The sequence below is a fragment of the Bdellovibrio bacteriovorus genome (assembly GCF_025558485.1).
GTDB lineage: Bacteria > Bdellovibrionota > Bdellovibrionia > Bdellovibrionales > Bdellovibrionaceae > Bdellovibrio > Bdellovibrio bacteriovorus_G.
This window is the reverse complement of record NZ_CP102930.1, coordinates 3,095,537-3,210,879: the sequence shown is the minus strand read 5'-3', so window position 1 is coordinate 3,210,879 and position 115,343 is coordinate 3,095,537. Positions and strand designations below refer to the sequence as shown.

Here is a 115,343-nt window from a genome sequence, read left to right as displayed (position 1 = left end):
TCTTTGTTATCTGTGGTCATTTGCGACAGATCACCGGTCAGGGTCTCGATATTTTTCACAATACGGCCCAGAATATGGGCGCGAGTGCCGTCTTCAGAAGTTGCCTCCTGAAGATTACGGGCCACTTCTTTCAAAGAGGATGTCACTTCGGAAACCTGACTCATCAGATTTTCCAAAGAGCCACCTTCACGAATGCTCAGGATCTGGGCGTTGTCCTCTAAAGGAGGATCGGTCGGAGACCCCGGATACACCTCAACGTGCTTGTCCCCCAAAATCCCCTGAGCCTTGATTTCAATGGCTGCGGAAGTCGTTAAGGGAATTTCGGATTTCAAAGTGATATCGACGCGGGCCATACCATCCTGCAAACGGATGTCTTTAATAACCCCGACAGGAATACCAGCAGAACGAACCGCCGAGTTTTTCACTAACCCGCCGGCATTTGGCAGAAGGAACCAGGCTTTTTTAGAGCGCCCAAGATAAGATGGATCGTCGCTGACCTGCATAGACATGACCGCGATGAGAGACCCCACCACGATCACCATTAATCCGACTTTAAACTCAGCTGCACGAAGCCAATTCATTGATGTTTCATCCCTTTATTCACGAACCTCTTCACCAGTTCAATATCGGTGTTGAAGAAGTCCTCTGGAGTACCAAATAACAGAACCCGGCCACTATCCAACATCGCGATATGGTCGGCAATCCTAAATGCAGCGGACAAATCATGGGACACCATGATGGAAGTTACACCCTGCTTTAATTTATGCGTACTCAGAATCAAATTATCCACCATTTCAGTCAGAATGGGATCTAAACCCGTGGTCGGTTCGTCATAGATCAGAATTTCTGGATCTAGGGCGAGAGCTCGGGCCAGACCTGTTCTTTTCTGCATTCCACCACTGATCTGACTTGGAAGTTTATTATAATGTTTGGACTCCAAACCGACCTGATGAAGCTTTTCCTCGGCTATACGAAGGACTTGGGCCGGCTTCAGATCACGGCGGTGTTCAAACAGCGGAAAGCAGACATTTTCCAGAACCGTCATATCGTCAAACAATGCCGCCGACTGAAACAGGACGCCGAAGTTACAGCGAAACTTGGTCAAAGCGTCCGGAGAAAGCGTGGAAAGATCGGTCCCCAAAACTTCGATGGTTCCGGAGGTCGGTTTAAACAAACCCAGCAAGTGTTTCAGCATCACGCTTTTTCCGGTTCCGGAAAAACCTATGATCGCGGTCAGACTGCCTTTGGGAATCTCCAGATTGATGCCCTTTAAAACAAACTCGTGTCCGCCATCGAAAGACTTCTTCACATCTCGTAAGGAAATAGCCGAATTTGACATTAGGAAATCCCCATCAGGTTGTAGAAGACACGGATGATGTTCGTGACGAAGTAATCCAGAATAATAATACCCACCATACTTTGCACGACCCCTTGATTAGTCGCCTCTCCCACCCCTTTGGCCCCACCGGAGGTGTTAAAGCCACGGTATGTGCACATCACCGCAAAATAGATCCCAAAGACCATACCCTTGAACAGACCTTCATTGATATGTTTGATTTCTATAAAGTCAGCGATCTTCTGCCAGAACACGGCTTCATCCAAAGAAACCAGTTTCACGCACAGGAACCAGCTTCCCAGCATCGCCACAAAGTCAAACACCGCCACCAGCAAAGGCATGCAGATAAGTGCCGCCACCAAACGTGGAGAAACCAGATATTGCTTGGTATTCACACCCATCACATCCAGCGCATCAATTTGTTCATTCACACGCATTGTACCCAGACGAGCGGCCATGGCCCCACCGGCACGAGCTGCCACGATCAGTCCCGTCAAAACCGGACCCAGTTCACGCGTGATCCCCAGAGCCACCGTTGGTCCCACCATGTTCACGGCATTGAATAATTTAAACCCCAGATACAACTGGAAGGAAAGTGCCAGCCCGGTAAAACCACCGGTCAAACAGATGATCCCAATGGATTGATTTCCGATAAACTCCATATGACGGATGATTTCGGAAAAGCGCGATGGTTTGGAGAAAATCAAACGCATGCTTTCGTTGAAGAACAAAATAATCTTCCCCGTGGAGGCAACAAAGTCAGACACCGTACCAATAAAGTACCGTCCCAACCCAAATACGGCTCTGTACAGTTTTTGCGACAGAGTCATCGTTTATCCTCCAATTTCTTCTGCAATAAATCCGGAAGCCACCCCGGTATAAACACGCGGCACACGTTCACCCACACTGGTCAGCATTTCCCAGGTGATCGTGTGCGCCTGCACAGCCAGTTCTTCCGGGGAAAGGAAAGTACCATCAGATCCGTAACCAAACAAGGTCACTTCCTGATCTTTAAACCCCTTCAAATCCTGCCCCTGAACAACATCGGTCACATCCAGCATCAAATAATCCATACATATATTGCCGACCAAAGGAACTTTTCGGCCTGCAAACAGCACCGAGGACTGATTGGACAAAATACGATGATAACCGTCAGCATAACCAATTGGCACTACAGCAATAACAGATTCCCGCTTGGCCGTCCAAGTGCCTCCGTAAGAAACTGTTTCACCGACACGCAGATGTCGATAGGTCGCCACATGGGATTTCAGACTCATGACAGGCTTTAGGTCCACGAAGTTTTTTTGCACCAGTGGGTTATAACCATAAATCAAAAGCCCCGGGCGCAGCCCCCAGTTCTGCAAAGCCAAAGGATGATCCGCCGGAAGCCCCTGATCCTTTAAAAGCATCGCACTTAAAATCCCCGCACTGTTCAAAGCATGACAGAAAATTTCAAACGGCCTGAACAGTTCGCTGACTTTATGAAGCGCACGCAGCTGGCCGGCACTGAGCCCTTGTGGGTCCACAGCATCTTCGCCATTAAACAAATGCGTAACCAAAGCTTTCAAACGAATTTTTTTATTCTGCCACAGACGATCAAAAAGCTTTTGTGCCTCTTCCGGACGGAACCCCAGACGGTTCATGCCCGTATCAAACTTCAAATGAATCCCCACCGGTCCTGTGGCCGCAGCCTCCAGATAATCGATCTGTTCCCACGAAGTCACAACCGGGGTCATATTATACTGAAGAATCTTTTCAGCACCTTCGCGGTCAAACCCCCGGAAAACCAGAATCTCGGCTTTCACACCGAAGTTTCTAAGCAGCAGCCCCTCTTCAATCAGACAGACACCCAAATGACGGATACCCAGAGTTTCCAGAAAGCGCGCCAACTGTACATCCCCATGGCCATAGGCATTGGCCTTGACCATCGGGCACAGGAAAGGCACCTGCGGAAAAGACCGCTGCAGCACCTGTATATTGTGCTGAAGATGGTCCAGATTGATTTCCGCAAACGTGCGTCGGTACATTTCCATTCTTAACTCTATTCTGCGCTCACTTCAAACTCAGGTCGGTGAGTTTCCGGTGCTTTATACAAACAAATCTTATTCCCGCCCTTGTCCGTGATATGCATCAGGGCCTTGGTTGCTGATTCATCCAGTGTTTTGGCTGAATCACACAGGGACGGATACTCGCTGACACCCAGACTGACAGACACTTTCATCCCGTTATCCAGGAACGATGTGCTTTCAATAATCCGGCGCACGCGCTCGGCTCTTAAGGCCGCCCCTTTTTTAGGGCAATGTGGAAGAATCATCGCCAGCTCATTCACTCCCGTGCGGCAGGTGACATCATTGGTACGACTGGTTTTAGCAATGATCGTTGCAACGCCTTTTAGCAACTCATCTCTTACGGCCTCCCCCAAAGATGACTCGATCTCATAAAAATCATCCATGGAGATTTTCACAACCGACAAAGGCTGCTTCAAACGGCGTGCGCGGGACACTTCATCACCCAGCACTTTTTGATAGTAATTGCGGTTATAAACCTCGGTAACAAAGTCCGTAACTTCAAGAGCATCGACTTTCTTTTCCAAAGAAAAATTCGAATAACACAAAGACAGCAGGGAAAATTCCTCGCCCATCTTCGTGACTTCTTCCGCCGGCAGATTTCCGGAATAAACAAAAACACCCTCCAAAGAACTGTGCGCATACAGCGGCAAAGCTTTGGGAGGATTGAAACGGAAGGCTTCCACCAGCATGTCAGAAAAACGCGGCGGCAAAAGCCCCACGGCCATCTGACTGCTAAGTTCCTTCATGTCGCCGGATTCAAGCTGCACACCCACACCCTGGATATCCGACGCCGGAATGCCACTGGCATGAGTCGCCACAAACGAACGCACAGACGGAAGGAATTTGAAGAACACACACAGGTTCCCCGGAATCTGATTCAGATATTTTTGAATCAGATCCTCTTTGCTTTGTGCGGAACGATAGTCCCCGATACGGGTCGAAAGCGCCGGGGCCGGATTTTTTTCCGCTTCGGCCTGTTTCATGCTTTTCACAGCCGCTTCATGAACTTCGTCCATGCGGGCCTTGGTGGTGTTTAAATCATCAAAAAGCTGTTCGTTCTGATAAGTCAGATACAGTTTTTCACAGGCGCGATCCACCGCCCAGACCAGACGGGATTCCAAAGCCGCCGGATCATCCGAAATCACATCCACGAACCCATGCCCGTTATACTGCGCCAGAATATCGAACTGCCCGATCGCACTGATGGCGATAAAACGGATCTCTTCGTTAATCTGCTGAACCAGCGTAACGAAATCACTCAGACTGCCACCCAGGGCTGCCGTGGAGAAAATCAGTATATGGGGCGCGTTCTCTTTAAGTCTTTGCTCCAGCATTTCGGGGTCTTGAAAGAAATAGGCATCATAGCCTGCCTGCGAAAGATACACTTTCGTCGAAGCCCCGACATCCACATCCGTGGTGAAGACAAAAACCGTAAACTGAGAACTATAGTCGCGAATGTTCAATTAAATCCTCTTTCCAGGGCGACGAATTTCAACATGGTAACTGTCCAGCTTGGAAGTCTTAACCGAAGCTGCCGCTTTCGGAGGAACCACAAAGTTCACCGGCGTCAGCTCATCATCCAAAGCATCCATTTCTGCAAGGCTGGCACCCGCCGCAGGCTCTGCTTTTACCGGAGCCGACTGGATTTCTTCTGGCGCCACAGGGATTTGTTCTTCAACCTCGACTTCCACTTCAACCTCTTCTTCCTGAACAGCCTGATCTCCCATAAAACCATCAATGAACGTCAATTCATCTTCCGCTGCCGGAACTTGTTTTTTAACTTTCATTTTCTTCACAACTTTTCTGGTTGTGACCTCTTCCGACGCCACTTCCGGCAATTCCTCCAGAAGGTTGTCGATATTCACATCCAAAGGCGATGTCGCAGCCGCCTCAACCGGAGGCTGCTGGGATTCTTCAAAGCTCGCCACCGCTTCGGCGCGATGCTCGGATTCCAGTTTCAGGCTTGGCAGATCCTGCATGACGATGACTTCCTCCTGAACTTCCGGCTGTGGTGCCACCGGAGCCTGCATCGCAGGAACCCCCATGGTTTTCTTAAACAGGATCATCACTTTCGTACCCTGACCACGCTGGGATTCAATGTGCACATCAGCGTTATGTTCTTTCAAAATTCCAAAAGCCACTGACAAGCCCAGTCCCATATGATTCTGGAAGGAGCGAGTGGTAAAGAACGGATCAAAAATCTTTGCGATGTTACCCGCTTCAATTCCCTCACCACAGTCCTCGATATTCAGATGCGTGCCGCCTTCGTCCTCGAAGATGTCCAGCTTGATTTCTTTTTTTGCCATACGCTCCATGGCTTCCACAGAGTTGGTCAGGATATTCACCAACGCCTTGGTGACCGCATCCACATCCATGTCCTTGGCGTAAGCGTCCTGGAAGTTTTTGGTCACTTTCACGCCTTTTTGCGAAAGCACCGCATCCATTTCTTTCAACGCACGTACAACAGGGCCCTCGACACGAACAGCATTTTTTTCTTTCACTTCCTCGCCGGCATAACCCAGAAGCTTATCCAGCACACTTCGTGCGGCACGTGTTTCACGCAGAATGGATTCCGTGCTTTGTACGACTTCGCTGTCAGGTTGTTTGGCCAGAATCATTTGCGAATAACCCAGAATGGAAGCCAGAGGTCCGCGCATTTCGTGCGCCAAAGCCGAAGCCACACGCGTGGCTGCATTCAGGCGTTCTTTATGAGCAATCTCGGGGTCCTGTGCGATGACTTTTTCAACCACTGGTGCCGGAGCTGGCTTGGCTTTTACTTCGGCCAGTTCGTGCTCCAGATTTTCAATTTCTTTTTCTGCCGGGGAAATCACCCACAAGGCAGCGGCGGTTCCAACCAGCACCAGTCCCGCGCCCAGAAGCAGGAACTGCCACCATAAACCACTGCGCCCCTTCATGGCCTCTTTCAGCGGAGCAGAACTCAACACCAAAAGATTGCTTTGCGGAATGGATTCATACATGCCGTAAAGTTCCTGACCGGATTTCAATTTGAAAACAGAACTGCCATGGGATGAGCCGCTTTTTTGCGCTTCCTGGAAAACAGGATCATCACGCATCACCGTGCCCAGATATTCCGGCACAGAGTGGCCCACCGTCAGGCCAGAAGAGGTCACAATCGAAAATGCACTCAAGCTGCCTTTTTGCGCGTCGATCATGGATTGGAAAATTTCGCCGGAACCAAACAAGGCATAGGCGCGGGAACCTTCAATGAACACCAACGCGACATAACGACCACGTTGCGCATCCTGGAAAGGTTTTACATAGAAACGTTCGTCGCTGTTTCGGCCCGCCAGATTTCCGATAGCCGCTTTGATAAATTCTTTGTTCCAGTTGGCCGCCTTGGAATTCTCACGCACGGAAAGAGCTTGCGGATCAAGTTCGTTACCCCGCACAGAGAAAGCTCCGATGGCGTAATAGGGAGCCAATGAATTCCAGTTCATTTTTCCTTTTTGGAAATTGTCGGCATTCAGATTTGCAACCACACGCTGCAGGGATTTTAGTTCCACCGCCAAAGAGTGATTGATCGCGCCCAACTGCGTGCGCGTCTGCGCCTCGACCCAACTCATGCGATCACCATAGACGAAGCTATCGGTCCGCCACAAAACAGCACTGATGAACAGCGCCGCCACAGCAATCAGAACGACGATGAGTTTAACTTTCATTGAGGCAGTTCCTTCCTTGTAACTTCTCCACCGATCTCGGCTAAAAATCCTCCCCCAGGGCTTTCGGGATTTTGGCGAGATACCTTTGATTTCATTGTAGTTTTAGAAACTGGTAAGAATCAAGCAAGAGTCCTTTGCAAATGCCACTAAAAGGAGTAGAAGATCCTCACTATGAGTACTCACCGCTGCGATGTTTTGATTATCGGCTCTGGCACTGCTGGATTGGCTTTGGCGCTGAAGCTGTCTGAAAAAGGAAAAGTGATCGTCCTTGCCAAAGAAAGCGCGGGCGGCACCAACTCCGCCATGGCCCAAGGAGGCATCTCGGCCGTGATGTCCGAAGAGGACAGCTTCGAGTCTCATGTTCAGGATACTTTGGAAGCCGGAGCAGGGCTCTGCAAAGAAACTGTTGTGCGCGATTATGTCGAACAAGCCCCTGAACGCATTAAGGATTTAACAAACTGGGGCGTTCATTTTGACGTCCGCCACAAAGGCACTAAAGAAACCTACGAAGTAGATTTGACGCGCGAAGGCGGACATAGCAAACGTCGCATTCTGCACTTTGAAGACCAAACCGGATTGGAAATTCACCGGACACTTTTAGCCCGCGCTTTGGAAAATCCCAATATCACCCTGATGGAAAAGTTCTACGCAATCGACCTTATTGTGAACAAAGAAGTCGATCCTGCGGACATGGCGCCGGTCACTTGCATCGGCAGCTATGCCCTGAATAAAGAAACCGGCGAAGTGCATACTTTTATAGCAAAAAATACCATCCTTGCAACGGGCGGCGCTGGCAAGGTTTACCTGTACACCTCCAACTGGAGCGGGGCGACCGGCGACGGCATTGCCATGGCATATCGTGTGGGCGCTCGCATCGCCAACCTGGAGTTCATGCAGTTCCACCCGACCTGTCTTTATCACCGCGAATCCCGCAACTTCCTAATCTCGGAAGCTTTGCGGGGCGAGGGCGGCGAACTGGTTGATGCCCAAGGAAATGCTTTCATGCGCAAGTATCACAAGCTGGGCTCGCTGGCTCCGCGTGATGTTGTGGCTCGCTCCATGGACAAGGAAATGAAAAAGACCGGGGCGGAGTGCGTGTATCTGGACATGACCAAGCTGGATCGTGAATTCCTGAAACAGCGATTCCCAACAATCTTCAACAAGTGTGAAGAGTTCGGCATCGACATGAGCAAGCACCCCATCCCCGTGGTTCCGGCTGCACACTATCTGTGTGGCGGGGTTCTGACGGACGTCACCGGGCGCACAGACATCACCAGCTTGTGGGCCATTGGCGAAACCGCCTGCACAGGCCTGCACGGAGCCAACCGCCTGGCCTCCAACTCTTTACTGGAATGCCTGACCACCGCACACAATTGTGCCGAGGAAATCAAGGCTCACTGGGATTCTTACACTTTGTCGGCAAAAGAGCCCAAACCGTGGACTCATCCTCAGGAATCCAACGACGACGAAATGATTGTGATCAACCACATGTGGGACGAGATCCGTCGCCTGATGTGGAACTATATGGGGATTGTCCGCTCTAACAAACGTCTGGAACGGGCACAGCATCGCCTTAAAAATATTCTTTCAGAGACCAAAGAATATTATTCCAACATGAAAATCCATTCAGACATTCTGGAGCTGCGTAATATCGCCATTGTCGCCGACCTGTCGGTGGAATGCGCCTTGCGCAGACATGAGTCCAGAGGCATCCATTACAATCTCGACTATCCTGAAAAGAGCAAGACCGCTCAGGATACAATCGTGGTTCGAGGTCTGAATTGACTTGCCCGCTTTAAACGGGCACGGCAAGCTAAGACTGTATGTACAAAAGATCTGAAGGCTTCTTTAAAGGCTACCAAGACATCAATTTGTTCTTCCAGATTTGGGATAATCCCGAAGCGCGCGGAACTGTCATCATCACTCACGGTCACGGAGAGCACTCCGAGTCCTATCACCGCCTGATCAAGTCGTTTGAAAATGACAAGTGGAGCTTCTATGGCTGGGACCTGCGCGGTCACGGCCGATCCGAGGGGCGTCGCGGATACGTTGCCGAATTTGATGACTACTGCAAGGACTACAAAATCTTTTTGAACATGGTCCTGCAGCAGGAAAAAGTTCGCAAAGGACCGGTGATTTTGTACTGCCATTCAATGGGTGGCCTGATTCAGCTGAAAACTCTTTTGCAAAATTCTGATATCGACTTCACGGCGATGGTGATCAGTGCTCCGCTACTGGGGCTGACGGTTCCGGTACCGGCCTTTAAATCCATGGGGGCAGGCTTGCTGAATAAAATTCTGCCACAAATCACCATGGGGAACGAGCTGACCAACGACATGCTGACACGCGATCCGGATGTGATTCGTGAATACGAACAAGACGCTCTTCGCCACACACGCGTGTCCCCGGGCGCATTCCTGGGCTTTTTGGAGTCTTTCGACTTCGTCAACCCGCGCGCCAATCAATTAACAAAACCTGCCCTGGTGATCGTGTCGGATTCCGATCCGGTGATCAGCACCGCAGCCACCAAAGCCCTGTACGAGCATCTGGGAAGTTCTCAAAAAGAACTCTTCGTTTATCCCAATGCAAAGCACGAACTGATTAACGACACCATCCGCCAGACTGTATTTGCGGATATTAAAAAGTTCCTCGACGGTTTCCTGGAGTCCAAGTAATGAGACAGCTTTTCAGTTTAATTTTGATCACACTTCTTTCCGCCTGCGCCTCCACTTATGAAGTCACCCCTTCAGGCCGCACCCTGCGCACCTCCGATCAGTATATGGAAGTGCTGGAGCAGCACTCTGACAAGATCCGCAGCTATTCCGGATTTTATAATGTTCTGGATGTGGAGGGCGTTGCTTTGAATTCCAAAGTGGCTGCTGCGCAACTGGATCAAAACATGCGCCTGTATCAATGGACTGAGGAAAGATATCAGGAGGAAAAGGTAAAATTTGAACAACGCCTGAGCAAACAGGCGGAATTCTTCGTCAGCTTTTTCACTCCGGAAAGAAAGAATGACGATCTGTTTAAAGACACCACCATGTGGAGAATTTTCCTCGATGTTGATGGCCGTCGCTTCGAAGGCAAGGCCACTCGCGTGAAGTTGCCGTTGGCGGAAATTCAGGGGATTTACCCGTTCCACAACCGCTTTGCCACACCTTATATTTTCACATTCCCGGTACCCATGCTGTCCGTGGAAGGCAAAGAAATGAAACTCACCATGACCGGACCGGTGGGGTCCGGCACGCTGACGATTCAACCGTAGTTCAGTTATTTTTCAACCATTCGATGTTGGGCCTCTTGAGGACTGACGTACTTTGAAAAGATGCGGAGGAAACTCCCATCTTTTTTCATTTCATCAAAAGCTTTTTCCAGCAAAACACGTTCTTCCTGACTGACACGACGTTTTGAAATAAAAGCGCCGATTTCCACTCGCTCGGAAGAATCCTCCACACGAGTCACCAGTTTTTCCATATTCAGTTTGGAAATATGGTGTGTGTTCACAATACCAGAAAACAAAACCGCCTGCACACGCCCGGTTTTTAGCAGCCCGAATGCCCCCTCGGGACCAGGGGTTCCAATCAACCGTCCCTCTTTCAGCAGCTCTTGTTCCTGTGCCTTATCCAGCATGTTCCAGCCACCAATCAGGTGCGCGAACTTGATATTTTTATCCTTGATATAATTCTCGATCTTCCAGTCAGGACGATGGCTGGTTTGAGCCACCAACATCTCACGATAGTTGGTATAAAGACGGACAAAATGTCCTCCTTTAGCGTAGCCGGAACGTTCTGCCCCCAACAAGGAGATATCCGAACGACCGCTGGACATGTTTTCTATTCCCACTGGCAATGAACGTTCGGTTTCAATAAATGTACAACCTAAACGGGTTTGAAGCTCGACGGTCAGATCGTGAGCCAGCCCCTCAAGACGGCCATTCCTGCGAATGGCCAACGGTTCAAAATCACTGATATCCACCAGATAGCGGCGCGTGCAGGCTGCCGGATTTTTCGCAGCTTCCTTATCCTGTGCCGGAACCTCCCGCACAAGAAACGCAAATAACAACAAAGAAAAAAACAGCCTTGGTAATATCATCTCTCAGGTCCTGACATCTTCTCGGCAACCTTGAGAAAGGTTTTAAGAGTCTTACAGGAACTTAAGATTTACCACGACGATGGAAGTATCAGGAGCGCTTAAAGCGACGTAGAACTTCCATCTCAAAAAGAGGCTTTGCCATTTTTGCGATTTTTAGCCCCACCCCGGTCAGACCGGATGGCTCCACGACCTCCAGATCGTGCAGGATCGCCTCACGAACCACCTGAGCGTACTTCATTGGTGACATCGTATCCGTGGGAATTTCAAAGTTTTTGGAATAAAGATTTTCAACTTCGTCAAACATGCGGGTTCGGACTGCCGGAGTGATCAACAACAAAGTGGTTACACCTGTGTCTTTCAGCTCCAGGCGAATGCAGTTGGTGAATGCCACCACGGCTGCCTTGGAGGCCGCATAAGTCGAAGCACATGGAAAGTGCATATACGCCGACACACTGGAGTTGTTAATAATTTTGCCGCGTTTTCTTTTCAGCATTCCCGGCAAAATCCCGTGAGTCAGATGCACCAGCGCATTCACATTCACCTGCATCATCTTGTAAATATCGTCAATGGGCTGTTTTTCAATAAGTCCGCCGGTTAACAAACCTGCATTGTTGAAAAGAATATCCAATGGCACATCTTTTAGCTTTTCAAGCAAAGCATCAACACCTTCACGCGAGGAAAGATCCGCTTCATGAACTGTCACGGATTTCGCACCAAGATCCGTCAGCTCTTTGACGATCTCTTCATCATCTTTGCGCAAAACCACATGCAAGTGGGCTTTATCCTCGGCACACATTTTTGCAAAAGCGCGACCGATTCCTCGACTGGCTCCGGTGATCAGAATTTGTCTGTTGCTGATTTCCATTGTGCTTACCCTTCTTTGATTTCCGTTCCCGGTCCCAAACCCCAGGATTTCAGGATTTCCACTTCTTCAGCGGCGGACATGGCTTTTTTAAACTTCGCACCCGACTGACCACTGACGCGTTTTTGACAGGAAGGCCAATTCCGATGGCGATACACCAGCCCGCCCAGATTGCTAAGATAGCTGAAGGCCTCTTTCTTTTTCTCGCCTGCGCCCTTCATCTCGGGCAAAGCTGTGTTTGTGGGCACATTCAAAAGATCAATCCCATAATGTTCCAGATCACCGCGATACAGCTGGACATACTCTTTTTTGGAAAAAGCCACCGCGATACGATCACAACGTTCATTCCCCGGCGTCCCCACATGCCCGCGGGAATAAAGCCACTCAATTTTCCCCTGAGCCCCACGCGCCGCCACGACTTGCGAGATGTCCTCCCACAAGTCACGATTGGAAACTTCGCCGCCCTCTGCGGTTTGCCAGTTTTTGCGACGCCAGCCAAAAATCCACTGGGTGATTCCGCGAATCAGATAAGTTGAATCAGTATAAAAATGAATCGGCATTTTCAGATGAGCCACCGCGCGAAGTGCTTCCAGCGCAGCCGTCATTTCCATGCGATTGTTTGTCGTGGAGGCTTCGCCTGCGCCCAGTTCAAGCACTTGATTATCAGGGAAAAGAAGAACGCTGCCCCAACCCCCGGGACCAGGATTCCCGGAGCAGGCACCATCAGAATAAATCAGAATATAATCTCTTGTTGTTTGCACCTGACCATCCTTACGACGTTGGCTGGGACTGTCAAGGCCACCCGTTTCTTAGCGGGTCTGCTGGCTCACCGTGCAGTTGACCGGCGCCGCGCCAGGATGCCCTTCGGCAACCACTTGAACGCGATTGGTTGCAGACACAGGAAGCTTGCCTTGGCAAACCGGCTGCCCGTTGTCACGGCTTAACTCGAAACGCAGTTCAAATTTATCAGAGGTTTCATACTGTCCCAGATTTTTAGAAAAAATCTGTCCATGCGGCACAATCTGATTATCGACCATATCCACAGGAATACCTGACTGCGCATCAGACAAAAGCAAGAAAGCTTTCAGATCAGCATCCGTGGAATTCACCAACTGCACAGTTACTGCCTGCGCAGAACCAGCCACCAACACTGTGAATAAAGATAAAAGCCATTTCATAGATACCTCACTAAGTTTCTGCCAAATATAAGTTTCCAGCTATCGTTCCCCGCCCCGACAATACAGTCAATGCCCTTCGCGGAAAAACGTCAGCCCCTTTTGGGACTGGTGGCTAAACATTGGACAGTCCGGTGTGCTTAAAACTGCTTAGGGTGAATTTATTACTGGCACTGTCTTCGCAACAATATCACGGACAGGACTTTAGGAGCTTTTTAAGCTCTGAGGAGAAGCTATGGTTATTGCAATTCGTCCCCTTATTGGTTTTGTGCTTACGGCGCTGATGGCGGCACCGGTTTTTGCCAATAACAATGCTTCTGTGACTTCTCCGACCTCTGTCATGCAAGCTCCGAAAAAAGACGGCCGCCGCTGGAGCGGTTTTATCAGCGCAAGCCGTTCGACAAATCTGATCAATCATGACGATGGTTCTCAAATGGACGCGATGGACTATCTGGCCCGCCTGAACCTGAAGCTGACCAATAATTTCTCTCTGCGTGTACAGGGTGGTTATTCTCAAGACATGAAGGACGCCCAGAATGATGATTTCAGCAACACATCCGTGTCCCTGCGTCGTTCGCCATTTGATGTGAACAGAACCTTCAAGGGCACCTATCGCCTGGGCATGATTGCTCCGACATCCAAAGATGCCTACAAAAGACAGAACCTGCTAACAGGTATCACGGCCGGTGGTGATTTGATGATCAATCCGGACCGTCTCATAACGGGACTTGATATTATGGGTGGCCTCAGCGTCACTCGCAATATCCATCAGTATGAAACGGCCTTGGACGGTGTGGTGAACACCCAGTACAGCTCCTCTCAGATGGTTTCTGTATCCTATTCCTTTGAATCAGGAATTTCCCTGTCTGCGACGTTCACTCATATGAACACCTGGTCTTATCAAAATGTGATGAGAGATTCTTTCGATTTCAGTCAGGAGATTGGCTATGATATCAACTCCTCCCTGAACATCGCCGCTGGTCACACCAACTCCGGTTCCACGTTAAGACCCAATGGCACTGATTCAAACGTCAAACTGCTGGACGAAGAAAGCTCTTTGATCTACGCCTCAGCAACCTTTATTTTCTAAGGCACCCATGAAACTCTGGCTGGCGGCAGTACTGCTCTTGATATGCTTCCAGCCTTTTGCCGTTCAGGCAAATGCCCCCGTGGATATTGTCTTCGATATTGACTGGACAACCTTCTATTCCATTGAAAACACCGCAGCCCCGGATTCCCAACAACGCACTGTCGAGGGAAAAATCTATCGCTATACGGATCATCTGCCTCAGGTGATTGAAACGCTGCTGTCACGTCATCCCGAAATTCGTATCAGCTTCTTTAGTGGTGGGGAAAAATCGCGCAATGAAACTTTACTAAGCCAGGTGCATCTGCCTGACGGACGCTCTTTGAAAGATACTGCCTATCGCATCTTTTCCAAAGAGCATCTGAAAGTGCTGTCTCAAGACGAGACGATTCGCTTTTCCAAGCGCAATAAAAAAGACCTGGCGCAGGTACTGCCTGAATCAGACCCTGCACGCACAATTCTGATCGACGATCAGGTGGAGTTCGCAATGAAGCCCTACAAGGCCGTTTCTTCCCTGGGGTTCTTTAACTTCGGCGCAGAGTTCACAGAGCCCAAAGCAGGTGAAGCTTACGCTCCAAAAACCCGCGCCGAATGGGCGCAGGAACGCAACAAAGCCTTGGTGTGGCTGCACCTGCTGGATGAAGCTCTTTTGGAAAGTAAATTAAAAGGGACTTCTTTCGCTGACGAGATTTCCCATCTGTGGAAACTGAAGTCCGCAAGTCCTCTTTCCCGCCTGTATGGTCAGCGTTTGCTTAATGCTCCCCGCGTGTATTCCTGCCAGAAGGTTTTTGCCCTTTAGCGGCCTCTTTTTTGGTTAAATCCCTCATCGTAATCATGTGCAGGCCCATTTCTTCATTGTATTCCAAGGTGTATTTCGCGGGATAAAATCCGGTTTCAGCCACGGCTTCTGCCATGGGAACCGGGCTTTCAAAGGCTGTGGTGGCCTGAATAAAATCCCTTGTGATCATGGGTTCCAGAAAATTCATTTTCCCCGCGTAAAATCCATAAATAAAAGTGCTGGTAAAAGGCTGGCCATTGTATTCCGGTGATCGCAGATCCACCCAGTGCCAGCCCATCTGCGGAACTCCTCCTGGACCTCCCACATAAAATGGGGGCTGCTGATTCTGTGCAGGCATCTGCATACAGACGACTTCGTCTTCCCCAAGACAGGAAATGGCCAGACGCTGCTCTGGAGATATCAGATAGAAGTGGAAATCAAAGTGGGGCTTCCCATAGATACTGTCCGGTTCATGCCCATGCGGCATCCAGTTCAGCACAATATGATTGTACGGTGGCAAAGACACCACTGTCGGCAAAGCCACTGCATACTCTGCCGGTTCATGTTCTGAAAGGCCTTGCAAAGCCTCTCTGGGAAAAGCCACCCCGATGGCCAACGGCTCCCCGGTGTCAGAGGCCTCTACGAAAGATCGGACAGAAGCCCCGCCTAGAGCTGTTGGCGGACCCCAGATTGTGACTGCCTGGGCAATGGAAGATAAAGTGAATACCAGAAGACCAACAGAAAGCCATTTCATAAGCGACCTCCTCGCGTCTGCCCTTAGCTAAAACCCCGTCTCATTCCGAGACAAGACTTATCCCCGTCGGACTGTCGGGAATCAGAACTGATTTGAGCTCAAAATTAAAAAGGCCCGAATTGTCCCCTGACCAAAATCTCGACAGCTTCCAAGCCTGTAATGCAAATAATTCCAAATGGGACCAAAGCACCGTGGCACCTTCGATGCATTTATACCCACTTAAGAGAGAGCTCCTGTACGAAGCCCCATATATTTGACGTGGGTTTTTGTCAGTGACAATAAACGGATGGAGAGAACATGACACACAAACCTCAGTACACAAAAGCATTCACAGCTTTGTTGACCTTCGCTCTGGTAGCGGCGGGTTGTACGGCAAAACGTGATGCGGCCCTGCCTGATGCAGAAGCATTGCAAACATTTGCAATTTCTGAGTTCGGGAATATTTCAGAGGGTGACGGTTATAAGGTCAGCCTAAAGCCAGGTTTGCGTGCGCAAAACATGGGTATCCAGTCCAACAAGGCCACTCAGGAAAAAGGTCTGGTGGCAATTGATGCCGAAGAATCCGGCGTACCAAAGCGTCTTCGTTTCATGTTTAAAGATTTGGAAGTTTCCGGCCAGGAACAACAATCCTTCAAGATTGTATTCGGTGTCGATTCCAAATATGTAACTGCTTATAAAATGACTTCAGACCTGAACTCTCTTACCGTTCTGGAGCAAAGCCTTGCAGTGTCCCCGGCAGAAGTAAAACTTTCCATCGAACTTCAAAAAGCAAAAAACACCAAAGACAAAAAGGCCGTTTTTGAGAAAATGGCTGTGGCTCAAAAATCCCGCACCTTGTCTTTAAGAAATCGTTCTGCAGTGAATGTCATGGTTCCTCTCTTTAAATATGACATCGCCAGAAAAGGTATTCTGGAAAGAGTAAAAAACTCCCTGCGCGAAGAAACTTCCACATTAAATCTGCGTGAAACAGAGTTCAGCCAGGCAACACACATTTCCATCGATACAACTTCCGACGGACGTAAAGATGTGGGTAGCGTTGATCAGAAAAAAGAGCTTGATCAACTGTTCACAACTGAATCTTTGGATGGGAAAGTATTCAAAGCATCCGAGCTTCAAGAACGCTTTAAATTCAATATGAAGTTCGTTGCTGACGATGCTCAGGTATTGGCAAAGCTGGATAGCGATGATATGAAAGTCTATGAAATGACGACTTTAGGTCAGTTGTCCGAAGACGAACAGCGTCTGGTTAAATCCGGCAATACCAATGGTGAGCTGATCTCTTGCGGCGCCAACTCTGGTGATAAAACTTGCATCATGCGTCTGGTGGCAACGGTTCCAGTAACATATAAAAATGCCCGTTTGAATCTAGCTGACTCCAAGGAAAATACTTCCAACTCGTTAGAGCTTGAGAAGGTAACTAAAGCTAAATCCCAAGGCTTGGTTGAAATCAGCCGTGACGTACGCGCTGAGCGTGCCCGCCCGACTGGTATCATCGATCCACTTAATACAATCCGTGTTTCCGATCTTAAGGGTGAATTCTACTTCAGAAGAACCTTTGAAGATGCATCCAATATGCTGCTGGTTGCAAAATCCGGCACCAGTGGTGACATGACAATCGTAAAATTTGAAATGGAAAAGGACCGTTTGGTTGTCCGCAATCAAAAAGCTCTGATCGACTATATCGGTCAAGGGGCCCGTGATCGCGAAGAACTGATGAGCGTTCCTGTTAAATACTTCAAACTTGAAAAAGTGGATGCTGATGGCGTGGCTTTACAGGTTCCTAAATTGATTGATGCAAAGAAAGAAGATGCAGAGTACATCGAAATCGACTGGACCCGTAACACGATCCCGGTTGCTAACTCTCCACTGGCTTACTTTACTGCAGGTCAGTGCTGGGCAGCTCAGGCCGCTCAATCCGTAACAGATATGGATATGCGTCTGGCAAATGACGGCGTTCTAAACTTCTCTTTGGCCGGTTCATACTCTGTAATTCCAGACTGTGCGAATACAAAACAAGTGAACGATGCTTACTTCAGCTACAACACTCAATTCAATTATAATGTGGTTGAACGTTTGTCCTTCAAGAAAAGAACAAATGCAGCTGTTGAAGACAAGCAGTTCGCTCCGAACATCTCTCCAACGGAACAGAATGCGATGAACTTCGCAATCTTCACTTTGGCTGACAATATTACTGACCCCAACGTACGTCAGGGACGAGTGGACAGCCAGGTTTATCGTCCGGTAATCCACGATTTCCGCAATGGCAAGGTCCTGAACTACTGGATCGGTGGTCTGGACAATGCTTCAGCTGAGCGCAAAGCATTGATTGAACAAGCGGCGACTGAAGTTGTTGCAGAATGGAATGAGGCTTTCCACAAGGCTTTGAAGGGAACATCTCTTCAACGTTCTGGTGCCTATATCGTTCTGAACAAAGAAACCGAAGGCCGTAAAAGCCACATTGGTGACCTTGATAGAAACTACCTGTGGTTCTTTGATCTTCCGACAGAGAATGGTTTACTGGGTGTAGCTCAGCCTGCACCAAACCCACACTCCGGCACTATCATTGCCAACAACGTTATCGTTTACTCCGGCAACTCTGAAAGAAATGTAAAGGGTATTCTGGATATTACGAAAGAACAACGTGAATATGAAGAAATGCTAGAGGAGGCAAAACAAGAGGCTTTGGCAGAATTCCAGCAAAAAATGGCCGAAGAAAAAGCAGCACCAGCGGCTTCCAAACCTCAGGCATCTGCGAACGCGTCTCCAGAACAAAAAGTGGAGGCAATGTTTAAAGCCCATGGCTCCTTCATGCAGCGTCTGGCTTTGTCTGCCCGTCCGGTAAAAGCGCAACGTGCAACGTCCAAATACACATCTGCTTTGGCGAACAAGAAGTCCTTGACTGGCCTTCGCAACAAAAACTTCAAGAAACGCAAAGTGGTTTCTGATGTGAAAGTAACTTCCAGCAAAGACTTCACTCGTCGTGTTATCGAGGAAGCATTGTCTGGTGAATTCAGAAATGACCCAATGATGCTTGAAGCTATCGTTGCCAAGGAGCTTGCTCGCACAGAGCAAGGCCTGTCTCCACAGATCAAAGCTCTATTGCAACAACAGGCTCAATTGAAGCATATGTCTGCGAAATTCGACGTCGCCTCCAAAAAGCGTGGTGGCTGCTTCATGTACGCTCGTAATGACTACAATGACGCATTCACCGGTACGGACTTCAACGAATTGTTCAAAAAAGAGATTAAAGCCACATTGTTGCATGAAATTGGTCACTCTTTGGGACTGGTCCACAACTTCAAGGCATCTTTCGACAGAAAAAACTTCAAATTTGAAGGTGAAGAGACAAAACGTAACTATACATCCATCATGGATTACATTGCCCCATCAGAGATGGAATATGCAGGTCCGGGCACTTATGATGTGCACGCACTTCGCGCTATCTACGGTGGTATTGTAGAATTGTCCGCAGCTGCAATGAAAGGTGTTCAAAACAACTCTTTGACTAATCCTGACGCTAAAACAACGATCCCGGTTGTGAATAACAAGTTCATCAGCCTGGGTGACGTGCAAAAGTTCTTTGGTTTGAAGTACTCCACTGACGTTGTTAAGTCCATGATCGAACAAACTGGTCTTCTACGTCACTATGGTCAGTGTCATGACGGTGAAGTTGGATCAACAGCAGCTTGTACTCCATACGATGAAGGATCTTCCGCCGTGGATATCGTAAAAGCACAAGTACAGAACTACAATCGTTTGTACTCAACTCATTACCATGCGGCAGATCGTATTAACTTCGGCTGGAGTCAGAAAGTAAGCGTGATCAGTCGCAATATCGGTACGTTCAGCACGATCCGCAGCTTCCTGGATCAGGCTTTCATGATGCAATTCTACGGCACAGCACTTAATGATGCTGAAGCACAGGACTTCATGGATGCAGCACACATTGCTTATGACTTCTTCCATGAAGTTCTACGCATCCCTGATACGAACCTGCCATTCGGTAAAGACAAAGAGGAAATCAAAAAACGTTTGATCCCGATTCAGTACACTATGCAGAAGCCAGTGACCAAAGAAAATGCCAATGACGGCCTTCCGGTTAAAACAGATGCCAATGGTCAGCAGTTCAAAGAAGTTAATGATGTTCGAGTTCTTGAAGCTCGCCGTGTATATGACTACGGTTATGGCATCACAGCGGATCGCTTCGACACATTGGGTATTGGTTTCGACAAGCAATTTGCACTTCAGTTCCTAATGACTGCAAATCCCGCTGCATTGACAGACGACTCCCAAATGGGCTGGATCAGCTTCAATGAATTCGAACAGTACATGCTGGGTGTAAACTCTGCTGCTGAATCCACAAACATGATTACTTTGTATGAGATCATGAATGGTTCCCTGAATGCCGGCTTTATTGATGAGGATCACAACCTGATTCAGGTCAATGCCCCTGCAACGATCAACAGAAACCTTCTGGACTCTGCAGTTCTAAGTGGTTTGGCTGATACAAACATCTACCGTTCGTTCGGCCTGGATACTTACGCTGAGTTCTTCAAAGTTGGTATCTTGAAAGGTGGCAAATCCATCTCCGATCGCGCAACAGTGGCTCGCTTCGGACAAAGCTCGAAGTCCGCGGCTGGTATCAAGTTCTATGGCGCTGACAATGCTCTGGGTGCAAACCTGATGGTTTCCACAGCAGCAAGAAAGGCCATCCTTCTTGAAAACCAGGATGATCTGTCCCAGAAAATGGTCAAGATGCTGAATCTGGACACGCAATTGGGTATGAAGATCAATGCAGCCAAAGCAAAGCCTGAACTGAAGGATAAATCTGCAGCTGATATTATTGCGGCCGATAAAGAGCTTCAGACTATCCAGGCGGCGGCAAATGCAGCGGCGGCAGAGTTGACTGCGGCAATGAACGAATTGAATAAAAATGGAGAAGTCGTAACCAAGGAAGAAATCTCTCAGAATCCAAACCTGGCTATTGAAGTTCAGGTTCAAATGCTGAGAAGCATGCTGAACAAATCAATGACCCTTTTGATCACTGCAAAGCCTTACTTGGAACAAGTTCCTCTGGAGCAGCTACAACCACTATTGGATCTGCTGGCGAAGGAAAAATCCACAAACAGCCAGCTGGCAACTCTGGACCTACTGGCTCTGGGACAAGAAGTTCTGACTCAGGCGACGGCTAATATTGCTATCAACCTGAACGGTCGCGGTCAGGTACCAGGCAGTGCTGTAATTGGCTTGATGATGGAGAGAACTCCACTGACTTCCGCTCAGCAGTCTCTGATGTACGTAATCGAGGATCTGGCCCGCTACACAAGCATCCTGAATCCTGAATACACGCACTAACCCAAAAAGACTCTCCGGCCCGGGCTCTACTCTCTCTCAGAGCCCGGGCTTTTTTTTTGCCAAAAAAAGGGAGGCTTTCCGCCTCCCTTGCTCTTGTTAAGTTCTTGCTTTTGGAAATAATCCTTCGCCGCGAGTGACAAGCTTTTTCAGCCACACTCCGAAGCTGTCCTCTGGCCCCGGCAGTCTTTCTGTCACGATCAGGCCTTCATTATGCAACTTTATAATAAGCTCTTTCACCTGACGCTCGCTTTCACCAGCGTGGTTAAAGCGAACTCCGTACTGCGGGATCTCGCCATGCTGAAGTTTGTAAACCACCAGCCCTTTGACTTCGACGTGTTGTCCTTGAAACTCCCAGGTCACAGTGACTTCATCGTTTTCCTTTAATGCCGGAGCCGATGACAACAGCAGCCCCCCCTGGGAAATGCTTTTCACAAAGGCCTTTTCCCCGTTCACCAACCCCATGTGGTTGAAGTGATAGCGTGGAGCCGCCTCCCACCAGCGGGTACGCGGATCAAAGTACACTTTCTGAACCGACGGGACTACAAAGTACGCCACCACCACAAGATCAACCACCACAACCAGAAGCAACAGCAATAGTGTGTTCAGGTTCATATTGGTCATGTAGCTATAAATATTTGAAACCAGCACAACCAGCAAACACCCCAGATAGGCCCAGTAGCTCCAGCGTTTGCAGACGTAGATAAAAATCCCGGCCAGAACCGGGATCAGCAAATAAATCAACAGCAGTGGTTTTGGCAGAATCTCAAACCAGTATGTCCACTGCTGTCCCAGAGTTCGTCCGGAGCGCAGGGCATTCAGAACAAGATTTCCAACAGGTGCAAGAATATGAAGAAGAGCAAGAATGATCAGGGACCATGGTTTTGTTTTCATAACAAAATGATATGGAACCCTGAATACCTAGACAAGGAAATAGTTGTCGATGCTTTTCTCTAGCTGTTTGTTCAGCTCCTGAGGGTCACCCACTGTTTCAATCTTCACGATCTCATCCATAGGGTAAACAACCGCCAGCTTAATCTGCGATACACCTTGCAGGTAGTTCATACGAGACAGCGCCCATGTGTAAGCTTCCAACTGGCGGAAGGCCATATCGGAATACCGCTGCGACCCCGTTTTGTAATCCACCATCCACAAAGTCCCGTCCACGACACCCCAAAGATCGATCTGCCCCTGCATCAGAGCATCCTTGTATTTCAAGGCAAAGCCCCACTCTACAAAGCCATTTTCAATAATCTTCAGCAACGGAAGTTCAGAGGTCCGGGCCAAAAACTCCAGCGGCTTACGCAGGTCTTCATCTGAAATCTTCAAAAGATCCTCGAACGGCGTAAACTTCAAGGCCTCGAACAAACGATGGGCATTGGTTCCCTGCTGTGCCCGAGCCAGACCTTTTCCAAGCTGCGGAGCTTTCGGCGTATAACCCTCTCCCTGCACTCCCTCAGGAGTCACTAATTCTGTTACAGAGATGTACTTGCGCTTCTCGGAAACCTCCGCCCCTGCCCACGGTGTACGTACGTCCTTTTCGACTAGATCCTGTTCCAGCATTTTTACGGGCTGCAAGTTTTCAACGCGGACAACATAGGAGAAATCTTTTTCCTCATGCAGACCTTCTTCCAAGTTCAGCGGACACTGTGCTGCCCAGGACTTTTTGCCGATCTTTTTATCCCACAACAAAGTCACACCGGCCTTGGCGCGGGTCAGTGCCACGTAAAGCACGCGGTTAAACTCTTCGGATTCGCGCTTGCGAAGTTCTTCCACAATCTGATCAGCCAGTACACTGCCTGCCATTGCCTGAGTTTCTTCATTGCGAATCTTCAAGGACCACAGCCCCGTTTTTTCATGAATACTTAAAACCGGAGCATGACTGGATCTTGGATCATTTCCCATTCCCGGCAAAATCACCTGATCAAACTGCAACCCCTTCGACGCATGCACAGTCATAAGGTTCACACGTTTGGGTTCAATAACCGGGGTCGCATCCGCATCCTCGCCCCCTTCATCTGTGGACAAGGTTTCCAGACTCGCATCCAGGAAATCCAGATAGTTAAATCCGGGACGACGCTCTTCCTGGGATAACAACGCGACCACCTTCCACAGATTGGCCTCGCGCCGTCCGGCGGAATCAATACGTGCGGAATAATCAAACAGCCCCAGATCAATCAAAGCTTTTTTTAAAGTAAAGGACAGTCCCTTGCTTTCGGCCTGTCCCGACAGGGCTTTCAATATACGCAAAGGATGATGTTCTTCACATCCATCCAGCGTCTTAAGAGCTTCTTTCCAGAAAGAGTGACGGTGGGAATGACAGTACTTCACAATTTCAGAATCCGGCAAAGCCAGCCACGGAGATCTTAACAACGAAACAAAGTTGGCATTGTCGTGAGGATTCACCAGGAACTTTAATATTGCCAGTGCATCCAGCACCTCACGACGCTCATAAAACCCACTGCCACTATGAAGCTGCAAGGGAACTCCATACTCCTGTGCCACCTTCGCAATATCTTCCAAAGTCTTGTGTGTGCGCCCCAAAACACAAATCTGCTCCGGGCTGACACCTTGTTGTAACAGCTCCTGAATACGGGACACCGTCGCCAGAACTTCCGCCGAGGTCTCCTGCTCATCACCCGTTTCTGTCAAAAGAACCTGCACGACCGGATTGGCCGGGCCTTTTTTTTCTTTTCTTTCATCCGGAGTCATTGCCGCAAACTGCGAACCGAGCTTTGTAAAGTAGTGATTGAAAAACTCCAGCACTTCCGGTGAAGACCGATAGTTTACCAGTTTGACCTGCACATCCCCGTTCTGGGCGGCGATCTCATCCACTTTTTCCTTAAAGACTTCTGAACGCGCTCCCCGGAAAAGATAAATACTTTGCTGAGGGTCGCCGACAATAAAGACCGGTCTTTCGCCAACAAGATGGCGCAGCAGTTGCACCTGCACCGGGCTGGTATCCTGATACTCATCGACCATCCAGAAATCCCATTCCAGGGAAAACTTCACCGCAGCTTCGGGTTGCTCCATGATAATTTTATAGGCCAGAGTTTCAAGATCACTCATCGACAGCAAGCCGTTTTCAAGCTTGGTCTGCATAAAGTCACGACTGAAGTTTTTTGCCAGCTCCTCGAACAAACCACAGTTGCGTTGATGACGATTCCAGTATTCCGGACGATAACGTGATTCCTTTAACAACACATCAATACGGTCGCGCAGTTCTTCCAGCTCTTCATTCAGACTTAAACTAAACGGTGCCGAGGCCTTGCGGAACACGGGCTTCGTGGTGTGCTCCCAAAAACTGTCCAGACGCTCAAAGAACTGATCCCATTCCGAGTTATTTACCACCCACGAAAAACCGGTCATCGCGCCAGCGTATTCGATCCATTTTTCACTGGAGGTTTCCTGTGAAATCTCCAGACAAACCCGGCGCAACTGTCCGGCAATCTGCTGAACAGTTTTGGCTGTTTCCGCCTCCAGCTCATCACGGGAAATAAAAGTCATTCCAGGGAAAATCACATGTTCGCCGAAATATTTTAGCAAAGCCCCTTCCAAAGTTTGAAAGTCGTACTCTTCCAAGAGCTCCTGCAATTGCGGATTTTCCAGAAGATACTTGCGCATGATTTTTCGTGCGCCCTTACGAATTTCCGAATCGCTCATGATCTTATAATCGGGAGTCAGACCAATGGACGATCCATAGCGGGACAGGAACAGGCTTAAAACCCCGTGAATGGTGGAAATCTGCACCTGTGACTTGGAGCTGACAAACTGAAACAGATCATCGCGCTTTTCCTCCAGAGCTTTTCCCAAAAGACGCTCTTTAAGCTCCTGCGTTGCCTTGCGCGTGAACGTTGTTACCACAATGCGCGGGAACTTCCCGTGCTGCTTCTGAAAATCGCTGGCGAACTTCAGGAAGGTCTGGGTTAGCGTGGTTGTTTTCCCCGCACCGGCTCCGGCACGCAGGATGATATTTTTTAATTCAGATGTGGTGCCCGACATTGGCGCCTCCACTCACAAGTCGTACAGGTTTTAAAATCGGCCGGACGGGCGTCACATTCACCATTTTTGATACGGTCTAAGGTTGTCATCAGAATCTGACTAAATTCCGTCAGATAACGTTCTTTGGCTTCAAAGGTCGCATTCTTGTCTTTACGTTTGGATGCCGGATACAGAGCCCCGGCCAGATCCTCGACCTTAAATCCTTTGCGTTCAAAGTTTCTAAACACATAATAGAATAAACCGATCACTTCGCCCTGCACGTCCTCAATCAGGCCTTTTTCCAAAACCCACATATAAAACAGCAATTGCAGCTCATGATTTTTCAGCCACGATGCATGGGCGGAAATCCCTCCGGAAGAACTCTTATAATCCACGACAACCAGATGACCATCCCCGTCGGTGTCCACACGGTCAATCTGACCGGAAATACGGAAGCAATTGTCTTTGGCTTCGCGATGAATCTCTTCTGTCTTTGGATCAAGATAGAATTCAAAGCGTTTTTCCCGACCGACAGTGCGGGTCTTTTTAAACTCTTCCCGCCAGCGCTTTTCAAAATCCACAAAACGCAGACCCAGCTGAACATGACGTTTTTTAAGAGGTATCCACAGGCGTTCGTCGGCAAAGATCATTTTCTTTTCGACACGGACTTTTTCCAGAAGCTCTTCCAGCTCTGCCACTGTCCAGTCAAAACGCATGGGCTCGATCGTCAACTGTTCAAAGATTGCATGGGCCAGCTGCCCGCGCGTGCGATGATCCACATCCAGGTCAATATCCGGCAAGTCCTTTAATTTGAAATATCTTTGCGCCGCAAAGATAAACGGACACTCCAGGAAGCTTTCCACTGCCGAAGCGGAAATACGCGGAAGCTCCGCGCCCTGAATCACGGCATAAGGAACTTTCCCCAGATCCTGCTCAATACGCTCTTCCACCTGCTGCTTACGACCCACCAACAGAGATCGTTCGCCACGTTGCTGTGAGTGTTGCAGTTCATCCCAACGGGTTTCCAAAGGAACGGTCAGCATTTCGTGATCTCCCTGCAAACTCATCCAGAACGTCGCCGGGGAACACAACGAACCACTTAAATCGGTGGCGCCAAAGCAGTACAGATCCTCATCGCTGTCAGCCTCTGCCAGCAAACGCAGTTCAAATTCCAAATCACTTTGATCGGGATTATCCAGATAAAAGCCAATATCCTTGGCCAGTTCAAAATAATCCTGACCTGAAAGCTGGGTCTTATTTCGCCCCTTTAAGGCTTCATCAGTCAGACCGACAAAGATACGGCGGCGGGCCTTTTCACTGTGCGCCGACATCAGCTTGGTCACCATCACTCCGCGAGGCTCCCCTTTTTCCAAGGTGTATTCCTTCGCCGCCACAATGCTTTCAAGATAGCTAAGCCATTCTTTCCAAGTCAGAGAGGTCGCGCTGATCGCATTTTGCAGCAGTTCACGCAGAATGACCTGAACAATATCGGTTTCATCCGAATTCCAGCTCAGCAAAGCCTTGGCGACAAATTCGTCACGCTTCAGAAAGCCCGTCAGGTCCATCTGTTCAAAGAAGACTTTGTGGACGACATCATTACGAGCGAGATCTTCATTTACATACAAACTTTTGAAAAGAGCACGAAACTCTTCGTAACGAAGCTGTTGAGCTTCCTCTTTTTCAAAAAAGGAAATTTCCAGATCTGAAGTGGACAGACGTCCGCTTTTGGAACGTAACAATGCCAGCCAGCGGGTCACAGACGGAAGGCTTTGTGCCTTGTGGGTGATATCCTTCTGGGTCGGAAGACCCTCTTCGGCCATATAAGCCTGAAGAACCGGCCAGTAGGTTTCAATATCCGGTGCGATGATCGCAATACTATCCGCGGTCATCCCCTGCTCCAGCCAGCGACGAACCATGCCCACACTGTTCTTGATTTCCGCTAGCATCCCGGAAAAGCGCAGCACCTCGATTTTTTTCACAGACTGTGGCGGCTTCGGCAGCTTTTCCGTTTTTGCACTTTGCGCACGCAAATCGTCATAGGGCTTTAAGAGAAAATGAAAATCCTTCCGCCATTCCGGAGTGGGCTCCAGAACCACCACATCCACAGAGCGGGAAAGCACATGCAGAAGCTCGGCTTCAACTCTGGTGATTTCGCCACTTAAGTCCACAATCAGGGGAATGTTCCAGACTCTTTCAAGCTCATTGAAGTTTTGCAAATAAGACGTGATCCAGTCTGCTGTAATCACACGGTGCTCTTCCAAAAGTTTGATGGCACAGAAGCGCGCGCGTAAATACCATTCTTTCCAGCGGTTCATGGCCTCAGGATGACTTTCAAACCATTCTGTCAGACGCTGGGTGCCCTCCGGGTGAAAGATCACTGCCGCCATTTGGTCAATATAACTAAACACCGTGTCTTCAGCGGAAGAGTTCACGCCCAAAACATCAGCATGTTCATCCATAATGGTACGCAAAAGGGACCGCGCAAATGGATCACTAACCAAACGCAGTTCCGGGGCCAGACGTTTCAACAACATCTTCCACAGGTCACTGGCACGCAAAACAGATTCATCGACATATTGGCCATCACGGCCCAGAATTTTTTGCTGAAGTTCAAATTTAGTGCGCAAATCCGAAACCAGCCACGACTGTTCCTTCGGATTATAGTTGGCGAAGATCTCGGAAATCTGAGATCTGCTTTCAATGGAAATAACTTTCAGCATTTTTGGATTACCGGCGTTGTTTTAGTTTTCTCTTCTTGCCGTTATTATCCGTGAATTTGAAGTTAGCATCAAAGCTTAAATCAATGCTGAGGCCCACCATAATGCGATTGTCTGCACTCTGGCCGGGATAGACACCAAGCTCCTCAGTGTAACTTGCAGCATCAATGCGGAATATGAAAAAATCCAAGCCCACACCGTAAGACACATAGCCCTGATTCACACCGGCACGCAGATCCAGAAAGGGCAAAGAAATCTCAGTTCCCAAATGCAGCTTTTTGCCGATTTGAATATCCGGGTCCAAAAGATGCTGACCTTCCAGGGCAATGATCCAATCCAAACCCGGCAAATCAACTCCCAGCGAAACCCCGGCTCCTAAGTTCTGAGGAATGTGCGAGGGGGCATCGTTGCCTGCTGTTTTAGTAAAGGCTGTATCTCCGATATCCTTCCAAACCACTGTCAATGTCGGATTTAAGGGCGTGTCCGCCACTGTCATCAGTGCGAAGTCCGCGCCATAACCGGTGCCCTTGTTCTGAAATTCATCCATCACACTTTGCATATCGCCTGCGTTGGCAACTGTGGAAAGCCCCAGTTCCTGAACATCTCCACCCCAGCGATTGATACGTTTTAACGCCAACCCCAACGAGGTTTTCGGCCCCAGCGGATAAGCTCCACCGATCACATAGGCCTCGTCATTTCTAAAGTACGTTGTGAAAGACGGATAACCGGGATTGTGAAGTTCTAAAGAGACATTGTAGTCGGTATAATACCCCACACCCAAGAACGGCAACGCCACCGCAGCACTTCCCATGGCGTTGGCGTAAATGCGACGCCCGAACAGATCGTTGTACGTCGAAGGATCGTTTTCATCCAGATTTTCAATGGCTTCAAGATCCTCTGTTGAAAGCATGCGTCCCCCGACGTTCACACCCAGCAGATGTATATCCAAACCTTCAATACGATCCATCATCGCAGGGTTTACAAACAAGGCCTCAGCCCCGCGAATCGTCGTCAGCGCAGCTCCACCCATTCCCAAAGAACGGATGTTGCGATAGTGCTGATTGATTTCCTGAGCTGAAGCTCTGAAGGAAGACAGCATTAAAATAATAAGAAGTCCGATAAAACTTTTCATTATGGCACCGGTGGCTTCAGTCTAATGCAGCAATATGCCGGATCATTTAGATCATCACCCGGATCGTCAGGATACTGCCCCGGAGTGCAGGTTCCAAACCCCATCGCTGATGAGTCCATCAAAACTCTGATTGTATATAAAAGCTCCGGCGTCACAGCCGCTTCATTTGTTGCTGTACAATTGCCCGCTCCGGCCACAGATTCACATTCTGTCAAAGCGTCTTCCAAAGCGTCCAAAGTGGCATTGCCGCCGCTAAGAACAGAAGCCAAAGCCGACATGTTTTCAAAAATAATTCCAATGCCCGACGCCACCTTCTTGGCTTCCGTATCCGTCAGCGAACGGTCCGGCGCCGCCGCAGGAGCAGGAATACTTAATGGATTTTGAATACTCGGCCCCGGTTGCGGCCACCCGTCCGTGGACGTGTTCGTGCCCGGCGCTCCGGAGTAATTGTGACAAATGTTAAAGTCTGTTTTATAAACTCCGTCAGCAACCCCATCATGCGTCGGATCCAGCTTCGCCCCCAGTGTCGTGCCAATGCGGGCAATCCCCAGAATGGTCAGGAACAAGTTCTGATCATTGGTTCTTTGCAGAACCGAACCGAAAGACGTAATGATGCTGATCGAGCGATCACAGGCACTTGTATCCAGAACATTGCCTGCAAAAATATTCATAAAGAACGGAAACAGATTCGAGGACGGGCTGTTTCTCAGACCATTGATAATATCCACGAAGGTAAAACCGCATTTCCCGGCGTAGGCTCCGGCCAAGGCCTCTTGCACATCCACCTGAGCTGCGTAGCTGTCGCTCATCTGGTTTTCTATAATATCAATGGCCGCAGTCCACTCCAATTCATCAATTTTTCTTTTTGCCTCAAAGAACAAAGCCTCATCCGAGTCGGTTTGCGACACGTCCGTTAATAGATTGGGCTGCCCACAGGAAGTGGTCAGCGTCAAAGAAAGAAGTAATATCAAAGTCTTTTTAAAACCTGTCATGCTTCATCCTTAAAAGCGGTATGCAAACTTGAAAGTGTAACGTCTGTCTTCACGAGGAGAATCCGAGGTGCCGATTTCTTCGCCGTAAGTGGCGAACTGCCACTGAAACTTTTCTGAGGCAAGTTCCATACCCGCAGTCCAATATCTTTGATTATATCCGCCCCTTAAGAAAAGCACATCTCCGAAGTTCAATTCGAGACCGCCGTGAATCAACTTGGACTTATCCTCTTCATCTTCTGATGTTAATAAGCCACGGTATTCCACTGTCCATGCCGAGCGCACGTACTTGCTGTGTATCGGAAAGATTGCAGCTGCGACATCAATGTCCTGCTTAACCAAATTGGGACGATCCGTTGTGCTCATTCGGACACCATGTGCCTGATTGAAACTGGTGCCCCCAACATCACGAACCACTGCGGAAATAGTTGGAATGAATGTCCATGGCGCGGCGAGAATCAATCCCACATCCGTGGAAAGACCCACACCCTCTGTCCCAATGGATTCATAATCCAGCGGCCCTGTTGCCAACAGTGTTGGATTGTCCACTTCCACACGGCTGATAAGTTTGGTGTTGAAGCCAAGCTTCACACGCCCGTCAAACAGACGGAAATTGAACCCCAGCACAAACGCCAGATCGTTTCTATAATAAGTGTCGATGGTTGATCCATCCTGCGCCATTTCGGCATCAAGGATGTAATTCCCGTACAAACCGATTCCGAAATTTTTCCCAACAAACGAAGGAAACACCTGGGCTTTCGCGTGATAGTAAGCACCTCTTTTTGCATCCAGCGCTGCTTGAATATCCTCAAGCGCATACGGATTTGAGAACGCTTTTTCGCCGTAGAAGCCTTGTGTCTGATAGCCAAACTCCAGCTCAGGATCAAAAATAGTGCCATAGAAATCACGAAGTTTTCCCAATGCCGCCGGATTCACCAGCAATGCTGTCTCGTCATTTGTAACGGCAAGACAGGCACCGCCCATCCCCTGACAGCGGACTCCGCTATAAAAACTGCGACGCTCACGCGCATTCACATCCAGTGTGAACGCCATCAACAAGAGAGTTTGAATCAGCGTTATCCATAAAATCCTTTTCATAGATACCTCGCTTAAAATGGTTGAAATATATCAATAGATATATCGGCAGACCGGGGCCTCACATTGAGACGTTTCACAAAAATACAATCCTAGGTCCTGCTATTCCGTGATGATTACGAATTTAGGAGTTCTGAATTTACGAGTTAAGGACCTTCGGATAGTGCCGATAAGTTCACTATACTTAGGACCGTTATAAGGAGTTCCAGAATGTTTTCGAAGAAAATGGCAACTTTGATTCTAGGATTGAGCGCAGCACTTCTCACGGGATGTGAGGCTGAACAAACTGAGAAAGACATGATCGCCGAAGCCCAGTTCTGCATGGACGAAGCTCGCGATGCCGCATCAGCCAGTGCCTGCGTCAGTAAAATCTCAGGCCTGACCTCTCCGCAAGCCTACACACTTCGCTGCGCTGCTGGCTTTATCTCCGCACAAGTGACCAGCGCCGAAAACCTTTCCAAAGCTCTGGATGCTATGAGTGATCAGGGAGCCGGTGCGACTTCCATGCTGACAGTACTGAACTTTAACAGCCCAGCTCTGGCAAACCAGACGGCACTGGACTGCAATCGTTCAGGACAAAAAGGTCTGGCCTTGATTGGTGCTTTGGCAAAAAGCTCCACAGCATTGGCCGATGCAGCAGACAAGTTAGGCTTGGGTTCCTGCGGCGGTGGCGCAGATCTTAGTGCCTGCCAAAACTCAATTGAGCAAGCTATTGGCGAGATTCTACAAAATCCCACTGTAGGTGCTGCTCCAGAGGCAATCATTGCTATTGGTGAATCCATTCAGACGGTTTACACTGCGACTTGTGGAGGAGCCAGTGTTGCGAACAGCTCCATCTGTTCCGACATCAATGAAGCTGCAACAACAGCCGGCATCGACATCGCAACCGCCGACATCGAAGCCATCGGCAAAGCCCTCCTAGAACAATGGCAACCAACTCCCTAAAAGGTACCTGCTTACTTTTGCAGAAGCTCTGCAACAAAATAGAAAACGGCCCATTTTAGGGCCGTTTTGCTTTTTTAAGATCCGAACGTCGGACAAATAACTCACCGCTTCGGAAAAAGTAAGCAGGTACCTTTTAGAAGTCGAGGTTTAGGCGGGTGGCGTACACTCGGCTTTCTATGGGGGTGTTTTTGGTACCTACGTCGTTGGCGTAGCTGACCAGATCGAGGTTGAAGATGCCGAGTTCGGCAGAGAGGCCAGCGGTCCAGAAGGATTCTTTCAAGCCCACGCGATAGTGCCCCTTCCACCAGGTTGTCACTGTCCAGTCGAACTCAAAACCAATGTGAACACCTTTTCTCCAGTTGAAATCCGGATGCCCCAGGTCTCTGACATCAAGCACACCACGGCCACCGAAGATCCATGCCGACGGATACTCCCAGCGCGTTCCCAGATCGACAACACGATAAAGCTTTTCAGGCGTGCCGTTCATCTTTTCTTTGTTCAAAAGTTTCAAGGAAGATCCAAAGCCAGTTTCAGCAATATTTCTAACAACCATCCCGAAAGTGGGGCGAGCCAAGCGCAACACCGACCAGAAACCTGAATCCGGCAGTTCCGGGGTCCACAACAAACCCACATCCGCATCAATAGTATAGCCTTCCAGCATGTCCTCTTTTTTCAGAATCTCGCTGCCATCAGCAAAGTCTGTAGCACTGATCGGCTTACTATAAAAGCCACGATTCACAAACTTCCCGGTCACACCCCAGGACAGACGACCGTTTTCAATCCCCTTCATGTCATCGGCATACGCCAACCCCAACGTGGTATCGGCATACACCGTCGTATTCACCGCCGGGCCAACAAGCTGGTGCATGGCCATTTCAATGGATATATCCGCAGGAATCAGCGCAACACCCCAGTTCGGACGAACCCAGAACCCCTCCATCGGAGACAAACGCAAGGAATAGACCTCACCGTAGTTCTTTTCAATCAGCTCCAGATAAGCTTGAGTTTTTTGCTGCTCCTGAGTGGAGTCATATCTCTTGTCGATATCTGAAAACTCATTGTAGAAGTCCATCGCCTTCGGAGTTCCGGCAGCGCTAATAGACAGATTGATTTGCCCGTCTTCACGGCGTGCCAGACCCGCTGGATTATAGAAAATGGCCGAATAATCATTGGCAACAGCAACAAAGGCATCACCCATTCCCAACGCACGTGGGGCTTGATAATGATGGTGAATGGTCGTGCTGATGCTTTCAGCCTGTGCGCTCGTACCGGAAATCATCGCAGTCAGGCCCGCGAGGAACAGGAATCCTCTTTTAGACATATTTTTGCCTCCAAAATTCTTACCATTGATTGTAGACATAATTTATACTTTGTCTTATGCGAGTTTTTACCTTCTTACTTTTTTTGACCTTGGTCGTGAGTTCAATCCGGCTTCATGCCGCGCCCACAACAACGACCACTTTAGAAACCTCCCCTTTAAAGGGCGAGAACGACGAATATCTGGGCACGCTGAAAGCGTCTGATTTCCCAGTCAGAAAAGAATATATTCTGAATCTTGCGCTTGGCTATCAAAGTGGAAACTATCTGGAGCGTGAAGAATGGATGCAGGGGCCTTACCTTTTAGTGCGTCTGAGCTCCATCAAAAAAGATCCTCTGCCGGTCTGGGACTATGAAGTCTCGGTCAACAACGAGCAGTTTCTGGGAGCCGGAGTCGGGCATCGCTGGTACTTTGCACCCGATGATCGCTTCGTGCCCTATGCCCGACTGGGCGGCCATGCCTATCTGGACACCGCCGATGGCATCAGTGGCTTGATCGAGATTCGTCGCTGGCGTGTTCACGCCGGCATTGGCGCAGGCGACACTTTCACCGGGGAAATCGGAACCGGTTTTTCTGTCACAGGCCCGGATTTATACGCGCAATTTGGATATAACTTTCAGTTTTAATTCTTAAGGCCGTCGAGCCATTTCAGCAGGCGGTCCACTTCCCGAATCAAGTGCTGCTCGTCACGATTATTGTTTAAAACAAAATCCGCTTCCTGTTCCTTGGATTGCAGGGAAATCTGTGAGGCTATACGCATCTCGATTTCATCCTCGGACCATCCCTGACGACGCAGACGTTCTTTTTGTTGTTCCTTCGTACAGGATACGACAATGACCCCATCAAACTGATCCTTGGCTTTGGTTTCAAAAAGCAAAGGAATGTCATATATAGCCAGTGGCGCCCCCATGTCCTCGTGCAAACGACGGCGACGACGGGTTTCCTCACGAATCAAGGGATGCAAAATCGCCTCAAGCTTATGAAGCTGCTCGGGGTTGCCAAAAACCCGCTGGCCTAACTTGCGGCGGTCCAAAGCACCTTCCGGAGTTTGAAATTCAGGACCGAACTCCTGTATGACAGACTTAAGTCCAGAAGATCCGGGTTTCACAACTTCTTTGGCAATTTCATCTGCATCCACGACTGGAATATCGTGACTGCGGAGCATTCGGCTCACTGTACTTTTGCCACAAGCTATACCTCCGGTCAGTCCTATCCATTTCATCTTTGAAACTCCTTAAGGATTACTTTTATTTTACCGATAGTCCTCTCAAAGGGGAACATGAATTCATGTCTCAAGCTGTGGAACAGTTCGGTAAATACATTCTTCTAGAGAGACTCGCCGCCGGTGGGATGGCCGAGGTGTATCTGTCGAAATCCACAGGTGCTGTTGGCGTCAATAAGTTTGTCGCTATTAAGCGTATTCTGCCGCAGTATTCTGATCATCAGGACTTTATTGAGATGTTTAAAGAAGAGGCAAAGATCGCCGTGAATCTGAATCACGGGAACGTTGTCTCAATTTATGATTTCGGGGTGGAAAGAGCCCAGTTCTTCCTGGTCATGGAATACGTCGAAGGCCGCAACCTCCGCCAGATTCTGAACGAACTTAAAAAAACCAACACCCAGTTCACCATCGAGCAGATCGTTTACATGATCAAAGAGGTCGCAGCAGGTCTTGACCATGCTCACCGCTGTCTTGATGGCACGACAGGAAAGCCTTTGAACATCGTTCACCGTGACATGAGTCCTCAGAACATCATGGTCAGCTTCGAAGGCGAAGTAAAAATCATCGACTTCGGTATCGCCAAAGCCGAAACCCAATTGGAAGCCACCAAAGCCGGCACCCTGAAGGGCAAATACGGCTATATGAGTCCGGAGCAGGCTGACGGTCAGTCTATTGACCCGCGCACGGATATTTTCTCGATGGGTATCGTGCTTTGGGAGCTTTTGGCCAACGATCGCCTGTTCACTTCCAACAGTGAAGCGGCGATCTTGCGCAAGATCCGCGAATGTCAGGTTCCTTCCATTCGCAAGATCAATCCTTCCGTTCCACCGGAACTGGAAAGAATCGTTAACAAAGCACTGGCAAAAGATAAAAGTCTTCGTTATCAGACTGCGGCGGCCCTGCACCGCGATCTGAACCGCTTCCTGAATACGCAGTATCCGGAGTTTTCTCCACACGATTTCAGCGTGTTCATGAAAAATGCTTTCTCTGCAGCTTTCCTTGAACAGCGTCGCAAACTTGTCGAGTTTGCCAAAGTTCAGGCGCAACCCACATCTGAAGACAAAACCATTGTCACACAAACTGATATATCTGAAGACAAAACCATTGTCACACAAACTGATATGCGTTCGCCTTCCCGTCCGGCTCAGGTTCCCAACGATATGCCGGAGGGTGAAGAAAAGCTGGATCTGGATACATCCACGGATATTCGTGTGAATCTGGACAACCTGAAAACTCCACCGAAACCCTCCATGCCGAGAGTTCCAGGAGCCTCTGCGACCGATACAAATATCACTCACACACGCACTCAGGCCACCGGCACATTCACGTCCGGACCAAATGCGATGACACGCACCCCATCCAGTCTTTCACAGATGGGAACACGCACGTCCATTTCAAAACAACCCGCCGGTTCAAATATTGAGGACATCACGGGTCTTGCGATGAAAGCCGTGGGGGCTCTTCTGGTGGTCGTGGGGCTATGGTGGGGCTACACCAACTTCTTTGCAAAAAAATCCGCACCAAAAACTGCCGCAACCGCAGGTTTGGCTCCGAGCCCGGCGGGCAAAGGTCCGGCCTCAGCAAACGGCTTGCAGCAGGCAGAACTGGCAGCAACTTCTCCGGAATACACTGTGACCATCTATTCCAATCCGGGCGGTGCCCGCGTGGTGATTGATGGCGTGGATACAGGAGAATTCACCCCGGTTCGTAAAACTGTCAAAGCCAACACACCTTACAGTTTGCGTCTGGTGAAAGAGGGCTATACGGATCTCGTAACAACAATCACTCCGACTTATGAGGCTTATTCATTCACCGGAACTCTGCAAAGACTTCCGCGCGTGGCCTCATTGATCATCAACATCGTTAACGGTGGAGCCAATCCAGAACTGCGTATTGCCGGAGTTCCTGTGACCATCAAGCCCAGTGGCGATGCCTACCTGATCCAAGCGGAAGTCGGTGTTAAAATACAAGCTAGAAATAAGACGACAGGACTCTCTGCAGAAACCACAATTACTGTTCCTGCGGACCAGAGAAAAATTGTAGATTTGTATCTGAAATAATCACTTCGTCGTTCGTTTGCAGCAACTGAGGAGTTTTCATCATGACGAAGCCCACCACCTTGGGACAATCTATTTTAAGTATGCGCAGCCGCAACCCTCATAACGTGGCCGTGCAGTTTAAGTCTAACGACACATGGAAAACCAAGAACTGGGCCGAATACTATGCGGACATTGAAACTGTCGGCTGTGCCCTGCTATCCCTGGGGATCAAGCCCGGCGATCGCGTGGCAATCATGGCCAACACCCGTCTTGAATGGTCCACTTCAGATCTGGGAATTTTCGGCATCAAAGCCGTCACAGTTCCTATTTATCAAAACAACACACCCGAAGATGTCGAATACATTCTGAACAACAGTGAAGCTCGTATCCTGTTGACCGAATCCCGCGGTCCTCTGAAAACGTTTGAAGCCGTCAAAGACAAATGTCCTTTGATTGAAAAGATCGTGGTCTTTGACGAAACCTGTCCAAATCCTGAAGCCCTGACCTGGCCCCGTCTGCTGGAACTGGGTAAGGCCTATCTGGCAAAAAATCCATCTCAGTTCCACGAGCTGTGCGGTTCGTTGAAGCCCGAGGACCTGGCCACCATTCTCTACACTTCAGGAACCACCGGCCGTCCCAAAGGTGTGGTCATGACTCACCTTCAGGCCATCAGCGAAGTCAGTGAAGCCTTCCCATTGTGCGGAGCCACTGAAAAAGACATTTCCCTTTCCTTCCTGCCGTATGCCCATATTCTGGGTCGTATTGAACACTGGGGTCACACTTACATTGGCTTTACTCTGGCCTTTGCTGAAAGTCTGGAAAAAATCCGTGGCAATCTGCCCGAGATCCGCCCGACTTTCCTGATCTCTGTACCCCGTATCTTTGAAAAAATTTATGCAGCCGTCTTTGCTCAGATTCAAACCCAGCCCATGAAACTAAAAATTTTCAACTGGGCACTGGAAGTGGGCAAAAAGGTCGGCGAATACAAAATGAGCGGTCAGGTCCTGCCTTTGGATCTGCTGCTGAAATACGAGCTGGCACGCAAGCTGGTGCTGGGCAAAATCACTGAGGCTTTCGGTGGTCGTCTGCGCTTTGCCATCAGCGGCGGCGCCCCGATTTCCAAAGAAATTGCGCTGTTCTTCCACGCTGCCGGCATTTTGATTCTGGAAGGTTACGGGCTGACTGAAACCACAGCTGCCATTACAGTAAATACGCCATTCAACTATCGCTTTGGCAGCGTGGGTCGTCCCATTGGCGAAGTGAAACTAAAGATCGCTGATGATGGTGAAATCCTTGTAAAAAGCGACAAGGTCATGAAGGAATACTACAAAAATCCTGAAGCCACCAAAGAAGTCTTCACCGATGGCTGGTTCCACACCGGAGACATCGGGGAAATTCTGCCCGGTGGTGATTTGAAAATCACAGATCGCAAAAAAGATCTGATCAAAACGGCAGGCGGAAAATATGTGGCACCTCAGCGCCTGGAAGGGCTGCTGACTCTGTCACCTTATATTGCCAATGTTCTGGTTCACGGCGATCAGAAGAAATACATCGTGGCCTTGATCACACTGGATCGTCCAACGGTGGAAAATCTGGCGCGGGAAAAGGGCGCTGACCCATCTGACTGGAAGAGTTTTGTCCAGTCGCCTTTTGTACAGGATCTGATTCGCAAGGCGGTGGCTGAAACCAATTCTCAGCTGGCAAGCTTTGAGAGCATCAAAAAGTATGTGGTTCTTCCCAACGAATTCACCGTTGAGGGAGGCGAACTGACCCCGTCCTTGAAAGTAAAAAGAAAAGTTCTGGATCAACGCTTCAGGGATAAAATTGAAGAGCTGTATCTATGAAAACACTGCTGGTCACCTCTGCGGTGACCTTTGTTCCCCATAATTACGACAATCTGGTTTTGCCGCTGGCAAAAGATCCAAATATTGAAGCTCTGGTCGTTATCGACAACCGCAGCTTCGATATTATTTTAAAAGCCCTGTTACTAATTCTGACTCTGGCCGCACCCAAAATGGGCTGGCATTTGCTAAAGAACTTCTTTGATGACTCCCTGAAAAGAAAGCAGGCCGCTTATGCAGCCGCAGGCAAGAAAGTCCTGATTGTAAAAGATGTCAACTCGGCAGAAAGTCTGCATCTGCTTTCAGAACTCCAGCCCGATCTGATTTTAAATGCACGCACGCGCTCGTTCTTCAAAAAGAAGCTGCTCGCTCTTCCCAAAATGGGATGTATCAATATCCATCACGGTCTGTTGCCGGATCAGCGCGGGCTGATGTGTGACTTCTGGGCTCATTTATTTGACACTCCCGCGGGATTTTCCATTCACGAGATGACCTCCAAGCTGGACGACGGTTCCTTGCTAAAGGTCGTGGAAGTTCCCTCCGATAAAAAGGATTATTTAGCCTCCCTTGATCTTGGTGCCTCTTTGGAAGCTCAAGCAGCCTCGAACGTTCTGCGGGATATTTCCGTCCGCGGCAAGATCGAAGGGCAGGCAAATCTGAAAACAGACACAACAGTTTATAGAAGCAATCCGCGCCTGCGGGACTTCTACAGGTTGCGCAGCAAAGGAGTCAGCATATGAAAACCATCATTGCTCTTCATGGAAATCCGGGACACCCCGAAGACTGGGATTTGCTTAAAAATGCCCTGGGGAAAGACTACAATCTGCTGGCCGTGGATGCACAAAGCGAAGAATGGATTCGCCTGTTGACGCAGGACACTTCAAAAAAAATTCTAATCGGTCATTCCTGGGGCGGTTATCGTATTTTAAAGTCCCTGCCCAAGTATGAACAGTACATCGAGCAGGTCATTTTAGTAACCCCATACATCAAACCAGAACGAGAACTTCCAGGCCTGGCCAAAGGACTGCTGAAATTACCGGTTCTGGGGGACAAGCTGATCCAATCCAGTCACGCGAAAACCAAAGATTCCTTCTTCGCAGATCTGATTTATCCTTTAAAGTCGGACTCTTTGCCGTATCTAAAGAAGGTGCAGGATCGTCTGCAAGACTGGAAACTCTGGCAGAAGACCGCTTTTAATAAAATAAAAATGCAGGACAACCCCTGGACATCCAAAGACGTCTGCAATGTTCCCGTGACCGTGATCTTCGGTAAAGAAGACAAGATCAGTCAGGAAGCGGTACAAATGGAAATTATCAAGCAGTACCCGTCTCACAAAGTGGTCCATCTGGAAAAAGCCGGTCATGGCCTTTTATGGTCCCACGTGGCTGATCTGATCAGTGCGGTTAAAGCAACGCCGCAGACAGGCTCAAGCACTGGCAATAAAATCGGCTATTATCCCGGCAGTGACGAACGTAACAACGTTATCACCTATATGGAAAAACACCTGCGCGAATTTCCTGAAAGAGTGGCTCTTCGCTGGGCTAACCCGCAGGCCCTGGCACAATGGGATGGCAATCCCAAAACTCCCATCCAACACGACGAGATCACTTACCGTCATTTCGCCGCCCGTATTAATTCTTTTGCACGCGGTCTGATGGACATTGGCATTAAAAAAGGGGATCGCGTGATCATCTTCCTGCCAATGAGTCTGGACATGTACACAGCGATGTTCGCCGTTCAACGTATTGGTGCCATTGCCGTCTTCCTGGATTCATGGGCGCGCAGCCATCACTTGGGGGCATCGGCAGAATGCGTGGGACCGAAGGCCATGATCAGCTTTAAAATGGCTTTTGATCTGGTCGAACAAGTTCCAGAGTTTAAATCCATGCCGATTCGCATCCTATATGGCCCGGGGGACAAGTTCACACATAAGTTTGAAGAGCTTCTGAAACAGGAGCCCTCCCCGATCGAACCGGTTGAAAGTGAATTTACAGCATTGATTACCTTTACCACCGGTTCCACTGGAAAACCAAAAGGTGCCAACCGCACTCACCGCTTCCTGTCGGCGCAGCACCATGCTCTTTCTCACGTAATTCCTTACACCGATAAAGACAAGGACATGCCGGCTTTTCCTATCTTCAGTTTGAACAATCTGGCCTCCGGTGTGACAACCATTCTGCCAGCATTGAATCTGGCAGCTCCGGCGGCCCATGATTCAGCGTTGCTGACATGTCAGATCTTAAGCGAAAATATCAACTGCACGACCCTTTCCCCAAGCATGCTTGTGGGCGTGGCGAAATACTGTAAAGAAAACAACATCCAACTGACCGGCCTGCGCCGGGTGGTCACGGGGGGCGCACCGATTTCTAAAGATGACGTAAAGGCCTTCTATGAAATCGCACCGCAGACCGACCTGTGGATTCTTTATGGTTCCACAGAAGCCGAGCCGATGGCCCATATCGAAGGCCGTGACATGCTAAAAGAAAGCAATATCACAGACCCCGAAATTATCGAGGAAGGTGTGAACGTCGGCCATATCAGCGAGGACATCGACTATCGCTTTATCCGCATCAAAGATGGTCCTATCGAAATAAAAGATTCTCCATGGTCCAAAATCGAAGTGCCCAACGGTGAAGTCGGTGAGTTTATCTGTACTGGCGACCACGTTTGTCGTGATTACTACAATAATCCGGATGCCTTTAAGACCACCAAGATTTTGGACGAACAAAATCGCGTGTGGCATCGCACGGGGGATTTGGCCTATATCGACACCGATAAAAATTTGTGGATCGTCGGCCGCGTGAATAATGCCATCGAACGCGCTGGCAAATACTATTTCCCGGTTCGTGCCGAAGTTCTGCTGAAACGCATGGACTTCACTTATCGCTGTGCCTTCCTGGGTATGGATGACTCAAAACTAGGTCAGGCCACGTATGCCGTGGTGGAACTGAAAGAGGGTATCGACAAGGGCTCTTTTGATTTTGCCTCGGCAAAAAGAGAAATTCAGCGGGTCTTTGAGAAAAACAAAATCCCTGTGGATGAAATCAAATTCGTCAACAAGGTTCCAATGGACCCGCGCCATCATTCCAAAGTCGAGTACAAAGTCCTGCGCGATCAACTGAAAGAACCGGGAGTTGTGATTGGCTAAGTGGTGGATACTGATTAAAGAAAGATTCAGTCCCACTTCCTATGTGCCCATGATTTTTCTGTTCACATGGGCCAACGGGCTGTTCCTTTCCCAGTCATTGAAGATGGACTGGGATTGGGGCCGCTTCGCCATTGTCTTTGTGCTATTGCTATCGTTCTTTTTCCGCATGCGTCTTTTTGATGAAATCAAAGACTACGAGGTGGACCTAAAGGTCAATCCCACGCGTCCTCTGGCCCGCGGAGTCCTTTCCGTGGCGGAAGTGAAGAAAGCACTGTTACTTTTAATCGTCTTTGAACTCGTGATCGCGGGCTCTTTGGGGCTTTCACCATTCTTAATTCAGGCAATGGCCATCGGCTACAGCTTGATGATGTATGAAGAGTTCTTTATCGGCGATCTGCTTCGCCCGCATCTGACGACTTATGCGGTGACCCACACCTTTGTCAGCACTCTCTTGGGGCTTTCCGCTGGCGTCGCGATGACCAATGCCGATCTTTCTCAGTTGAATTGGCATCATGCTTTGTTCTTCCTGATGAACTGGGCCTTTTTCAACTTGTTTGAATTTGCCCGCAAAACCTTTGCCCCTGAAGAAGAGCGCGATCATGTACCCAGCTATTCCAATATTTTTGGCATCTCAGGAGCCTGGGCTCTTTCCATCAGTCAGGCTCTTGTCGGCGTCGGCGTGATCTTCTACCTTAAACCGCACCTTCTGCCACCACTGGCGCTGACTCTATACGTGGCTGTCAGTCTGGCCTATCTGCTGCGCAAATCGAAAAAGACCGCCTCGCTATTTAGAAATCTGTCCGGTGCCTATTTACTGCTTCATTACATTATCCTCGTTTACATCGTGGGAGTTTAATCATGCTTGTCACCCCGAAATCGACCCTGTTTTTTGCCAAGAATGAGGCCGGAGGAAAAGGCTTTAACCTTTACCTGATGTCACAGGCGGGCCTTCCTGTTCCAGAGTGGGTGGTCTTTGGAAAAAGATACTTCCACGATTTCCTGCAATCTGCTGATGTTAAAATGAATCTGGAAAATATTCTGGATCGTCTGCTTCGTCAGGACATCACCGCCGGACAGGCAGAAAAAGATATTAACGCTCTGTTTGAAAGAACAGCATTACCTCTGACAGTGGCCACGTCTCTGGATGAAGCCCTGAAAGATCTGGGGGCCGACCGTGTGTTCTCGGTGCGCTCTTCCGCGGCGGATGAAGACAGTTTATCGCACTCCTTTGCCGGACAGCTTTCAAGTTTTCTTTATGTCTCTGGCAAAGAGGACATTCTAAAATACATTCGCCAGTGCTGGGCCTCGGCTTTTTCTGAGCGCGGTTTGGTATATCGTCTGGAAAACAAAATTGATCTTAAAAAAATCTCTGTTTCCGTCGTCTTGCAACGAATGATCGACCCGGATAAGTCCGGAGTTCTGTTCACGTGTGATCCGGTTGCGAAAAAAACGGACTCTTACGTTGTTTCTGCCGTCTATGGTGTCGGTGAAGGCCTGGTGTCCGGCGCGCTGGATGCCGACTCTTTCTGGTTGGATGCGAAAAGCGGCAAGTTGCTGCGTGAAGAACTAGTCGAAAAGAAAGAAATGATGAAGAAGTCGGCCTCTGGTCATTGCGAAATGAAACCGGTTGCTGCTGATAAAATGAATACGGCGTCTTTAGATGCTGAGGAACTAAATGGTCTGTACCGTCTGGGTCACAAAATTCAGGAACAGTATCATCGCCCTCAGGATATCGAATGGGCTGTGGAAAACGGCAAGATCTACATTCTGCAAACTCGTCCGGTAACAAGCTTGGATCAGGATCTGATTGGCTATCCGAATCTTTGGGATAATTCCAATATCATTGAATCCTACGGCGGATTGACGTCGCCTTTAAGCTTCAGCTTTGCTCTTCGTAATTATAAAGCCGTCTATGTTCAGTTCTGTGAGGTTCTGGGTGTACCCAACGACATCATCAAGGACATGGACTCCTATCTTAGCTACATGCTGGGATCTTTGAACGGTCGTGTGTATTACAACCTTTTCAACTGGTATAAGTTGGTGGGGGTACTTCCCGGCTTTAAGCAGAACCGCGAATTCATGGAAACCATGATGGGTGTTTCTGAAGCCCTCAGTGATGAAATTGCCGACCGTATTAAGCCGCATCCATCGTGGGATACTCCGATGGGACGCGTGCGTAAGATGGTGACGGGATATAATTTTATCAAGTACCACTTCACTATTCAGAAGGTCGTCGATGACTTCCTGACCACCTTCCACAAGGACTATGACCGCTTCCGTGCTATGCCTTTGAAACGCATGCGTGGTGATCAGCTGATCCGCGTCTATATGGACGTGGAAAGAAACATGCTGGGCCGCTGGAAGGCACCGATCATCAATGACTTCCTGTGCATGGTGCATTTCGGTTTGCTACGCAAGCTTACGACGACATGGCTCAAGGAATTGGACTCCACTATTCAAAACGATCTGCTTGCCGGGGAAGGCGGACTGGAAAGTGCCGAGCCGACAAAGGCTTTGTTGCGACTGGCTCACAAAGCCAATCAAAACGAAGGCCTGCGCCGATTGATTGAAACCACGGACCCCAAAGAGGGGCTGGAGGCTTTGAATCAGTCACCTTACACAGAATTCTACAAGCTGGTGCTGGATTATCTGGATCGCTTCGGCTTCCGCTGCATGAGTGAAATGAAGCTGGAAGAGATCGACCTTCTGACAGATCCAAGCTATTTGTTTGTCTGTCTGAAGAACTACTTAAAATCCGGTCAGGTCGAAATTCATGACGACAGCCACGAAAAAAATCTTCGCCAGAAGGCCGAAGAAAAAGTCGCAGGCCATTTGACAGGATTTAAAAAGAAAATCTACTTCTGGGTGCTGAAGCACGCCCGCAAAGCTGTGAAGAATCGCGAAAACACTCGTTTCGCACGCACCCGTATTTACGGGATTGCCCGCACGATCTTCCAGTCCATCGGTGAAGATCTGGCGGCACTCGGGGCCTTGGAGCATCCACGGGATATTTTCTGGCTGACCATCGAGGAAGTTTTCGGAATTTACAATGGAACTCTGCCGTCCTTTAATCTGAAGGCCTTTGTCGAACTTCGCAAGAAAGACTACACCGGCTTTGGCGAGGAAACAGACCCCCGTGTGCTGACTCGTGGTGCGGTTTATTGGAACAATCAGTTTATCAAAGAAGAAGAACTGCCAGCCTCCTCCGAAACAGGCGACTGGGATCTAAAAGGTCTGCCATGCTGTCCGGGAGTTCTGGAAGGCGTGGTGAAGGTCATCATCAACCCAAGTGACAATCTGGAACTCAATGGCGAAATTCTGGTAACGGCTCGCACCGATCCAGGCTGGGTGCCGTTGTATCCATCCATTTCAGGTCTGCTGGTAGAGCGCGGAAGCTTGCTATCCCACTCTGCCATCGTCGCCCGAGAAATGGGAATCCCGGCCATCGTCAGCATTCCGGGCCTAACCAAAAAACTAAAAACCGGCATGAAAGTCCGAATAGACGCCAAAGCCGGCACCATAAAAATCATCGACTAGAGGAAAAGGTACCTGCTTACTTTTGCAGAAGCTCTGCAGCAAAATAGAAAACGGCCCGTTTTAGGGCCGTTTTGCTTTTTTAAGATCCGAACGTTCGGATCTTAAAAAAGCAAAACGGCCCTAAAACGGGCCGTTTTCTATTTTGCTGCAGAGCTTCGGCAAAAGTGAGCAGGTATCTTTTAGAGGGAGAGGGTGCCTAGTTCGAATTGGTCTAGGCCTTTGAAGATGGACTTCATTTGATCGGAGAAGACGGTGGAGACTTTGTCGTCCAAGTCCACTGTTGTACACGGAGTGCCTCCGAATATCTTTTTCAAGACTTTGCACTTTGTAATCGTTGAACAACGAGTGTTCGTGCAGGCCACGGCTTTGCCGTTAAAGAAACTCAATGTTGGATTGCTGACGAAAGCCTGTTTATCGATAGCATCAGAACACGCTTTGCGACGGGTGCCGCTTTTATCAGACGGACACATCCAGTCCTTCACCGCTTCGATCATGTCTGCGCGGGAAGACTGCAACGACAATGGCTTCACAGAAGGCGTCAACAAAGTGAAATGAATCGTCGCCTGAGGAATCAACGCATCCACCGGAGAAAAGACCTTATAGAAACCCAAACCACGCGTAAACGTGCCGAAAGAATCCACATACGGGGAATTCACCGGCTTCAAACGCAGACATTTCTTGGTTGTACATTCCAAAGTCTTTTGCGTGATTCGTGAGGTCATTCCAATGCGAGTCAGGTTTTCCGGATAATAACCCACATCATGATAATACCAGTTGCCATCCGTCATCATCTCCTGAAAGTCAGACGATGCGAAAGAACCAAAGACCGGACGACGCCACAATTGCGCCGCTGCCGGAGCCAACAGCCATCCCGAGTTACAGGAATGGAACACTACAAAAGCATTCGGCGCCAGAACCTTGCCGATTTCCGCAAATTCCGGATCTTCGTGGTCCAGACGATCTCTTTTATCCTGAAGACGGAAACCATTATACGTGTTTGCATGTCCATAGAACTGCAAAGAGCTGACCGGCACGTTCAGATATTGCAACGCCAGCACCAGACGTTCTTTGCCCAGATCATCATTGTCCTCTTTACGGAAGCCAAAGCCCTCTTTAGCCAGCATGGCTCTTTCCATGGAGAAAGACTCATTCACCGCACTGATGATCACACGCTGTCTTTGTGGGAAACGATCGCGGGACACTGCCGCACCCAGAATCGCAGACTTCAGGAACTGAGTTCCCTGATCATTACCAAAACCCGCCACAAACACGTCCGTAGGAACGCCGGGACGAAGCTTTGCCGGCTCAGAGGCAATAAAGTACGCTTCACTCTTTTGTGCCCAGGAACCCATCACCAAAGCAACAGCACCCACAAGAAGTTTCATCTTCATAACAACCCCATTCAGAGAGATATTTATTAAAGCGAAAACGGTTCTACCACACCCCCTCCCATATCCAAAACCTCCCTCGGGTTTCCCGCTCCCCGCATGAAAAGACTTCAGCGAGCAGCCCCAGAGTGTCAACTTTCTGGACAGTTTGCTTCTCGACAACAACGCAGAAAAGTCACTTGTCTCGATATTAGACAGGCCGTATGACGCCTGCTGGGGCTGAATGAGCGCTTATTCAGGCATAAAACTGGCAACACCGGTGGTGTGTTTAACTAAAATTATCGGAGTGTTTATATGAAAATTCTGTCATCTCTTCTTTTGCTTGTCGTAGGCTTTTCCGCAACCACAGCTTCCGCCTATGGTATTGAGTGCACAACGCAGTCTCATAAGATCGACTTTATGACATTGGATCGTGATGGAGGCGAAGAAACTGTGACTGTTCATTACCTGAGCGAGAAGAAAGAGCGCTTCCTGGTTCTGCAAAATCACAACGGCTCCGTAGTGGCAGTTCGTGACAATGATTTGGATGGCGGGAACTCATCCCGTGGCGTGATCCTGAATTACAACCTGCAAGACGGTCGTGGGGTTCTGGCTATTGATGGTGACGTCATCGACGTGACGTGCACCAACAAATAGTTTCTAAAACTTAATTCTTTTTAAAGATATGGAACTGGTACACGCCAGTTCCATCTATTTTTTGTGCCCACTGGTTCGTATCCATCAGCTCCGTCCAGCCCTTTATATCAATCAATGTCGGCGCCCGCATAAAGGAGCGAATCACCATCTGAGTCCCGGTTTTGGATTCCGGATTCAAACGCTGCAAAATCTGATTGGCGTCCCGCTGTTCCAGATAAGAAATCGTGTCGGATAAAGAAATAAAGTCATAAGCATGCTTGGGCAGTTCTTCCAGAAGATTTCCGTGCAGATAGCGCACTTCTGTTTTGGACTTTTTCACCGCAGCGACCACATGCTCGTGGGCTTCCAAGGGCAGGCCTTCTTCATAAGCAATTCGGCCAAGGAAAAGAATCTGCATGAAATAGTTCTTACGCACCAATTGCGTGCGGAAGATGCGATCAAATTCCTCCATAATAAATTGCCAAGGGGCGCGCTCTTCGGTTTTATGTTCCGAACGACCGCTGAAATGGCCTTTATACAGGTACTTGTTAAAGACAAACTCACTGGCAGCAACCCGGATAAAGCTGTTCCAGCGGATTTTCGGCCAGTGTTTTTCGTAAAGCTCAATCTGCTCGGTCAAGCTTTGGGCGGCAAAGACCTTGCTGAAATCACACTGCAAAACATCGCGGAAAAGATAGCCCAACTTCTGGAAGTGGGACTCCCAACGTCCCAACAGGATAAACCCCTTACCCTTCCAGCCATCCACACGATCATTCCAGTACTGAGTGGCCTCTGCGGAAAGCTTCAGGCGTTGATACAATTCCATACGGTTGTCGCCTTCATCGTGACCACCCTGCAAAGCCCCACGATACCCCAGAAGAAACAGATATTCTTCATACGTTAAGGTCTTCATCGCCTGCAAACGAAGTTCGCACAGATAAAGCTGGGACACAGACATGTCGATCACATCCAGATTTTTCGGATTTCGCGCAATCAAAGGCAGACAACGGGCGCCCGAACCGGCAATGCTAAACACACGCTCTGCATTTTCCGGCAACAGCTCAAACTCGATGCGGGTGTCTTCGTTGGACAGCGTGTAGTTTAAATCCGAAAAGTATTCTTTTGCCATTCCCGACTCCTGTTAAAAAGGCAAACTGCCTGTCATTTCCAAACGAAGGCCCACAACGTAGCCCCCGGTGATTTGTTCATACATATCGTAAAGCCCGCCGTCACTGCCCTGATAGTTCTGCGCAAAGACGGAGGTGGTTAAATAATCTGTCCAATTATAGCCATAGCTGGCATTCACAAAAAGGTCCTTGGTCGAAACATTCTGATAAACCTGCATAAACACGTCATGCCGATTTGGATTCCACTGCGCGCTGATGTAGTACGAAGTCTGATACTCTGACTTCATCAGGCTGTTGACCTGAAAGTATGTCACCTGCGGCAGCACAATCCAGTTCCCCAAAAACAGATCCATTCCCAGCGTGCCAAAACTGCGATCACTTTTCACCGAATCCGGTAAAGTCGTATCATCGATATAGCCATATTCAAACTTCGGCACCGCCTGCTCGAAGGCATAGTTGGCCGTCACACCATAGTGATTCACATTCAGAATCTGCGCTGTCATGGCTGACAAACTAAAGCCCCAGACATCGGCCTTCACGCGTCCGCCGAAGCTGGTGTTTTTATCCTCTTTAAAATCAGGCACAGGTACCGGATAGGTGGTCTCTGCCGTTTCACCGATCCCCACCAGATCCACTGACCAGCTTTCCCGCGCATAAGAAAAGGAGGCTCCCGTGGGGTGAGTCAACTGATCCTGAAATGGATCAAAGAACAGGCGGGACCAGCGACGCCCGGACCATACATCCAAAGAGGGCTGTGACCACATCTCGCTCCAGCGAATGGCCTGACGACCCACGCGCACATAGAATGAATCCAGTTTGAATTCAAAGTAAGCTTCTTGCAGATACCCCCGTGACGGGGATTTACGAATAAAGGCCTGATCTTCATTGGCTTCAAATTCACCAAAGCCTTCAACGAAAACACCGAAAGGCCCCAGATTGCTGTTCAGCTTGCCTTTGACAATCAGGCGGTTGGCCAATTCATCTTCCTTGCCACGGATATACTCATAGCGAGGTGCAAACACCAGGTCTGCCCTCGCCATAGGAGCCAATAGCAATAAGAATAGAGGAATCAGACGCAGCACTTTACTTCATGCTCTCCATATTACGAACTGTGAAGAAAGAATCACTGAAATCCTTTTTATCCATGGAAAGGATGCGAATATGACTGACTTGTTTATTTGTGTCTTCGATTTTCAAAGTCGTCGGACGAATCGCGCCGGAAATACTTTTATAATCCTCAAAGCTGGCGCGCTTTAAAACCGTCTTGCCATTCAAACCGAGATATTCGGCCCGTTGCGGAGCAAAGGTTCCTTTTTTCAACCACAGACGCACCCACGCATAGGTCAGGTTGTCTTTGTTACCTTTTAACAGCAACTGCACCTCGTCTTTGGTTTCGGATTCTTTCGTCACATCGTAATCACCATACCAGCGTGTGCGGGAAATATCCCCGTTGGCCACCTGACCGCTCAGCTTTTGTGCCAGCGACAAACGCATGGATCGTTTCAGATTTGGCACATAGGCGTGGAAATCACGGTCTAACATCAGCATGTTGCGACCCTTGTCGCGGGCCGGTTCTTTCGTCACAATCAGGGTCTTATCCTGACCTTTCAAATAGACCTGAAACACCGAGGTGTTTTCCGAGGTTTCCACTTTGATTTTCATTTCAAAAGATTCAGCAGGATTGCGGATATTGTCGGCCTTCTTCACCCATTCCGCCGGATTTTCCGCAAAGGCATGCAAAGAGATAAACAAGCTGCTGATCGCCAAAAGTGTCTTCATGACATCTCCTTATTTCTTTCTTCTAGATAACGCCAAGTCCCGCGTCAGGGCAATTTCCTTATCAGTAATAATTCCAGTGTGTCCCTGAATGGCAGCCAGCTGAACGCCATGACGACGAGCCATGCGATAGATCTGTTTGACCTTGTTCCATTCAATGTCCCGCCCCATGGTAAAAGGCTCATACTGCCCTTCCAAAGTTAGCAACGCTGTTTCCGCCAGACACGCATAGACCGCTTTTCCCGGAAGACCCATTTCAAAATTCATTTCCACAGGACCCGGCAAAACCACTTCGCCTGATTCAATGATAAGAACATCCGGACGTTTTTTTGCATCTTCAATATCAAAATCCAAAGGGCGCGAACAATCACAGACCACCGCACCTGGTTTTAAGCGCATAACATCCACGATTTTTTGATCAAAGGCCGAGGTCGCCGTCACCAGCACATCCGCGTCCGGCGCCAGTTCATTGGCGTCCGTCGTAATAATGACTTCGCATTTCGGTGACATCGCCTGAATCTCCTGACGAAGTTCCTCCAGACGATTCAAGCGCGGCGCCACCAGACACAACTTTTTAAAGATCATGGAAAGAAGCTTCGCTGAAACCTTCCCGATAGAACCGGTCGCCCCGATCACCATCGCCATGCCATCCACATAACCTGTTTCAGGATTTTGCTTTAGCAAGTGCATGCGCTGAACGACATCAGCCAAAGCCCATAAAGTTGCCGAGGCACTCAGGCTGTTTCCGGTGGTCACCGGGATCGGACTGTTCTGATTGATGGTAACACCCTGGTCACCGACAATCTTGGTGTAAGCCCCCAGCCCGATCATCTTGGCGCCCCGGTTGGCAGCATCGTAACAGATGCTTTCGATTTTACGATAGATCACTTCAGGATCAGAAGCCTTCAGCACCTTGGGTGTTGCGGGAAGAGCATAGATGATGCCGTTGATTTCCTTACCGCTTTCCGCGCTGATAATGTGTTTGATATTGCCGTACACAAACGGAGGAGCCTTGGCCGCCATGCGATCAAAAGAATCATTCCATTCCTTCGGCATGTGCTTCAGCACACCCAATCCCGGCACGTGCATAAAGTCGTTGTGGGAAAGTGCATGAATAACAAAGGCAAAGTCCGGTTCCGGTTGTTTGAAGATTTTATTGCGAACCGAGTTAATACCTTGGGAAATCTTGGTCTGTGTCGATGAATTGCGCGTCATCACGTACTTGCGCGCCACCTGACGGATTTCCACGTCCTCGGTGATAAGCTGTTCCCATTCTTCAATGGACAGGGCTGCCGTGCGCTTATGTGACAAGCGCAACATCGCATCCAGAACCGAATAGTTCATATACGGGTGCACCCGGTAATTTTCCGGGAACAGATTGATGATACTGCGTGGAGAATACTTTTTAGCCTCTTCCTCCATCGCAGGATGCGACGACCAGATCACCAGATCTTTTCCGCGCACAAAATCAGTGGCAGCGTCAAAGAGCAGCAATAACGGCAGATCACAGAAGACGTACTGAACGTCCTCCACCTGAGCAGCTAAAGAAGAGCGACTGATTTTTTGCAGCTTGCTTTGCGCCAGAGGCGTGTTGTTTTTAAGGTCTTTGATATTGGCAACATTCAACGCCAGTTTGGAAATGGTCATCAATCCCGGGAATGGCTGAATCATCCACGGAAGCCCCAGTAAGGAATAGGCGTCACCGATATACACGGACTTGCGATAGCGATGACGAATGTATTCCTCAAGTTCGGTGGACAGCACCGCTGTTGGGAAGAACGTTCCCCGTTCAGGTTGAATACTGCCGGATTCAATATGTTTTACCAGTGAATTGATATTGGCAATTTCACGCAAGCCCGTTCCGTCACACAACGGGACCGGCGACGGGGTCGCCATGATTTCCAAATACTGCCTGTGCACATAACTTTTTTGATCCAACTTGATCACCGGAGGCAAACTGGTCAAAGCAAAAGCATCGACCTGATTGCGCAGGGTTCCGATCAGACGTTTCACCGTTTCCACAGAGAAGTTTGCGCTGAAACGCTGAACCTCGTAATGGTCCCCGGCAAAATCAAATTCATAGGCGGCATCCCAGTGCGGGCGACCAAAACTGATCTCAGCGATTCGATACGTACGCTTCATAACCGCTCCAGAATTTTTGTTCGTATTGGAAGAATTCAGGGCACCACGTTTCGCCTAAAATCTCACGAGTTGCCGTGGTGTCGTATATCGGGAAGTTCATCAGATAGTGCAACTCCTCTTCCGGGAATCGCGCGATGAAACTGGAAATTTTCAAAATCAAGGCCTCGGATATCTTATCGACCAGCACGACACCCTTGTGAGGAATTGCCTGGGATTTCAAGGCAGAGGTGTAAAGATCACGCACCGACAACCCCTGATTCGGAGTCACATGGAAACTGTGATAGCCCTGGGGCTTGCTTTGCACCGCCCACTCGCAAAACTTCACAATAGCCTCGGCACATTTATCCACAGGAACCAAAGGCAGACGTGTTTTTTCACTTCCCGGCAACGGCAGAGACGTCGGAACTGACTCCACCAGCGAGCGGATCTTATTGAATGCCTCGGCGGCATGGTAAGGTCCGTCGATTCTTTCGATGGCTCCGGTCTTGGTGTCCCCGACCAAAACTCCCAAACGCAGATTAATGCGTCCGGTGGTGTGTTCCATCGGCCAGTTGTGCAAAACCTGTTCTCCGTGGGCTTTAGATTCCGAATAAGCATCTGGAAAAGGCTTGGCAAAATTCAAATCGTTCGGGCGAACGACCCCCAGACTGGAATTGATTCCTGCCGCCACCGTGCTGGTATTTACAAAGAAAGGAATCTGCAGAGCTTCAGCCACTTTCAGGGCGGTGCCCATTGCGGAAATATTGTGCTGGTAGCAGTCCACTTTTGCGGCCATCAGATCATACAGGCCTGCCATGTGCAAAAAAACGGAATAGTTTTTAGAACACAAGGATTCCAGATCCAGCCCGGCATTCCACTGGCACAAATCCCCCTGGACTTCTGTCTTGCCTGAACGGGACAGCACATCGACTTCGAATTTTTCACGAAGCAAAGGAAGAACCCGTTTACCGAGAAAGCCTGTGCCCCCGGTAACGAGAATGCGTGGTTTGGTCACGGTGACCTCCGAATAGACTTATTGTCGGACCATCACTGGAAGTCCGCGATGAATGCAACGGACTGTGATTTCCTGAACGTCTCTGAGAAGGATCTCGCCATCCCCAAAGAAAGTCAAAGAACGCTGGGGATTCTGGCTCTTTAGTCTGAACTCTTTAAGTTCAAAAGACTTGAAGGCCGGAGATTTTTCAACAGTGCCACGACGGATGTGATAAGCCGCCAAAGCTTGTGAAGGAATATTATTGGTTTCAGATAAAAGCAAATTCACAGTGCCGTCGGTATTGGAGGTAAATGGAGCCGGAACAAAGCTGGAACCGATTTTCTGCTGGTTATTGACCAGGACAATCGGAGAGGTGGTTTCGACGTTCACTTTGCCGGGAATTTCAATTTCCAAACCCCAGCCCTCAGGATTCCAGGTGCGAATCGCCTCGGCCGTCATCATGGAATAAACACTTGGACCCATTTTTTTAACGGCATGATAGCTTTTTTCAGCAAGGAAACGATAGGCTTTTGCAGATTTCGGATTGTTCGCCAAGGCCTGCAAATTAGAACGGAATTTATTAGCCAATTCCGCAGCTTTGGCAGGAAGTCCCAGGCCTCCGTTCGTCAGCATAAAGGCGCGCTGATCTTCAGCAGTGATTTCAATCACATCAATATTTTTCACAACACCTTCAAAGATATTGCGAACAGCGGTGTCAATACGATGGGAAACTCCGATTTCATGGGCTAGATCGTTGGCTGTCCCCGAGCGGACAATTGCGATCGGAGGAATATGCGCGCCATTCTGATATTTCATCAGGCACTGCAAGGTCACATTGATCGTCCCGTCGCCGCCACAAATAATAAAGTGGTCGGTTTTCTGGGCCATTTCCTCCTGTACGAAATCAAACATCTCCATCATCGTCGAAGGACGACAGAAACGCAGATCGCAGCGGAAAAGTGCCTCACGCACCTTCGCCTCGATCAACTCTGCATTCACAGAGCCTGCTTTTGAATTCACCAGGACAGAGACTCGCATATTATTTCACTCCGTAAGAAAGACCAAGCAAGTCCCGTACCGTATCCAGAACACTATGGAAGCCATTGAATTAGATTTCAGACTCTAGAAAGGTCTTTAAAACGTCATTTTGGCACTGCTGACCAAAAAGTGTTCACTTTGAGACAACGTCCCCTCATATCCGGCTCAGGAACAATCTATGCACTTCCTTACTACTCCGTAATATTGGAAATCTTGAGCAATCTTTAACAAAACCCGATAGGTAATCGTGACCTCGACCTCTGCCCGGGGCGGAGAACGGAGCTCAGAAAGGTACGCATGACCAACGGCACGTTTTCGGTTTGGGTTCTAAGCTGTGCAGTTATTTTTAACTGTCTTGGGTGTACGCTCGACTTCAATCTGGCGGATGAGTCTGCCAAACTTCCTGCCAGCGAAGATGAAATTCTTGTCAAACCCAAGTTCCAACTTTCACAAAAGCCCTTCGGGGAAGAAATTAAATCCGAATTGGTGCAGGCCCCTGATGGTCGCTATGTCAGCTATGCCCCCGTCGAGGGTAAAATGACAGTTTACAACTCCAGAGGACAACAACTGGTGAATGTACAGATCAAACCTGACAGTCAAACTCAAGTGACCGTCAATGGACTGCATGTCACCGCCGCTGGAATCATTTATCTTTCCGTCGATCAAACTTCCGCACAAGGTCTGCGCCGTCAGTATGTGGAAAAATTCAGTCTGAGCGGAACACGACTGGGCATCTTCAAAGAATACGCTGAAGACAGTGGCGTGTGGCCGACGCCGGGAAGAATCCTGAGCGACAGCCAGAACCGTGTTTATATCGCCTTAAATGAACTGACTGTGATTCAACTTTACGACTCCGCAGGCACGCTGATTCGCAATATCGGTGACACCATTCCCTGGCACATATTGGGGTACCATTTCCACCTTTCCAATTTCATACTGGATCAGAACGGGTCCCTGTACACTTTTTATAAAGACAGCAATGTCTATCATAAGCTTGATGTGGAAGCCAATACGCTCACTTCTGGTGGAACATGGCCTCGTCAACTGGCGAACTCGGACATTCACTCTATCATGTACTTTTCCAGCGTCGATCCGGCTATCCTGCTTTCTGAAGTCGGCACCTCTGGAGCCATGATCACAGCTTTCAAAGCGAACTCCGGAAGTACTATTTATTACTATGATGGCAGCACCTCAGGGACCGCCTTCACCGGATCAGCTTTGGCCTTGGCAGGCCCACCCTACAGTACCGGTGCTGAATACACCGATCCCGCGACTGACTTTATTTTTATCACCAATAATGGGCGCACATTGAAGTTCATCCTCAATGATTCACCACCAAAATTTGTTGTTCCCGGCATGATCGAAAGCCCCATTGGGCTGGCTTTTGACAAGCTTGGTAATTTATATGTCTCCACACCAACCAATATTGAAAAACACAATTACTATGGCCTGTGGGACATCACTTTCGGCACTGGTTCTTATGCGATGGCCTTTGATAGCGCCAACACAGCCTTCTTTCCTGACATGACCGGTGTCAACATCAGACATTTCAGCACCAATGGCAGCGACCAAGGCGGTTTTACCCTGACCAATGCGACGAACTTTATCCAGATTGACTCTTTAGACGTCATTTACGTCGCTGATCCCGCGGATCAGGTCATTCAAAAAGTCAGCCTTTTAGGAACTCCGCAAGGCACTTTGGGCAATGGCCTGCTGACGGGGCCCAGCGCTTTCGCCCTGACCTCTGGAGGAGTTGTGGTTCTTGACCACTCTGCCAACACTCCACGAGCGTTGGTGAAAATTAAAAACGACAATACCTTGGAATGGGAAATTGCAATTGGAGATATTGCCGGCCTTGGAAGCCCTTGGGGAATCGCTGTGGACGCTTCCGGAAATATCTATATATCAGACATTGATAACCATCAAATCGTCAAACTGTCCCCGACAGGCGAACTGTTAAAAAGCTTCGGACATCAGGGAGCTGCGCTGGGTGAATTCAACGTTCCTACTGGTCTGGCTATTGATACCAAAGGCAATTTGTATGTGGCCGACATGGGGAACCACCGCGTTCAGAAGTTCTCCCCTGAAGGCCTGCCGCTGACAGAGTGACTGGAAGGATTTCCCGGAGCACTAAGAATTCTTAGGATGCTAATTTTATTCGGAATACCTTGAGAGCCTTTTGCCAAGCTCCGAAAAGTTCTATGAAACTGGAGCGTTATTTTACACAAAGGCAGCCGTATGTTCGACGGATCAATCAAAAAAATTTTCCTCATCCCTTTCCTGATCTTTACCTCAGCCTGCACGATGAGTCTGGACCGCTTCGGTCAGATCACTTCTCCGTCCTTAGGGGACGATGATCAATCTCCGAATGTCACCGTGATCAAAGGAAGTTTTCCTTTGGGGCAACCCGCCTTCAATCTTCAATACAAGTCCTTTCTGCGTTCCGCCCCTGGGAACAAGTTCGTAGCAGCTTCACCAATTGAACATAAGGTCTATATTTTCACTTCTGATGGAAAACTTCTAAAAAGCATCAACCTTCCTGCGGCTTCCGCGTGGCCGAATGGGGAAATCACAACTCTTGGGGTGGATGGAACCGGCTTAATCTATGTGGGACTGGTTGAAAGATCCTCAGGAGTGGCCGTCCGTGATTACATCACGAAATATGACCTCAACGGAAATCCACTGGGGATCTTCAAGGAGTTTGCACAAGAATCAGCACAATTCCCCTCACCGAATAGCATTGTCTTTGATGCCAACAACGACGTTTATATTGGACTGACCTATTTCAATCAGGTTCGTAAGTACAGCAAAGCCAATGCGACAAACCATGTGGCCGCCTACGGAAGCTATGGCACCAATCCCGGAGAAATCCACTCGCTGGACAGCTTCACGATAGACTCGACAGGCAATGTTTACGTCGTCGGACCTGGACAGCTCGATTGCAAAAATATGCAGCGAATGGAGCCTTCGATGCCGCAGGGTCCTTCACCTGGCCGACTCAAGTCGCTCTGGCCAATAACGTCAAGGACATGAAAATTCTTTCCAACGGGAACTTCCTGATCTCTCAGAGTGACAACACAAACGGATTCCTGGTTTCTTTCGATAGTACCGGCAACCTGGTTTACGCCATTGATGGAAGTGTTGGGGCAACCGCGTTTACTGCCAGTGACGTCTCTTTTGCCGAAGCTGGAAATGACGTCTATGTCATGAACAGCTCTTCCACACGCGTTTATAACAAAACCACGGGGGCCCTGAATCATAGATATGATCCAACTTTGATAAATGCACTCGGAATCGCCCGCGACACCCTTGGAAACACTTACGTCAGCGACACCACCGCCATTAAGCGCTTTGATACCACAGGCTTTTTTGATCTGGGCTTTGCCGGGGGCGTTCTGATGTATGATATTGATATCGACAGTAACGGCATTATCTATGGTTACAATAGGGTTAACTGAAAGATCATGAAATTCAACCCCGATGGGACATCGGCTGGTGAAATCACAACGACCGGCTCAACTTATTTCCTGGATATCGTTTATGACCAGGATCTCCAGATGGATGTGATTTACCAACCGGATGGCACTAATGGCGTGATCCGAAAACTGAATACATCAGGTGTGGAACTGGGAACCCTTGGCACCGGCCATATTATTTCACCCATCAGTGTTGCCGCAACCGCAGATGGCGGAGTTGTCGTTTCCGATGCCTCCTCCTCCGCTCCAAACGCTCCATTCCGAGCGCTGGTAAAAATCAACGCTGACAACAGTGTGGCCTGGACAATCTCACAAGGGGCTCTGGGGAATCTGGCTGCTGTCTTCGGTATTGCAGTGGATACTGATGGCAGCATCCTGGTAGCGGATGCCGGAGGCAACAAAGTCGTCCGGTTCTCTGCCACGAGAACCCTGCTGGCCACCTACGGGCAGGCAGGAGGTGCTCTTGGAGAGCTTACGATGCCCGTCGATATCATGGTGGATGTGGGCAGAAACTTCTACGTAAGTGAAGTTGGCAATAGCCGCGTGCAGAAATTCAACAGCGATGGTGTGGTCCAGACGGAATAAAAAAAGCGGCCTCCGGGGCCGCTTTTGCTTTGTCTTATGTTGATCGTAAAAGTTCGGGAATGGATTTTTTCAGAAGCTTCGACACCGGCCACAAGCTGGCCAGAACTGTGGCAATCATCGGCAGCAAAAGAGCCTGAACATAGTGCCCGGCCTGAATATCCAAAAATACAAAAAACTGTCGCGTGATCCCCGGTGCCGGTGGCATCGGAATCCCTTTGGACAGCAGGGTCTTATCCACCAAAACCGCCAGACAGATTCCCAAAAAGCCCCCCAGAATTCCCAGCAAACTGTTTTCGATCATCAGAATCTTAAACAGACGGCTGCGCTTTTCACCATTGGCCCGCAAAGCTCCCATTTCCCCGGCCCGTTCCAACAGGCCCACCGAAATCACATTGAAGATTCCCATTGCCACAATTACAAGAATGATAGAGCGAATGAATGAAAACTGTGCATTTAAGAAATCCACCGAGTTCTGATAGTAGTTCTTATCCAGAATCTCAAACGGCACTGCTTCCAACTGGGGATTGACCTTGCGCAGGTCCGCGTCCACCTGAGACCAAGCTTCAACACCTTTGGTTGCCAACGAGAACATTTCCACGCGGGTCGTATCCAGCAACTGCTGGGCCTGCTTCAAATCCACGCGATAGAAGGAATCATCAATGATCTTTTTACCCGTGAAGAAGATTCCGGCCACAGTCAGATCGGCCCCGTTTAATTGTCCGTTCACCGTCTGGGTTAACAAAGTCACAACATCCCCGGCTTTGGCATCAATGCTTTCCGCCAGGCCTTTACCAAGAATGATCTGATCCTGACCTTGCAGGTCATGACCTTCGATAAAGTTCATTTCGGTGAAGAACGTGTTTTCTCTTTCCGGAATGACGCCTTCCCCTTTTCCTCCCAGAGTGATGCCACCTTTAACGATGAAGGAATAAAAAGACACACGCGGGAACACCTGAGTCACTGAGGAAGAACTGCGAATCTGCTGTTCGATTTCCTCTGGATTTTCAAACCACAGCTTCCACGGGGTTTCATGAACCTTGCCGTAATAGTTCTGTGGAAACACCTGACCGTAACCGTAATAACCATGAATGACATTTTCACGGTACTGATTCATCACGCCTGTGTTAAAGCCCTGATAAATAAGCAATCCCGCCGACCCCAAAGCCACCGTACAAAGACTGGCCCAGGTTCTGCGCGGATTACGGAACAGATTTCTCCAGGAGATTTTCAGAAGTTCCAGCATTACACAGCTCCTTTATCAATCTGCCCGTCTTTCATGCGATACACAGACTTGGCAAAACTGACCAGATGAGAATCATGAGTTGAAAAGATGAAGCTGGTGTTTTCAGACTTCTGTAGTTCTTTAAAGGCATTGATGGTCTTTTCCGCTGTCACAGAATCCAAATTTGCTGTGGGTTCATCAGCCAGAACCACCGCAGGTTTCTTGGCTATGGCACGCGCAATTGCCACACGCTGACGCTGCCCTCCGGAAAGCTCCAAAGGTTTCTTTTTCGCATGGTCCGCAAGGCCCAGCAGATCCAGGGTTTCCATGGCAACCTTGTGGGCATTGGCCTGATTGTATCCCAAAGAAGGCAGAAAGTAAGACGTGTTTTCCAGAACTGTCAGTGTCGGAATCAAATAGAAAGCCTGAAAGATAAAGCCCACCTTGTGCAGACGAACGTTTTCTTTTTCGGATTCTTTTAAGTGAGTGACATCTTCGCCAGCAAACTCCAGATGGCCGTTGCTGGGGGAATCAATCAGACCCAAAAGATTCAACAAAGTGGTTTTACCAGTTCCGCTGGGTCCGACGATGCAGGTGAAGCATCCCTTTTCCAGCTCCAGATCAATGCCTTTTAAAACCGGCACCTGTTCGCCGTTCCATAGATATGAATATTCGAGTCCCTTAAGACGATAAAGAGCACTCATGCTGCTGACTCCTTTAGAGATAAAAACGGAAACCCAGAGTGATATAGCCGCCGGAAAGATTCAAGTCCCGACTGTCCCCGGAAACATCTGTGACTTTGTCACCGCTGTTCACCGGACCTTTAAATGTTGTGACGGATTTGGTGTATTCCAGATTGTCGATGTTCAGCTGACGATACCCGAACTCCACCACAATTGTGGTCGTGTCAGTCAGCAGACCTTCATAGCCCAAGGAAGCATTCAGCATCGTCGCAGAACCTTTGGCCTCAATGCCGTGATTGGAAACCCCGGGATAGGCAGCCTGTCCTGCCGCGGTCAGCGTGTAATCATTCTTCAACGTTACACTGGCTGTCCCCACACCCACCGAAACAAAAGAGCGCGACGTGTTGTTACCATGCAGGTTCAGTTCCAATGCCAGTTTCGGGGCATAGCCCAGAATCTCGCTGTCGGCGCTGTAAAGTTCAGTTCCCGCATTTTCCGCCGTGGAACCTTCCAGATTGGTGGGCTTAAGAATTTCAAAACCAAAACGCAGACTGGCCGCCGGACGTGAATATATAAATCCGAATTCACCGGAATAGTTGTAGTTCACATTGCCACTGTAGGAAATCGAGGTGGAGGCCTCATTGTCCAAAGCCCCGGTTCCCACCTGAGAACCAGCCGCCCCCACTCCGAAGTACGCAGCAAAAGTTTCTTTATTGATATTAAAGACGCGGGCCTGTGCCGAAGTTGCCGTCAAAAGCAGGGCCGCTGCTATAAGGAAGTGTCGCTTCACTTCCTACTCCGTGATCAAATCAACAACGACTTTGCTGGTGCTTTTTTTGCCAGCCACCTGATAGACGCGCACCTTGGTGTTTTTCTTCAGATCCATAGTCAGATTCAAAGAACTGTCCACCGGGTCCAGGCTCATCTGTGTGCGGGAAACCGCCATGGATGACTTCATGATCGCCGCCAGTTTACCCTGGTCCACATTCGAACGTGGCATCTGTGCAAAATCGATCACCAAACGCTGAGGATTCTTTTTCAGTTCCGCGTAGTAATATCCCGGCCAGCCTTTAAGTGGCGCTCCGTTCATATCACCCACATCAAAAACCAAACGCTCGACTTTCTTTTTTGCATCCGCAGTTCTGCGCACATCCACCAAAGTAAAGGAACTTCCAGCAAGACCGCCGAAGCTTGCGCCTTCACCACTTAGAATTCTTGTCGCAACAGGTTTGGTTTTTTTAGAAGAAATCGCTGCCTGGCCCGGAACAGCCAAAAGCAGAGCCATTACACATCCAATGTACTTCATCATGGTCGACTCCTTTCGATCATCACCCCCATAGGGTAAAGGGGAACAAGCCATCTGCCAACCCCCAATCAAGGTACGGACTTACTTTTGGTAGCGCACGCGCACAACCAAAAGTAAGTCCGTACCTTTTAGGGCGCTGGGTGACGATTTTGGGCCTGTTTTTGTAAATTCTGGGGGCGAGGGCGAATATATGGCACCTGAGTATCTCGGAAGAGGGCATGAAACTTGGAATAGGAAGCTTTGTTGAAAGATTTTTAACTATGGGAGTGCTTTATGAAAAGGCTCATTTATTTGGTTTTCACTGTCTTCGCTTTGGCAGCCTGCCAACCGGACAAAGACGGCGGCGGCACCAACCAAACGACAGCCACGACTCCGTTACAGCTAAACTGTATTAACGGAACGACAAACTGTAATACGGGTTTGTACGGATATTACCAAGGCTTCCAGCCTTATAATTTCCCGTACATCAACGGCTATGGTTATGGCTATAACTACGGTTTCAACTATAACAACATCTTCATGAATCAAGGTTTCTGCGGATGCCCTCAAGGTTATCTTCCGACTTACAATGGAACGATGGGACTGGGGTGTATTCAGCAAAACCTGATCTACGATAATCCTCCAGGTCAGTTGTTCTATTGGTCTTACACCAATGGCTACACTTATGGTTATGTTTGGAGTTACATCCCGGCGGCCCCACAAGTAGCGACCAACTTCCCTCAATATTCAAATATTCCATCGGCCCCCAACAGCTTCGGTTCTTGCTCCCAGAACCTGACCCGCAGCTGCATTCTGAGCCAGGCTAATTCTTGCGACACAGGGGCGACCTGCCGCCAAGTGATTGCTGGCTCTAACCTGGGAGTCTGTGTAAGAAACTAGAGAGCAGCGGCGGACTCTCGACCGTTATTACGGAATAATACGCCGCAACATCATGGGCCCTCAGGAGGTAAAACCACTGAGGGCCCTTTCTTTTTGTCTCTTCCTAGGACGACGCCTTAGGGGGAAGGGAGGGGCTCCTTAGCTGGGGCACGGGCTCCTGCCCTCTGCCGGCGATCGCTTCGCGATCATCCTTGGGCCGGAGGCCCCATAAAAGGGCTACTCCCCCTCCCAAGGGCTCAGTTTCCAGTATAAAACGATCCAAAAAAAAGGGCCCTGAATGGTGCGTGGCTTGTGTGTGGACGCAGTACCAAGGCATAGCCACAAAAGCCTTTAAAGTACTGCTTTTTAGGCTGGTCGGTGGCGTCCTGTTGAGTCATTTTTTTATCCGTGGTTTTCGCTTTATTTCGCCCTGTTTTCATGGAAAAAAAGAGGGGTGTTTTATCACTCTTTGGAGGTTCCTATGAATACGACAAATCCTCTCTTAAAACCTTTCACAAACAAAGACCAGGCGGCGCCTTTTGATCTGATCAAAGTGGAGCACTACGTCCCGGCTGTGGAAGAGGCTATTAAAATTGCCAAGGACAATGTGGCAAAGATCAAAGCCAACCCTGCGGCTCCTGATTTTGAAAATACCATTGTGGCGTTGGAAGCAGCGTCCTTGCTGGCAGATCAGATTTCCACGATCTACAGCAACTTGGAAGTGGCTCATGCGGATGAGTCTTTGCAGGCTTTGGCAAAGGACATCTATCCGAAGCTGACTTCTTTGGCTTCTGATATTTCTTTGGATGCAGAAGTGTTCAACCGAGTGAAAGCGGTTTACGACAAGCGTGCCACGCTGAACCTGAATGGCGAACAAAATCGTCTTTTGGAAAAAACTTATCTGTCCTTCACTCGCAACGGGGCTTTGCTGAACGAATCTGACAAAGAAGCTCTTCGTCAGATTGATCAGGAACTTTCTGTACTTGGACCGAAGTTCTCTGAGAATGTTTTAAAGGCGACCAACTCTTTTGAAATGATTCTGGATAAAAAAGAAGATGTGGATGGTTTGCCGGAAGGTATTCTGGAAGGTGCTGCTGCTCAGGCCAAAGCCAAAGGTCACGAAGGCAAATGGTTCTTCAATCTGCAAATCCCTTCTTACCTGCCGTTTATGACTTATGCGAAAAACCGTGCCCTTCGTGAAAAAATGTGGCGTGCGTTTTCTTCCAAAGCCTACAAAGGCGAATTCGACAACCAGTCCAATGTTTTGAAAATCGTTGAGCTTCGTAACAAGCGCGCCAAAATCCTGAGCTTCAGCACACACGCTGACTTTGTTTTGGCAGAGCGTATGGCGAAAAGCCCAACGACAGTGATGGAATTCCTGAACAAGCTTCTGGCCGCTTCTAAAAATGCCGGAATGAAAGACGTGCAGGAGCTGACAGAGTTCGCCAACAAGTTGGATGGTTTGAAAGAAATCAAACCTTGGGACGTGGCTTACTATTCTGAAAAATTGAAAGAGGAAAAATACGCTTTCAATGAAGAGGACCTGCGCCCTTACTTCAAACTTGAAAATGTGGTGGAAGGCGTCTTTGCCCACGCGAAGAAACTTTACGGCCTGACTTTCAAAGAAAACAAGGACATCCCGGTTTACCACCCGGAAGTGAAAGCTTATGAGATCTTCGAGGAAGCTTCCGGCAAGTACATGGGTCTTTTCTACACAGACTTCTTCCCGCGTGAGACGAAAAAAGGCGGCGCATGGATGACTCAGTTCCGCAGTCAGGGTCTGATCGAAGGCGAAATGAAACGTCCACACGTCAGCATCGTGTGCAACTTCACGCAGCCGACTCCGACCAAGCCGTCCCTGCTGACTTACGACGAAGTTCGCACTTTGTTCCATGAATTCGGTCACGCTTTGCACGGTATGTTGTCTGAGTGCACTTACCCGTCTTTGAGCGGCACCAATGTTTACTGGGACTTCGTGGAGCTTCCATCCCAGATCATGGAAAACTGGGTGGGTGAAAAAGAGGGCTTGGATATCTTCGCCCGTCATTACGAAACCAACCAGCCGATGCCTGCTGAATTGATTGAGAAACTAAAACGCTCACAAAAATTCCAGGCGGGTTACATGTCCTGCCGTCAGTTGCAATTCGGTCTGATGGATATGGCATGGCACTCGACAGATCCTGCGACTATCAAGGATGTGGATGCGTTTGAAGAACTGGCAACGGCCGAAACCCGTCTGTTCCCTAAGGTGGAAGGCGCGAATTCTTCTTGCAGCTTCGGGCACATCTTTGCAGGTGGCTACTCTGCCGGATATTATTCTTATAAATGGGCAGAGGTTCTGGATGCGGATGCCTTTGAATACTTCAAGGAAAAGGGCCTGTTCAATCAGGAAGTGGCCAAGAAGTTCAAAGACAACGTTCTGAGCCGTGGCGGCACCGAGCACCCGATGGATTTGTATAAGAAATTCCGCGGTCGTGAGCCGGACCCGAACGCTCTTTTGCGTCGTGATGGATTGATTTAATGAAGAAGAGTTCTTTGAGCAAAGACTACAAACAGAGCAAGCTGATTCTGAAGGATAACGGCAGCATTGGTTTGGTCTATCGCCTGGAGACTGCGCAAGCGGTCTCTTTGGCTAAGAAGGTCGCGGAGTTTTTGAAAGAACGCGGCTTTGACGTTTTCACCTGCCCGGATCAGAAAGTGGTCGCGGGCACAAAGGCGGCAAAAACCAAAAAGCACATGGATGACCTGAAGCTGGTCATCGTTCTTGGTGGCGACGGAACGTACCTGCGTGCTGTGCGCCTGCTGGAAGGTCGCAGTGTTCCTATTCTGGGCTTTAACATGGGCTCTTTGGGCTTTTTGACGGCTCATAATGCGGATTCCTGCTTTGAAATCATTGAAAAAACTCTGGACGGGAAAATGGTGCAACGTCCGCGCTCCATGATCTTTGCGAAAGTTTTGCGCAAAGGGAAAGTGCGCGAAGAACACCATGCCCTGAATGATATGGTGATCGAAAGAGGCTCGATGTCTCAATTGATCAACACCGCTATTTATTCTGAAAAATTTCTGGTCAGTCAGGTGAAGGCCGACGGTTTTATCGTCGCCAGCCCTTCGGGGTCCACCGCGTACAATCTGGCGGCAGGCGGCCCTATTTGCCATCCTGAATCACCGGTGTTTATTGTGACTCCGGTGGCGCCACACAGTCTGACCTCGCGCCCTTTGATCTTCCCGGATGAAAAGGAATTGTCCTTTAAGCTGGAAGGCAAAACGCAAAAAGCGCACTTTATCGTGGACGGCCAAAAAGTGACGGAAATCACCGCGGAAGACGAAGTGGTGATCAGTCGTTCCTGCTACGACCACTGGATGGTTCGTGAACCCAATCACAACTACTTCCATTTGCTGCGTGAAAAATTAAAGTTCGGCGATCGAAACTGATCTTATAGGAAACAAAGATTATGTTACTTGAGTTGAAGGTATCCAATTTTGCAATTATCGACAGTCTGCATATCTCTTTCAAAGACGGACTGAATATCATGAGCGGTGAAACCGGTGCCGGCAAATCCGTTCTGTTAAAAAGTCTGTCCTTGTTGATGGGTGGAAAAGGTTCCAGCGATACTATTCGCACCGGGTCCACACAAGCCACCATCGAGGGGTCTTTTGATATTTCCTCCCGTCCGGATATTCAGAAGATGTTGCATGATATGGGTATCGATGCCGACGAAAACACTTTGATCGTTCGTCGTATTCTGAGCGCCGGGGACAAATCCAAAGTTTACCTGAACGGCAGCCTAAGCACTTTAAACAGCTTACGTGACATCGTCGCGCCGATGGTCGAACTGGCGGGCCACTCAGCACCCCTGATTGAAATGACCGGACAGCATGAAAACCGCAACCTGATGTCCAAGCACTATCATCTGGATCTTCTGGATCAGTATGCCGGGACCTGGGACAAGCGTTTGCTGTTCACAGAAAAATTCAACCGCTATAACGCCATTTTTGCAGAAATCAAAAAACTGGAAAGTGATGCGAAACAAAAGGCCCAGCGTCTGGATTTCCTGACATATCAGCGCGATGAAATCGCCAATCTTGATCTGTCCCCCGGGGAAGATCAAGAGCTGGAAGTTGAAGTAAAAAAACTTAAAAATTCCAACCGCATTGGTTCTTTCGTGGATCAGGCGGAAGCCGCTTTATACAACGATGACGATTCAGCCATCAGCCGTCTGAATACCATTCTGAAAAAAGGTCTGGAGCTTTCCAGTGTGGACCCACAAATCGCGGCAAAACTGGAAAATCTGGAGCAGGCAAAAACATTGATTGATGAAAGCATCTATGATCTGCGCCAATACGCGAACAAGATTGATGCCGACCCACAGCGTTTGGAAGAGGCCGAAGGTCGCTTAAGCGATCTGCGTAAATTGCAGAAAAAATACGGCGCGACTGTGGATGATATTTTAAAAGCCCTGATGGAGATGGAAATTGAAATCTCCAATCTGCAAAACTCTGAATCCAAAGTGGAGTCTTTGAAAAAAGAAGCTGCAGTTCTTTTCAAAGAACTGGAAGCCCTGGGCACGGAATTGCACAAGCGCCGACAAAAAGGTGCCGAGCTTCTGGCAGACAGCGTGAACGCGGAACTATTGGATCTGAACATGAAAGGTGTCACCTTCCATGTGATGACTGAAAAACTGCAAGAGCTGGCATCCACAGGATTGAGCGATGTGGAATTCCTAAGTCAAACCTCTGCCAAGGATGCCAAACGTCCCCTGGCGAAGTTTGCCTCTGGCGGTGAGCTCAGCCGTATTCTGTTGTCTTTGAAGCGTGTGGTGGGTTCCACCAATCAGCCGCGTACTTACCTGTTTGATGAAGTCGATACCGGGGTTTCCGGCGAAACAGCAGAAAAAGTGGGTCGCAAGCTGCGCACTATTGCCAAAGGACAGCAGGTGGTCTGTGTGACTCACCTTCCGCAAGTGGCGGCCTTCGGGGATATCCACTTCTTTATTCAGAAGTCTCCGCAGAAGGATTCCGTCAGCATGCTTGTGTCAGAGCTCAAACAAAAGGACCGTGTTCAGGAAATTGCCCGCCTTATCAGCGGCGAGAAGATTTCCAAAACGTCCTTGGCTCACGCAGAACAACTGCTGACTGACGCCAAGTCCGGACGCCAGTAGTTTTTTCCAAATTGTAAGTTAAGAACCTCCTTGTCCCCCGGTTACCATGGGCTTCTAACAAGGAGGTTTTTTTATGATTCTCGTTATGGGAGCCACGGGTAATATCGGCTCTAAAATCACCGCACATTTACTGGCCAACGAACAACAAGTCCGCTGCGTCGCCCGTCATTTTCCCAACAAAGAAGCTTTTCGTGGCGCAGAGCTGGCACAAGGTGATGCTAACGAGGTCGGCTTCCTGATGGACTGCATGCGCGATTGTTCCGCCATCTTCACGATGATTCCCCCAAACATGGCTGCCAAAGAAGTGCGTTTCTATCAAAACAAATTCGGTGAAGTGATCGCCGAAGCTATTGAAGAAGCTGGCGTAAAAAAAGTCGTCAATCTTTCCAGCATCGGTGCGGACCTTGAAAGCGGCACCGGCCCTATTCTGGGACTGCACGATCAGGAAGAACGCCTGAATGCCATTACTCACGCAGATATTGTTCATTTGCGTCCCACCTATTTCATGGAAAACCTGCTGGGCGGAATTCCCAGCATCCTTTCCATGAATCGCTATTTTGGTGTCATTCCCGCAGAGGTTCCGATTTCCATGATTGCCACGCGGGACATTGCCGCTCGCGCCGCTTTCTTGCTGATGAATCCGGATTTCAAATCGCACAATATTGAATACCTTCTGGGGGAAAGAGAGCTGAATCACCTGGATGTGATGAAAGCACTGGGGAAAGCCATCAACAAGCCGGAGCTGGAATATGTCGAAGTACCCTCAGCTGAAATGCGCAACTACCTGATCGGCGCAGGCCTGACCGAGGACTGGGCGGATTCCCTGATCGAAATGGGCACTGCCATGGGGAACGGTACCATCAGCGGCACGGTCCAACGCGACAAAAAGAACACGACGGCAACCAGTATCGAGGAATTTGCCCGAACAACTTTCCTGGAGGCATACAACCGTGCCGCGGGCAAAGATGACATGCGCAGATCCCGGCCAGCCCCTTCCGGAGAGGCTAGACCTTAAGCTGCCTGCCTGAGCGGCAAATGCTTCCCACTCCCGGAAGACAATGATAGCTTTTCTGAATGAAAAGAAGTGTCTATCTTATTGTTCTTCTGGGAGTATCCTGCATGCACAAAAACTATCTTGATTATCCAAAACCTGAAAAAATCACCACTCAACTTTCCAAACACGGCGACATCCGTATGGATGATTACTTCTGGTTGCGTGAACGTGAGAATCCCAAGGTTGTTGACTATCTGAAAAAAGAAAATGCTTATACCGAAAGCATGATGAAACCATCTAAAGAGCTGGAAGAAAAAATCTTTCAGGAGCTTAAAGGCCGCGTAAAGGAAGACGAATCCTTTGTTCCTGCCAAAGACGGTGAATACTATTATTCCGCCCGCTACGAAGTGGGCCAGCAGTATCCCCTGCACACCCGCTACAAAGGCAGCCCACAAGGACCGGAAGAAGTTCTAATCAATGTTCCGGAACTGGCCAAGGGGCACAGCTATTTCAGCTCCACCGGCCCGCGCATGAGTCCAAATCAGGAAATCATGGCGTATGCGGTGGATACCGTCGGACGTCGCTTCTATACGATCTATTTCAAGGATCTTAAAACCGGCAAAACCCTGCCTGAGAAAATTGAAAACGTCACTGGCAACCTGTCGTGGGCCAATGACAATGAAACGATTTTCTATTCTGAGCAGCATCCGGAAACACTGCGCACAGAAAAGATCTATCGCTACAACATCAAAACCCACAAAAAGGATTTGATCTATCACGAAAAGGACGACACTTTCAGTGTGTATGTGTACAAGGCCCTGTCAGAGAAGTATATTTACATTGGCTCTTACAGCACACTGACCACGGAAATCCAATTTATTCCGGCGGACAAACCCATGGAAAAATTCAAGGTCTTTAATCCCCGTGAACGGGCACACGAATACTCCGTCACCGACGGGGGCGATAAGTTCTATATTATTTCCAACAAGAACGCTCCAAACTATAAGTTGATGGTGGCAGACCCGGCACACACCGACGAAAAGCACTGGAAAGAACTAATTCCTCACCGCACGGATGTCTATCTAGACGGGATTACAGTCTTTAAAAACTTTATCGCTCTGGACGAACGCAAGAATGGCCTGACTCAAGTGCGTATCGCAGATCGCAATGCACAAGCCCCTTACGAGCTCACCTTTGCCGATCCCAGCTATCTGGCTTCAGTGGGTGACAATCGCGAGTATGATACAGAATGGCTGCGCTATAACTATGAATCCATGCGTCTGCCGGATTCTGTGTATGATCTGAACGTGAAAACCAAAGAACAGGTTCTGAAAAAAACCAAGGAAGTTCCGAACTACAATCCGGAACTTTACAAAACAGAGCGTGTGTTCCTGACGGTTCGTGACGGAACCAAAGTGCCGGTGTCTTTGATCATGAAAAAGGATTTCAAAAAGGACTCTTCCGGTTCCATGCTGGTCTATGGCTATGGATCTTATGGCGCGAACATGGACCCGTGGTTCAGCAGTTCTGTTTTCAGTCTGGTGGATCGTGGTTTCGTTTTCGCCAAAGCACACATCCGCGGGGGATCTGAAATGGGCCGTCACTGGTACGATCAGGGGCGCACCCACAATAAAATGAACACCTTCTTTGACTTTATCGATGTCACGGAAGCTCTGGTTAAAGATGGCTACGCAAAACCGGAACATACTTTTGCGATGGGTGGCAGTGCCGGAGGTCTTCTGATGGGCGCGGTGATGAACCTGCGACCGGATCTTTACAAAGGCATGGTGGCCCAAGTGCCATTCGTGGATGTGATTTCCACAATGCTTGATGACAGCATTCCTTTAACCACCAGTGAATACGACCAATGGGGCAATCCGAATGTCAAAGAGGACTATGAATATATTCGCAAGTATTCCCCTTACGACAACGTCAAAGACCAGGCGTATCCGAATGTACTGGTGACCACAGGCTTCCACGATTCTCAGGTTCAATACTGGGAACCGGCGAAATGGGTGCCTAAATTAAGAGAGCATAACAAGGGAACTTCGATGATTCTGCTAAAGACGGATATGGAATCCGGTCATGGTGGAGCATCGGGCCGCTTCGACAGTTTGAAAGAAACGGCCACCGAATATGCGTTTATACTGATGGTGAACGGGACTAAAAATTAGTCCCGAACATCCTGAACGATGATCAAAGCACTGAAGGTGTTGAACTTAACAACTTCGCCGGTTCTTTGATTTGTCCAATATTGCTTGTTGATGTATTTCACGCTGCCGTCTTCATTCAGCACCGGAGTTCCATCCGGGTTGATTTCTGGGACGGTGGCGCCTTCAGTCGCCTCTACACGCTTAAACAGCTCTTCTGCTGTTTTACCATCCTGACGAGTGCATCCACCGGAAGCACGGCTGCCCAGATAGTCTGTGTATTTTCTGTAAACTTCATGCAAAGCCAAACCGTTATCCACGTCATAGAAGATCGCAAATGGCATTGAAGAATCCCAGGAACTGGAAACGTGGTCTTTGGAAAGGAACTTCGGCGTGAAGTAGCCTGTCGGTGTCTGAGACCAGTAAGATTTCGCCGGAGCACCCGTACAAACCTGATTTTTACGTTTCAATTCCAGACCTTCACGGCCTGTGGAAACCTTGGAATTGATAATCTGACGGCCATACTCGTACACACGCATGGTCTGAGCTGTTCTGCCCTTGTCAGACTTGTTGATCACGATCACATAGCGGAAATCGCGCATCCATGGTTTGGAATAGAAATCGTTTTCTGAAAACTCCTGGCCGCCAAGATATTCTGGCAAGCGAGGTGTGACTGCTTTTTCATAAGAATACGTCTGGCTGTATTCCTGATCGGAATACTTACAGTCGTTAAACTTATTTTTCACCTTACCCCAGAATGAGGCCGAAGCAGTCTGGCTTACGATCATTACGGCTGCAACCGCACCGTATTTAAGAACGTTCTTCATATACACTCCGTTTCTGTTATAGAACGAAGTCTTCCCAGCAAATACTTTGCCACATTTTGAGACAGTGACGGACAACCTGTTGGTTCTCAATAGGAAAGGGGGGCTCTCCACCCCCCTGTATTGTCATTTCGACCATAAGTTCGACAACAGTTCTTTGCCCGCCTTAAGCCAGCTTGCGCAGAACATAATGAAGGATGCCTCCATTTTTGTAGTACTCAAGCTCCACGGCTGTATCGATGCGTGAACGGACTTTCACTTCCTGCTGGCTGCCATCCGCACGATGGATGGTCACAGTCAGATCCTGTTGAGGTTTCATCCCCGCTTCAATACCACGAATATCAAAGGTCTCTGTGCCATCCAGATGCAAGGTCTTGCGATCCATGCCCGCATGGAACTGCAATGGCAAAACGCCCATCCCAATTAGATTGGACCGATGAATGCGCTCAAAGCTTTCTGCAATGACCGCTTTTACTCCCAGCAGGCGAGTCCCCTTTGCCGCCCAGTCACGGGAAGATCCTGTGCCGTATTCTTTTCCGGCAACCACAACCAACGGTGTGCCATCAGCCTGATACTTTACAGCAGCATCATAGATCGCCAGCGTTTCATCGTTTGGCAGATACTTGGTCATGCCGCCTTCCACACCCGCCAGCATTTCGTTTTTAATGCGGATGTTGGCAAAGGTTCCACGCACCATCACTTCGTCATTACCACGACGTGAACCGTAAGAATTGAAATCATGCGGTTGTACGCCATGTGACGTCAGATAGCGCCCTGCCGGAGAATCCTTCTTGATACTGCCCGCCGGAGAAATATGATCCGTGGTGATCGAGTCCCCCAGAATCGCCAGTGCTCTGGCGCCTTGCACGTCATGAAGTTTTTCCGGGCTGCCGGTCATGCCTTCAAAGTACGGGGGATTTTTGATGTACGTGCTTTTTTCCCAGGAGTATGTCTGAGAAGCCGTCGTATTGATTTTCTGCCAGTCTTCCGTTCCGGCAAAAACATTTCCGTAGCGTACATCGAACATCTTGGTTTCCACAGTCTTATTGATCGTGTCCTGAATTTCCTGAGTGCTTGGCCAGATGTCTTTCAAATAAACCGGATTCCCCGCAGAGTCTTTCCCCAAAGAATCATTGGCAATATCAATCATCATATTACCCGCCAAAGCATGCGCCACCACCAGCATCGGAGATGCCAGATAGTTTGCCTTCACGTGCGGATTGATACGACCTTCAAAGTTTCTATTACCGGAAAGAACTGATGCCACCACCAGATTTCCCTTTTCCACCGCGTGAGCAATCGGAGCCTGCAGCGGACCGGAGTTTCCGATACACGTTGTACAGCCATAACCCACAAGGTTAAAGCCCAACTGATCCAGATACAGCTGCAAGCCGGAGCGTTCCAGATAATCCGTCACCACCTGTGACCCCGGAGCCAAAGACGTCTTCACCCAAGGTTTGACCTTCAAACCTTTTTCCACAGCCTTCTTCGCCACAAGTCCCGCCCCGATCATCACGGATGGATTGGAGGTGTTGGTACAGCTTGTGATCGCCGCAATCACCACATCCCCATGACCCAGGGAATAAGCCTGGGAATCCACAGTCACCGCAGATGCGGCCTTCGTGGCTTTATCTGCCGGAACCTGGAAGCCAGTGATAAGTTGTTTGGAAAAATCCTCTGCCGCTTGGGTCAGAACCACACGATCCTGAGGACGCTTCGGCCCGGCCAATGAAGGCTCGACCGTGGACATGTCCAAGTGCAAAGTGTCGTTGAAGTGATAGTGCTGTTCAGCTTCTTCAGAACGCCACAAACCCGCTTCCTTCGCATAGGCTTCAACCAGGGCGATTGTTGCCGTATCACGTCCGGAAAGTTTCAAGTATTTGATCGTCTGTTCATCAACCGGGAAGAATCCGCAGGTCGCTCCGTATTCCGGAGCCATATTGGCAATCGTCGCACGGTCTGCCAAGGACATGGATGCCAGTCCCGGGCCATAGAATTCAACAAATTTTCCAACCACACCTTTTTTACGAAGCATTTGCGTGATGGTCAGAACCAGATCCGTCGCGGTTGTGCCTTCTTTCATTTTGCCTTCAAGCTTGAAGCCTACAACTTCCGGAATCAACATGCTTAAAGGCTGCCCCAGCATCACAGCTTCGGCCTCGATACCACCGACACCCCAGCCCAGCACTGCCAGACCATTGATCATGGTTGTGTGACTGTCCGTCCCCACCAGCGTGTCCGGGAAAGCCGTGTGACCATCCAGGCCATTTTCAGACCACACTGTTTTACCCAGATATTCCAGATTCACCTGATGGCAAATTCCTGTTCCCGGCGGAACCACCTTGAAGTTTTGGAATGCCTGCTGTCCCCATTTAAGGAAAACATAGCGTTCGTGATTACGTTCAAACTCCATCTTGACGTTTTCATCAAAAGATTTTGGTGTCGCAAAAGAATCGACCATTACTGAGTGATCAATAACCAGATCCACTGGCACCAGCGGATTGATTTTTTTCGGATCGCCACCCAAGGATTTCATGGCATCACGCATGGCTGCAAGATCCACCACCGCAGGAACACCGGTAAAATCCTGCATCAAAACACGCGCCGGGAAGAATGAAATTTCGCGGGACAGGGATTCTTTGCTTAAACTTAACAAAGAATCAATATCCTCTTTACTGACATGCAGTCCGTCTTCATGGCGCAGAAGGTTTTCCAAAAGAACCTTCAATGACACCGGAATTTTTTTAAGATTGGGATGTTGAATTTTATGAGGATTGAAAACTGTGTAGCTCTGCGAGCCGACCTGAAGCTGGGATTTTGTCTTAAAACTGTCTTTGGATTGAATGAACATGAGAGGCTCCTTCCGCCTCTCAATTCCACTCTCCTCTTAGGAATTTATCAAGCCAAAAAGCCCCGATCTGGGTTTTCACATCGCTGACTTTTCCGTCGAAAACCAGACGCATCAAATCCGTCGGTTTTACTTCGACAACCTCAATAAATTCACCCTGATCCAGGCGCTGTTCCAAGAGCACAAGATCCTTGGCCAGATACAAATCAATATGTTCGTTGGAATAGCCGATCACCGGATGAATTGTGGTCAGGAACTTCCATTCTTTGGCTTCATAGCCGGTTTCTTCCAACAGTTCCCTTTTTGCCGTCAGCAGCGTTTCCTCGCCATGATCGCGTTTGCCTGCGGGAAATTCCAGAAAGACCTGTTTCACCGCATGACGGTACTGATGAATCATCACCACATTTCCATTCGGCAGCAGAGGGATCATCATGGCCGCCCCGGGGTGCAGAATGTATTCACGCGTATAGGTCCTGCCGTCGGGCGCCTGCACCTGGTCCTGTTCCACCTTCAGATAACGTCCTTTAAAAATTTGTCTTGTCGAGAGAGTCTTTTCTTCCAAATGCTTCATGGGACCAGAATCTCATACGGGGACAGTGTTGTCTCAATAATAGTGACTGGACGAAAGAAGGTCCCGTCCTTTGTCCAAAAGGTGTATGATCGACATTGCTCATAGCTGTTGAATACACGAGTCTTGTATAGAATATATCTGTACCAGAATCAGTTTAGTAAGATGAATTTTATTAGTAAGATCAGGAGGATCATCCTATGAGAGCCTTGAATAAGGTGGGACTGTTTTTGTCCACCATTGTCGCCGTGTCCGTTATCTCCGTTCAGGATGCAAATGCACAAAGACGTTTTAGCAGAGGCCCAAGCCTTTCCGGGGATATGTCCCTGGGTATTGGTATCTCCACGGTGTCTGCCGGACAGAACGACATGAACTCTTTGATTGATGCCGCTGGTTCCAGTGCCGCTGCTGCTGACACCAAGGATCTGGGCAGTGCCTGGGAATTCTATGCAAACTGGTCCTACCGCTTTAGCAGCACCATGTATGCCTTCGTCTTCCGCCCGTCTTATTTCACTCAATCTACAGAGGGCAGCGGGACTGACGGCAGCTACGACTACAAGCTGACAGGCTTCACCGTCTTCCCGATTTTCCGTATCTATGCATTGGAAAATTCTTTCATTAAGTTCTACATGCAGACCGGCTTGGGCTATGGAAGTCTGAACGGTGAAATCACCGCCGGAACCAAAAACCTCGATTTCAAAGGCAGTGCCTTTGGTGCGATGGGTGGGATCGGTGTGGACTTCTGCTTCACGGAAGCTCACTGCCTGACAGTTGAAGGTAATCTTCGTTATATGCCTATTGAACGCAACCTGACCACCGGAGGCAACTGTGCCGCCGCCAGCGATATTCCGGGTGTAAGTCAGTGCGGCGGCAACTCTGAGGTTGAGCGCGATGGCAAAGACTTGGCGACGACAATGTCCGGAGTCCAGGGCCTGATCGGCTACACCATGAACTTCTAGAAATAAAATCGTCTTAATTCAGTACTCGCTACACCTGAGGGTCCCTTTAAGCGGGACCCTTTTTTTATTCCCGCTTTGAGACTTTAGAACCCTCTTCATTATTCCGATATTTTATTAACATGCGCATAAAGTACGTGAGTAAAATCGCCATTTTAGGTTTTCTCTGGCTTGCCCTTGCGGGGTGCTCTGACAGCACACCGGAAGTGCAGGTTTTGCGCGCATTGGATGATCTGACCTTCAATCCCCAGTCCATCGTGACCTCCAGTCTGGTGTCCGTGCCATTGCAAGCACGTTGCGCTCACTATGTGAACTCCATCGAAATGAGTCTGGATGGCGGCGCCACTTGGCTGTCGCCTTCCGCCTATGACAACTCTGCCGGCACCTCTTGTAAGAATGGAAAGTTCCAGGTTCAGTTATCCAATCTAAAGGCACCGTGGAGTGCTATGAATATCTCTGCCGGACAAACACTGACAGTGAAATTCCGGGCCCAACCCCGCCCGGGTCATTACTTCTACAAGGAAGTCAGCATCCGTTACACCCCGTCCACATCACGCAGCCAGGACATGCTGGTCGGCACTTCGGTCGATACAGGTATGGATCAATCCGGTGCCAGCGTGCGCTTGAAAAGCCGTTTGCGTTCGACTTCGCAGCATGTGGCCACTGGCGGACACTTCCGCATCCAAGGGAGAATTGCTGAATGAAACTCCCAAATCTGATGCTAACTATTTTCAGCGCTTTGCTTTTGCCGATGACGGCACTGGCGGCATCGCCGTCACCGGGGGCGTTGTTTGTCTATGAAGGTCTGTTGACCGATGACATGGGAAATCCGATCACGTCCCCGCAAACAGTGACTTTGCAGATCACCTCCAGCGACACTCTCTGTGCGCTGTATGAAGAAACTCACAATATCACCCCGGGAAGCGGCGGGGAATTCAGTCTGATTGTCGGAAGCGGAACCCGTTTGGACTCCACCAACAACACCGCAGACCGTATTTTTGCCACGACAGGTTCTGCAACCTGCACTTCCGGCAGCACAATGACTTTCTCCGGAACTTACAATCAGCGGTTGTTGCGGGTACAAGTGGGATCAACGACGTTGTCACCTGATATCACTATCAACAATGTTCCCTTCGCAATCAATGCCGGTCGTTTGGAAGATAAAAGAGCCAGCGACTTTGTTCAAACCAGTGCCAACATTTCACAGAACCGCGTTGAAACAATCTTCAACCGCTATTCGATCCTGGATTCCTTGCTGACTCTGTATTCTTTGCCCGCTGGCAACGGTCAAATCCTGATCGGAACAGGCTCTGGATTTACTCCGTCCACTCTGACTGCCGGGTCAGGGATTAATATCAGTAATGGTCCGGGCACAATCACCATCAGTTCTGCCGCCGGTGGCGGATCAGTCACCAATGTCACGGCCCTGTCCCCTGTTGTTGTGACCAACGGTGCCACGACACCGGAAATTTCAATGCCTGCTGCCAATGCGGGTTCCAGCGGCTATCTGACTGGCAGCGACTGGACAACGTTCAGCAATAAATTAGACAAAGCCCTGTCCCCGGCAAAAATTTATGTCGGTAATGCAGGTGGAACTGCCACTGCCGTGAACGTCAGCGGGGATGCCACTTTGGATAACAGCGGGGCCTTAATCCTGAATAACGTTAACACAGCCGGAACTTATTTTAGAGTTGTGACAGACGCCAAAGGTCGCGTGACTTCCGGTGCTGCGACACTCGCACCAGCAGATATTCCCGGATTGGACTGGTCAAAAATCATCAGTGGTCAGCCGACCACACTACAAGGTTATGGAATCATCGACGCTATCAAAAATCTGGGTGGCGTCCCGGGCATCCAGTCTGGCGTTGATGCCGCCAAACCTGCCGCAGGAACCACCGGCCGACTGTATGTCGCATCTGATACTTTAAAAATCTATCGTGACAGCGGAAGCACCTGGAATGCTTTGGCGGACGGCGGTGGCGCCGCGACTCCGATAAATCTGGCTGCTGATGTCACAGGCGTCCTGCCTGTTGCCAACGGTGGAACAGGTTCCACATCTGCGACGACCGCCTTCAACACCCTGTCTCCGTTAAGCGCCAAAGGGGATATTCTGGCACACAATGGCACCAACAATATCCGCCTGCCTGCCGGAACTGCCGGTCAGGTTCTGAGTGTGGATTCGTCGCAGGCCGCAGGATTGAAATGGACAACAATTCCCAGCGGTACCGTCACATCGGTTACCGGCACGGGTGCTGTGACTGTTGTTAACAACGCCACAACACCGGAAATCGGCGTGAACGATGCCACCGCCAGCGCCAAGGGTGTTGTGCAAGTTGGATCAGGCCTGAGTGTGGCTTCAGGGGTGATTTCCGCAAATCCAAATACTTTCTCCAGCGCTGTGCCGGTCAATAAAGGCGGAACAGGCGTGACCACCCTGGTGGCCAACAGAATTTTGATGTCAAACGGTTCCGCCGATGCTGTGACAGAGTTCAGTTGCGGTCTGGGCCAAATCATCAACTTTAATGCCGCCAATGTTCCGGGCTGTGCCACCTACAGTGCCGCAGGACTGCTTTTAAATGGCGGCAACAGCTTCACGGCTCCTGTTACCATTGGCTCTAACGACAATCAGCCTTTAAGCTTTAGAACCAATAATGCCGTTCGTATGACCATTGATGAATTGGGACGAGTGGGCATTGGCAACATACCGACGGCCTCGGCCTTGTCTGTCACGGGAACAGGTGAAGTAGCGCAGTTTGTTTCTGCCAATACCGGTGGTATTGCGATTGATACAACTGCCACAAACTTCAATCCATCTTTAATTTTCAAAAAAAACAACTTAAAACGCTGGACGATCATGGCAGATGCTGTGTTAGAGACCGGATCTAACTCCGGATCGAATCTTTCAATTCTACGTTACAGCGATGCCGGAGCTTTTTTGGGTTCAGCCATGACCATCGATCGTTCCAATGGCAATGTCGGAATTGCGACGGCAACGCCACTGTACACACTGCATGTTACTGGTACAGCAGCCCTGAGCACCGGCACCGCCTGGCAGGTTGTTTCGGATCAGCGACTGAAAAATATTGATGGTAATTATGAGTACGGACTAAATGAAAGCCTGGCAGGTTGTTTCGGATCAGCGACTGAAAAATATTGATGGTAATTATGAGTACGGACTAAATGAAATTCTTAAACTGCGCACCGTTCGCTATCACTACAAACCCGGAAATGCCATGAATATGCCTTCGGATAAAGCCATGACAGGCTTCATCGCGCAAGAAGTCCAGAATGTTATTCCAGATGCCGTCCGCACAGGTCCGAAAGGTTATCTGGAGCTGAATGTGGACCCGATTCATTGGGCCACAGTGAATGCAGTTCAGGAACTGCATGGAATGTGCAAGGCTTCTGAAGAACAAATCCAGCTCATCAACCGCCGTGTGGCTTCTTTAGAGGCCGATGCTGCGGAAAAAGATCAGCGCATTCGCAAGCTGGAAGAGGAAAATCAAAGTCTCAAAAAAGATCTCGAGATGATCAAAGCCAAACTGGGTCTGCAATAATTCCCAATTCGAAGCTGCACTCCATCCCAATATTGGACGTGTCTTAAGCTTTTCTCCACACTTCTTACGTTTTTGTTAAACTTATACGTATCTGATTGTTGAGGTACGTACGATGACAAAAATGCTTTTAGTCGCACTATTGCTGGTATCCCCTTTTGCCTCCGCCCATAAAAAGAAAGCGGCAGAACAAAATTCACTGCGGGCCCGCGGCCTTCTGAAAAAGATTTCCTGCAGCTATCATGGCAGCGGCAAAACCCCGACCGGGGAAAGTATTGGCTCTGTTGATTTCGCCGATCCGGAAAAAACCGTATGTGATCCTCTTAACGGCGAAAGCAGCAGCGACCCCCAACAGGGCCTGTTTGCAAAGCTGATTGTCAAAAGCCCGCAAATGACCGCACCGATCAAGTCTGTGATGGACTTCTACAACAACGGGCTTCGTCTGGAACAGGATTTATATTTTGCGGATGTCAATGTTCCCACCCGCCCCTTCACATCAGGCTTTGCCACCCAGTCCGGTGATGTGCTGGTGGATGCCAATGGCAACAGGCTTATTGAAAACTTCGCCATCGAATACACCTCCATCCTAAAACTTTCTGACCAGGATCCGGCCGGTCATTATGAAATCTCCCTGCTGTCCGATGATGGCGCCAGATTGTTTATCAAGGAAGGTAACAGTTGGAATGAGCTGGTGAACAATGATGGCAATCACCCAACTCGTCTTGGCTGCCCTTACCGCACCGTCGAGCTGAAAAAAGATTCAGCCATTCCCATTAAGATTTTATACTATCAGGGACCCCGTTATCATATCGCTAACGTGATGCTGTGGAAGCATCACAAAAAAGCCCAGAGCTGGAAAAAGCCGGCTTCTCATTCCCTGTGTGGAATCCAGAGCAATAATTTCTTCTTCAACCCTAACAACGGAAAAAAACAGGCCGCGATGAAGCTGCTGGAACATATGGGCTGGAACGTGGTTCGCAGCGCCAACTTCCAGATGCCGGATTTAAAACCAAATCCATGCGTGGAACCTGACTTGGCGATCAGCGACTTTAAAGTGGCTTCAATATCCGCCCCAACGGCACAAATCACCTGGTCCACGAACCTGCCCGCCAGCAGTCAGCTTTATATCGTGAATATCTTCACAGGCGAGGAAATGTACACCACTCTGGATTCAGACCCGGTCACAAGCCACGTGGCCGTTCTGGATGGCCTGATTCACGGATTGCAATATCAGATTCAGGCCATCAGTGTGGATGCCAAAGGCAAGGAAGTGCGCAGTCAGCCTATCATGCTGCTGCCTTAGTTAATATTCCGTGCTGGGCAAGCATCGTTGTTCAGCACGGAATCAGAACATCGTATTGCTGTTCGCTACTTTTTCCGGGATCGCCTGAATCACATCCCAGTGTTCGACGATCCGGCCTTTTTCCACTCTGAAAATATCCACGATGGCACTGCCACGGTCTGCTTTATTCATTTTGCTGTGAACATGCAAAACCACCAGATCACCTTCTGCGACAGCTCTTTTGATTTCAGAGCGCGCTTCCGGGTTTTCCTTAAAGTGCGGAATAAAATAGTCTGTAAACGGCTTTACCCCATCCGGCACATGAGGGTTGTGCTGAGTGTATTGCGGCCCCAGATATTTATCGGCGGCTTCCTGCACTTTGTGATCCTGAAAGACCATTTTATAAAATGTCGTTACGACAACGCTATTTCGTTGACGCTTCCCGCATCAAACAGCTCCCGGGTTGAGGGGCATCCCAGTTGACTTTTGCCCCCGGGACCTGATTATCTGTCCCTTATGGAAACAAAATATCTGTCAGGTTTTGGCAATCATTTTTCTACGGAAGCTCGCCCGGGTGCTTTACCCGCCGACCAAAATTCTCCACAAAAAGCCCCGCACGGGCTTTATCCGGAACAGTTAAGTGGCTCTGCCTTCACAGCCCCTCGCCATACCAATTTGTATTCCTGGCTGTATCGCATTCGTCCGTCTGTGCAGCACAAACCTTTTGTGCCGCTGAAAGATCTGACAGCAAAGACTTTCTTTAAACCTCAGCATATCAATCCGAATCAAATGCGCTGGAATCCGCTGAAGGACTCTTCCGTTCCCCAAGATTTTGTTGAAGGCATCCGCACAGTCTGCGGAGCCGGATCAGCTCTTGAACAACGTGGTCTGAGCGCCCATTTATATTCCTTCAGCAAGGACATGGGTTCTCGTTACTTTATGAATGCGGATGGAGACTTCCTGCTAGTTCCACAAAAAGGCTCTTTACATGTAAAAACAGAAATGGGCCTTATCGAAATGGAACCCGGTGAAATCGCCGTGATCCCGCGAGGCATGAAGTTCCAGATCAACCCGCTTAAAGGGGATCTTTGCACAGGATACATCGGCGAAAACTTTGGCGCCCCTTTCCGCCTTCCTGATTTGGGCCCGATTGGTGCCAATGGCCTGGCTCACCGTCGTCACTTCCTGACTCCAGTTGCCGCATTTGAGGATCTGGAAGGAAAATTTGAATTGATCGGAAAATTTGCCGGTGAACTTTGGTCCGCAGAAATGGGCCATTCTCCTTTGGACGTAGTGGCTTGGCATGGGAACTATGCCCCTTATAAGTATGACCTGCGCAAATTCAACACGATCAACACCGTCAGCTATGATCATCCAGATCCTTCGATCTTTACCGTACTAACTTCCCCAAGCGATACACCGGGCATTGCTAATGTGGACTTTGCAATCTTCCCGCCTCGCTGGATGGTCGGAGAGCACACATTCCGCCCGCCTTATTTCCATCGCAACTGCATGAGCGAATACATGGGCCTGATTTACGGTGAATATGACGCCAAAACCGCAGGCGGTTTCGTGCCGGGCGGTGGAAGCCTGCACAACTTCTATTCCGCGCACGGCCCGGACGTGGATGCCTTTGAAAAGGCCAGCCATGTGGATTTGAAACCGCACAAAATCGAAGCAACCATGGCCTTCATGTTCGAATGCCGCTCCCCTTATATGGTGACGGACTTCGCGATGGAAAAAGACTTCCTGCAAAGCGACTATCAGGACTGCTGGCAGGGTTTTAAAAAGTACTTCAAATAAATAAAAAAGCCGGGGAAACCCGGCTTTACGCAACGCTTCGGAAAAAGTAAGCAGGTACCTTTTAGTTGGCGTTGATGATGTCCATTTGCTTTTTGATTTTTACCGGAGTGATGTGGCCGGTGCCGGACTCTGTGTAACCCATCAGCTCTACAGTGGCAGTGACTTTTTCGGGTGTTGCCATTGGCAGGCCACCGCATTTCATCGGACAGGACAGATCCAGGATTTCATTGTCAGCCATACGCACCGGAATTCCGATAGCGTCCAGGTAATAGTCTGAATAAGTGCAAGTGTAAGAAGCGATTGAGGACTTGAAGGTCAATTGTAACATCGCCGGAGCAAAGAATTCCCCACTGCGATTGGCTATGCGGATTTGTGGAATGTTGATGTACGGTGAAGGAATGTCACGCTCGCTCGTACCATCCTGATAAGACATGCAGCTAATGGACGTGGAATGAATTACAAAAGCTTCTTTTTGCACGGTCATTTCCACTTGTGCCTGAGCCCCGGCAGCCAACAAGATCACCAACAAACTCATCATTGCTTTCATTAATCCTCCTTGAATACAAAAAGGATAAGTCTGTATTGAGTGCGTGGCAAAATAACTAAGGCAATACTGCTCCAGCAGATTCGGCATTCAACGCGGATGCACTACCAAAAGTAAGTCCGTACCTTTAAGGAATATAAACCCATTCACCGACGCCGTTTTTCAGGCGGAAGACCTTCACGCGCTCTTCAAACCATGAGCCCAGATTCACTGAACGCACAGAGTGACCGTTGATGGTTTCGGTATGGTCGTCAAAGACGTGCATGTGACCTGAAATAATCAAATCAAACGGCTTTTCCGCGTAGGCTTTCGCGGTGTGCGAACGGATCATGGAAATCAGCTCACCTTCATTGGAAATGCGATAATGTCCGCTGCGTTCCCGGCTTTTTTTACTGGCCTTGTTACCCAGATGATCCCAGAACTTGCCCGGCAGGATGTTTCCCAAAGGTTTAATATACGGGTTGCGAATGATGCTGCGATATTTAAGATACTTTTGATCATTCAGATTGATCAGATCGCCGTGTTCACAGCGCACGCGAACCCCGTCGATCAGATAATACTGTGCCTCGACAAAAACTTCGATCCCCAGACGTTTTTGGAAATAACCTTCCACATGCACATCATGGTTGCCTTCGATGAAAGTGATGCGGGCACCGGCCTTGCGCAAGTCCCCCAGCGCTGTCATCAAAGGTTCAAACTTTTTGGCGAAGTAAGTGTGACCACCCACCCACAGATCGAAGATATCCCCGAGCATGAAAAGGTGAACTTCCTTGGGATTTCCTTCCAACAAAGAACGCAAAAAGCGCAACAGGATTTTCCCATTGCGCTCTTCAGCGGTTTTTAAGTGAATGTCGGATATGAACCAGGCTTCCACTATTCTTTATTCAGATCGAAACCTTGTTTCTTGCGGATGAAGGCAGGAACTTCAAGATTCTGGCTGGAGAATGGAGAGCTTAGAACTTCACGCGCCATGCGACGAGCTTCTTCCAAGGACTGTTGTTCATGATCCACGTTCATGGACAACTGCTCTGGATTGCTGTGCTTGGATTTCAAGTCCTGGCTTTCTTTGAAAGCGCGGGCTTTTGCCAACAGCATATCACGTGGGGTCAGTGAGGATTCCACTTGCGGCTGGATCGGAGTTGCCACTTCCTGAGAAGGAGCCACCGGAGCCTGAGCAGCCACATTTTGTGCGGCCTGCTGAGCCATTTGCGGAGTCACGGCAGCCACAGGAGGAACAACCACAGTCTCAGTGACCTGAGGAGCTGCCTCTGTCTGCTGTGGTTGATGTGTAAAAGTCATCACCTGGGACTGAACCGCAGAGATCGGCGGAAGTTCAACCGCTGGCATCTGAGGCATCACAGGCATTTGTGGCATGCTTGGCATTGCCGGCATCTGCGGGAACTGAGGCATTTGCGGCATGGTTGGCATCTGTGGCATTTGCGCCATTTGCTGAGGCATTTGTGGCATCTGCATGTTCATCCCGCCGAATTGCGCTGCATTCTGATTCAGGAAGTTTTGCATTTGGTTCACTTGTGCCATGTCGTTTACAAGCTTCACATCGTGAGAATCAAAACCAGTTGCGATCACAGTCACACGAACTTCATCACCCATGCTTTCATCAATAACCGCACCGAAGATGATTTCCGCATCTTCGTGAGCCGCTTCAGTGATCAAAGTGGAGGCTTCGTTCACTTCATAAAGAGACAAATCAGAGCCGCCCGTTACGTTGATGATGATACCTGTCGCACCGTCAATTTTTACATTTTCAAGAAGCGGAGAGGAAATCGCCGCTGTTGCCGCTTCAACCGCACGGTTGTCACCTTTGGCTGCGCCTGTACCCATAATTGCAATGCCTTTGGAAGACATAACAGTACGGATATCGGCGAAGTCCAGATTGATCAGACCGCGGATATTGATAAGGTCAGAAATACCTTTTACTGCCTGAAGCAGAACTTCGTCGGCTTTTTTGAAAGTTTCCAGAAGCGGAGTTCTTTCAGCCGCGATGGAAAGAAGTTTTTGGTTCGGGATCACGATCAGAGTGTCCACGTTTTCTTTCAGATCAGCCAAACCGCCTTCAGCATGCTTGCCGCGCTTTTTACCTTCAAACAGGAATGGCTTGGTCACCACACCGATAGTCAATGCGCCCAGTTCACGAGCGATCTTTGCCACGATCGGAGCGCCACCTGTTCCTGTACCACCGCCCATACCGGCAGTGACAAACACCATGTCTGCACCTTCCAGCTTTTCCACGATTTCATTGTAGGATTCAATCGCAGCTCTGCGGCCCACATCCGGATTTGCCCCCGCGCCCAAACCTTTTGTCAGATCAAGACCCAGTTGGATTTTGTTCGGGGATTTGCTGGCATTCAAAGCCTGAATATCTGTGTTGGCAACGATGAATTCCACACCGTTCATGCCGGATTCGATCATCGTGGCAACTGCGTTACTACCGCCACCGCCTACGCCGACGACCTTGATATTTGCTCCAATATTGATGTTTTCTTCCAATTCAAACATTTCGATCCTCCCCACAGAATCAAGCACCCAGGGTGCTCACAGAGTAAAATTAAAAAATCTGTCCAAAAAAGTCTTTGATCTTCTTGGTGATGCCATCCAAGGATTCACCAATGTTCACTTCCTGCTGCTGTCCCTGAAGCAGATCTTTTCTCTGCGCCAGTGCATACATCAGAAGGCCGACAGCAGCGGAGAATTCTCCAGACTTCACCACATCTGTCAGGCCGCCGATTTCGCGAGGAGCCCCTCTGCGAACCGGAATATCAAAAACAAACTCACCCATCTCAACAAGACCATCCAGATTGCTTGCGCCGCCCGTAAGCACGATACCGGAACCCAGCATCGGCATCAGACCACTCATGCGAATATCGTTGGCGATCAGATTCAGAGTTTCCTCTGCACGCGCCTCGATCACATCCGCAAGGTCTTTGCGAGGAATTACGCGGGACTTGCGTCCGCCAACACCTTCGACTTCGATAGTTTCATTTTCATTCACCATGGAAGCCATGGCACAGCCATGCTTCTTTTTAAGCTCTTCCGCCGCAACCTGCGGGGTACGAAGCCCCACAGCCACGTCGTGAGTAAAGTGCTGACCACCCACCGGAATCACAGAGGAATGTGCCATGCTGCCGTTGACGAAGTACACGGCATTACAAGCACCGCCACCCATATCAACCACACACACACCCAGGTTTCTTTCGTCATTGGAAATAACAGACGTTGCTGAAGCCAACTGGGAAAGAACCAGACCCGCGATTTTCAGGCCCGCTTTTTCAACACATTTAACTGTATTATTGATGGCGCTTTGACCGCCGGTCACGATGTGCACATTGGCTTCCAAACGGATGCCGGACATGCCGATAGGATCGGTAATCCCATCCTGACCATCGACTTTGAATTCTCTTGGCAAAACATGCAGAACAGAACGATCCGCAGGAACAGCAACCGCTTTGGCGGCTTCAATCACACGGTCGATTTCAGAGGCCGTGACTTCGCGATTCTTGATCGCAACCATGCCCTTGGAATCGAAGGAAGAAATATGAGAACCGGCAACACCCACCCAGACTTCTGAGACAGTGTATCCAGACATCAATTCTGCTTCTTCTTTGGCTTTTCTGATGGAATCAGTAGTGGCTTCGATATTAACAACGACACCCTGACGAATCCCTGTATTGGGAGCGGTGCCGACGCCTGCTACTTCAATTTTTCCTTCGGGGTTGACTGTACCGATGACGAAAGAGACCTTGGTCGAACCAATGTCCAAGCCAGCCAACACCGGAGCTTTGGGTTTTGATGTACTCATCCTTAAGTCCTCACGGATGCCTAAACTATAAAGCTTCTGTAAGACCACCCGATAAAATCATTTCAAGGGGCTAAAAAGTGGGGCATCTACCCGACTTTGATCGGTCTTCCAGACTTAAGCTTAGGGACCCTTACGCAACCTGACAAGGACTTTCTTTGACAGATTCGCGTCTATGACGCGCGCGTCAAACTGGCGGGATTCGAGATAATCAACAACCTGACTGACCCGGGCCGACTTCAAGGACACTTGGTCTTCGCCCATTTTCACCTGGATTCCTGTTTTGATCATGGTCATCCAGAAGCCTTCTTTGTTGTCGTAACGAATTTCAGAAATTGTTTTTCGACTGAATGATCCTTCAGCAGGAATCTGCTCAACAACATCAACAGCCTTTTTGCGAAGCTCGGCTTTCTTCATGAAACTTTCGCCTTCAAGAAGAACAACATCCGGAGCCTGCTTGCCTTCAACCGGATCAAGAAGTTCACCACCCTTGATGATCGGCACCAGCTTGCCACCTTTACCCATATAAAGAAGCTTCACTTCGTATGGGCGCACTCGCACAGACAAAGTTGTCGGCCAGCTGCGCTTGATGTTCAGGCTTTCAACCCAGTTCATCATCTTCACATCACGAGACACCGCTTTAAGTTTGATATTCCAAAGCGACATGCCTTTGTACTTGTCCAAAGAAGCTTCCAGACGATCGACGTGAGGACGCAAAAATTGTTCTTGGCCCGGGGGTGGATTTTCTAAAATCACTTCCACTTTACCAATATCAAAAAAGCCGTTTTTATTAAGATAAAAAAGCGTGCCCGCCAATGAAAGCGGAAGAATAATAAATCCAAAGATAAGTTTCAAAACGAGCTTCTTCACTGAAGTGACTCCGCAAATCCTTTGCTGCCGTGATTTTTAGATTAGCAACAAGATCGCCAACAATGAAACGCTGTCCGCAAAACAAGACCTAGGTCTTTGCCGGGAATACGAGTTTGGAACTATATTGTTTTTGTAATGTTCACCGATACAAAGGAGGCAAAGGAGTTCCATCATGAAGTTTGGCAGCAAAGTGATTCTTAACGTGGCAATATCTTGTGTGATCTGCACTATCGCCGCCGTTGGTATCTCCTATTCAAAAATTCACCAGCAAGGGCGCGATCAACTGGTTGATAAATCCCGCGCGATTCTTTCACGTCTGGAATCCATCCGCTCTTACATCGCCCTTAGCGACAAACTTCAGGCCGACTTCACACGCACGGTTGAAGCATATCCCGATGGCAAACTGCCAGAGGATGTGCGCAAAAGTCTTCTGCGCAAAGTTCCGATCTTTGCCTCTATCGTGGTGGGTTTTGAAAATGCCGAACAGGATGGATACAAGTTCCGCGTTTTTTCAGCCGCTCCCCGCCGCGAGGAAAACAAAGCCTCCACTTCCGAACTGGAAATTCTAAAACGCTTTGAAGCCAATCCGGAACTAAAGGAAATCATCGAAGGCGATAATCAGCAGGTGGTCGTGTATCGTCCGGTGCGCCTGTCAGAAGCCCAGGGCTGCCTGCTGTGCCACGGAAATCCGACAAACAGCCCCTGGGGAAATGGCAAAGACATTCTGGGTTTCCCGATGGAAAACTGGAAGGACGGAAAACTGCACGGTGTGTTTGCTGTCACGTCCTCCACGGACGGCGTAGCAACAGCTGCGACCAGCACCACGACTTCCATTTTAATGTGGGCTCTGCTGATCACGCTGTCCATTCTGGTCGCGTCTTATGTTCTGCTACGTTCACCTTTGAACGCCCTGCTGACAGCCATTGGCAAACTCAATACCGCCGGAACTCAGGTTTCCACCACTGGCAACGAGATCTTCACCTCCAGCCAGAACCTCAGTGACTCTGCGGTGAAAGCGGCCGCTTCCATCGAGGAAACCTCCGCATCCACAGAAGAAGTTTCCAGCATGGTGAAAATGAACAGTCAGCATGCCAATCAGGCCCGCGATCTGGCCCAAACGGCACAGGAAAAAGCGCGCCTTGGCGAAAGCGAAGTGCACAAGCTGACAGCCTCCATGGATGATATCTCTGCAAGCTCTAAAAAAATTGAGGAAATTATCACGGTCATTGATGACATCGCCTTTCAGACAAATCTTCTGGCTCTGAACGCTTCCGTTGAAGCCGCACGTGCCGGTGAACACGGAAAAGGTTTTGCTGTTGTCGCAGAAGCCGTGCGCAGTCTGGCACAGCGAAGCGCCACTTCCGCCAAAGAAATTTCCCACCTGATCAACGACAGCGTGGAAAAGATCGAAACCGGACATGAGGTGGTTCGTTCCAGCGCCGAATCTTTAAAAGAGATTGTCACAACGATTGAACAACTGTCGTCTTTGAATATAGAGATTTCCTCTGCCAGCGGAGAGCAGGAACAAGGGATCACTCAGATCAATCGCGCGCTGAATGACATGGACAAGATCACGCAGGCCAATGCCGCCGCCGCAGAAGAATGTGCCGCGGCCTCCGAAGAGCTTACGCGTCAGTCATCTGTGATGGAAGAAGCAGTCCAGCAACTCAACGTTATTATTACAGGAAAGCAACAACAGTCGGCGTAAAAGCATATCTTTGTCTCAAATATGATCTGAATCATGGACCGGGGAACTTAAAGTGCTATCCTTCAAGTACGACGAAGGAGGCTAGCCATGAGTTCCCATTCACTTCTGATCGCCGATGAGCTTGAGGGCAAAGACGACGTTACACTGCGACGATCTCAGGTGAATCGTAAATTTGCCTCGGACCTTTCTGTCCGCCTGCAATGCCCGGTGGATTTGATCTATGTCAAAACTCTAAAAGACATTCCAGGTCGTCTGTCACTGAATGCCGGCGAAAAAGCCAAACTGATCACACAGAAATCCCAACAACTGGCGCCGGTAATGAAAAGCTTCACCCGCCCCGGTAAACTGATCGTCAAGTTCGGCTCCCCTTTACGGGAAATTTCCAGCGCCCTTAAAGACTCTCACAACATCGAAGCTCTGATTCTGGGATCACGCGCTTTAAGTGGCATGGATCGCTTCTTCCTAGGCAGCGTTGCGGAAGAAGTTGTGCGCTCTGTAAAAAGACCGGTCTTTATTTTAGGCCCAGGCACACAGAACGACCAATATGCCCTTTCAGAAAAGAAAGAACTGCGCATTGTGATCGCCACCGATCTGACAAAAAAATGCCGGGCGGCTGAAACCTATGGCGTCAGTCTGGCCAAACGTCTGGGTGCCAAGGTTCTGCTTTATCATTCCGCCGCAGAAACCCTGCGCACAGTGGAGCAATATGTTTTCGCTTCCGGGGAAGCAACACCAAGCATTGATTCCATCTTTGACGATATTAAAAAAGATGCGGTGGCCTCCATGGAAAAACGCGTGACCCGTTTGAAAGCCAAAGGCATCAACTGCGAAAGTTATATCGAAATGGAAAAAACTCCGTTTGTGGAAACCCTTCTTTCCAGCACCAAAGATTCGATGGATCTGCTTTGTATGGGAGACGATAGCAGTGGGGGTTTGTTCACCTCTCTATTGGGCAGTAACCTGCGGGACATGATTGCAAAGTCACCCGTTCCGGTGATTGTCGTCCGGGGCTAACCACTAGATTTCCGCATCGTACAGATCACATATCACACTTGTAAGGAAGATTACCAAAGCTTCTCCGATAAGGACCTCAAATCATTTTTGAACGCGAGGTTCATTCTATGAAGTTCAATACAAAGGTTATGCTGAATATCGCTATCGCCTGCATTATCTGTACTGCGGCCGCGGTGTTCATTTCATCGTCCCGCATTTATTCGCAAGGCGAAATCCAGCTGATTGAAAAGTCCCAGGCGATTCTTTCACGTCTGGAGGCCGTTCGTTCCTACATCGCTTCCCAGGGCGGTCTGGACGCCAGCGTGGAAAAAGCTCTTCAGGAGCATCCCGATGGCAATCTTCCCAAAGATGCGAAACTGACAATTCTAAAACAGGTTCCGATCTTTGCCGCAATGAAAGTCGGCGCCGAAGGGGCCGAGCAGGAAGGCTATAAATTCAGAATCTTTTCCGACGAACCCCGCAACGCCGACAACCGCGCTACTGAAGCGGAAATGGCCATTCTGAAAAAATTTGAAGCAGACCCCAAACTTCAGGAACTTACGGCCACGACTGAAAATGAAATCATCGTGTATCGTCCCGTGCGTCTGACCGAGGCTCAGGGTTGCATGACCTGTCATGGTGCCCCTGAAAAATCCCCGTGGAAAAACGGCAAGGACATTCTGGGTTACCCCATGGAAAACTGGAGCGACGGCAAATTGCACGGTGGCTTCGCCGTTATTTCCACCAAAGAAAAGATTCAGGCCGCAGCCACAGACGCTACTTGGTACATCATCCTGTGGTCCGCCAGCCTGTCTTTGCTGACACTGGCGCTGTCGTATCTGATTTTGAAAAAACCAATGAAAGCGCTTTCCGGTATCGCTGAAAAATTGCAGGAAACCGGAACCGGCGTTGCGCAGGCAAGTCAGGAAATTTCCAAGTCCTCGCAGGATCTAAGCACAGCGGCAACCACTGCGGCATCCTCGATTGAACAAACCACGGCCGCGACCGAGGAAATGTCCAGCATGATCAAGCTGAATGCGGGACACACCAACGAAGCCCGCGTCCTGGCAGAAACCGCTCAGGTAAAAGCGCGTAACGGCAAAGATGAAGTGGAAAAACTGATTCAGTCCATGGACGAAATCGCCAAAAGCTCAAAAAAAATCGAGGAAATTATTTCCGTGATCGACGATATCGCCTTCCAAACAAATCTTCTGGCTTTGAACGCCGCCGTCGAAGCTGCTCGCGCCGGGGAACAGGGCAAAGGCTTTGCCGTTGTTGCCGAAGCCGTGCGTGCTCTGGCTCAAAGAAGTGCGACCTCTGCCAAAGAGATTGCCGACCTGATTCAGGACAGTGTGGAAAAAATTGAAGGCGGCCATGAAGTGGTTCAGGCCAGCGGCACAATGCTGAATGAAATTGTTCTTCAGATCGAAAAGCTGACCGCCTTGAATATTGAAATTTCCACAGCCAGCAGCGAACAATCCCAAGGGGTGACTTCCATTAACATGTCCATCAACGAACTGGATCGGGTGACCCAGAACAACGCCTCTGCCGCAAGTGAATGTGCTTCGGCAGCGGAAGTTCTGTCAGACAGATCCCAGCAAATGCACGTGATGGTGCAGGAACTGATCTCAATCGTGGAAGGTCAGAAACAAATAGCGCCGTCTCAGACTCCGCCACCGGCGATGACCACCAGAAAGACACCGCCGCCTGTGGCACGGCCTTCCCGGCCCGCACCAAGCCATGAAGACCTTCTGCCTCTGAACAAGGTTTCCTAAAAGAAAAGGGGTGTCTCAAAACGAGACGCCCTTTTTTTATTTCCCCGCCCCTCTTCGTCACTTGCTCAGGCCATAGACGACCGTAAGCCTTTAATTTCCCTCCGTAAGTGGACAGAATCTTGCACCCTGTCTGGGCATGAAACCAATGTGGCTTATTTTCATAAATGCGCTGTTCACCCTGCTGACTGTTTGCAGTCAGGCCGGCACTAAAAAAATCTGCACCATGACGCTGAACTCGGCTGATGAAAAGCAGGTCCTGCAAGACCTTTATGCTTCAGAAAAAGTCGAGATCATTGAACTGGTTCCAACTCAGAACAAAAATCCATACTGGCTGCAACAAGCCTGCAATGCCGGTATCGAATGCGATGTGCTGCTGGTCTCCGGTCATTTTGGCGGGGTCTTTTTCGGTGAAGGCGTCAGCACCACTTTGGATCTGAAAGAACTGGAACGCTTAAGCTGTTCCAATTCCTGCCCGGGAATTCTGAAAAAACCCAAAGATGTCTTCCTGATGGGCTGTAACACACTGGCAACCAAAACCCGCGACAAAAGATCCATTGAAGAATACGTGGAAGTACTTATCAAAAACGGCTTCCCTCGCGACTTGGCGGAACGTGTGGCTTTTTCCCGTTATTCTGATTTTGGCATGAGCATCAGTCAGATCTTTGCGTCCGCATTCCCCCACGCCGAACGCCTGCATGGGTTTGCCAGCACGGGCCCCTTGGGGAAAGTCGCAGGTCCTTTACTGCGTCAGGCCCTGCGCGGAACCAACGCGGAAATCTTCTTTAGCAAAGGCCCGGACACCGCACGCCTGAACAAACTTTTTGCTGGCAGCAGCTATCGCATTGTGGAACCCCGCAAGGAACTGGATCAGAACTATAAAACCCTGACGTGCAATGCGTTTTCCAACAGCCCAAATCACAATCAGGACGCCATCACGTTTCTGTCGAAAAAACTTCATTTAAAAAAATATTACGAGCCCCTGCTGGAAGCCACCGAAAATCCGGTATTTATGATGATGCTGAAGGAAACTCTGGAAAATTCCACAGAAGTTCGTCGTAATTTTGAATCCTTCTTCACCGAGCTGAGCATTGCCCGTTCTTTGCCATTAAAAATGAAAGTACAGATCGTGGACCTGCAAGCGCAATTGGGATTGATTCCTGAAGTCGTGAAATTTGACCAGCAGGAACAAATGATTCGCCAGCGCCTGAATGAAGGGTTGAACTTTATCGTAACAGACCAATTCTGTGCCATGAAAGATCAGCTTAAAAACATCGAACTGAAATCCGCATGGCTGCGCACCTCCCCGGAGGCTTATCAGTTCATCCCCCGCCTAAGCCAATGTTTCGGCAGCTATGATATGGGTGTGGAAAGCCTGCTGAAGGAAATGATGTATAGTTCAGACCCCTCTCTGCGCCGTGAATCCCTGCGTGCACTGAAGGGCCATTTCCATTCACAGGACTATCGCGAACTCACAAAGGTTTCCACCCAATGGCCGCGCCGGGATCGCCTTGAACTAAAATACAGCACGGGATTAAACAGTCCGACGGAATGGTTAAGTGCCGATGTGCAGGCCTGCTTACAAAGTGCCGCTTCCCGCCCGGACAGTTCCGACCGCGATGGTGCACGCTGGGGCTGCTATAACAGCTACGAAACCGTGATCGATTCCCCGGTGAAATGTCATGAATTTGCCGGTCAGTTTGAAACTCAAAGTGTGACCGGCATTGCCTGGAGCTGTCTGACCCGCTTTGAAAAAGACATTCATTTGGGGGCTTGCCTGGCCTCTGCCGACTATATCCCCGATCCGGAAAACTCGGATGATGTTCGCTGGTTCTGCTGGTCCAAACTGTCCCAACAAAACCAACTAAGCCGTTCCGAGTGTCTGGCCCTGGCGTCCTCGATGAAAATTCAAGGCAATCGCTTCAAGGCCAACTGGAATTGTATGAATCGTTTGAAGTAAAATTTTACAGGTGGTTCAGGACATCCAGCCCCAGTTTCCAGCCATCTCCGGCACCGAGGGTGACAAAGACATCGCCCTCTTTCAACATCCCCAGAATTTTTTGTGTCGCTTTTTCATCGCGCACAAAATAGTGAGCATGTTCGTGCTTCATTTCCTGCGCCAGTTTTTCACTGGTCACACCCGGAATTGGAGCTTCTCCAGCCGGATAAATATCTGTCAGCAGGACCTCATCAGCTTCCATAAATGCCGTGGTGAAATCATGCCAGCAGTGCTGAGTGCGTGAATAACGATGCGGCTGGAAGAAAACCACCAGTCGCTGTTGCGGATACTTTTCACGGAAGGCCTGCAATACCGCACGCACTTCTGTGGGATGATGTCCGTAATCGTCGTAAACCTTGATGCCTTTTTTCTCGCCCTTGAAGTGGAATCGACGATCCACACCTTCATAGCGTTGCAGACCTTTTGCACAAGTTGCAAACGGAACCCCCGCCGCCACACCCGCACAGATCGCCGCCACCGCATTTAAAGCATTGTGACGCCCTGGAACCTTCAGGCCAAACTCACCAACCAGATGTTTTGTGCCCAGCAGACGGTCATGGCGATGAACCGCATAGTGCCCCTGTTCTCCGGAAACCACCAGATCGTTCTTTTCATCAAAGCCATAGAACAAAATACGTTTCGGGAAGTTTTCAAAGATCTGACGAACCAAAGGGTCATCTCCGCACACAATCACCTTGCCATAGAAAGGAACTTTCAAGGCAAAGTCATGGAAGGACTTTTGCACATTTTCAAAGGTTTTAAAATGCTCCAGATGGTCTGAATCAATATTGGTGATAATGGCAATTTCTGGGGACAACTTGTGGAAGCTGCCGTCAGATTCGTCGGCCTCGGCCACCAGCCATTCGCCAGAACCCAGCATCGCGGTGGATTTAATCAGCTCAAAACGACCGCCGATAACGATCGTCGGGCTTAAATTCGCTTCCAGGAAAATCGCCGATGTCATGGAGGTCGTTGTCGTCTTGCCGTGCGTTCCCGCCACCGCAATACCGCGCTTCAAGCGCATGATTTCAGCCAAAGCCTCGGCACGAGGAATCAGAGGAATCTGACGGGCGCGGGCTTCTGAAATCTCGGGGTTTCCGTACTGAATCGCGCTGGAATACACCACCACATCCGCGTCCCCCACATTGGCAGCCGCGTGGCCTTTAAAAACTTTAACACCCAGTTCTTTCAGACGCTCGGTATTGGCGTTTTCCGCCATGTCACTGCCGGACACTTTCGCGCCGATATTGTGCAGAAGCTCCGCAAGGCCGCACATACCGATACCGCCGATGCCGACGAAGTGAAATTTAGCGTGCTGTAATTTCATTGCAGAATTTCCTTTGCGATCACCGTCGCAGATTGAGGGATATAGAAACTCTTTATATTCCGAACCATTTGATCACGCAAAGCTTTATCAGCGCGCAAAGATTGGACTTCTGAAATCAACCTTTCCGGAGTTAAATCTTTCTGCAAGATCATGCGGCCCGCATTCTTTTCCACCAGACTTTCCGCATTCTTCTGCTGATGATTATCCGCAGCAGGAAGTGGGATAATGATCGGAATAATTCCAAAAGCTGCGGCCTCTGCAATAGAGCTGGCACCACCACGGCAGACAATGATATCCGCCCACTGATAATATTTGGCCATGTCGTAGATAAACTCAAAGGGCTGAACCTCGCAAGGAGTGCCTTTTTGATATTTTTCCGTAATGGTTTTAATGTCTGCCGAACCCACCTGATGAACCACAGACAGGTTCTGAACCCAAGCTCCTCCGGCCATCACCGCGTCACTAAGACAGTTGTTCAAAACGCGCGAGCCCTGACTGCCGCCAAAAGCCAGCAGATGGAACTTTTCATTCTGGGAACTTTGATGAACGGCACTTTCTATTTCGGCCCGTACCGGCATGCCCGCTTGAATGATCTGACTGTTTTTCAGATACTTTTTAGCTTCGTCAAAGACCACGAAACACTTATCCACAAAACGGGATAGAAGACGATTAGCCATTCCCGGCATTGCGTTAGGTTCCCACACTGCAGTATTAAAGCCGATAAAACTGGCAGCTAACACAAAAGGACCGGAGGCATAACCGCCCACACCGATCACATACAAAGGTTTTAACTGCCCCAGCAAACGGATGGACTGCCACAACCCCAAGGGGATTTTCAGCAAAGTTTTAAGTCTTTGCACCGGGCTTTTAACATTTAATTTTCCAGATTCAATAAAGTGCAGAGGGAAGCCTTCACGGGGAACAATTTTTCCCTCCAGGCCTTGATTGGTGCCCACGAAGTGAATTTCCAGTTCGGGGTCCATTTTCTGTAGCGCCCGGGCAATCGCAATGCCCGGATAAATGTGTCCGCCAGTTCCTCCCCCGGCGATCACGATGGTTTTCTTAGAAGTCATTTACTATTCACCTTTGATGTCGTCCAACGAGAACCGAAGCGACGGGAAAACTTGTCCTCTTCAAATGAATTCTCGATGTTCAGAATCAGACCAAACATAAAGCACAGGGACACCAAAGAACTACCGCCGTAACTTAGGAACGGCAAGGTCAAACCTTTGGTCGGAAGCAAGCCCATCACAACACCTGCATTGATAAAGACACTCAAACCAAATGTCACTGACAATCCCAAAGCCAAAGCTCTTTTGAATGGCTCCTCAGCTTTGACCGCAATCTGCATTCCGCGGAAGACCACAAATCCGTACAGGGCCAGAATCAGAATAAATCCGATGAAGCCCATTTCCTCTCCCAGAACCGCCAGCGTGAAATCCGTGTGCGCTTCAGGAAGGAAGAACAGTTTCCCCTGCCCCTGCCCCAAACCCGCTCCGGTCAAACCGCCGGAATGGAAGCTCAGCATACTTTGAATCACCTGAAAGCCTTTTTGCGCCGGGTCCGCCCAAGGATCAAGGAAGGCCAGCACACGAGCGCGACGGTAAGGCACAGACATCACCAAAAAATAAAATGCCGGAATCATCACCGCGATAGCACCCGCGATGTATTTCCACTGCAAACCGAATGCGAACAGCAAAGTCACGCCGACCATCAGGATGATCGCAAAAGTTCCAAAGTCAGGTTGTTTCAACAACAGCCCCAGCGGAGCAATCAATGCCAGAATCAGCCAATGCCATTTCACCCGGCCCAGAAAATTTTCCTGACGGCACAACAAGCTGGCAAAACCGATACTGAAGGCAATTTTTAAAAGCTCTCCGGGTTCAAAACGCACACCGAATGGCAGTTGAATCCAGCGGATCGCCCCACCCACACGCACACCCAGTCCCGGGATGAAGGTGGCCAGAATACCGAAGGTCGCCGCCAGCCACAACAGCCAGCCATGTTTTTCAATATAGCGGAAAGGAATATGGATCGTTCCCACTAGCACCGCCATCGCCAGCACCGCGAAAATCAGTTGTCGCTTGAAGAAGAAAAGACCGTCTCCGTAAGATTCGATCGCGAAAATAAAACTGGAAGAATAAACTTGAACAAGACCTATTCCCAAAAGAGTGATGATGGCAAGGAACAGGCTGCTGGACAGATATCTCAACATAAAAATGGACTCCCGACCTTTAGTTTAATCAAGAATCCATTTTATCGTCTATGACTGTAAAAAAAGCTGGACCCGCTTATTCAGAGACAACTTCAGCGTCAGAATCCGCTGTTTCAGACTTCACCGGCGCTGCGGGGGCTGGCTTTTTCACAGCCGCTCTTCTTTCAGAACGGTTGGCTGTGGCACAGCAGTAAATAACACCCGAATGATCAGAGGAGTTTTTGTAGTTGGTCACAGTGAAGTTCTTGCTGGCATCGCAGCGTTTGGCCATGGACATGCTTAGTTCCACATCCAGATCCGGGAAAAGATCGCCACTGACAAATTCACAATACATGCCGGAAGAGGCAGCCAGTCTTTCACGTTCTTGCTGACGGGCTTTGAAAGTTCCGGAAGCACAGCCGGAAAGAAGTAAAGCGGAAGCGGGAATCAATAAAAGGAAATGACGAGACACAAAGCCCTCCTGGCAAATACAGTGCGGATACTCAAAGGGCCTCATCCTCGAGGCCCTTTGCTGGTTTCTTATCAGTGAAACTTTCTCACGATTTCTTTAAAATACTCGCCGCGTTCTTCAAAACTGTCAAACATGTCAAAGCTTGAACAACCCGGAGAAAGCAGAACCACGTCACCGATTCTCGACTTTTGGTAAGCGATCAAAACCGCCTCCTCAAACGTACCGATCAGGAAGGTTTCAGAGAAGTCACCAAGGTCGCGATTGATGCGTTCTTTCGCTTCCCCGACCAAGATCAAGGTTTTCACCTTGCGTTTTACGGACGTGCGCAAAGGCTCGTAGTTCAGATTTGTATCCTTACCACCTGCAATTAAGATCACGTTTTCATCGAAAGTGTCCAGGGCACGCAAAACCGCATGCACGTTGGTGGCTTTAGAGTCGTTGTAGAACATCACTCCGCCCACTTTACGCACGTATTCGATGCGGTGTGGAAGACCTGCGAAAGTATTGATAACTTTCTGAACCGCTTCACGAGTCGCCCCGTGTTCACGGGATGCCAAAATCGCCGCCATGACGTTTTCCACGGAATGTTTACCGCGCATTTTCATGCCTTTGATATTGAAGCTTTCGATCTCTGGACCGGTGCGAACACGGATTTCATCGCCGATATTCACGGCGCCACCGATGTTCATGATTTGTGGTTCCAAAGCCGGTTTGCGAGAGAAGTAGAAAATACGACCGCGCTGAACCGCCGGATCACGCGCCAGTTCCACCACCGCGTTGTCATCTGCATTCAGAATGCTGGTTGTTGCCTGATTTGTGTTTTTGAAGATACGGCGTTTGGCATTCACGTATTCTTCCATGGAACGGTAACGATCCAGGTGATTTTCCGCAAGGTTCGTGAACACGATATTGCCCGGATTGAAAGTGTCACAGTGTTCAAGCATGAAGCTGGAAACTTCCGCTATCACCACCTGAGCTTTTTCATCCAAACGCAGATAATCCACCAGAGGCTTTTCATTTGCGCCGCCCACCCAGGTTTTCACGCCGGATTCAGTCAGGATCGCCTCAGTGATTTTTGCCACTGTGGTTTTACCATTTGTGCCGGTCAAACCGATGATGGGTTCTTTGATAAAGCCCGCAGAGAATTCAAACTCACCTGTGATTTTGATCCCTTGGGAACGAGCGTATTCAAAGATTTTCAAATTGCTGGGAACACCCGGGGATAGAATCACCAGATCCTGAGCAATGAAAGTCTTCGGACTGTGTCCGCCCAACTCGAACTTGATGGGCAAGTCACCCAGTTGTTCCAACTGCGCCGACAATTCCGGCTTGGACTTGTGATCTGTCACAGTCACTTGCGCGCCATACTTGGTCAGGAAGTGCGCCAAAGAAACACCTGTTTTCCCCAAGCCCACAACCAAAATGCGCTTATCTTTTAAATCACTATACTCTTTATACATCTTCTTACCTCAACTTCAGAGTGGCCAAACTTAAAACCGCTAATAAAATAGAAATGATCCAGAAACGAACGATGATCTTGGTTTCCGTCAAACCACCCAATTCAAAGTGGTGGTGAATCGGAGCCATTTTGAAAACCCTTTTCCCGGTCATTTTAAATGAAATCACCTGCGTGATCACGGACAGGGCTTCCACCACGAAAACACCGCCAAGCAAAAGCATCAGCAGTTCGTTTTGAGTGATAACTGCCATCGTGCCCAGGAATCCACCCAAGGACAGGGAACCCACATCACCCATGAACACTTGCGCCGGATAGGCATTGAACCACAAAAAGCCCATGCCCGCCGCCACGATGGTCGCCGCCACCGGAGTCAGCTCCCCTGCACCCATTACGTGAGGAATTTGCAGATAATTCGCAATCGAGAAGTGCCCCGTCACATAGGCAAACAAACCCAAAGTCGCTGCCGAGATCATAACCGGAACAATCGCCAGACCATCCAGACCGTCTGTCAGATTCACTGCATTCGCAGTTCCAACAATCACCAATGCGGCAAACACCACATAGAAATAACCCAGATCAATGGACACGGATTTCATAAAGGGAATTGTCACAGCCGTGCTCATCCCATGAAAGTGAACCAACGCTGCCACCACCAAACCGCTGATTAAAAACTCTCCGGCCAGACGGATTTTTCCCGACAGACCTTTGGAGTTCTTTTTGCTGACCTTAAGCCAGTCATCCATGTAACCGATCAAGCCAAAGCCCCACGTCACAATCAGAACACCCCACACCAGCGGGTTCATCATATCCACCCACAGCAGGCACGGAATCAACGTGGAAAGCAGAATCAGACCACCACCCATTGTTGGAGTCCCGGCTTTCTTCTTATGCGTTTGAGGACCATCGTCACGAATGGCCTGACCGAAGTGTTTCAGCTGAAGACGCTTGATAAAATGGGGGCCCCACATCCAGCACAGCAGAAACGCTGTGAAGAAGGCAATAAAAGTTCTAACGGTGATATATCTGAAAACATTCAGCGGCGAGAACTCATCTGCCATCGAATAAAGCCATTGGTAGAGCATGCTGTGCTAATCCCCTGTTGCGACCTAAAAATTAAAATTTGCTAGGAACTTAGAGGATTTAGCACATTCGCTGGCCTAAAATCAAGAAAAACTTGTTAAGTTATTGTTTTTATTATGTTTTATCAAAAAACTGATAAGTGACACAGATCATGTTCTTACCTTCAAGAAGTGCTAAACTAAACGTGTTGAAGGAGGTCGTTGTGAAAATTGCGTTGAAAGACCATATGACACGGAAGCTGATCACTGTAAACAAGGACGCCCCTGCGGCGGAGGCCCTTCGTCTGATGACTAACTACTGGATTCGTCACTTGCCTGTGATGGATACCGACGAAGACTACATCATCGGCATGCTTTCAGAGCGCGATCTGTTGCGTTCCTCCAGTGCAGACACTCCGGTTGCAAAACTGATGACGTCTCCGATCAAAACATTTTCCATTGATGCTCCTATGAAAAGCGTCGTCGATGCGATGATTGAAGAAAAGGTTTCAGCCTTCCTGATTACCAAGGAAGATGAAGTCGTCGGTATTGTAACTTCCGAAGACATGCTGATTCTGCTGGATCAAATGCTGAAAAAAGACGAATCGTCCGACGCCCCTTGGGTGCTGGGAGATTTACTTGCAAATCCCCTGCTGCAAAGAACAGCCTATCTGGTCGGGCAAGCCGGTGTTTAAAAGAATCCTGAACCTTTGGATTATTGCTTCTCAGTAAAATCCAAAGGTTCGCATGGGAAGACAAAGCGTTCCAGCTTGGTTCCGCGGGAGGCTTTAACAACAGCGATATCCCCTTGCTTCAGGAACTTCGCCAGATCCTGACCGGAGCTGTCTTTATAATCTTTTTCAATCACGGATGGATTTTTATACCCGGCTTCAGTCAGGCCTTTTGAAAAAGCCTGGGCATCATCGCCAATGAAGTACACTTTATCAAAACCGGCATTACCCACCCATGCACCCAGTTCTTCGTGCAAAGAAGCAGACGCCGTTCCCAGTTCACGCATCTGGCCGAAGACACCCACTTTGCGCCCAGATACCTGCAACAGCTTCATATTATCAATTAAAGCCTTCATGCTGTCAGGGTTGGCATTGTAAGCATCAAAGATCATTTGTGCACCGGATTTCAAATGCACCAGTTGATTGCGACCCCAGTTGGTTTTACACGCTGGCAGCCCTGCCCACACCTGATCCGGCGTCATTCCGACAGCCAGACCGATAGAGGCCGCCGCCATCAGATTCGTCAGATTCTGCGCACCAAAAACCTGAATGCGGGCTGTACTTTCCATTCCGCCAATGGCGCCTTTCACCATAATTTCGTTCATGTTCATCGAAGAAATCATCAGATGAACATCAGCGCGCGGATCTTCAGAGGAAAAAGTCAGAATACGCGCTTTTGGAAATTTCTCGCGCGCTTTGACGTACATGTTGTGGGTTTGTTCATTGTCCAGATTATAAATACGAATGGTTTTATCGCTGGCAGCTTCGTAGATTTCCTCTTTGGCTTCAGCGACCTTTTCGATCGTGCCAAAGAATTCCATATGCGCTCGTCCCACCATTGTGCACACGACAACATCCGGTTCTGCAATATGTACCAACTCAGTCAGTTCGCCCGCATGATTCATGCCCATTTCAACGATGGCCACATCCTTTTGCGGATGCAACTGAAGCAACGTGAACGGCACTCCCCAATGATTATTGAAGCTTCCCTTGTTGTAGTGAACATTCAATGCAGAACCCACAAGGGCTGCGGTGAACTCTTTCGTCGTTGTTTTACCATTGGACCCGGTAATTCCCACCACTTGAGCCGAAGACTGATGGCGCGCCCAATTGCCCAACTGCTGCAAAGCCTTCAGGGTGTCCGGAACCAGAATCACCGTGACTTTGTCTTTCAGGGCATCGGTCAAAACATTTTCCGTGTGCACCAGAACTCCGGTCGCCCCCTGCTCCACCGCTTTATCCACAAACGTGTGAGCATCAAAGGCCTCGCCCTTTAAAGCGATGAACAGCTGGCCCTGCAAATTGGCACGGGTGTCCGTGCCGATCCCGGAAAACTGTGTGTCTTTTTGGCCTAGAACTTTGCCGCCTGTGACATTGACAATTGTTTGCAGATCCATGGATCTCATCGCGTTACCTTCCTTGCAAAGCCTCTTCGGCCACTTTCACGTCGCTGAACGGGAACTTTTGTGTTCCGATGATTTGATAGTCTTCATGCCCTTTACCGGCGATAAGAATCACGTCTCCGCTGCGGGCTTTTTTTAACGTCTCGGAAATCGCCTCTTTGCGGTCCACGATGGTGGTGGCTTTGGTTTTATCCGCAGATGCCACGCCAGTCAGAATATCCTGAATAATGGCCTCGGGATCTTCTGTGCGCGGATTGTCTGAGGTGATGACCACCTCGTCGGAATATTTCAATGCCATCTGCGCCATCAAGGGGCGCTTGCCCTTGTCACGATCCCCGCCACAGCCAAAGACTGTCCAGATGCGAGCCTGCGATTGCAGATTTTCACGAACCTTGTTCAGGGACGTCAGAACATTTTCCAATGCATCCGGTGAATGCGCATAATCCACAAACACCGCAAGGTCCTTGTCATTGGGAACAGACTGCAAACGCCCCGGAACCCCGGTGAAAGAATTTAAAGCTTCCACACAAACACCCAGCGGCAGACCCGCCGACAAACCAGCCCCCAATGCCGCCAAAGCATTCATCACATTGTGAGTGCCCGACATTGGCAGCTTCACTTCGGATTCTCCCAAAGGAGTCCACACTTTGAAATGAGTCAGGGCGAAATCCATTTTGATGATTTCATAGCGAATATCAGAATCCTTGGCACCATAAGTCCACAGCACCGCCGGATCAGCCACGCGCAAACGGCGACCATACTTATCTGCCGTGTTGATGATCGCGAAACACGGACGCTTGTGAGTCTTCCACAAAAGATCCGTGAACAGGCGCTGCTTGGCCTCCAGATAGTTTTCCATAGTCTGATGATAATCCAGATGATCGCGAGTCAGATTGGTGAAGATCACCGTATTGAACGGCACACTGTCCACACGTTTTTGATCCAAAGCGTGAGATGATACTTCCATCGCCACCGCCATCGCGCCTTCGGCCCGGAACTCACGCAAACGGCGCTGCAGGAATACAGGATCAGGCGTGGTCATTTCAGATGGCCAGACTTTTTCACCCAAGTGATGGTTCACGGTTCCAATCACGCCGGTTGGGATTTTTCCGTGATTCAAAATAGCTTCGGTCATGTAGGTCACGGAAGTTTTTCCGTTGGTGCCGGTCACCCCGACACAGAACAATTCCTGCCCCGGGTCCCAATAAAAACGACTGGCTAAAATATCCAGCACCTCGCGGGAATTCGGAACCTGCAACACCACACCGGCAAATTCCGCAGGAACCTGCGTACGATCCTCCACCACCAAGGCAGCGGCGCCTTTGCTGGCGGCATCAGCTAAAAAGCTGTGCCCGTCCAACTTGCTGCCACGAATGGCAACAAAGACCGAACCTGGTGTCACCAGGCGGGCATCGTTGAAAACTCCCGTCACTTCAATATGAGCAAATGCGTTTTCAGGAATTCCCGGAAGAATGGAAAAGAGATGTTGCAGTTTCACGCACTAAGAGTAACTTAGGACTCAGATATGAGACAACTCGGAAAAATACATTGCCAAGAAATAAATCACGACGATGATGCGCCCTGGGTCATCTTCTTTCATGGTTATGGCGCAGACGCCAATGACCTGTTTTCTCTGGGGGAAATCATTTCCACAAAGAAAACCTTCAACTGGCTTTTCCCCAACGGAAATCTGGAAGTCCCCATTGGCCCGGGCTGGACAGGCCGTGCGTGGTGGACAATTGACATGATGGAAATTCAGCGCGCGCAAGAACGCGGTGAACATCGTGACTTCAGCAACGACACCCCCAAAGGCATGGCCAAGGCCTATGATCTGACCATGGAGATGATCAAACAGCTCCGCGTCCCCTGGAATAAAATTATTTTAGGCGGATTCAGCCAAGGGGCCATGCTGGCAACGGAACTTTATCTGCGTGCTCCGGAAACCCCGGCGGGACTGGTGATCATGTCCGGCACACTGGTGCATCAGGAAGAATGGAAGAAATATATCCCCCATCGTGCGGGACAAAAGTTCTTCCAAAGTCATGGTGAACAGGATGCTGTTCTTGGCTTCAAGCAGGCGCAAAAGCTGGAAACACTGCTGAACCAAAACGGCATGAAAGGGTCTTTGATGGGCTTCCGTGGAGGCCATGAAATCCCGATGCCGGTTCTGATGAAAATCGGCGAATACCTGAATTCAGTGCCGCTGCCTTAACCACTCTGTCAAAGCCTTAGACACCCTGAGAGTCCATATGAAATAGGCTCTCAGGGAATCTGGCACCGGGCTTGCTTTAAAAGCCTCTATGCCCGGACGCTTTCTAACTGCCTTCATTTTATTTTTTTCTTTTGCCCTGCCGGGGCAGGCCACAGGCATTTTAGAACAAGCCACCATTATTGCCAGAATGAGCTCCTATCAGGATGGTCCGAACTGCTTTAACACATCCCTTTTAAGTCTGGGCTACACCCGTACACAAGTTTACACATCCAGCGCGGAAATTGAACACTATCTGAAACACCACTGTCAGGAAATTCCCCTGAATCTTAAAAAGCTGGAACCCGAAACTTTGCTGACATATAGCGAAGACGGATATCTCGTTCATTCCGCGGTGGCGGTCAGTAAAGAAAATATTCTGGAAAAAAACAGCCTGTACGGCAGCAAACATCACGAGGTCTTCGGTGATCCCGCACCGGGCAAGTACCTTCTGCATCCGGTAAAACAGTCCGCCTTTTTCAGCCAGATCGGCAAAAAGGAAAATGCACACGCCAGGGCCTATCGCTGCCAGAATGCCACTCAAGTTTCTGTCCATCAGACACAGTTTGAATCCGACGACAGCATTCGCCGCTTAAAAGAATTCCTGACTTTCATTGGCACGGTTCAAAAAATCCAAAACCCAACAGATCTGGCAGCCAAGATGAACTCTGAACTTTTGCAAAAATTCAAATCCCTGCGAATATCTGAAGCTCTGGAGGCTTCATCCAGCTCAACACAAAAAGAATCTTACCGCCTGAGTCTGGCGGAATCTTTGGCCTATCAGTGGAATCTGCTAAATTGCTCGGATGCCTATGTGAAGTACGATGAATAGTCTGGCGGAATCTTTGGCCTATCAGTGGAATCTGCTAAATTGCTCGGATGCCTATGTGAAGTACGATGAATGTTATGCTCCGGAAATGAAAGCCTCCATTGACGCCCTGGAAGCCTTCTATCCCCAAATCTTCCGCCTGCGCGAAAAAATGAATCCCTAAAATGTCAGGGTGTCGAATCTATCAACAACCGTCTGTTTCTGTACATCACTCGCAAAACACAAGGGCTGGTGTACCGACTGGAAGTTCAACCGGCGACATCCATTCGAAAAATCTCTATCAAAGCGGTTAAAAGCAAACTACTGACTCACAAAGCCTATCTGATCACGAGCGAAGGCAAAAGAATAAAAATTCTGGAGTTCAGCAAGTCTTCTTTGCTTCAAAATCAACAGACTGCGATGTCTGAGGATCTAAATTCACGTGAGCGTATTTCCGCTATCGACATTCGTGCGGAATCCATGCAGTCCGAAGCGGATATCGAAGTGACGGCCTATTCGGACGAATCCCGACCTGCCCTGAAAGTCGTCCGTCCTGCAGAAACATCCAAGCCCACACCTCCACCGCCTCCATCACAGGGTCACAACAATGGGCGTCCGGACCGCTATGCTGATGTTTTAAGCTGCCGTTGGAATGGTTCCAACAATCAACCTTACAATGAGTCCCGCCGTTTCTTCATCGGTAAAGCCGCACGTGGTTTCACTTATGCCGAAAACTGCGATGATAATATTCGCCAGGCACGCCGTGCAGGTGGGCAATTGGTTTGTAACTGGAGTGGAACTAACTATGTGGCATATCGCACATCTGATGGTGTTCAAGTCGGTAGAACTGACCACGGCTACTCCGAACTGGAAGGATGCCAAAAGGCCATTGAAGACACCGCCAACGGCCTTATGTGCAGTTGGAATGGCACCGGCTATTCCGCCTATGTTATCAGTGAGGGTTCTCGCAATGTAGGCAAGACTGGTTATGGAAATTCCTCTTATGACGTCTGCGCGAAGAACATCAAAACCGCCACACGAGGCATTTTGTGTCAGTGGAATGGAAACAACTCTCAGCCTTATGTGATCGCCACCAATCAGGGAATTGGAAAAACAGACTATGGATACTCACAACTTTCCTCCTGCCAGCAGTCTTTGGGCACAGCTTCCCGCGGATTTATCTGTAACTGGACCGGAGAAGGTTACGGACGTTACTCCGTACGAAATCCCACGGAAATCACCAGCGGAGTTTATAAAAATATAGAAAACTGCATGAATTACTAAGAAAACAAAAAAGGCGATGAGAAATCATCGCCTTTTTTTATCTGTGCTGACCCAGTTCTGCCAGAACATCCCAGCCGAACTTTTCCAGCTTCGCTTCACCGATGCCATAGATGTTTCTCATCTCGTCCAGACTGCGCGGATTTTTCTGCGCCAAATGTCTTAAAGTCTGATCGCTGAAGACCACAAAGGCCGGAGCATCCAGCTCTTTGGCTTTTTCTTTTCTCCAGCGTTTCAGTTGCGCCAGACGCTGTTCCTGCATTTCATCCAAAACAATTTCCTGTGCGCCACCTTTGGACTTTTTCGGTTTGGCTGCGGATTTGATTTTCTCTACGGCGATATCCAGTTTTTCAAGCGGCGTGATGACTTTCAAAACCTTGCGACCTGATCGCGTATCACAACTGTCACAATGCCCACAGCGTTCAATACGCTGGGAATCCTTGTAGTAAGTCAGGATCTCAGCATGACGACATTCCCCGCCTTCGGAATAATTCACCAAAGCGTCCAAGTTGCGCCAGCGGGCATCTTTGATTGCGTCGGGCGCTTCTGAGCTGTGAATGAAGTAGGACTGCAAACCCTTGTCTTTTTTTGCATACAAAGTCAGACAGGTGGATTCCTTGCCATCACGACCGGCACGTCCCATTTCCTGATAAAGAGCATCAATGTTTGCAGGAATCTGGAAATGAATGACCAAGCGAACATCCGGCTGATCTATCCCCATTCCAAAGGCATTGGTCGCCACCAAAATGCGTAACTTGCCTTCAGCATAGGCGTCCTGTGTGGTCGTACGCAATTCCGCGCTGAGTCCCGCATGATAAAAGCCGACTTGTGCGCCGAATTTCTTTTGCAGGAACGCGGCGATATTTTCAGTCACTTTGCGGGTCCCGCAGTAAACGATAATACGCCCTTCAGGAGTCTGTTTGATCCCCTGAAGCAGCAATGCCATTTTGGCATCTTCGTCTTCACACAGCTCGACCTGATAGAAAAGATTGGAACGATAAAAACCGTGGACCATGCGTTCCGGCTTTTTAAGCTGCAACTGTTTGGAAATATCATCCAGCACAGTGGGCGTGGCAGAAGCCGTCAAAGCCAGAACCGGCACATCCGGGCAGAGCTTCTTCAGAATGCTCAGCTGAGCGTATTCCTCGCGGAAGTCATGCCCCCACTGGGAAACACAGTGAGCCTCATCAATAGCGAACAATCCCACCTGACGAGCCTGCACCCAACGATGGAAACCCTCTTTTTGGGCGCGTTCCGGGGAAAGGTACAACACAAAAGCGCCGCCCTTGTTGATCTCTGCAAAGACCTGACGCTTTTCCTCGTCGCTTTGTCCGGAATGCAGACAGCCCGCCGGAATACCAAAGCGCTGCAATGATGCGACCTGATCTTTCATCAAGGCAATCAAAGGAGAAATCACAATCACCAGCTTTTGCATCACAACAGCAGGATACTGATAGCACAGGGACTTTCCGCCACCCGTGGGCAAAACCGCCAGAACATCCCGACCGGACAACACAGCCGAAATAATTTCCTGCTGACCACGTCGGAACCCTGGAAGATTGAAATACTTTTTTAGCTGATTTTCCGGTGGAATGGCGGTGGTTTCCATAGACGACACTTTCATGCAAAGCTCCTTTGATAGCAACAAGAATGCTCTGATAATTTTGCTGCTGCGCAAGCCTTAAGCAAAACCAGCGCCTCGCCCTAACCCCTTGAAAATCCACCAGAGTTTTCATCACTTCCGAATTTCAGACGGAAAATATACGAGACCTTTAAAAAAAATTATGAGACCCTAAAAATTCTCAAGGAGTTGACATGAAAAGAAATCTTCTTATCTCGCTGTTCATTTTAACTGCCGGATGCTCCTCTCCTGCACCGGTTGAAAAATCCGCCCCGGCTCCAGAACCTGTCAAAACCGATCTCTATCCCGGTAAAGCCGTGTGCTTCCTGCTGATTGATGCCCAAACCGGACAAATCCAAAAGTCCATCAACGAGGAAAACTGCAATGTGCAGCTTCCGGCTTGTTCCACATTTAAAGTGCCCTTGGCTGTCATGGGATTTGATTCCGGTCTTTTGAAAAATGAAAATACGAAATTCAAATGGAACAAACAAAAGCACTCCATCCCTGCGTGGAATCAGGATCAAACAGCTGCTTCATGGATGAAAAATTCCACTGTATGGTATTCGCAGGTTCTTACCGGAAAAATGGGTTTTCAAAAGTTGCAGAACTACCTGCGCAAATTTGACTATGGCAACCAGGATCTTTCCGGAGGAATTAAGACAGCCTGGCTGACTCCGGCGGCGTTCGTGAAAGAGGAGAAGGGGTTTTCTTTGAAAATTTCCGCTTTCCAGCAAACGGACTTCCTGAAGAAGCTTTTGTACGACAAGTTGCCAGCCACCAAAAAATCCCAGGATCTGACCAAAAAAATCATTTTCCTGGAAACAACCCCGGCGGGAAACAAGTTCAGCGGCAAAACCGGCTCCGGATACACCGACACCACTTTGAAACGACGAATCGGATGGTTTGTCGGAACTCTGACCACCAAAGACCGCGAATACGTTTTTGCGACAAATTTCACGGACACTGTGGATGTTGAAAACGGTGAATACGGCAGCCGCTACGCCAAAGAACTGGCCATCGAACAGCTTAAAGCCGAAAATCTCTGGTAAAAAAAAGGTACGGACTTACTTATGGTAGCAGCAGCGCTCCATTTGCTGCAACCGCACTACCATAAGTAAGTCCGTACCTTTGCTACCTTTGCTATTTTAGAATGACCGTGATTTCTTTATTTTCCGGAACTTGCGAACCCGCACTTGGCTGAATATCGCTGACCAGTCCCTGCCCGACGAATTTCACCTTCAGCTCTTGTCCGCTGATTCGGCGAAGCACTTCACGCGTTGTCATATTCAGAAGATTCGGAACTGTTTCAACAGTTTCCATCTCTGTGGCTTTATCCAATTCCGCCGCCGTCAGAAGCTCTGGGACCGCAACCTTTTTAACCGGCTTTGGATTTTCCGCCGCGATCTTGCGTGTTTTTGGATTTACGGTGGATTCTTCCGCCAGTGGCAATGGAGCAATACCCTCTTTACGAACAGCATATGAAGCCACACGGGCAAACACCGGAGCCGCCACTGTTGAACCATAGTAAGACTTGCGCGGAGAGTCCACAGCAATGTAAATCACAAACTTGGGATCATTCGCCGGAATGAAACCACCGAAACTGGAAACGTAAACACCCTTCAGGTATCCCCGGCCATTCGGATTCACCTTCTGCGCTGTTCCGGTTTTACCCGCAACCATGAAGCCATCAACACGGGCATTGCCGCCTGTACCGCCCTTGGTGGTCACCCCCAACAACATAGCCCGCATCTGCGAAGCCTGTTCAGCAGACAGAATACGACGAATTGGTTTTGGCTGAGTTTCCACCAGTTCCCCGGTTTCCGCATCACGCATGGACTGAACAATGTACGGCGTATTCAACACACCACCATTGGCAATAGCGGCAAACGCGTTGGCAATTTGCAAAGGCGTTGTCGAAATCCCGTGGCCGAAGGAAATATTACTAAGCAAGTGCGGTCTCCAAGGCAACGCCTGCACCATGCCGCGCGCTTCTCCCGGAAGATCCACACCCAAACGCTGCCCGAAACCGAAATCCAAAAGTCCCTGGCGCAGTCTTTCCTGCCCCATTTTAAAGGCGATCTTGGTTGTGCCCACATTCGAGGATACCGCCAGGATTTCTGAAACGGTCAGGTCTTCAAACTTTTCTTTGGTTTCAGCTTCTCTGATGATGCGATCACCGACACGGAAGCTTCCTTTTTCACAGTAGAACTTTGTATTGGGCTGAATCAGTCCGTCACGCAAAGCCGCCGCAATCACAAAGGCCTTCATGGTAGAGCCCGGTTCAAATGCATCTGTCACAATTTTATTACGACGATATTCCGCCGGGGACTTTGTCGCTTTATTCACATCAAAAGTGGGTGCGGAAGCCAAAGCCAGAACCGCAGAGGTTTTTGCATCCAGAATCACACCCACGGCATGATCGGCTTCAAACGTCGATACCGCGTTGGCCAGTTCACTTTCCAGACGATACTGCAGATCAGAATCCACCGTGAGCTTCAGCTCACTGCCCTCGGGATTTTCAATGAACATCAACCCATCATTGATCAGCGGACGCCCGCGGGCATCACGCTTGACCATGACTTTTTTCTTGTTACCCGTCAGCGCCTGATTGTAGCCCAGCTCCAAACCTTCAAGCCCCTGACCTTCACTGCCCAGGAAACCCAACGTCTGCGCCAGCAAAGTTTCATTCGGATAAACACGGCGCCATTCTTCCACGAACGACAGTCCGCGAATATCCCAAGATTTGATTTCATCAGCCTTGTCCTGTTCCAGCATGCGCTGAATCCAGACGAAACGGCGGCTGCCGTCTTTAATTTTGGAATAGATTGATTCCGATGACTGGTTTAGGACTTTGGCCAGCTTACGGGCCACCTGCTTGCGATTTTCCATGATCTTGGGGTCGGCATACAGGGAATAAGCCGCCGCCGACATCGCCAGATCACGACCATTGCTGTCCACAATTGCTCCGCGACGGGCGGGCAATGAAACCTTGGTTTGAAACTGACGATTTTGCAGATTGTTCAGACGATCATTCGGCAAAAATTGCAAATAAGCCGCACGCATCGCCAGTGCGGACCACAGAACCAGAATCCCTACAAAGATGACAACAATACGTGATTTCAAACTACAGATCCTTTTTTGCGATACCTTTTTCAGATACGGAATTCATGTCGCTGGCCAATTGACCGCTAAGATGAATGATCTGATTTGCCTGTACTTTTTTAAGTGTGAACTTTTGCTGTGCCACGGAATCCAGCAACTGCGGACGCGTGATCTTCGCCAGCGCAATTTCCTTGGTGCGTTTGTCTTCCCAGACTTTTTTGTGTTCGCGGGTCAGTTTCAGAACGCTGTAGCCCATGCGGCGCTCCTCCATTTGCAGGAAGACGATGGAAAACAGCGTGAAAATAATAAGTAGGATGCTGAAGAAAGGTTTTAGCTGCTTAAAGTTTTCCTTGCTCATCCTGAGCACTCCTCTCGAAGATTCTCAACTTCGCTGAACGCGAGCGAGAATTTCTGTCACACTCTTCCTGAGTGGGAACAATTACTTTTTTAGTCACCGTGCGCCCCATATCCTCAGAGGCACGGAAAATATTCTTAACAATTCTATCTTCCAGAGAGTGGAAGGAAATCACCGCCAAACGCCCGCCTGGATTCAGTGCGCGGATCATTTTCGGCAAGGACTCTGCCACCACTTCCAGTTCGGAATTCACCGCCAGCCGCAAAGCCATGAAATACTTGGTCGCCGGGTGATGGCCTTTGACCTGCCATCCATCCACACGCTCAATCAAGCCTGCCAGGGCACTGGTTGTCTGAAATGCTTTGGTTTTGCGATCGTTCACAATCGCGCGCACGACTCTGGAAGGGCGATAGACCTCGCCGTACTCTTTGAAGATTCGAATGAGTTCATCCTCAGAAGCCGTATTAATAAGCACCTCAGCCGTCAATCCCTGCTGTTGGTTCATTCGCATATCCAGGGGGCCATCGTTATAAAAACTAAAGCCTCGTTCCCCCTGGTCCAATTGCGGAGAACTCACACCTAGATCTAAGAGCATCATATCAAAGTTATTTAGATTGTGTTCCGAAAACTGCGAGAAATTACCGTGGATTACCTTTAACTGGCCCTTCTCGACCTCAGTCGGGAAGCGGGTTTGCGCGTAGGCAATCGCAGTCAGATCTTGGTCCATGACCGTGGCTTTCATCTGGGGATAGGCAAACTTCATGGCCATGTAGTGTCCACCTCGCCCAAAGGTTCCATCAAAATAACTCAATTCACTTTTGTGTCTCAGAGGGTAGAACGCCCCCAGCACCTCTTGCAGCAACACCGGATAGTGCTCCGGGGAGAATTCAAAGGGAAGCTCGACCTTCGGCGGGATCTCTTCTTCGTGACGTTCAATTTTTTCACCGGATTTGGGCTTATACTTCTTCATGATCGCGCGCTTTCGCTGGTTTGAAATTCCTGTGGGATTTTCAAGGTATGAATTATTCTATTGAGCGTCAAGTCGCTTTGTCTTACCCTGATTGCATGCTTATCAACTGCCCCCGCTGTGGTTTTCAACAACCTGAAGACAAATACTGTGCGCAGTGTGGCGTTGACATGGAAAGCTTCAAACCCGCAACCCCACCTGCCTGGAAACGTTTTATTGGCAATCCGCTGATTCAGCTTTCTTTGGTTGTTGTCGTTGCAGGCGGCGTTGGCATTACGCTTTATCAAAAAGGCCAGCAAAATCTGGAACGCCGGGTTCAGTACCTGAAATCCACCGTGCAAATCAATTCCACCAGCGGCGTCACCGATCTGCCCGAAGCCCTTCCTGTGGCTGAAGCCAGTTCAGAATCCACCTCACAGTCTTCGGAAGCAGCAGATGGCGTGGTTGATGCCTATAAGGTGGAACCTCCTCCAGCAACTGCCGCTCTGGCCGTGGCTGCAACTCCGGGCGCATCGCCAACTCCAAGCCCGACAGCTCGCACCGGCGCGCATTTGATTGTTTACTACGCTGAAGTCCCGCGAGGTCGCCTGAATACGATCTTTACCGTCAGCCGGTCCACCGGGCAGTTTATGAATTTTAACGAATACACCGCAGGCATCCTGCCTGATTTTAAAAAGAATGTGCTGGATCACTCGGACATCGTGATTCTGCACAAGGAAGATCGCACTTTAAGCGCCAGCCGCACCCTGCAATGGTCATACGCCGCCAAAAACCGCATGAACCCTTCCATGGAAATTGGTCTGACGACATTCTTTGAGCTGAGTGATCTTGAAAACAACAGCCTGCGTGGCAATCTGGAAATTCAAAGAAACTGGCTGGAGCCCTCCCCGAGTGGCACTTTGGAATTACAACGCAAGTCCTTCCCCGCTATTTTTGAAATCGGGGGCGAAACCGGCTTCTTTATGTCCGGTGTTTTGCCTCCGGGCCCCGGCATCGACCGCCCTATCGAAGATGATCTGATGAACTTTGAAATCTACAAAATCCTTCGTTCCCCACGCTTCCGTGCCGGTCAAAGCGAGTTTGTGATCTTTGTTGATTTTGAAAAAGGTAATTAAACACCAAAGGCTACATCATGACATTTCAGCAGGAACTGGCCCATCATTATGGCCCGCAAGTGCATCTTATCGACAGTCCTTTCTTGAACGGTCTTCTGGCCCGCCTGTGTTCCCCGGATACATTCCAGCCTGAAATCAACCGCATCGTGGAAGTTCTTTACACCCACATGATTTCAATCACGATCAATAATGAATTCCAGATCGAAGCGTTCAAACAGGACACCCGTATGACGGCGATCCACCCCGAACAAAAGCTTTCCGGGAACAGAATCCAGACATCACAGAAAGCCGTCAGTGTGAACCTGGCCCGTGCCGGAACTTATCCCAGCCATATCTGTTACAATTTCCTGCACTATGCCCTGCCCGCTCAAAATGTCCGTCAGGACCATATCTTTGCCGCCCGCGTGACAAACAGCAAAGACACTGTGACCGGGGCGGAGTTTGGCGGTATGAAAATCGGCGGTGACGTTAAAGACGCCCATGTGATCTTCCCCGACCCCATGGGAGCCACCGGAAACACCATGGTCACGGCCATTGAACACTACAAGACCCATATCGAGGGCCCGGCCCGTAAATTTATCGCCCTGAATCTGATTGTGACCCCGGAATATTTGAAGAATGTACTGGCAGCTCATCCCGAGGTCGTAATCTATGCCTTAAGACTTGACCGGGGACTGTCCCCTCAGGCAGTTTTAGAGGCAACTCCCGGACAGTTTTGGGATCAAGAACGAGGCCTGAACGACAAACAATACATCGTCCCAGGCGGCGGGGGCTTTGGCGAAATCATGAACAACTCCTTCGTGTAAAGTTGGAGAAAGGACCACCATGACGAATCTTTCCTTAAAACCCTACATCACTGAAGAGCAAATTCAGCAAAAAGTAAAAGAGCTGGGCACGACTCTTTCCAAAAAATTTAAAAATGAAAAAGTGGTGGCGGTTTGTGTCCTGAAGGGTTCCTTCATGTTCTATTCCGATCTGGTTCGTGCGATTGACGCCGACATCACTTGCGAATTCTTCGGTGTGGCT

94 protein-coding genes and 1 pseudogene (2 of these 95 running past the window's edge) are annotated in these 115,343 nt (G+C 49.3%); 44 read left to right on the top strand and 51 right to left on the bottom strand.

The features are described from left to right. The 6 genes in view from EZJ49_RS15665 to EZJ49_RS15640 are tightly spaced (at most 8 nt apart) and all read right to left on the bottom strand, a layout consistent with a single transcriptional unit that may run on beyond the window. A protein-coding gene (locus EZJ49_RS15665) for an MlaD family protein (protein WP_262553207.1) crosses the window boundary here: on the bottom strand, nucleotides 1-581 show its start. It extends 796 nt beyond the left edge of the window; the window shows 581 of its 1,377 coding nt (coding positions 1-581); it begins with the start codon at nucleotides 579-581; its stop codon lies off the left edge, out of view. Next, entirely contained in the window at nucleotides 578-1,339 is a 762-nt protein-coding gene (locus EZJ49_RS15660; protein ID WP_262553206.1) for an ABC transporter ATP-binding protein, read from the bottom strand. Before EZJ49_RS15660 ends, EZJ49_RS15665 begins: the two co-directional genes overlap by 4 nt. After that, nucleotides 1,339-2,166, bottom strand: a complete 828-nt coding sequence (locus tag EZJ49_RS15655; RefSeq protein ID WP_262553205.1) for an MlaE family ABC transporter permease — start codon at nucleotides 2,164-2,166, stop codon at nucleotides 1,339-1,341. Before EZJ49_RS15655 ends, EZJ49_RS15660 begins: the two co-directional genes overlap by 1 nt. A gap of 3 nt (nucleotides 2,167-2,169) precedes the next feature. Then, nucleotides 2,170-3,369, bottom strand: coding sequence for an alanine racemase (gene alr / locus EZJ49_RS15650; protein WP_262553204.1), 1,200 nt, complete (start codon nucleotides 3,367-3,369; stop codon nucleotides 2,170-2,172). A gap of 8 nt (nucleotides 3,370-3,377) precedes the next feature. Continuing rightward, a complete protein-coding gene (locus tag EZJ49_RS15645) occupies nucleotides 3,378-4,868 on the bottom strand; it encodes a diguanylate cyclase (protein ID WP_262553203.1) in 1,491 nt (496 codons plus the stop codon). Next, nucleotides 4,869-7,085, bottom strand: coding sequence for a sensor histidine kinase (locus EZJ49_RS15640; protein WP_262553202.1), 2,217 nt, complete (start codon nucleotides 7,083-7,085; stop codon nucleotides 4,869-4,871). Between the two features lie 171 nt (nucleotides 7,086-7,256). Here EZJ49_RS15640 and nadB point away from each other — a divergent pair, with 171 nt between their 5' ends. From nadB to EZJ49_RS15625, 3 genes are read left to right on the top strand one after another with little or no spacing between them, the layout of a single operon-like run. Beyond that, nucleotides 7,257-8,870, top strand: coding sequence for an L-aspartate oxidase (gene nadB / locus EZJ49_RS15635; RefSeq protein WP_262553200.1), 1,614 nt, complete (start codon nucleotides 7,257-7,259; stop codon nucleotides 8,868-8,870). A 38-nt stretch (nucleotides 8,871-8,908) separates the two neighbouring features. Then, a complete protein-coding gene (locus EZJ49_RS15630; protein WP_262553199.1) occupies nucleotides 8,909-9,760 on the top strand; it encodes an alpha/beta hydrolase in 852 nt (283 codons plus the stop codon). After that, nucleotides 9,760-10,350, top strand: coding sequence for a hypothetical protein (locus EZJ49_RS15625; RefSeq protein WP_262553198.1), 591 nt, complete (start codon nucleotides 9,760-9,762; stop codon nucleotides 10,348-10,350). The genes EZJ49_RS15630 and EZJ49_RS15625 overlap by 1 nt, the downstream gene beginning before the upstream one ends. Nucleotides 10,351-10,355: 5 nt before the next feature. Here EZJ49_RS15625 and EZJ49_RS15620 read toward each other — a convergent pair whose 3' ends face one another. The 4 genes from EZJ49_RS15620 to EZJ49_RS15605 form a co-directional block, all read right to left on the bottom strand. Further along, complete coding sequence (locus EZJ49_RS15620; protein ID WP_262553196.1) at nucleotides 10,356-11,177, bottom strand: transporter substrate-binding domain-containing protein; 822 nt, start codon at nucleotides 11,175-11,177, stop codon at nucleotides 10,356-10,358. Nucleotides 11,178-11,265: 88 nt separating this feature from the next. Further along, nucleotides 11,266-12,042 carry an SDR family NAD(P)-dependent oxidoreductase gene (locus tag EZJ49_RS15615; protein ID WP_262553195.1) on the bottom strand — a complete coding sequence of 259 codons (777 nt, stop codon included), beginning with the start codon at nucleotides 12,040-12,042 and terminating at the stop codon, nucleotides 11,266-11,268. A 5-nt stretch (nucleotides 12,043-12,047) separates the two neighbouring features. Further along, nucleotides 12,048-12,800: an RNase H family protein gene (locus tag EZJ49_RS15610; RefSeq protein WP_262553194.1), complete on the bottom strand. Its 753-nt coding sequence runs from the start codon at nucleotides 12,798-12,800 to the stop codon at nucleotides 12,048-12,050. Nucleotides 12,801-12,848: 48 nt separating this feature from the next. Continuing rightward, nucleotides 12,849-13,217, bottom strand: coding sequence for a hypothetical protein (locus EZJ49_RS15605; protein WP_262553193.1), 369 nt, complete (start codon nucleotides 13,215-13,217; stop codon nucleotides 12,849-12,851). 232 nt (nucleotides 13,218-13,449) lie between these two features. Here EZJ49_RS15605 and EZJ49_RS15600 point away from each other — a divergent pair, with 232 nt between their 5' ends. Together EZJ49_RS15600 and EZJ49_RS15595 are read left to right on the top strand one after the other, a co-directional pair. Then, on the top strand, nucleotides 13,450-14,304 hold the full coding sequence (locus EZJ49_RS15600; protein WP_262553191.1) for a hypothetical protein: 855 nt from the start codon (nucleotides 13,450-13,452) through the stop codon (nucleotides 14,302-14,304). Between the two features lie 7 nt (nucleotides 14,305-14,311). After that, the gene (locus tag EZJ49_RS15595) at nucleotides 14,312-15,100 is read left to right on the top strand and encodes a hypothetical protein (protein ID WP_262553190.1); all 789 of its coding nucleotides are present in this window, start codon (nucleotides 14,312-14,314) and stop codon (nucleotides 15,098-15,100) included. On the opposite strand, the gene EZJ49_RS15590 is transcribed toward EZJ49_RS15595, so the two are convergent. Then, nucleotides 15,054-15,833, bottom strand: coding sequence for a DUF5602 domain-containing protein (locus EZJ49_RS15590; protein ID WP_262553189.1), 780 nt, complete (start codon nucleotides 15,831-15,833; stop codon nucleotides 15,054-15,056). The genes EZJ49_RS15595 and EZJ49_RS15590 overlap by 47 nt on opposite strands. 297 nt (nucleotides 15,834-16,130) lie before the next feature. Here EZJ49_RS15590 and EZJ49_RS15585 point away from each other — a divergent pair, with 297 nt between their 5' ends. Beyond that, nucleotides 16,131-21,188, top strand: a complete 5,058-nt coding sequence (locus EZJ49_RS15585; RefSeq protein ID WP_262553188.1) for a zinc-dependent metalloprotease — start codon at nucleotides 16,131-16,133, stop codon at nucleotides 21,186-21,188. 96 nt (nucleotides 21,189-21,284) lie between these two features. Here EZJ49_RS15585 and EZJ49_RS15580 read toward each other — a convergent pair whose 3' ends face one another. Genes EZJ49_RS15580 through EZJ49_RS15555 form a run of 6 tightly spaced genes read right to left on the bottom strand, consistent with a single transcriptional unit; the run spans nucleotide 21,285 to nucleotide 31,102 of the window. After that, nucleotides 21,285-22,079, bottom strand: coding sequence for a PilZ domain-containing protein (locus EZJ49_RS15580; protein WP_262553187.1), 795 nt, complete (start codon nucleotides 22,077-22,079; stop codon nucleotides 21,285-21,287). Between the two features lie 27 nt (nucleotides 22,080-22,106). Next, nucleotides 22,107-25,187 (bottom strand): UvrD-helicase domain-containing protein, encoded by a 3,081-nt coding sequence (locus EZJ49_RS15575; RefSeq protein WP_262553186.1) that lies wholly within the window; start codon nucleotides 25,185-25,187, stop codon nucleotides 22,107-22,109. Beyond that, nucleotides 25,163-27,886, bottom strand: a complete 2,724-nt coding sequence (locus EZJ49_RS15570) for a PD-(D/E)XK nuclease family protein (protein ID WP_262553185.1) — start codon at nucleotides 27,884-27,886, stop codon at nucleotides 25,163-25,165. The genes EZJ49_RS15575 and EZJ49_RS15570 overlap by 25 nt, the downstream gene beginning before the upstream one ends. A 7-nt stretch (nucleotides 27,887-27,893) precedes the next feature. Beyond that, nucleotides 27,894-29,015: a hypothetical protein gene (locus EZJ49_RS15565; protein ID WP_262553184.1), complete on the bottom strand. Its 1,122-nt coding sequence runs from the start codon at nucleotides 29,013-29,015 to the stop codon at nucleotides 27,894-27,896. Continuing rightward, nucleotides 29,015-30,007, bottom strand: a complete 993-nt coding sequence (locus tag EZJ49_RS15560) for a hypothetical protein (RefSeq protein ID WP_262553183.1) — start codon at nucleotides 30,005-30,007, stop codon at nucleotides 29,015-29,017. The genes EZJ49_RS15565 and EZJ49_RS15560 overlap by 1 nt, the downstream gene beginning before the upstream one ends. A gap of 9 nt (nucleotides 30,008-30,016) precedes the next feature. After that, nucleotides 30,017-31,102 carry a hypothetical protein gene (locus tag EZJ49_RS15555; RefSeq protein WP_262553182.1) on the bottom strand — a complete coding sequence of 362 codons (1,086 nt, stop codon included), beginning with the start codon at nucleotides 31,100-31,102 and terminating at the stop codon, nucleotides 30,017-30,019. Between the two features lie 207 nt (nucleotides 31,103-31,309). Here EZJ49_RS15555 and EZJ49_RS15550 point away from each other — a divergent pair, with 207 nt between their 5' ends. Further along, on the top strand, nucleotides 31,310-32,044 hold the full coding sequence (locus tag EZJ49_RS15550; RefSeq protein ID WP_262553181.1) for a hypothetical protein: 735 nt from the start codon (nucleotides 31,310-31,312) through the stop codon (nucleotides 32,042-32,044). Nucleotides 32,045-32,177: 133 nt separating this feature from the next. Here EZJ49_RS15550 and traF read toward each other — a convergent pair whose 3' ends face one another. Further along, complete coding sequence (gene traF, locus EZJ49_RS15545) at nucleotides 32,178-33,365, bottom strand: conjugal transfer protein TraF (RefSeq protein WP_262553180.1); 1,188 nt, start codon at nucleotides 33,363-33,365, stop codon at nucleotides 32,178-32,180. 95 nt (nucleotides 33,366-33,460) lie between these two features. Here traF and EZJ49_RS15540 point away from each other — a divergent pair, with 95 nt between their 5' ends. Next, nucleotides 33,461-33,988 (top strand): hypothetical protein, encoded by a 528-nt coding sequence (locus EZJ49_RS15540; protein WP_262553179.1) that lies wholly within the window; start codon nucleotides 33,461-33,463, stop codon nucleotides 33,986-33,988. Here the strand turns inward: EZJ49_RS15540 and coaE are convergent. After that, on the bottom strand, nucleotides 33,985-34,584 hold the full coding sequence (coaE, locus tag EZJ49_RS15535) for a dephospho-CoA kinase (RefSeq protein WP_262553178.1): 600 nt from the start codon (nucleotides 34,582-34,584) through the stop codon (nucleotides 33,985-33,987). The two genes, EZJ49_RS15540 and coaE, sit on opposite strands and share 4 nt — an antisense overlap. Nucleotides 34,585-34,649: 65 nt before the next feature. On the opposite strand from coaE, the gene EZJ49_RS15530 reads away from it, so the two are divergent. From EZJ49_RS15530 to EZJ49_RS15505, 6 genes are read left to right on the top strand one after another with little or no spacing between them, the layout of a single operon-like run. Continuing rightward, nucleotides 34,650-36,644 (top strand): protein kinase domain-containing protein, encoded by a 1,995-nt coding sequence (locus EZJ49_RS15530; protein ID WP_262553177.1) that lies wholly within the window; start codon nucleotides 34,650-34,652, stop codon nucleotides 36,642-36,644. Nucleotides 36,645-36,685: 41 nt separating this feature from the next. After that, nucleotides 36,686-38,467: an AMP-dependent synthetase/ligase gene (locus tag EZJ49_RS15525; protein WP_262553176.1), complete on the top strand. Its 1,782-nt coding sequence runs from the start codon at nucleotides 36,686-36,688 to the stop codon at nucleotides 38,465-38,467. Next, entirely contained in the window at nucleotides 38,464-39,204 is a 741-nt protein-coding gene (locus tag EZJ49_RS15520; RefSeq protein WP_262553175.1) for a formyltransferase family protein, read from the top strand. The genes EZJ49_RS15525 and EZJ49_RS15520 overlap by 4 nt, the downstream gene beginning before the upstream one ends. Continuing rightward, the gene (locus EZJ49_RS15515; RefSeq protein WP_262553174.1) at nucleotides 39,201-41,612 is read left to right on the top strand and encodes an alpha/beta fold hydrolase; all 2,412 of its coding nucleotides are present in this window, start codon (nucleotides 39,201-39,203) and stop codon (nucleotides 41,610-41,612) included. The genes EZJ49_RS15520 and EZJ49_RS15515 overlap by 4 nt, the downstream gene beginning before the upstream one ends. Further along, a complete protein-coding gene (locus EZJ49_RS15510; protein ID WP_262553173.1) occupies nucleotides 41,605-42,468 on the top strand; it encodes a UbiA family prenyltransferase in 864 nt (287 codons plus the stop codon). Before EZJ49_RS15515 ends, EZJ49_RS15510 begins: the two co-directional genes overlap by 8 nt. A 2-nt stretch (nucleotides 42,469-42,470) precedes the next feature. After that, nucleotides 42,471-45,149: a phosphoenolpyruvate synthase gene (locus EZJ49_RS15505; protein WP_262553172.1), complete on the top strand. Its 2,679-nt coding sequence runs from the start codon at nucleotides 42,471-42,473 to the stop codon at nucleotides 45,147-45,149. A 179-nt stretch (nucleotides 45,150-45,328) separates the two neighbouring features. On the opposite strand, the gene EZJ49_RS15500 is transcribed toward EZJ49_RS15505, so the two are convergent. Continuing rightward, nucleotides 45,329-46,540 (bottom strand): hypothetical protein, encoded by a 1,212-nt coding sequence (locus EZJ49_RS15500; protein ID WP_262553171.1) that lies wholly within the window; start codon nucleotides 46,538-46,540, stop codon nucleotides 45,329-45,331. Nucleotides 46,541-46,831: 291 nt separating this feature from the next. On the opposite strand from EZJ49_RS15500, the gene EZJ49_RS15495 reads away from it, so the two are divergent. Next, entirely contained in the window at nucleotides 46,832-47,173 is a 342-nt protein-coding gene (locus EZJ49_RS15495; protein WP_262553170.1) for a hypothetical protein, read from the top strand. A 10-nt stretch (nucleotides 47,174-47,183) separates the two neighbouring features. On the opposite strand, the gene EZJ49_RS15490 is transcribed toward EZJ49_RS15495, so the two are convergent. The 6 genes from EZJ49_RS15490 to EZJ49_RS15465 are packed head-to-tail and all read right to left on the bottom strand — an operon-like array spanning nucleotide 47,184 to nucleotide 54,208. Continuing rightward, on the bottom strand, nucleotides 47,184-48,281 hold the full coding sequence (locus tag EZJ49_RS15490) for a BtaA family protein (RefSeq protein WP_262553169.1): 1,098 nt from the start codon (nucleotides 48,279-48,281) through the stop codon (nucleotides 47,184-47,186). Between the two features lie 12 nt (nucleotides 48,282-48,293). After that, a complete protein-coding gene (locus EZJ49_RS15485; protein WP_262553167.1) occupies nucleotides 48,294-49,319 on the bottom strand; it encodes a hypothetical protein in 1,026 nt (341 codons plus the stop codon). A gap of 43 nt (nucleotides 49,320-49,362) precedes the next feature. Further along, entirely contained in the window at nucleotides 49,363-50,058 is a 696-nt protein-coding gene (locus tag EZJ49_RS15480; protein WP_262553166.1) for an outer membrane lipoprotein-sorting protein, read from the bottom strand. 9 nt (nucleotides 50,059-50,067) lie between these two features. After that, nucleotides 50,068-52,197: a dehydrogenase gene (locus tag EZJ49_RS15475; protein ID WP_262553165.1), complete on the bottom strand. Its 2,130-nt coding sequence runs from the start codon at nucleotides 52,195-52,197 to the stop codon at nucleotides 50,068-50,070. Continuing rightward, on the bottom strand, nucleotides 52,172-53,191 hold the full coding sequence (locus EZJ49_RS15470; protein WP_262553164.1) for an SDR family oxidoreductase: 1,020 nt from the start codon (nucleotides 53,189-53,191) through the stop codon (nucleotides 52,172-52,174). The genes EZJ49_RS15475 and EZJ49_RS15470 overlap by 26 nt, the downstream gene beginning before the upstream one ends. A gap of 18 nt (nucleotides 53,192-53,209) precedes the next feature. Then, complete coding sequence (locus EZJ49_RS15465; protein WP_262553163.1) at nucleotides 53,210-54,208, bottom strand: diacylglycerol/lipid kinase family protein; 999 nt, start codon at nucleotides 54,206-54,208, stop codon at nucleotides 53,210-53,212. A gap of 297 nt (nucleotides 54,209-54,505) precedes the next feature. Between EZJ49_RS15465 and EZJ49_RS15460 the strand changes: the two genes are divergently transcribed. The 4 genes from EZJ49_RS15460 to EZJ49_RS15445 all read left to right on the top strand — a co-directional run bounded on the left by EZJ49_RS15460 (nucleotide 54,506) and on the right by EZJ49_RS15445 (nucleotide 58,269). Continuing rightward, nucleotides 54,506-56,317, top strand: coding sequence for an NHL repeat-containing protein (locus tag EZJ49_RS15460; RefSeq protein ID WP_262553162.1), 1,812 nt, complete (start codon nucleotides 54,506-54,508; stop codon nucleotides 56,315-56,317). A gap of 129 nt (nucleotides 56,318-56,446) precedes the next feature. Continuing rightward, the gene (locus EZJ49_RS15455; RefSeq protein ID WP_262553161.1) at nucleotides 56,447-57,241 is read left to right on the top strand and encodes a hypothetical protein; all 795 of its coding nucleotides are present in this window, start codon (nucleotides 56,447-56,449) and stop codon (nucleotides 57,239-57,241) included. Continuing rightward, nucleotides 57,238-57,666 (top strand): hypothetical protein, encoded by a 429-nt coding sequence (locus tag EZJ49_RS15450; protein ID WP_262553160.1) that lies wholly within the window; start codon nucleotides 57,238-57,240, stop codon nucleotides 57,664-57,666. Before EZJ49_RS15455 ends, EZJ49_RS15450 begins: the two co-directional genes overlap by 4 nt. 6 nt (nucleotides 57,667-57,672) lie before the next feature. Then, nucleotides 57,673-58,269 carry an NHL repeat-containing protein gene (locus tag EZJ49_RS15445; RefSeq protein WP_262553159.1) on the top strand — a complete coding sequence of 199 codons (597 nt, stop codon included), beginning with the start codon at nucleotides 57,673-57,675 and terminating at the stop codon, nucleotides 58,267-58,269. Nucleotides 58,270-58,303: 34 nt separating this feature from the next. Here EZJ49_RS15445 and EZJ49_RS15440 read toward each other — a convergent pair whose 3' ends face one another. The 4 genes from EZJ49_RS15440 to EZJ49_RS15425 are packed head-to-tail and all read right to left on the bottom strand — an operon-like array spanning nucleotide 58,304 to nucleotide 61,483. Further along, a complete protein-coding gene (locus EZJ49_RS15440; RefSeq protein ID WP_262553158.1) occupies nucleotides 58,304-59,512 on the bottom strand; it encodes an ABC transporter permease in 1,209 nt (402 codons plus the stop codon). Then, complete coding sequence (locus EZJ49_RS15435; RefSeq protein WP_262553156.1) at nucleotides 59,512-60,195, bottom strand: ABC transporter ATP-binding protein; 684 nt, start codon at nucleotides 60,193-60,195, stop codon at nucleotides 59,512-59,514. The genes EZJ49_RS15440 and EZJ49_RS15435 overlap by 1 nt, the downstream gene beginning before the upstream one ends. A 13-nt stretch (nucleotides 60,196-60,208) precedes the next feature. Further along, complete coding sequence (locus tag EZJ49_RS15430; RefSeq protein ID WP_262553154.1) at nucleotides 60,209-60,964, bottom strand: hypothetical protein; 756 nt, start codon at nucleotides 60,962-60,964, stop codon at nucleotides 60,209-60,211. A gap of 3 nt (nucleotides 60,965-60,967) precedes the next feature. Then, nucleotides 60,968-61,483, bottom strand: a complete 516-nt coding sequence (locus tag EZJ49_RS15425; RefSeq protein WP_262553153.1) for a hypothetical protein — start codon at nucleotides 61,481-61,483, stop codon at nucleotides 60,968-60,970. 270 nt (nucleotides 61,484-61,753) lie between these two features. Here EZJ49_RS15425 and EZJ49_RS15420 point away from each other — a divergent pair, with 270 nt between their 5' ends. From EZJ49_RS15420 to EZJ49_RS15395, 6 genes are all read left to right on the top strand, one after another. Beyond that, the gene (locus EZJ49_RS15420) at nucleotides 61,754-62,359 is read left to right on the top strand and encodes a hypothetical protein (RefSeq protein ID WP_262553152.1); all 606 of its coding nucleotides are present in this window, start codon (nucleotides 61,754-61,756) and stop codon (nucleotides 62,357-62,359) included. A gap of 460 nt (nucleotides 62,360-62,819) precedes the next feature. After that, nucleotides 62,820-64,859, top strand: a complete 2,040-nt coding sequence (locus EZJ49_RS15415) for a M3 family metallopeptidase (protein ID WP_262553151.1) — start codon at nucleotides 62,820-62,822, stop codon at nucleotides 64,857-64,859. Further along, a complete protein-coding gene (locus EZJ49_RS15410; protein ID WP_262553150.1) occupies nucleotides 64,859-65,770 on the top strand; it encodes an NAD(+)/NADH kinase in 912 nt (303 codons plus the stop codon). Before EZJ49_RS15415 ends, EZJ49_RS15410 begins: the two co-directional genes overlap by 1 nt. Nucleotides 65,771-65,790: 20 nt before the next feature. Then, nucleotides 65,791-67,497, top strand: a complete 1,707-nt coding sequence (recN, locus tag EZJ49_RS15405) for a DNA repair protein RecN (RefSeq protein WP_262553148.1) — start codon at nucleotides 65,791-65,793, stop codon at nucleotides 67,495-67,497. A gap of 73 nt (nucleotides 67,498-67,570) precedes the next feature. After that, a complete protein-coding gene (locus EZJ49_RS15400) occupies nucleotides 67,571-68,512 on the top strand; it encodes an NmrA family NAD(P)-binding protein (protein ID WP_262553147.1) in 942 nt (313 codons plus the stop codon). A 104-nt stretch (nucleotides 68,513-68,616) separates the two neighbouring features. Then, on the top strand, nucleotides 68,617-70,665 hold the full coding sequence (locus EZJ49_RS15395; protein WP_262553146.1) for a S9 family peptidase: 2,049 nt from the start codon (nucleotides 68,617-68,619) through the stop codon (nucleotides 70,663-70,665). Here EZJ49_RS15395 and EZJ49_RS15390 read toward each other — a convergent pair. The 3 genes from EZJ49_RS15390 to EZJ49_RS15380 all read right to left on the bottom strand — a co-directional run bounded on the left by EZJ49_RS15390 (nucleotide 70,662) and on the right by EZJ49_RS15380 (nucleotide 74,884). Further along, nucleotides 70,662-71,468, bottom strand: coding sequence for a L,D-transpeptidase (locus EZJ49_RS15390; protein WP_262553145.1), 807 nt, complete (start codon nucleotides 71,466-71,468; stop codon nucleotides 70,662-70,664). The two genes, EZJ49_RS15395 and EZJ49_RS15390, sit on opposite strands and share 4 nt — an antisense overlap. Nucleotides 71,469-71,631: 163 nt before the next feature. Further along, complete coding sequence (gene acnA, locus EZJ49_RS15385) at nucleotides 71,632-74,316, bottom strand: aconitate hydratase AcnA (protein WP_262553144.1); 2,685 nt, start codon at nucleotides 74,314-74,316, stop codon at nucleotides 71,632-71,634. Nucleotides 74,317-74,335: 19 nt separating this feature from the next. Continuing rightward, complete coding sequence (locus tag EZJ49_RS15380; RefSeq protein WP_262553143.1) at nucleotides 74,336-74,884, bottom strand: NUDIX domain-containing protein; 549 nt, start codon at nucleotides 74,882-74,884, stop codon at nucleotides 74,336-74,338. Between the two features lie 197 nt (nucleotides 74,885-75,081). Between EZJ49_RS15380 and EZJ49_RS15375 the strand changes: the two genes are divergently transcribed. From EZJ49_RS15375 to EZJ49_RS15355, 5 genes are all read left to right on the top strand, one after another. Further along, the gene (locus EZJ49_RS15375; RefSeq protein WP_262553142.1) at nucleotides 75,082-75,840 is read left to right on the top strand and encodes a hypothetical protein; all 759 of its coding nucleotides are present in this window, start codon (nucleotides 75,082-75,084) and stop codon (nucleotides 75,838-75,840) included. A 134-nt stretch (nucleotides 75,841-75,974) separates the two neighbouring features. Then, complete coding sequence (locus EZJ49_RS15370) at nucleotides 75,975-76,541, top strand: hypothetical protein (RefSeq protein ID WP_262553141.1); 567 nt, start codon at nucleotides 75,975-75,977, stop codon at nucleotides 76,539-76,541. Further along, the gene (locus tag EZJ49_RS15365; protein ID WP_262553140.1) at nucleotides 76,538-78,994 is read left to right on the top strand and encodes a beta strand repeat-containing protein; all 2,457 of its coding nucleotides are present in this window, start codon (nucleotides 76,538-76,540) and stop codon (nucleotides 78,992-78,994) included. The genes EZJ49_RS15370 and EZJ49_RS15365 overlap by 4 nt, the downstream gene beginning before the upstream one ends. Beyond that, on the top strand, nucleotides 78,948-79,394 hold the full coding sequence (locus EZJ49_RS15360; protein ID WP_262553138.1) for a tail fiber domain-containing protein: 447 nt from the start codon (nucleotides 78,948-78,950) through the stop codon (nucleotides 79,392-79,394). The genes EZJ49_RS15365 and EZJ49_RS15360 overlap by 47 nt, the downstream gene beginning before the upstream one ends. Before the next feature lie 112 nt (nucleotides 79,395-79,506). Beyond that, a complete protein-coding gene (locus tag EZJ49_RS15355) occupies nucleotides 79,507-80,694 on the top strand; it encodes a hypothetical protein (protein WP_262553137.1) in 1,188 nt (395 codons plus the stop codon). Nucleotides 80,695-80,736: 42 nt separating this feature from the next. Here EZJ49_RS15355 and EZJ49_RS15350 read toward each other — a convergent pair. Beyond that, nucleotides 80,737-81,105 (bottom strand): annotated as a pseudogene (locus EZJ49_RS15350) (ester cyclase); the annotation flags it as partial. Nucleotides 81,106-81,189: 84 nt separating this feature from the next. On the opposite strand from EZJ49_RS15350, the gene hmgA reads away from it, so the two are divergent. After that, the gene (gene hmgA, locus EZJ49_RS15345) at nucleotides 81,190-82,476 is read left to right on the top strand and encodes a homogentisate 1,2-dioxygenase (protein ID WP_262553136.1); all 1,287 of its coding nucleotides are present in this window, start codon (nucleotides 81,190-81,192) and stop codon (nucleotides 82,474-82,476) included. A 61-nt stretch (nucleotides 82,477-82,537) separates the two neighbouring features. Here the strand turns inward: hmgA and EZJ49_RS15340 are convergent, their stop codons facing one another. From EZJ49_RS15340 to EZJ49_RS15320, 5 genes are all read right to left on the bottom strand, one after another. After that, nucleotides 82,538-83,023 (bottom strand): hypothetical protein, encoded by a 486-nt coding sequence (locus EZJ49_RS15340; protein WP_262553135.1) that lies wholly within the window; start codon nucleotides 83,021-83,023, stop codon nucleotides 82,538-82,540. Nucleotides 83,024-83,147: 124 nt separating this feature from the next. Next, nucleotides 83,148-83,894, bottom strand: a complete 747-nt coding sequence (locus EZJ49_RS15335; RefSeq protein ID WP_262553133.1) for a UDP-2,3-diacylglucosamine diphosphatase — start codon at nucleotides 83,892-83,894, stop codon at nucleotides 83,148-83,150. Then, nucleotides 83,894-85,537: a cell division protein FtsZ gene (gene ftsZ, locus EZJ49_RS15330; RefSeq protein WP_262553132.1), complete on the bottom strand. Its 1,644-nt coding sequence runs from the start codon at nucleotides 85,535-85,537 to the stop codon at nucleotides 83,894-83,896. Before ftsZ ends, EZJ49_RS15335 begins: the two co-directional genes overlap by 1 nt. Nucleotides 85,538-85,586: 49 nt before the next feature. After that, on the bottom strand, nucleotides 85,587-86,837 hold the full coding sequence (gene ftsA, locus EZJ49_RS15325; protein WP_262553130.1) for a cell division protein FtsA: 1,251 nt from the start codon (nucleotides 86,835-86,837) through the stop codon (nucleotides 85,587-85,589). A gap of 120 nt (nucleotides 86,838-86,957) precedes the next feature. Next, on the bottom strand, nucleotides 86,958-87,704 hold the full coding sequence (locus tag EZJ49_RS15320) for a cell division protein FtsQ/DivIB (RefSeq protein ID WP_262553129.1): 747 nt from the start codon (nucleotides 87,702-87,704) through the stop codon (nucleotides 86,958-86,960). Nucleotides 87,705-87,876: 172 nt separating this feature from the next. On the opposite strand from EZJ49_RS15320, the gene EZJ49_RS15315 reads away from it, so the two are divergent. From EZJ49_RS15315 to EZJ49_RS15300, 4 genes are all read left to right on the top strand, one after another. Continuing rightward, nucleotides 87,877-89,412 carry a methyl-accepting chemotaxis protein gene (locus tag EZJ49_RS15315; RefSeq protein ID WP_262553128.1) on the top strand — a complete coding sequence of 512 codons (1,536 nt, stop codon included), beginning with the start codon at nucleotides 87,877-87,879 and terminating at the stop codon, nucleotides 89,410-89,412. A gap of 87 nt (nucleotides 89,413-89,499) precedes the next feature. Beyond that, nucleotides 89,500-90,426 carry a universal stress protein gene (locus EZJ49_RS15310; RefSeq protein ID WP_262553127.1) on the top strand — a complete coding sequence of 309 codons (927 nt, stop codon included), beginning with the start codon at nucleotides 89,500-89,502 and terminating at the stop codon, nucleotides 90,424-90,426. Between the two features lie 107 nt (nucleotides 90,427-90,533). After that, complete coding sequence (locus EZJ49_RS15305) at nucleotides 90,534-92,180, top strand: methyl-accepting chemotaxis protein (RefSeq protein WP_262553126.1); 1,647 nt, start codon at nucleotides 90,534-90,536, stop codon at nucleotides 92,178-92,180. 136 nt (nucleotides 92,181-92,316) lie between these two features. Then, a complete protein-coding gene (locus tag EZJ49_RS15300; protein WP_262553124.1) occupies nucleotides 92,317-94,137 on the top strand; it encodes a hypothetical protein in 1,821 nt (606 codons plus the stop codon). Nucleotides 94,138-94,141: 4 nt separating this feature from the next. Here EZJ49_RS15300 and murC read toward each other — a convergent pair whose 3' ends face one another. From murC to mraY, 6 genes are all read right to left on the bottom strand, one after another. Further along, nucleotides 94,142-95,503, bottom strand: a complete 1,362-nt coding sequence (murC, locus tag EZJ49_RS15295; RefSeq protein WP_262553123.1) for a UDP-N-acetylmuramate--L-alanine ligase — start codon at nucleotides 95,501-95,503, stop codon at nucleotides 94,142-94,144. Then, nucleotides 95,500-96,576 carry an undecaprenyldiphospho-muramoylpentapeptide beta-N-acetylglucosaminyltransferase gene (gene murG / locus EZJ49_RS15290; protein WP_262553121.1) on the bottom strand — a complete coding sequence of 359 codons (1,077 nt, stop codon included), beginning with the start codon at nucleotides 96,574-96,576 and terminating at the stop codon, nucleotides 95,500-95,502. The genes murC and murG overlap by 4 nt, the downstream gene beginning before the upstream one ends. Beyond that, the gene (ftsW, locus tag EZJ49_RS15285; RefSeq protein WP_262553120.1) at nucleotides 96,573-97,718 is read right to left on the bottom strand and encodes a putative lipid II flippase FtsW; all 1,146 of its coding nucleotides are present in this window, start codon (nucleotides 97,716-97,718) and stop codon (nucleotides 96,573-96,575) included. Before ftsW ends, murG begins: the two co-directional genes overlap by 4 nt. Nucleotides 97,719-97,794: 76 nt before the next feature. Then, the gene (locus EZJ49_RS15280; RefSeq protein WP_262553119.1) at nucleotides 97,795-98,169 is read right to left on the bottom strand and encodes a hypothetical protein; all 375 of its coding nucleotides are present in this window, start codon (nucleotides 98,167-98,169) and stop codon (nucleotides 97,795-97,797) included. 71 nt (nucleotides 98,170-98,240) lie between these two features. Then, on the bottom strand, nucleotides 98,241-99,629 hold the full coding sequence (gene murD, locus EZJ49_RS15275; RefSeq protein WP_262553118.1) for a UDP-N-acetylmuramoyl-L-alanine--D-glutamate ligase: 1,389 nt from the start codon (nucleotides 99,627-99,629) through the stop codon (nucleotides 98,241-98,243). Nucleotides 99,630-99,633: 4 nt separating this feature from the next. After that, entirely contained in the window at nucleotides 99,634-100,710 is a 1,077-nt protein-coding gene (gene mraY, locus EZJ49_RS15270) for a phospho-N-acetylmuramoyl-pentapeptide-transferase (RefSeq protein ID WP_262553117.1), read from the bottom strand. Between the two features lie 200 nt (nucleotides 100,711-100,910). On the opposite strand from mraY, the gene EZJ49_RS15265 reads away from it, so the two are divergent. Continuing rightward, complete coding sequence (locus tag EZJ49_RS15265) at nucleotides 100,911-101,381, top strand: HPP family protein (protein ID WP_262553115.1); 471 nt, start codon at nucleotides 100,911-100,913, stop codon at nucleotides 101,379-101,381. 20 nt (nucleotides 101,382-101,401) lie between these two features. Here EZJ49_RS15265 and EZJ49_RS15260 read toward each other — a convergent pair whose 3' ends face one another. Together EZJ49_RS15260 and EZJ49_RS15255 are read right to left on the bottom strand one after the other, a co-directional pair. Next, nucleotides 101,402-102,823 (bottom strand): UDP-N-acetylmuramoyl-tripeptide--D-alanyl-D-alanine ligase, encoded by a 1,422-nt coding sequence (locus tag EZJ49_RS15260; protein ID WP_262553113.1) that lies wholly within the window; start codon nucleotides 102,821-102,823, stop codon nucleotides 101,402-101,404. A 4-nt stretch (nucleotides 102,824-102,827) separates the two neighbouring features. Continuing rightward, nucleotides 102,828-104,318 carry a UDP-N-acetylmuramoyl-L-alanyl-D-glutamate--2,6-diaminopimelate ligase gene (locus EZJ49_RS15255; RefSeq protein ID WP_262553112.1) on the bottom strand — a complete coding sequence of 497 codons (1,491 nt, stop codon included), beginning with the start codon at nucleotides 104,316-104,318 and terminating at the stop codon, nucleotides 102,828-102,830. A gap of 27 nt (nucleotides 104,319-104,345) precedes the next feature. Between EZJ49_RS15255 and EZJ49_RS15250 the strand changes: the two genes are divergently transcribed. The 4 genes from EZJ49_RS15250 to EZJ49_RS15235 all read left to right on the top strand — a co-directional run bounded on the left by EZJ49_RS15250 (nucleotide 104,346) and on the right by EZJ49_RS15235 (nucleotide 107,160). Beyond that, a complete protein-coding gene (locus EZJ49_RS15250) occupies nucleotides 104,346-105,032 on the top strand; it encodes an alpha/beta hydrolase (RefSeq protein ID WP_262553111.1) in 687 nt (228 codons plus the stop codon). An 88-nt stretch (nucleotides 105,033-105,120) separates the two neighbouring features. Next, nucleotides 105,121-105,900: a hypothetical protein gene (locus EZJ49_RS15245; RefSeq protein WP_262553110.1), complete on the top strand. Its 780-nt coding sequence runs from the start codon at nucleotides 105,121-105,123 to the stop codon at nucleotides 105,898-105,900. Continuing rightward, nucleotides 105,893-106,060, top strand: a complete 168-nt coding sequence (locus EZJ49_RS15240; RefSeq protein ID WP_262553108.1) for a hypothetical protein — start codon at nucleotides 105,893-105,895, stop codon at nucleotides 106,058-106,060. Before EZJ49_RS15245 ends, EZJ49_RS15240 begins: the two co-directional genes overlap by 8 nt. 20 nt (nucleotides 106,061-106,080) lie before the next feature. Next, nucleotides 106,081-107,160 carry a beta-sandwich domain-containing protein gene (locus EZJ49_RS15235; protein WP_316963681.1) on the top strand — a complete coding sequence of 360 codons (1,080 nt, stop codon included), beginning with the start codon at nucleotides 106,081-106,083 and terminating at the stop codon, nucleotides 107,158-107,160. A 37-nt stretch (nucleotides 107,161-107,197) separates the two neighbouring features. Here EZJ49_RS15235 and EZJ49_RS15230 read toward each other — a convergent pair whose 3' ends face one another. Beyond that, the gene (locus tag EZJ49_RS15230; RefSeq protein WP_262553107.1) at nucleotides 107,198-108,781 is read right to left on the bottom strand and encodes a RecQ family ATP-dependent DNA helicase; all 1,584 of its coding nucleotides are present in this window, start codon (nucleotides 108,779-108,781) and stop codon (nucleotides 107,198-107,200) included. Between the two features lie 191 nt (nucleotides 108,782-108,972). Between EZJ49_RS15230 and EZJ49_RS15225 the strand changes: the two genes are divergently transcribed. Further along, nucleotides 108,973-109,827 carry a penicillin-binding transpeptidase domain-containing protein gene (locus EZJ49_RS15225; protein WP_262553106.1) on the top strand — a complete coding sequence of 285 codons (855 nt, stop codon included), beginning with the start codon at nucleotides 108,973-108,975 and terminating at the stop codon, nucleotides 109,825-109,827. A gap of 91 nt (nucleotides 109,828-109,918) precedes the next feature. On the opposite strand, the gene EZJ49_RS15220 is transcribed toward EZJ49_RS15225, so the two are convergent. The 3 genes from EZJ49_RS15220 to rsmH are packed head-to-tail and all read right to left on the bottom strand — an operon-like array spanning nucleotide 109,919 to nucleotide 113,205. Continuing rightward, on the bottom strand, nucleotides 109,919-111,901 hold the full coding sequence (locus EZJ49_RS15220) for a penicillin-binding transpeptidase domain-containing protein (RefSeq protein WP_262553105.1): 1,983 nt from the start codon (nucleotides 111,899-111,901) through the stop codon (nucleotides 109,919-109,921). 1 nt (nucleotide 111,902) lies between these two features. Beyond that, the gene (locus EZJ49_RS15215) at nucleotides 111,903-112,238 is read right to left on the bottom strand and encodes a histidine kinase (RefSeq protein WP_262553104.1); all 336 of its coding nucleotides are present in this window, start codon (nucleotides 112,236-112,238) and stop codon (nucleotides 111,903-111,905) included. Further along, nucleotides 112,219-113,205 (bottom strand): 16S rRNA (cytosine(1402)-N(4))-methyltransferase RsmH, encoded by a 987-nt coding sequence (gene rsmH / locus EZJ49_RS15210; protein ID WP_262553103.1) that lies wholly within the window; start codon nucleotides 113,203-113,205, stop codon nucleotides 112,219-112,221. Before rsmH ends, EZJ49_RS15215 begins: the two co-directional genes overlap by 20 nt. 47 nt (nucleotides 113,206-113,252) lie before the next feature. Here rsmH and EZJ49_RS15205 point away from each other — a divergent pair, with 47 nt between their 5' ends. The 3 genes in view from EZJ49_RS15205 to hpt are tightly spaced (at most 19 nt apart) and all read left to right on the top strand, a layout consistent with a single transcriptional unit that may run on beyond the window. Next, a complete protein-coding gene (locus tag EZJ49_RS15205; protein WP_262553102.1) occupies nucleotides 113,253-114,317 on the top strand; it encodes a hypothetical protein in 1,065 nt (354 codons plus the stop codon). Nucleotides 114,318-114,334: 17 nt separating this feature from the next. Then, nucleotides 114,335-115,123 carry a uracil phosphoribosyltransferase gene (locus EZJ49_RS15200; protein ID WP_262553101.1) on the top strand — a complete coding sequence of 263 codons (789 nt, stop codon included), beginning with the start codon at nucleotides 114,335-114,337 and terminating at the stop codon, nucleotides 115,121-115,123. 19 nt (nucleotides 115,124-115,142) lie between these two features. Then, nucleotides 115,143-115,343, top strand: partial view of a hypoxanthine phosphoribosyltransferase gene (gene hpt / locus EZJ49_RS15195; protein ID WP_262553099.1) — the beginning only. It continues 330 nt past the right edge of the window; 201 of the gene's 531 nt are visible here — the first part of the coding sequence; it begins with the start codon at nucleotides 115,143-115,145; its stop codon lies off the right edge, out of view.

Bases quoted from the DNA above. Each gene is read 5' to 3' on its own strand.
- EZJ49_RS15660 (WP_262553206.1), bottom strand. From the start codon at position 1,339: ATGTCAAATTCGGCTATTTCCTTACGAGATGTGAAGAAGTCTTTCGAT.
- EZJ49_RS15655 (WP_262553205.1), bottom strand. From the start codon at position 2,166: ATGACTCTGTCGCAAAAACTGTACAGAGCCGTATTTGGGTTGGGACGG.
- alr (WP_262553204.1), bottom strand. From the start codon at position 3,369: ATGGAAATGTACCGACGCACGTTTGCGGAAATCAATCTGGACCATCTT.
- EZJ49_RS15640 (WP_262553202.1), bottom strand. From the start codon at position 7,085: ATGAAAGTTAAACTCATCGTCGTTCTGATTGCTGTGGCGGCGCTGTTC.
- nadB (WP_262553200.1), top strand. From the start codon at position 7,257: ATGAGTACTCACCGCTGCGATGTTTTGATTATCGGCTCTGGCACTGCT.
- EZJ49_RS15630 (WP_262553199.1), top strand. From the start codon at position 8,909: ATGTACAAAAGATCTGAAGGCTTCTTTAAAGGCTACCAAGACATCAAT.
- EZJ49_RS15625 (WP_262553198.1), top strand. From the start codon at position 9,760: ATGAGACAGCTTTTCAGTTTAATTTTGATCACACTTCTTTCCGCCTGC.
- EZJ49_RS15620 (WP_262553196.1), bottom strand. From the start codon at position 11,177: ATGATATTACCAAGGCTGTTTTTTTCTTTGTTGTTATTTGCGTTTCTT.
- EZJ49_RS15615 (WP_262553195.1), bottom strand. From the start codon at position 12,042: ATGGAAATCAGCAACAGACAAATTCTGATCACCGGAGCCAGTCGAGGA.
- EZJ49_RS15605 (WP_262553193.1), bottom strand. From the start codon at position 13,217: ATGAAATGGCTTTTATCTTTATTCACAGTGTTGGTGGCTGGTTCTGCG.
- EZJ49_RS15600 (WP_262553191.1), top strand. From the start codon at position 13,450: ATGGTTATTGCAATTCGTCCCCTTATTGGTTTTGTGCTTACGGCGCTG.
- EZJ49_RS15595 (WP_262553190.1), top strand. From the start codon at position 14,312: ATGAAACTCTGGCTGGCGGCAGTACTGCTCTTGATATGCTTCCAGCCT.
- EZJ49_RS15590 (WP_262553189.1), bottom strand. From the start codon at position 15,833: ATGAAATGGCTTTCTGTTGGTCTTCTGGTATTCACTTTATCTTCCATT.
- EZJ49_RS15585 (WP_262553188.1), top strand. From the start codon at position 16,131: ATGACACACAAACCTCAGTACACAAAAGCATTCACAGCTTTGTTGACC.
- EZJ49_RS15580 (WP_262553187.1), bottom strand. From the start codon at position 22,079: ATGAAAACAAAACCATGGTCCCTGATCATTCTTGCTCTTCTTCATATT.
- EZJ49_RS15575 (WP_262553186.1), bottom strand. From the start codon at position 25,187: ATGTCGGGCACCACATCTGAATTAAAAAATATCATCCTGCGTGCCGGA.
- EZJ49_RS15570 (WP_262553185.1), bottom strand. From the start codon at position 27,886: ATGCTGAAAGTTATTTCCATTGAAAGCAGATCTCAGATTTCCGAGATC.
- EZJ49_RS15565 (WP_262553184.1), bottom strand. From the start codon at position 29,015: ATGAAAAGTTTTATCGGACTTCTTATTATTTTAATGCTGTCTTCCTTC.
- EZJ49_RS15560 (WP_262553183.1), bottom strand. From the start codon at position 30,007: ATGACAGGTTTTAAAAAGACTTTGATATTACTTCTTTCTTTGACGCTG.
- EZJ49_RS15555 (WP_262553182.1), bottom strand. From the start codon at position 31,102: ATGAAAAGGATTTTATGGATAACGCTGATTCAAACTCTCTTGTTGATG.
- EZJ49_RS15550 (WP_262553181.1), top strand. From the start codon at position 31,310: ATGTTTTCGAAGAAAATGGCAACTTTGATTCTAGGATTGAGCGCAGCA.
- traF (WP_262553180.1), bottom strand. From the start codon at position 33,365: ATGTCTAAAAGAGGATTCCTGTTCCTCGCGGGCCTGACTGCGATGATT.
- coaE (WP_262553178.1), bottom strand. From the start codon at position 34,584: ATGAAATGGATAGGACTGACCGGAGGTATAGCTTGTGGCAAAAGTACA.
- EZJ49_RS15530 (WP_262553177.1), top strand. From the start codon at position 34,650: ATGTCTCAAGCTGTGGAACAGTTCGGTAAATACATTCTTCTAGAGAGA.
- EZJ49_RS15525 (WP_262553176.1), top strand. From the start codon at position 36,686: ATGACGAAGCCCACCACCTTGGGACAATCTATTTTAAGTATGCGCAGC.
- EZJ49_RS15520 (WP_262553175.1), top strand. From the start codon at position 38,464: ATGAAAACACTGCTGGTCACCTCTGCGGTGACCTTTGTTCCCCATAAT.
- EZJ49_RS15515 (WP_262553174.1), top strand. From the start codon at position 39,201: ATGAAAACCATCATTGCTCTTCATGGAAATCCGGGACACCCCGAAGAC.
- EZJ49_RS15505 (WP_262553172.1), top strand. From the start codon at position 42,471: ATGCTTGTCACCCCGAAATCGACCCTGTTTTTTGCCAAGAATGAGGCC.
- EZJ49_RS15500 (WP_262553171.1), bottom strand. From the start codon at position 46,540: ATGAAGATGAAACTTCTTGTGGGTGCTGTTGCTTTGGTGATGGGTTCC.
- EZJ49_RS15495 (WP_262553170.1), top strand. From the start codon at position 46,832: ATGAAAATTCTGTCATCTCTTCTTTTGCTTGTCGTAGGCTTTTCCGCA.
- EZJ49_RS15490 (WP_262553169.1), bottom strand. From the start codon at position 48,281: ATGGCAAAAGAATACTTTTCGGATTTAAACTACACGCTGTCCAACGAA.
- EZJ49_RS15485 (WP_262553167.1), bottom strand. From the start codon at position 49,319: ATGGCGAGGGCAGACCTGGTGTTTGCACCTCGCTATGAGTATATCCGT.
- EZJ49_RS15480 (WP_262553166.1), bottom strand. From the start codon at position 50,058: ATGAAGACACTTTTGGCGATCAGCAGCTTGTTTATCTCTTTGCATGCC.
- EZJ49_RS15475 (WP_262553165.1), bottom strand. From the start codon at position 52,197: ATGAAGCGTACGTATCGAATCGCTGAGATCAGTTTTGGTCGCCCGCAC.
- EZJ49_RS15465 (WP_262553163.1), bottom strand. From the start codon at position 54,208: ATGCGAGTCTCTGTCCTGGTGAATTCAAAAGCAGGCTCTGTGAATGCA.
- EZJ49_RS15460 (WP_262553162.1), top strand. From the start codon at position 54,506: ATGACCAACGGCACGTTTTCGGTTTGGGTTCTAAGCTGTGCAGTTATT.
- EZJ49_RS15455 (WP_262553161.1), top strand. From the start codon at position 56,447: ATGTTCGACGGATCAATCAAAAAAATTTTCCTCATCCCTTTCCTGATC.
- EZJ49_RS15450 (WP_262553160.1), top strand. From the start codon at position 57,238: ATGAAAATTCTTTCCAACGGGAACTTCCTGATCTCTCAGAGTGACAAC.
- EZJ49_RS15445 (WP_262553159.1), top strand. From the start codon at position 57,673: ATGAAATTCAACCCCGATGGGACATCGGCTGGTGAAATCACAACGACC.
- EZJ49_RS15440 (WP_262553158.1), bottom strand. From the start codon at position 59,512: ATGCTGGAACTTCTGAAAATCTCCTGGAGAAATCTGTTCCGTAATCCG.
- EZJ49_RS15435 (WP_262553156.1), bottom strand. From the start codon at position 60,195: ATGAGTGCTCTTTATCGTCTTAAGGGACTCGAATATTCATATCTATGG.
- EZJ49_RS15425 (WP_262553153.1), bottom strand. From the start codon at position 61,483: ATGATGAAGTACATTGGATGTGTAATGGCTCTGCTTTTGGCTGTTCCG.
- EZJ49_RS15420 (WP_262553152.1), top strand. From the start codon at position 61,754: ATGAAAAGGCTCATTTATTTGGTTTTCACTGTCTTCGCTTTGGCAGCC.
- EZJ49_RS15415 (WP_262553151.1), top strand. From the start codon at position 62,820: ATGAATACGACAAATCCTCTCTTAAAACCTTTCACAAACAAAGACCAG.
- EZJ49_RS15410 (WP_262553150.1), top strand. From the start codon at position 64,859: ATGAAGAAGAGTTCTTTGAGCAAAGACTACAAACAGAGCAAGCTGATT.
- recN (WP_262553148.1), top strand. From the start codon at position 65,791: ATGTTACTTGAGTTGAAGGTATCCAATTTTGCAATTATCGACAGTCTG.
- EZJ49_RS15400 (WP_262553147.1), top strand. From the start codon at position 67,571: ATGATTCTCGTTATGGGAGCCACGGGTAATATCGGCTCTAAAATCACC.
- EZJ49_RS15395 (WP_262553146.1), top strand. From the start codon at position 68,617: ATGCACAAAAACTATCTTGATTATCCAAAACCTGAAAAAATCACCACT.
- EZJ49_RS15390 (WP_262553145.1), bottom strand. From the start codon at position 71,468: ATGAAGAACGTTCTTAAATACGGTGCGGTTGCAGCCGTAATGATCGTA.
- acnA (WP_262553144.1), bottom strand. From the start codon at position 74,316: ATGTTCATTCAATCCAAAGACAGTTTTAAGACAAAATCCCAGCTTCAG.
- EZJ49_RS15380 (WP_262553143.1), bottom strand. From the start codon at position 74,884: ATGAAGCATTTGGAAGAAAAGACTCTCTCGACAAGACAAATTTTTAAA.
- EZJ49_RS15375 (WP_262553142.1), top strand. From the start codon at position 75,082: ATGAGAGCCTTGAATAAGGTGGGACTGTTTTTGTCCACCATTGTCGCC.
- EZJ49_RS15365 (WP_262553140.1), top strand. From the start codon at position 76,538: ATGAAACTCCCAAATCTGATGCTAACTATTTTCAGCGCTTTGCTTTTG.
- EZJ49_RS15360 (WP_262553138.1), top strand. From the start codon at position 78,948: ATGAAAGCCTGGCAGGTTGTTTCGGATCAGCGACTGAAAAATATTGAT.
- EZJ49_RS15355 (WP_262553137.1), top strand. From the start codon at position 79,507: ATGACAAAAATGCTTTTAGTCGCACTATTGCTGGTATCCCCTTTTGCC.
- hmgA (WP_262553136.1), top strand. From the start codon at position 81,190: ATGGAAACAAAATATCTGTCAGGTTTTGGCAATCATTTTTCTACGGAA.
- EZJ49_RS15340 (WP_262553135.1), bottom strand. From the start codon at position 83,023: ATGAAAGCAATGATGAGTTTGTTGGTGATCTTGTTGGCTGCCGGGGCT.
- ftsZ (WP_262553132.1), bottom strand. From the start codon at position 85,537: ATGTTTGAATTGGAAGAAAACATCAATATTGGAGCAAATATCAAGGTC.
- ftsA (WP_262553130.1), bottom strand. From the start codon at position 86,837: ATGAGTACATCAAAACCCAAAGCTCCGGTGTTGGCTGGCTTGGACATT.
- EZJ49_RS15315 (WP_262553128.1), top strand. From the start codon at position 87,877: ATGAAGTTTGGCAGCAAAGTGATTCTTAACGTGGCAATATCTTGTGTG.
- EZJ49_RS15310 (WP_262553127.1), top strand. From the start codon at position 89,500: ATGAGTTCCCATTCACTTCTGATCGCCGATGAGCTTGAGGGCAAAGAC.
- EZJ49_RS15305 (WP_262553126.1), top strand. From the start codon at position 90,534: ATGAAGTTCAATACAAAGGTTATGCTGAATATCGCTATCGCCTGCATT.
- EZJ49_RS15300 (WP_262553124.1), top strand. From the start codon at position 92,317: ATGAAACCAATGTGGCTTATTTTCATAAATGCGCTGTTCACCCTGCTG.
- murC (WP_262553123.1), bottom strand. From the start codon at position 95,503: ATGAAATTACAGCACGCTAAATTTCACTTCGTCGGCATCGGCGGTATC.
- murG (WP_262553121.1), bottom strand. From the start codon at position 96,576: ATGACTTCTAAGAAAACCATCGTGATCGCCGGGGGAGGAACTGGCGGA.
- ftsW (WP_262553120.1), bottom strand. From the start codon at position 97,718: ATGTTGAGATATCTGTCCAGCAGCCTGTTCCTTGCCATCATCACTCTT.
- murD (WP_262553118.1), bottom strand. From the start codon at position 99,629: ATGTATAAAGAGTATAGTGATTTAAAAGATAAGCGCATTTTGGTTGTG.
- mraY (WP_262553117.1), bottom strand. From the start codon at position 100,710: ATGCTCTACCAATGGCTTTATTCGATGGCAGATGAGTTCTCGCCGCTG.
- EZJ49_RS15260 (WP_262553113.1), bottom strand. From the start codon at position 102,823: ATGAGATCCATGGATCTGCAAACAATTGTCAATGTCACAGGCGGCAAA.
- EZJ49_RS15250 (WP_262553111.1), top strand. From the start codon at position 104,346: ATGAGACAACTCGGAAAAATACATTGCCAAGAAATAAATCACGACGAT.
- EZJ49_RS15245 (WP_262553110.1), top strand. From the start codon at position 105,121: ATGCCCGGACGCTTTCTAACTGCCTTCATTTTATTTTTTTCTTTTGCC.
- EZJ49_RS15240 (WP_262553108.1), top strand. From the start codon at position 105,893: ATGAATAGTCTGGCGGAATCTTTGGCCTATCAGTGGAATCTGCTAAAT.
- EZJ49_RS15230 (WP_262553107.1), bottom strand. From the start codon at position 108,781: ATGAAAGTGTCGTCTATGGAAACCACCGCCATTCCACCGGAAAATCAG.
- EZJ49_RS15225 (WP_262553106.1), top strand. From the start codon at position 108,973: ATGAAAAGAAATCTTCTTATCTCGCTGTTCATTTTAACTGCCGGATGC.
- EZJ49_RS15215 (WP_262553104.1), bottom strand. From the start codon at position 112,238: ATGAGCAAGGAAAACTTTAAGCAGCTAAAACCTTTCTTCAGCATCCTA.
- rsmH (WP_262553103.1), bottom strand. From the start codon at position 113,205: ATGAAGAAGTATAAGCCCAAATCCGGTGAAAAAATTGAACGTCACGAA.
- EZJ49_RS15205 (WP_262553102.1), top strand. From the start codon at position 113,253: ATGAATTATTCTATTGAGCGTCAAGTCGCTTTGTCTTACCCTGATTGC.
- EZJ49_RS15200 (WP_262553101.1), top strand. From the start codon at position 114,335: ATGACATTTCAGCAGGAACTGGCCCATCATTATGGCCCGCAAGTGCAT.